The sequence below is a fragment of the Novosphingobium sp. ES2-1 genome (assembly GCF_015169775.1).
Classification (GTDB): Bacteria; Pseudomonadota; Alphaproteobacteria; order Sphingomonadales; family Sphingomonadaceae; genus Novosphingobium; species Novosphingobium subterraneum.
Genome location: NZ_CP063445.1, coordinates 451,627 through 560,980, shown reverse-complemented (window position 1 = coordinate 560,980; position 109,354 = coordinate 451,627). Strand labels below are relative to the sequence as shown.

General features: G+C 64.7%; 116 protein-coding genes, 2 tRNA genes and 1 other RNA gene (2 of these 119 running past the window's edge). 56 read left to right on the top strand and 63 right to left on the bottom strand.

Going from position 1 to position 109,354, the window contains the following annotated elements; translation table 11 throughout:
* On the bottom strand, window positions 1–1,015 hold the 5' portion of the coding sequence (locus tag IM701_RS02705) for a DNA-packaging protein (protein ID WP_193827710.1). The gene continues 323 nt to the left of window position 1, outside the view; the window shows 1,015 of its 1,338 coding nt (coding positions 1–1,015); the start codon lies at window positions 1,013–1,015; its stop codon lies beyond the left edge, outside the window.
* A complete protein-coding gene (locus tag IM701_RS02700) occupies window positions 1,008–1,535 on the bottom strand; it encodes a hypothetical protein (protein ID WP_193827709.1) in 528 nt (175 codons plus the stop codon). Before IM701_RS02700 ends, IM701_RS02705 begins: the two co-directional genes overlap by 8 nt.
* 233 nt (window positions 1,536–1,768) lie before the next feature.
* Here IM701_RS02700 and IM701_RS02695 point away from each other — a divergent pair, with 233 nt between their 5' ends.
* Entirely contained in the window at window positions 1,769–2,410 is a 642-nt protein-coding gene (locus tag IM701_RS02695; RefSeq protein ID WP_039338587.1) for a YqaA family protein, read from the top strand.
* A 151-nt stretch (window positions 2,411–2,561) separates the two neighbouring features.
* On the top strand, window positions 2,562–2,855 hold the full coding sequence (locus IM701_RS02690; RefSeq protein ID WP_052242786.1) for an usg protein: 294 nt from the start codon (window positions 2,562–2,564) through the stop codon (window positions 2,853–2,855).
* A gap of 72 nt (window positions 2,856–2,927) precedes the next feature.
* Here the strand turns inward: IM701_RS02690 and IM701_RS02685 are convergent, their stop codons facing one another.
* Window positions 2,928–3,800, bottom strand: a complete 873-nt coding sequence (locus IM701_RS02685; RefSeq protein ID WP_230487767.1) for a MipA/OmpV family protein — start codon at window positions 3,798–3,800, stop codon at window positions 2,928–2,930.
* A gap of 73 nt (window positions 3,801–3,873) precedes the next feature.
* Between IM701_RS02685 and IM701_RS02680 the strand changes: the two genes are divergently transcribed.
* Both IM701_RS02680 and IM701_RS02675 read left to right on the top strand, forming a co-directional pair.
* Window positions 3,874–4,548, top strand: a complete 675-nt coding sequence (locus IM701_RS02680; protein WP_230487766.1) for a glutathione S-transferase family protein — start codon at window positions 3,874–3,876, stop codon at window positions 4,546–4,548.
* Window positions 4,549–4,557: 9 nt separating this feature from the next.
* On the top strand, window positions 4,558–5,097 hold the full coding sequence (locus IM701_RS02675; protein ID WP_039338583.1) for a pseudouridine synthase: 540 nt from the start codon (window positions 4,558–4,560) through the stop codon (window positions 5,095–5,097).
* Between the two features lie 5 nt (window positions 5,098–5,102).
* Here the strand turns inward: IM701_RS02675 and glmS are convergent, their stop codons facing one another.
* From glmS to IM701_RS02660, 3 genes are read right to left on the bottom strand one after another with little or no spacing between them, the layout of a single operon-like run.
* Window positions 5,103–6,926 (bottom strand): glutamine--fructose-6-phosphate transaminase (isomerizing), encoded by a 1,824-nt coding sequence (gene glmS, locus IM701_RS02670; RefSeq protein WP_193827708.1) that lies wholly within the window; start codon window positions 6,924–6,926, stop codon window positions 5,103–5,105.
* A 35-nt stretch (window positions 6,927–6,961) separates the two neighbouring features.
* On the bottom strand, window positions 6,962–7,327 hold the full coding sequence (locus IM701_RS02665; protein ID WP_039337932.1) for a type II toxin-antitoxin system VapC family toxin: 366 nt from the start codon (window positions 7,325–7,327) through the stop codon (window positions 6,962–6,964).
* A gap of 2 nt (window positions 7,328–7,329) precedes the next feature.
* Complete coding sequence (locus tag IM701_RS02660) at window positions 7,330–7,578, bottom strand: ribbon-helix-helix protein, CopG family (protein ID WP_039337931.1); 249 nt, start codon at window positions 7,576–7,578, stop codon at window positions 7,330–7,332.
* Between the two features lie 98 nt (window positions 7,579–7,676).
* Here IM701_RS02660 and IM701_RS02655 point away from each other — a divergent pair, with 98 nt between their 5' ends.
* Window positions 7,677–8,093 (top strand): DUF3597 domain-containing protein, encoded by a 417-nt coding sequence (locus IM701_RS02655; protein ID WP_193827707.1) that lies wholly within the window; start codon window positions 7,677–7,679, stop codon window positions 8,091–8,093.
* Window positions 8,094–8,120: 27 nt separating this feature from the next.
* On the opposite strand, the gene glmU is transcribed toward IM701_RS02655, so the two are convergent.
* On the bottom strand, window positions 8,121–9,482 hold the full coding sequence (gene glmU, locus IM701_RS02650) for a bifunctional UDP-N-acetylglucosamine diphosphorylase/glucosamine-1-phosphate N-acetyltransferase GlmU (RefSeq protein WP_193827706.1): 1,362 nt from the start codon (window positions 9,480–9,482) through the stop codon (window positions 8,121–8,123).
* Window positions 9,483–9,543: 61 nt separating this feature from the next.
* Between glmU and IM701_RS02645 the strand changes: the two genes are divergently transcribed.
* The 3 genes from IM701_RS02645 to rsmA are packed head-to-tail and all read left to right on the top strand — an operon-like array spanning window position 9,544 to window position 12,063.
* Window positions 9,544–10,233, top strand: a complete 690-nt coding sequence (locus IM701_RS02645) for an HAD-IA family hydrolase (RefSeq protein ID WP_193827705.1) — start codon at window positions 9,544–9,546, stop codon at window positions 10,231–10,233.
* Between the two features lie 10 nt (window positions 10,234–10,243).
* Entirely contained in the window at window positions 10,244–11,245 is a 1,002-nt protein-coding gene (pdxA, locus tag IM701_RS02640) for a 4-hydroxythreonine-4-phosphate dehydrogenase PdxA (RefSeq protein WP_193827704.1), read from the top strand.
* On the top strand, window positions 11,242–12,063 hold the full coding sequence (gene rsmA / locus IM701_RS02635; protein WP_039337953.1) for a 16S rRNA (adenine(1518)-N(6)/adenine(1519)-N(6))-dimethyltransferase RsmA: 822 nt from the start codon (window positions 11,242–11,244) through the stop codon (window positions 12,061–12,063). The genes pdxA and rsmA overlap by 4 nt, the downstream gene beginning before the upstream one ends.
* 31 nt (window positions 12,064–12,094) lie before the next feature.
* Here rsmA and IM701_RS02630 read toward each other — a convergent pair whose 3' ends face one another.
* The 6 genes from IM701_RS02630 to IM701_RS02605 all read right to left on the bottom strand — a co-directional run bounded on the left by IM701_RS02630 (window position 12,095) and on the right by IM701_RS02605 (window position 19,286).
* Complete coding sequence (locus tag IM701_RS02630; RefSeq protein WP_193827703.1) at window positions 12,095–14,224, bottom strand: malate synthase G; 2,130 nt, start codon at window positions 14,222–14,224, stop codon at window positions 12,095–12,097.
* Between the two features lie 136 nt (window positions 14,225–14,360).
* Window positions 14,361–15,518 (bottom strand): iron-containing alcohol dehydrogenase, encoded by a 1,158-nt coding sequence (locus tag IM701_RS02625; protein ID WP_193827702.1) that lies wholly within the window; start codon window positions 15,516–15,518, stop codon window positions 14,361–14,363.
* A gap of 88 nt (window positions 15,519–15,606) precedes the next feature.
* Complete coding sequence (locus IM701_RS02620) at window positions 15,607–16,782, bottom strand: mechanosensitive ion channel family protein (RefSeq protein WP_193827701.1); 1,176 nt, start codon at window positions 16,780–16,782, stop codon at window positions 15,607–15,609.
* A gap of 34 nt (window positions 16,783–16,816) precedes the next feature.
* Entirely contained in the window at window positions 16,817–17,149 is a 333-nt protein-coding gene (locus IM701_RS02615) for a 2Fe-2S iron-sulfur cluster-binding protein (RefSeq protein WP_193827700.1), read from the bottom strand.
* A 2-nt stretch (window positions 17,150–17,151) separates the two neighbouring features.
* On the bottom strand, window positions 17,152–18,234 hold the full coding sequence (locus IM701_RS02610) for a cysteine desulfurase family protein (protein WP_193827699.1): 1,083 nt from the start codon (window positions 18,232–18,234) through the stop codon (window positions 17,152–17,154).
* Window positions 18,231–19,286, bottom strand: a complete 1,056-nt coding sequence (locus IM701_RS02605) for a cysteine desulfurase family protein (RefSeq protein WP_193827698.1) — start codon at window positions 19,284–19,286, stop codon at window positions 18,231–18,233. The genes IM701_RS02610 and IM701_RS02605 overlap by 4 nt, the downstream gene beginning before the upstream one ends.
* 126 nt (window positions 19,287–19,412) lie before the next feature.
* On the opposite strand from IM701_RS02605, the gene IM701_RS02600 reads away from it, so the two are divergent.
* Window positions 19,413–20,069, top strand: a complete 657-nt coding sequence (locus IM701_RS02600) for an alpha/beta hydrolase (RefSeq protein ID WP_039337923.1) — start codon at window positions 19,413–19,415, stop codon at window positions 20,067–20,069.
* Between the two features lie 61 nt (window positions 20,070–20,130).
* Here the strand turns inward: IM701_RS02600 and IM701_RS02595 are convergent, their stop codons facing one another.
* The 6 genes from IM701_RS02595 to IM701_RS02570 form a co-directional block, all read right to left on the bottom strand.
* Complete coding sequence (locus IM701_RS02595) at window positions 20,131–21,714, bottom strand: fatty acid--CoA ligase (RefSeq protein WP_193827697.1); 1,584 nt, start codon at window positions 21,712–21,714, stop codon at window positions 20,131–20,133.
* A gap of 101 nt (window positions 21,715–21,815) precedes the next feature.
* Window positions 21,816–22,403, bottom strand: coding sequence for an HD domain-containing protein (locus IM701_RS02590; RefSeq protein ID WP_193827696.1), 588 nt, complete (start codon window positions 22,401–22,403; stop codon window positions 21,816–21,818).
* 62 nt (window positions 22,404–22,465) lie between these two features.
* On the bottom strand, window positions 22,466–23,917 hold the full coding sequence (locus IM701_RS02585; protein WP_193827695.1) for an MFS transporter: 1,452 nt from the start codon (window positions 23,915–23,917) through the stop codon (window positions 22,466–22,468).
* Between the two features lie 4 nt (window positions 23,918–23,921).
* Window positions 23,922–25,601, bottom strand: coding sequence for a GMC oxidoreductase (locus IM701_RS02580; RefSeq protein ID WP_062341924.1), 1,680 nt, complete (start codon window positions 25,599–25,601; stop codon window positions 23,922–23,924).
* Between the two features lie 12 nt (window positions 25,602–25,613).
* Window positions 25,614–26,240: a gluconate 2-dehydrogenase subunit 3 family protein gene (locus tag IM701_RS02575; RefSeq protein WP_193827694.1), complete on the bottom strand. Its 627-nt coding sequence runs from the start codon at window positions 26,238–26,240 to the stop codon at window positions 25,614–25,616.
* A gap of 124 nt (window positions 26,241–26,364) precedes the next feature.
* Window positions 26,365–26,670: a helix-turn-helix transcriptional regulator gene (locus IM701_RS02570; RefSeq protein ID WP_062341928.1), complete on the bottom strand. Its 306-nt coding sequence runs from the start codon at window positions 26,668–26,670 to the stop codon at window positions 26,365–26,367.
* Between the two features lie 110 nt (window positions 26,671–26,780).
* Between IM701_RS02570 and IM701_RS02565 the strand changes: the two genes are divergently transcribed.
* Window positions 26,781–27,704 carry an MBL fold metallo-hydrolase gene (locus tag IM701_RS02565; protein ID WP_193827693.1) on the top strand — a complete coding sequence of 308 codons (924 nt, stop codon included), beginning with the start codon at window positions 26,781–26,783 and terminating at the stop codon, window positions 27,702–27,704.
* A gap of 10 nt (window positions 27,705–27,714) precedes the next feature.
* Window positions 27,715–28,500 (top strand): sulfite exporter TauE/SafE family protein, encoded by a 786-nt coding sequence (locus IM701_RS02560; RefSeq protein WP_193827692.1) that lies wholly within the window; start codon window positions 27,715–27,717, stop codon window positions 28,498–28,500.
* Here IM701_RS02560 and IM701_RS02555 read toward each other — a convergent pair.
* On the bottom strand, window positions 28,497–28,775 hold the full coding sequence (locus IM701_RS02555; protein WP_193827691.1) for a hypothetical protein: 279 nt from the start codon (window positions 28,773–28,775) through the stop codon (window positions 28,497–28,499). The two genes, IM701_RS02560 and IM701_RS02555, sit on opposite strands and share 4 nt — an antisense overlap.
* A 478-nt stretch (window positions 28,776–29,253) precedes the next feature.
* On the opposite strand from IM701_RS02555, the gene IM701_RS02550 reads away from it, so the two are divergent.
* On the top strand, window positions 29,254–29,685 hold the full coding sequence (locus tag IM701_RS02550; protein ID WP_039337913.1) for a VOC family protein: 432 nt from the start codon (window positions 29,254–29,256) through the stop codon (window positions 29,683–29,685).
* 93 nt (window positions 29,686–29,778) lie between these two features.
* Here IM701_RS02550 and IM701_RS02545 read toward each other — a convergent pair whose 3' ends face one another.
* Entirely contained in the window at window positions 29,779–31,938 is a 2,160-nt protein-coding gene (locus tag IM701_RS02545) for a TonB-dependent receptor (protein WP_230487837.1), read from the bottom strand.
* Between the two features lie 114 nt (window positions 31,939–32,052).
* Window positions 32,053–32,259 carry a hypothetical protein gene (locus IM701_RS02540; RefSeq protein ID WP_193827690.1) on the bottom strand — a complete coding sequence of 69 codons (207 nt, stop codon included), beginning with the start codon at window positions 32,257–32,259 and terminating at the stop codon, window positions 32,053–32,055.
* Between the two features lie 200 nt (window positions 32,260–32,459).
* Between IM701_RS02540 and IM701_RS02535 the strand changes: the two genes are divergently transcribed.
* Window positions 32,460–32,536 (top strand) — tRNA-Pro (locus IM701_RS02535).
* 2 nt (window positions 32,537–32,538) lie between these two features.
* On the opposite strand, the gene IM701_RS02530 is transcribed toward IM701_RS02535, so the two are convergent.
* Window positions 32,539–33,072 (bottom strand): CinA family protein, encoded by a 534-nt coding sequence (locus IM701_RS02530; RefSeq protein ID WP_193827689.1) that lies wholly within the window; start codon window positions 33,070–33,072, stop codon window positions 32,539–32,541.
* 234 nt (window positions 33,073–33,306) lie between these two features.
* Between IM701_RS02530 and IM701_RS02525 the strand changes: the two genes are divergently transcribed.
* Window positions 33,307–33,762: a DUF6766 family protein gene (locus IM701_RS02525; RefSeq protein WP_052242722.1), complete on the top strand. Its 456-nt coding sequence runs from the start codon at window positions 33,307–33,309 to the stop codon at window positions 33,760–33,762.
* 3 nt (window positions 33,763–33,765) lie between these two features.
* Here IM701_RS02525 and IM701_RS02520 read toward each other — a convergent pair whose 3' ends face one another.
* The 3 genes from IM701_RS02520 to IM701_RS02510 are packed head-to-tail and all read right to left on the bottom strand — an operon-like array spanning window position 33,766 to window position 36,259.
* Window positions 33,766–34,935: a zinc-dependent alcohol dehydrogenase gene (locus IM701_RS02520; RefSeq protein ID WP_039337939.1), complete on the bottom strand. Its 1,170-nt coding sequence runs from the start codon at window positions 34,933–34,935 to the stop codon at window positions 33,766–33,768.
* Complete coding sequence (locus tag IM701_RS02515) at window positions 34,935–35,633, bottom strand: SRPBCC family protein (protein WP_052242721.1); 699 nt, start codon at window positions 35,631–35,633, stop codon at window positions 34,935–34,937. Before IM701_RS02515 ends, IM701_RS02520 begins: the two co-directional genes overlap by 1 nt.
* Window positions 35,630–36,259: a Crp/Fnr family transcriptional regulator gene (locus tag IM701_RS02510; RefSeq protein ID WP_082734331.1), complete on the bottom strand. Its 630-nt coding sequence runs from the start codon at window positions 36,257–36,259 to the stop codon at window positions 35,630–35,632. Before IM701_RS02510 ends, IM701_RS02515 begins: the two co-directional genes overlap by 4 nt.
* Window positions 36,260–36,517: 258 nt before the next feature.
* Here IM701_RS02510 and IM701_RS21785 point away from each other — a divergent pair, with 258 nt between their 5' ends.
* Window positions 36,518–38,104 (top strand): hemerythrin domain-containing protein, encoded by a 1,587-nt coding sequence (locus IM701_RS21785; RefSeq protein ID WP_082013512.1) that lies wholly within the window; start codon window positions 36,518–36,520, stop codon window positions 38,102–38,104.
* Between the two features lie 104 nt (window positions 38,105–38,208).
* Window positions 38,209–38,826 (top strand): DUF4142 domain-containing protein, encoded by a 618-nt coding sequence (locus IM701_RS02500; protein WP_193827688.1) that lies wholly within the window; start codon window positions 38,209–38,211, stop codon window positions 38,824–38,826.
* Window positions 38,827–38,848: 22 nt separating this feature from the next.
* On the opposite strand, the gene IM701_RS02495 is transcribed toward IM701_RS02500, so the two are convergent.
* The 12 genes from IM701_RS02495 to IM701_RS02440 form a co-directional block, all read right to left on the bottom strand.
* Window positions 38,849–39,514, bottom strand: coding sequence for a Crp/Fnr family transcriptional regulator (locus IM701_RS02495; RefSeq protein WP_193827687.1), 666 nt, complete (start codon window positions 39,512–39,514; stop codon window positions 38,849–38,851).
* Window positions 39,515–39,578: 64 nt separating this feature from the next.
* Window positions 39,579–39,779, bottom strand: a complete 201-nt coding sequence (locus IM701_RS02490) for a hypothetical protein (protein ID WP_193827686.1) — start codon at window positions 39,777–39,779, stop codon at window positions 39,579–39,581.
* A gap of 99 nt (window positions 39,780–39,878) precedes the next feature.
* Complete coding sequence (locus IM701_RS02485) at window positions 39,879–40,322, bottom strand: hypothetical protein (protein ID WP_193827685.1); 444 nt, start codon at window positions 40,320–40,322, stop codon at window positions 39,879–39,881.
* Window positions 40,323–40,515: 193 nt separating this feature from the next.
* The gene (locus IM701_RS02480) at window positions 40,516–41,433 is read right to left on the bottom strand and encodes an SDR family oxidoreductase (RefSeq protein WP_193827684.1); all 918 of its coding nucleotides are present in this window, start codon (window positions 41,431–41,433) and stop codon (window positions 40,516–40,518) included.
* Entirely contained in the window at window positions 41,430–42,911 is a 1,482-nt protein-coding gene (locus IM701_RS02475) for a carotenoid oxygenase family protein (protein WP_193827683.1), read from the bottom strand. Before IM701_RS02475 ends, IM701_RS02480 begins: the two co-directional genes overlap by 4 nt.
* Before the next feature lie 56 nt (window positions 42,912–42,967).
* Window positions 42,968–43,756 (bottom strand): CmcJ/NvfI family oxidoreductase, encoded by a 789-nt coding sequence (locus tag IM701_RS02470; RefSeq protein ID WP_193827682.1) that lies wholly within the window; start codon window positions 43,754–43,756, stop codon window positions 42,968–42,970.
* Between the two features lie 156 nt (window positions 43,757–43,912).
* Window positions 43,913–44,857 carry a Gfo/Idh/MocA family oxidoreductase gene (locus IM701_RS02465; protein WP_039336078.1) on the bottom strand — a complete coding sequence of 315 codons (945 nt, stop codon included), beginning with the start codon at window positions 44,855–44,857 and terminating at the stop codon, window positions 43,913–43,915.
* 71 nt (window positions 44,858–44,928) lie between these two features.
* The gene (locus IM701_RS02460; RefSeq protein ID WP_039336079.1) at window positions 44,929–45,771 is read right to left on the bottom strand and encodes a class III extradiol dioxygenase subunit beta; all 843 of its coding nucleotides are present in this window, start codon (window positions 45,769–45,771) and stop codon (window positions 44,929–44,931) included.
* A gap of 1 nt (window position 45,772) precedes the next feature.
* A complete protein-coding gene (ligA, locus tag IM701_RS02455; RefSeq protein ID WP_039336081.1) occupies window positions 45,773–46,195 on the bottom strand; it encodes a protocatechuate 4,5-dioxygenase subunit alpha in 423 nt (140 codons plus the stop codon).
* Complete coding sequence (locus IM701_RS02450; RefSeq protein WP_039336083.1) at window positions 46,192–47,217, bottom strand: amidohydrolase family protein; 1,026 nt, start codon at window positions 47,215–47,217, stop codon at window positions 46,192–46,194. The genes ligA and IM701_RS02450 overlap by 4 nt, the downstream gene beginning before the upstream one ends.
* The gene (locus tag IM701_RS02445) at window positions 47,214–48,035 is read right to left on the bottom strand and encodes an NAD(P)-dependent oxidoreductase (RefSeq protein ID WP_193827681.1); all 822 of its coding nucleotides are present in this window, start codon (window positions 48,033–48,035) and stop codon (window positions 47,214–47,216) included. Before IM701_RS02445 ends, IM701_RS02450 begins: the two co-directional genes overlap by 4 nt.
* A 62-nt stretch (window positions 48,036–48,097) precedes the next feature.
* The gene (locus IM701_RS02440; protein ID WP_193827680.1) at window positions 48,098–49,249 is read right to left on the bottom strand and encodes a LysR family transcriptional regulator; all 1,152 of its coding nucleotides are present in this window, start codon (window positions 49,247–49,249) and stop codon (window positions 48,098–48,100) included.
* 105 nt (window positions 49,250–49,354) lie between these two features.
* Here IM701_RS02440 and ligK point away from each other — a divergent pair, with 105 nt between their 5' ends.
* The 4 genes from ligK (at window position 49,355) to IM701_RS02420 (ending at window position 53,324) form a co-directional block, all read left to right on the top strand.
* Entirely contained in the window at window positions 49,355–50,029 is a 675-nt protein-coding gene (gene ligK / locus IM701_RS02435; protein WP_039336089.1) for a 4-carboxy-4-hydroxy-2-oxoadipate aldolase/oxaloacetate decarboxylase, read from the top strand.
* A gap of 28 nt (window positions 50,030–50,057) precedes the next feature.
* Window positions 50,058–51,092: a 4-oxalomesaconate tautomerase gene (locus tag IM701_RS02430; RefSeq protein ID WP_193827679.1), complete on the top strand. Its 1,035-nt coding sequence runs from the start codon at window positions 50,058–50,060 to the stop codon at window positions 51,090–51,092.
* Window positions 51,089–51,979, top strand: a complete 891-nt coding sequence (locus IM701_RS02425; protein WP_193827678.1) for an amidohydrolase family protein — start codon at window positions 51,089–51,091, stop codon at window positions 51,977–51,979. The genes IM701_RS02430 and IM701_RS02425 overlap by 4 nt, the downstream gene beginning before the upstream one ends.
* 61 nt (window positions 51,980–52,040) lie before the next feature.
* On the top strand, window positions 52,041–53,324 hold the full coding sequence (locus tag IM701_RS02420; RefSeq protein WP_193827677.1) for an amidohydrolase family protein: 1,284 nt from the start codon (window positions 52,041–52,043) through the stop codon (window positions 53,322–53,324).
* A 111-nt stretch (window positions 53,325–53,435) separates the two neighbouring features.
* Here the strand turns inward: IM701_RS02420 and IM701_RS02415 are convergent, their stop codons facing one another.
* The 3 genes from IM701_RS02415 to IM701_RS02405 all read right to left on the bottom strand — a co-directional run bounded on the left by IM701_RS02415 (window position 53,436) and on the right by IM701_RS02405 (window position 56,355).
* Window positions 53,436–53,786, bottom strand: a complete 351-nt coding sequence (locus IM701_RS02415) for an energy transducer TonB (protein ID WP_039336097.1) — start codon at window positions 53,784–53,786, stop codon at window positions 53,436–53,438.
* A gap of 39 nt (window positions 53,787–53,825) precedes the next feature.
* Complete coding sequence (locus tag IM701_RS02410; protein WP_193827676.1) at window positions 53,826–55,745, bottom strand: methyl-accepting chemotaxis protein; 1,920 nt, start codon at window positions 55,743–55,745, stop codon at window positions 53,826–53,828.
* Window positions 55,746–55,938: 193 nt separating this feature from the next.
* A complete protein-coding gene (locus IM701_RS02405; protein ID WP_062341968.1) occupies window positions 55,939–56,355 on the bottom strand; it encodes a secondary thiamine-phosphate synthase enzyme YjbQ in 417 nt (138 codons plus the stop codon).
* A gap of 893 nt (window positions 56,356–57,248) precedes the next feature.
* Here IM701_RS02405 and IM701_RS02400 point away from each other — a divergent pair.
* The 6 genes from IM701_RS02400 (at window position 57,249) to IM701_RS02375 (ending at window position 61,455) form a co-directional block, all read left to right on the top strand.
* Window positions 57,249–57,671 (top strand): Mov34/MPN/PAD-1 family protein, encoded by a 423-nt coding sequence (locus tag IM701_RS02400; RefSeq protein ID WP_193827675.1) that lies wholly within the window; start codon window positions 57,249–57,251, stop codon window positions 57,669–57,671.
* A gap of 79 nt (window positions 57,672–57,750) precedes the next feature.
* Complete coding sequence (locus IM701_RS02395) at window positions 57,751–58,398, top strand: histidine phosphotransferase family protein (protein ID WP_039336109.1); 648 nt, start codon at window positions 57,751–57,753, stop codon at window positions 58,396–58,398.
* 6 nt (window positions 58,399–58,404) lie between these two features.
* Window positions 58,405–59,109 carry an N-acetylmuramoyl-L-alanine amidase gene (locus IM701_RS02390; RefSeq protein WP_039336291.1) on the top strand — a complete coding sequence of 235 codons (705 nt, stop codon included), beginning with the start codon at window positions 58,405–58,407 and terminating at the stop codon, window positions 59,107–59,109.
* Between the two features lie 7 nt (window positions 59,110–59,116).
* Window positions 59,117–59,527: RNase P RNA component class A (gene rnpB / locus IM701_RS02385), an RNA gene on the top strand.
* A 42-nt stretch (window positions 59,528–59,569) separates the two neighbouring features.
* Entirely contained in the window at window positions 59,570–60,529 is a 960-nt protein-coding gene (locus IM701_RS02380) for a cation diffusion facilitator family transporter (RefSeq protein ID WP_193827674.1), read from the top strand.
* Window positions 60,530–60,879: 350 nt separating this feature from the next.
* Window positions 60,880–61,455 carry a fasciclin domain-containing protein gene (locus IM701_RS02375; protein ID WP_193827673.1) on the top strand — a complete coding sequence of 192 codons (576 nt, stop codon included), beginning with the start codon at window positions 60,880–60,882 and terminating at the stop codon, window positions 61,453–61,455.
* Window positions 61,456–61,552: 97 nt separating this feature from the next.
* Here the strand turns inward: IM701_RS02375 and clpX are convergent, their stop codons facing one another.
* Window positions 61,553–62,809 (bottom strand): ATP-dependent Clp protease ATP-binding subunit ClpX, encoded by a 1,257-nt coding sequence (gene clpX / locus IM701_RS02370; RefSeq protein WP_039336115.1) that lies wholly within the window; start codon window positions 62,807–62,809, stop codon window positions 61,553–61,555.
* A 150-nt stretch (window positions 62,810–62,959) separates the two neighbouring features.
* Window positions 62,960–63,652: an ATP-dependent Clp endopeptidase proteolytic subunit ClpP gene (gene clpP / locus IM701_RS02365; protein WP_039336292.1), complete on the bottom strand. Its 693-nt coding sequence runs from the start codon at window positions 63,650–63,652 to the stop codon at window positions 62,960–62,962.
* 249 nt (window positions 63,653–63,901) lie between these two features.
* On the opposite strand from clpP, the gene IM701_RS02360 reads away from it, so the two are divergent.
* Window positions 63,902–65,398: an amidase gene (locus IM701_RS02360; protein WP_370584359.1), complete on the top strand. Its 1,497-nt coding sequence runs from the start codon at window positions 63,902–63,904 to the stop codon at window positions 65,396–65,398.
* A gap of 187 nt (window positions 65,399–65,585) precedes the next feature.
* Here IM701_RS02360 and IM701_RS02355 read toward each other — a convergent pair whose 3' ends face one another.
* Window positions 65,586–66,302, bottom strand: coding sequence for a thermonuclease family protein (locus tag IM701_RS02355; protein WP_193827672.1), 717 nt, complete (start codon window positions 66,300–66,302; stop codon window positions 65,586–65,588).
* On the opposite strand from IM701_RS02355, the gene IM701_RS02350 reads away from it, so the two are divergent.
* The gene (locus IM701_RS02350) at window positions 66,289–66,942 is read left to right on the top strand and encodes a hypothetical protein (RefSeq protein ID WP_193827671.1); all 654 of its coding nucleotides are present in this window, start codon (window positions 66,289–66,291) and stop codon (window positions 66,940–66,942) included. The two genes, IM701_RS02355 and IM701_RS02350, sit on opposite strands and share 14 nt — an antisense overlap.
* Window positions 66,943–67,325: 383 nt before the next feature.
* Here IM701_RS02350 and tig read toward each other — a convergent pair whose 3' ends face one another.
* Complete coding sequence (tig, locus tag IM701_RS02345; protein WP_193827670.1) at window positions 67,326–68,894, bottom strand: trigger factor; 1,569 nt, start codon at window positions 68,892–68,894, stop codon at window positions 67,326–67,328.
* 69 nt (window positions 68,895–68,963) lie between these two features.
* Window positions 68,964–69,048 (bottom strand) — tRNA-Leu (locus IM701_RS02340).
* Window positions 69,049–69,180: 132 nt separating this feature from the next.
* Between IM701_RS02340 and IM701_RS02335 the strand changes: the two genes are divergently transcribed.
* Window positions 69,181–69,363, top strand: a complete 183-nt coding sequence (locus tag IM701_RS02335; protein ID WP_193827669.1) for a hypothetical protein — start codon at window positions 69,181–69,183, stop codon at window positions 69,361–69,363.
* 141 nt (window positions 69,364–69,504) lie between these two features.
* Here IM701_RS02335 and IM701_RS02330 read toward each other — a convergent pair whose 3' ends face one another.
* Both IM701_RS02330 and sppA read right to left on the bottom strand, forming a co-directional pair.
* On the bottom strand, window positions 69,505–69,708 hold the full coding sequence (locus IM701_RS02330) for a hypothetical protein (RefSeq protein WP_193827668.1): 204 nt from the start codon (window positions 69,706–69,708) through the stop codon (window positions 69,505–69,507).
* Window positions 69,709–69,727: 19 nt separating this feature from the next.
* Complete coding sequence (sppA, locus tag IM701_RS02325) at window positions 69,728–71,605, bottom strand: signal peptide peptidase SppA (RefSeq protein ID WP_193827667.1); 1,878 nt, start codon at window positions 71,603–71,605, stop codon at window positions 69,728–69,730.
* An 87-nt stretch (window positions 71,606–71,692) separates the two neighbouring features.
* On the opposite strand from sppA, the gene IM701_RS02320 reads away from it, so the two are divergent.
* Together IM701_RS02320 and IM701_RS02315 are read left to right on the top strand one after the other, a co-directional pair.
* Window positions 71,693–72,718 carry an aspartate carbamoyltransferase catalytic subunit gene (locus IM701_RS02320; RefSeq protein WP_193827666.1) on the top strand — a complete coding sequence of 342 codons (1,026 nt, stop codon included), beginning with the start codon at window positions 71,693–71,695 and terminating at the stop codon, window positions 72,716–72,718.
* Window positions 72,715–73,944 carry a dihydroorotase family protein gene (locus IM701_RS02315; RefSeq protein ID WP_193827665.1) on the top strand — a complete coding sequence of 410 codons (1,230 nt, stop codon included), beginning with the start codon at window positions 72,715–72,717 and terminating at the stop codon, window positions 73,942–73,944. Before IM701_RS02320 ends, IM701_RS02315 begins: the two co-directional genes overlap by 4 nt.
* Window positions 73,945–74,201: 257 nt before the next feature.
* Here IM701_RS02315 and IM701_RS02310 read toward each other — a convergent pair whose 3' ends face one another.
* From IM701_RS02310 to IM701_RS02300, 3 genes are read right to left on the bottom strand one after another with little or no spacing between them, the layout of a single operon-like run.
* Complete coding sequence (locus tag IM701_RS02310; protein WP_193827664.1) at window positions 74,202–75,503, bottom strand: SPOR domain-containing protein; 1,302 nt, start codon at window positions 75,501–75,503, stop codon at window positions 74,202–74,204.
* Between the two features lie 20 nt (window positions 75,504–75,523).
* The gene (locus IM701_RS02305) at window positions 75,524–76,048 is read right to left on the bottom strand and encodes a hypothetical protein (protein WP_193827663.1); all 525 of its coding nucleotides are present in this window, start codon (window positions 76,046–76,048) and stop codon (window positions 75,524–75,526) included.
* A gap of 13 nt (window positions 76,049–76,061) precedes the next feature.
* On the bottom strand, window positions 76,062–76,787 hold the full coding sequence (locus IM701_RS02300; RefSeq protein WP_039336128.1) for a ParA family protein: 726 nt from the start codon (window positions 76,785–76,787) through the stop codon (window positions 76,062–76,064).
* Window positions 76,788–77,122: 335 nt separating this feature from the next.
* Between IM701_RS02300 and IM701_RS22160 the strand changes: the two genes are divergently transcribed.
* The 3 genes from IM701_RS22160 to IM701_RS02285 all read left to right on the top strand — a co-directional run bounded on the left by IM701_RS22160 (window position 77,123) and on the right by IM701_RS02285 (window position 80,278).
* Window positions 77,123–78,250: an SPOR domain-containing protein gene (locus tag IM701_RS22160; protein WP_193827662.1), complete on the top strand. Its 1,128-nt coding sequence runs from the start codon at window positions 77,123–77,125 to the stop codon at window positions 78,248–78,250.
* A 4-nt stretch (window positions 78,251–78,254) separates the two neighbouring features.
* Window positions 78,255–79,481, top strand: a complete 1,227-nt coding sequence (locus IM701_RS02290) for a DUF418 domain-containing protein (protein ID WP_193827661.1) — start codon at window positions 78,255–78,257, stop codon at window positions 79,479–79,481.
* Between the two features lie 113 nt (window positions 79,482–79,594).
* Window positions 79,595–80,278, top strand: a complete 684-nt coding sequence (locus IM701_RS02285; RefSeq protein WP_062345818.1) for a L,D-transpeptidase family protein — start codon at window positions 79,595–79,597, stop codon at window positions 80,276–80,278.
* A 45-nt stretch (window positions 80,279–80,323) separates the two neighbouring features.
* On the opposite strand, the gene IM701_RS02280 is transcribed toward IM701_RS02285, so the two are convergent.
* The 11 genes from IM701_RS02280 to IM701_RS02230 all read right to left on the bottom strand — a co-directional run bounded on the left by IM701_RS02280 (window position 80,324) and on the right by IM701_RS02230 (window position 89,288).
* The gene (locus IM701_RS02280; protein ID WP_193827660.1) at window positions 80,324–81,118 is read right to left on the bottom strand and encodes an SDR family oxidoreductase; all 795 of its coding nucleotides are present in this window, start codon (window positions 81,116–81,118) and stop codon (window positions 80,324–80,326) included.
* 10 nt (window positions 81,119–81,128) lie between these two features.
* The gene (locus tag IM701_RS02275) at window positions 81,129–81,911 is read right to left on the bottom strand and encodes an SDR family oxidoreductase (protein WP_193827659.1); all 783 of its coding nucleotides are present in this window, start codon (window positions 81,909–81,911) and stop codon (window positions 81,129–81,131) included.
* Complete coding sequence (locus IM701_RS02270; RefSeq protein ID WP_039336138.1) at window positions 81,908–82,888, bottom strand: nitronate monooxygenase family protein; 981 nt, start codon at window positions 82,886–82,888, stop codon at window positions 81,908–81,910. Before IM701_RS02270 ends, IM701_RS02275 begins: the two co-directional genes overlap by 4 nt.
* A 66-nt stretch (window positions 82,889–82,954) precedes the next feature.
* Window positions 82,955–83,689, bottom strand: a complete 735-nt coding sequence (locus IM701_RS02265; RefSeq protein WP_062345823.1) for a sigma-70 family RNA polymerase sigma factor — start codon at window positions 83,687–83,689, stop codon at window positions 82,955–82,957.
* Entirely contained in the window at window positions 83,686–85,794 is a 2,109-nt protein-coding gene (locus IM701_RS02260) for a flagellar biosynthesis protein FlhA (RefSeq protein ID WP_193827658.1), read from the bottom strand. The genes IM701_RS02265 and IM701_RS02260 overlap by 4 nt, the downstream gene beginning before the upstream one ends.
* A gap of 3 nt (window positions 85,795–85,797) precedes the next feature.
* Complete coding sequence (locus tag IM701_RS02255; protein WP_230487765.1) at window positions 85,798–86,691, bottom strand: lytic transglycosylase domain-containing protein; 894 nt, start codon at window positions 86,689–86,691, stop codon at window positions 85,798–85,800.
* A gap of 82 nt (window positions 86,692–86,773) precedes the next feature.
* The gene (locus tag IM701_RS02250; protein WP_052242566.1) at window positions 86,774–87,121 is read right to left on the bottom strand and encodes a hypothetical protein; all 348 of its coding nucleotides are present in this window, start codon (window positions 87,119–87,121) and stop codon (window positions 86,774–86,776) included.
* Window positions 87,121–87,420, bottom strand: coding sequence for a flagellar biosynthesis anti-sigma factor FlgM (flgM, locus tag IM701_RS02245; RefSeq protein ID WP_039336146.1), 300 nt, complete (start codon window positions 87,418–87,420; stop codon window positions 87,121–87,123). The genes IM701_RS02250 and flgM overlap by 1 nt, the downstream gene beginning before the upstream one ends.
* A gap of 108 nt (window positions 87,421–87,528) precedes the next feature.
* Window positions 87,529–88,053, bottom strand: coding sequence for a flagella basal body P-ring formation protein FlgA (locus IM701_RS02240; RefSeq protein WP_039336148.1), 525 nt, complete (start codon window positions 88,051–88,053; stop codon window positions 87,529–87,531).
* 54 nt (window positions 88,054–88,107) lie between these two features.
* Window positions 88,108–88,569, bottom strand: coding sequence for a hypothetical protein (locus IM701_RS02235; RefSeq protein WP_193827657.1), 462 nt, complete (start codon window positions 88,567–88,569; stop codon window positions 88,108–88,110).
* Window positions 88,566–89,288, bottom strand: coding sequence for a MotA/TolQ/ExbB proton channel family protein (locus IM701_RS02230; protein ID WP_193827656.1), 723 nt, complete (start codon window positions 89,286–89,288; stop codon window positions 88,566–88,568). The genes IM701_RS02235 and IM701_RS02230 overlap by 4 nt, the downstream gene beginning before the upstream one ends.
* 216 nt (window positions 89,289–89,504) lie before the next feature.
* On the opposite strand from IM701_RS02230, the gene flgB reads away from it, so the two are divergent.
* The 14 genes from flgB to IM701_RS02160 all read left to right on the top strand — a co-directional run bounded on the left by flgB (window position 89,505) and on the right by IM701_RS02160 (window position 100,600).
* Complete coding sequence (gene flgB, locus IM701_RS02225; RefSeq protein ID WP_062345831.1) at window positions 89,505–89,852, top strand: flagellar basal body rod protein FlgB; 348 nt, start codon at window positions 89,505–89,507, stop codon at window positions 89,850–89,852.
* Window positions 89,853–89,855: 3 nt separating this feature from the next.
* Complete coding sequence (gene flgC, locus IM701_RS02220; protein ID WP_039336154.1) at window positions 89,856–90,266, top strand: flagellar basal body rod protein FlgC; 411 nt, start codon at window positions 89,856–89,858, stop codon at window positions 90,264–90,266.
* Window positions 90,266–90,610, top strand: coding sequence for a flagellar hook assembly protein FlgD (locus IM701_RS02215; RefSeq protein ID WP_039336156.1), 345 nt, complete (start codon window positions 90,266–90,268; stop codon window positions 90,608–90,610). Before flgC ends, IM701_RS02215 begins: the two co-directional genes overlap by 1 nt.
* 18 nt (window positions 90,611–90,628) lie before the next feature.
* Window positions 90,629–91,456, top strand: a complete 828-nt coding sequence (locus IM701_RS02210) for a flagellar hook-basal body complex protein (protein WP_193827655.1) — start codon at window positions 90,629–90,631, stop codon at window positions 91,454–91,456.
* A gap of 26 nt (window positions 91,457–91,482) precedes the next feature.
* Entirely contained in the window at window positions 91,483–92,235 is a 753-nt protein-coding gene (locus tag IM701_RS02205) for a flagellar basal body rod protein FlgF (protein WP_039336159.1), read from the top strand.
* Window positions 92,236–92,253: 18 nt separating this feature from the next.
* Window positions 92,254–93,042, top strand: coding sequence for a flagellar basal-body rod protein FlgG (flgG, locus tag IM701_RS02200; RefSeq protein ID WP_039336161.1), 789 nt, complete (start codon window positions 92,254–92,256; stop codon window positions 93,040–93,042).
* A 5-nt stretch (window positions 93,043–93,047) separates the two neighbouring features.
* A complete protein-coding gene (locus IM701_RS02195; RefSeq protein WP_193827654.1) occupies window positions 93,048–93,788 on the top strand; it encodes a flagellar basal body L-ring protein FlgH in 741 nt (246 codons plus the stop codon).
* Window positions 93,789–93,799: 11 nt separating this feature from the next.
* On the top strand, window positions 93,800–94,900 hold the full coding sequence (locus IM701_RS02190) for a flagellar basal body P-ring protein FlgI (RefSeq protein WP_039336163.1): 1,101 nt from the start codon (window positions 93,800–93,802) through the stop codon (window positions 94,898–94,900).
* Window positions 94,897–95,208: a flagellar biosynthesis protein FlgJ gene (locus tag IM701_RS02185; RefSeq protein ID WP_193827653.1), complete on the top strand. Its 312-nt coding sequence runs from the start codon at window positions 94,897–94,899 to the stop codon at window positions 95,206–95,208. Before IM701_RS02190 ends, IM701_RS02185 begins: the two co-directional genes overlap by 4 nt.
* Before the next feature lie 3 nt (window positions 95,209–95,211).
* Window positions 95,212–96,555, top strand: a complete 1,344-nt coding sequence (gene flgK, locus IM701_RS02180; protein ID WP_193827652.1) for a flagellar hook-associated protein FlgK — start codon at window positions 95,212–95,214, stop codon at window positions 96,553–96,555.
* Between the two features lie 6 nt (window positions 96,556–96,561).
* Window positions 96,562–97,482, top strand: a complete 921-nt coding sequence (locus tag IM701_RS02175; protein ID WP_193827651.1) for a flagellar biosynthesis protein FlgL — start codon at window positions 96,562–96,564, stop codon at window positions 97,480–97,482.
* Window positions 97,483–97,510: 28 nt separating this feature from the next.
* Window positions 97,511–98,374: a flagellar motor stator protein MotA gene (motA, locus tag IM701_RS02170; RefSeq protein WP_039336172.1), complete on the top strand. Its 864-nt coding sequence runs from the start codon at window positions 97,511–97,513 to the stop codon at window positions 98,372–98,374.
* Between the two features lie 12 nt (window positions 98,375–98,386).
* On the top strand, window positions 98,387–99,226 hold the full coding sequence (locus IM701_RS02165) for a flagellar motor protein MotB (protein WP_193827650.1): 840 nt from the start codon (window positions 98,387–98,389) through the stop codon (window positions 99,224–99,226).
* Window positions 99,227–99,373: 147 nt separating this feature from the next.
* Window positions 99,374–100,600: a S8 family serine peptidase gene (locus IM701_RS02160; RefSeq protein ID WP_193827649.1), complete on the top strand. Its 1,227-nt coding sequence runs from the start codon at window positions 99,374–99,376 to the stop codon at window positions 100,598–100,600.
* A 145-nt stretch (window positions 100,601–100,745) separates the two neighbouring features.
* Here the strand turns inward: IM701_RS02160 and IM701_RS02155 are convergent, their stop codons facing one another.
* Entirely contained in the window at window positions 100,746–101,573 is an 828-nt protein-coding gene (locus IM701_RS02155; RefSeq protein ID WP_039336176.1) for a flagellin, read from the bottom strand.
* 238 nt (window positions 101,574–101,811) lie between these two features.
* Here IM701_RS02155 and IM701_RS02150 point away from each other — a divergent pair, with 238 nt between their 5' ends.
* The 8 genes in view from IM701_RS02150 to IM701_RS02115 are tightly spaced (at most 33 nt apart) and all read left to right on the top strand, a layout consistent with a single transcriptional unit that may run on beyond the window.
* Window positions 101,812–103,095 (top strand): sigma-54-dependent Fis family transcriptional regulator, encoded by a 1,284-nt coding sequence (locus IM701_RS02150; protein ID WP_193827648.1) that lies wholly within the window; start codon window positions 101,812–101,814, stop codon window positions 103,093–103,095.
* On the top strand, window positions 103,092–103,466 hold the full coding sequence (fliE, locus tag IM701_RS02145; protein WP_039336180.1) for a flagellar hook-basal body complex protein FliE: 375 nt from the start codon (window positions 103,092–103,094) through the stop codon (window positions 103,464–103,466). Before IM701_RS02150 ends, fliE begins: the two co-directional genes overlap by 4 nt.
* A gap of 4 nt (window positions 103,467–103,470) precedes the next feature.
* Window positions 103,471–105,192 carry a flagellar basal-body MS-ring/collar protein FliF gene (gene fliF, locus IM701_RS02140; RefSeq protein ID WP_039336181.1) on the top strand — a complete coding sequence of 574 codons (1,722 nt, stop codon included), beginning with the start codon at window positions 103,471–103,473 and terminating at the stop codon, window positions 105,190–105,192.
* Entirely contained in the window at window positions 105,189–106,208 is a 1,020-nt protein-coding gene (gene fliG / locus IM701_RS02135; protein ID WP_062345849.1) for a flagellar motor switch protein FliG, read from the top strand. The genes fliF and fliG overlap by 4 nt, the downstream gene beginning before the upstream one ends.
* Complete coding sequence (locus IM701_RS02130; RefSeq protein ID WP_039336182.1) at window positions 106,201–106,815, top strand: FliH/SctL family protein; 615 nt, start codon at window positions 106,201–106,203, stop codon at window positions 106,813–106,815. Before fliG ends, IM701_RS02130 begins: the two co-directional genes overlap by 8 nt.
* The gene (locus IM701_RS02125; RefSeq protein WP_193827647.1) at window positions 106,809–108,146 is read left to right on the top strand and encodes a FliI/YscN family ATPase; all 1,338 of its coding nucleotides are present in this window, start codon (window positions 106,809–106,811) and stop codon (window positions 108,144–108,146) included. The genes IM701_RS02130 and IM701_RS02125 overlap by 7 nt, the downstream gene beginning before the upstream one ends.
* Window positions 108,143–108,574 carry a hypothetical protein gene (locus IM701_RS02120; RefSeq protein ID WP_193827646.1) on the top strand — a complete coding sequence of 144 codons (432 nt, stop codon included), beginning with the start codon at window positions 108,143–108,145 and terminating at the stop codon, window positions 108,572–108,574. The genes IM701_RS02125 and IM701_RS02120 overlap by 4 nt, the downstream gene beginning before the upstream one ends.
* Window positions 108,575–108,607: 33 nt before the next feature.
* On the top strand, window positions 108,608–109,354 hold the 5' portion of the coding sequence (locus IM701_RS02115; RefSeq protein ID WP_193827645.1) for a phosphotransferase. The gene runs 501 nt beyond the window's last position; 747 of the gene's 1,248 nt are visible here — the first part of the coding sequence; the start codon lies at window positions 108,608–108,610; its stop codon lies beyond the right edge, outside the window.

Here is a 109,354-nt window from a genome sequence, read left to right as displayed (position 1 = left end):
CAGCCGACCAGGCCTGTGCGGCATTGACGACGGCGCGGGCCCAGCGCTCGGGACTGGCCTGTTCCACCGAACAGTCGGCCAGCACCCGGGCGATCCGGTCATCCCCGATGCCGCACACCACGATGCCGCAGGCATCGCCATGTGCACTGGCCGGAGGATCGACCCCGATCACGATCCGCGTGCACGGCGGCGCTGCGTCTTCGCGTCCACCTTCGATCAGTCGGCGGCTCCACAGCGCGCCAGCCAGATCCTCGATCATCTCGCCCAGCAGTTCCTGCCGGCCCAGCATGGTCCCGCCAAACGTCGTGCGCATCGCCTCAAGGAAGCGCTTGGGCAGGTTCGCGGCGTTGTCAAAGGTCGTGCCCCGCGTCACCACCACGTCTTCACGCCTGTCCGGGTTCTGGCCACCCACGATCCGCGCCACCAGCGGCACCGGCCGCGGCGTGGTCGTCGCCACCAGCCTGGGATCGCTCCCCAGCCGCAGCCCCATCAGCAGGTTGTCCCAGGTCGAAAGCGCCCGGTTCGACATGTTGTCCCACTTGGCAATCTCGTCGCACCAGGCATGGCTGTGCTGCGGCCCGCGCAAGGCTTCCGGTTCGCCCGCCGAATAGAGGAACGCCTGTGCCCCGTTCGGCCAAGTCAGGCGCCGGACCGAACTTTCATAGGTCGGCCGCCGCCACGGTGCCCCGATCGAAAGCAGCCCGCTCTCGCCTTCCACCATCACGCTGCGCGCTTCGTGGAGCGATGATCCGATCAGCGCGATCCGCGCCTCCGGATCGCCCTCCGCCACGCTGCGCACCCATTCCGCGCCCAGCCGCGTCTTGCCGAACCCGCGCCCGGCCATGACCAGCCACACCCGCCAGTCGTCGTCCGGGGCAAGCTGGTTTTCCCGCGCCCAGGTCCGCCAGTCGAACGGCCACTCGATAATCTCCTTGTCGTCCAGTCCTTCGACGAAAGCGGCAACGCGCTCGGGGCTTGCATCGGACAGCCAGTCCAGCAAAGCCCGCTCAGCCATGCGCGCTCACGTCCATGGCCGCAGCCTGGCGCTGCTTCTGCACTTGCTCGCGGATCTGCAGCAGCTTGGCATGGAGCGATTGGCGCACGGCTTCGACGTCGGCATTGTCGCGGATCGCCCGCTCGCGCGCCACGGTCTCGCGGTGCTGCGAAAGCAGGCGCAGCGCGGTCGCATTGTCGAACTTCGCACCATCCTTCGGCTCGCCGAAGCGCAGCCGATGCAGCACTTCGATCTCCAGCAGGTCGTAACCCTCGCACAGCGCCTCGCGCCACCTGGCGGCAAATTCGCTGTCGTCGCGCTTGTCCTTGTAGGCCCGCGAGGCCGGAATGTCCGCCGCCGCTGCCGCCGCCGTCACGTTCGACGTTTCGGCCAGCACGGCCAAAAACACCGGTCGCCACGGCCTGTTGCTCTTCTTCGTCTTCACCGGTGGCGCAGGTGCCAGTTCCCTATCAGGAACGTCTGCGCACGCAGTCTCCGCACATGACTCATCGGCACCCGGCTGCACTTTCGGCTTGGCCATGCGGACCATCCCTTTCGGAATTGAGCTTTCTTGACGCCATCGCCCGCCGTTCGCGCTTTCAGAACGATTCGGCCTCGCGATGTTCTTGATATGTACTCAATCAACCGGGAAAGTCAACCAAAAAGTGCCAATAAGGTTATCTTCGGCCTTCGGCATAACCAAACCACAAGAAGGTCTGGCACTCCGTCCCCGCCTCCCCTATCCGCACAACCGCAACAACGAACGGGATCCCGATGCTTCGCCGCCTTTACGATTGGACCATGGCCAAGGCCGCGCACCCCCATGCCGAATGGTGGCTCGCGCTGTTCGCGTTCATGGAGGCAAGCTTCTTCCCGATCCCGCCGCATCCGCTGCTCGGCCTGATGTGTCTCGCTGAACCCCGGAAGGCCGTGCGCTTCGCCGCTGTTGCCACGATTGCCTCGGTGCTGGGCGGTCTGCTCGGCTACGCAATCGGCTATGGCCTCTATGACACTGTCGGCACCCAGCTGCTGGCCGCGCTGCACCTGACCGAGAGCTTCCCCAAGGCGGCGTGCTACCTGCGCGAATACGGGGTCGAGATCATCATGATCAAGGGCGCCACGCCCATCCCGTTCAAGCTGCTGACGATCACCGCCGGTTTCATCGCCATGCCGCTGGTGCCGTTCATCCTTGCCAGCATCGTCAGCCGCTCGATCAGCTTCATGATCGTCGGCGTGCTGTTCCGCCTGTTCGGTGCGCCGATCAAGCGCTTCATCGACAAGTACCTCGGCCTTGTCACCGTCGGCTTCGTCCTGCTCGTCGTCGGTGGCTTCATCGCCGCGACAATGCTCGGCGGCGGCGGCACGTCGGATACCAAGGCCAAGTGCGAACAGATCGCGCCCGTTACCGCATCCTGATTGTGGAATACGCTTTTTGCGCCTCTTGACGGTTCATCGCATCTTCAGGATTTTTCGTCACAACTGAAACTGTCTTTGCGACTTTTGCATGGGTCGGAGCATCGCGCTCCTTTCAGGCCGGTGCTCCTTCCGAACCGAAGGAAGGAAGAGCATGGGACGTGTGATAGGCGCCAACACCCTTGGGGAGGATATCCGGCTGCAGATGGAAGGCTACGGCCTCACCACCATCCAGATCCACTATTACCTGCCGGACCACCCCAGCCTGCTGCAGATGTTCGCCTTCCAGCAATACGATCTCGCCCCCCGGTTCCCGCGCCTCCACGGCTTCCTCGATCACTGGCGGCGCGAAATCGAGGCTGCCCTCCACTCGGTCCGCATCGCCCACAATCACCTGATTGGCCCACAGGAATGGCGGGCTGTCGACGGCGTGATCTCGATCAACTGATCGTCAGCTAGTTCTTCCCCCCTCCCGCAGGCGGGAGGGGTTGGGGGTGGGCAAAAGCGCAACCCCCGAATATCAAAGCCCGAACCTGTACGAGTACCCCACGCCGACCGAAAACTGCGTGCGCTGCCCGCGCTCCCGGATCAGCGAACTCGCCGCAGGCTCGCCGCCCAAGCGGTCCACGCCGGCAAACACCGCCACCGCCCGCTTCGGACTGAGCGGCCGGATCAGGCTGGCTCCAATCCCGTAGGAAACCAGCCCGCCATCGGGCCGCGAAACCGCCAACCCGGTGCGCGCCGCCTGGGCGCCATCCACCCCGTAATAGGTCCGCATGAAATCGCCGCTGGCAAAGGTCGCGCGCGGCCCCACCGCATAGATCACCTTGCCCGACCGCCCGGAGTACTGCGCCAGCACGTCGCCCACCACGCCCTCGTGCCCGCCAAAGCCCTGCCGGACCTCGGCCCGCAGGCGCCACTGCTTCTTCGCGCCCAGCCGCTTCTCGACAAAGCCGCCGGCCTCGCCGGCAATGTCCACGTCGCCCATCCCGCGCAAGGCGTCGCTGCCGCCGGCAATCAGGAACGGCGATCCGCCGTCATCCTCGTTCCGCCCAAAGCGGGTCCGCACGATCGGCCCCGCCTTCCATCCATCGCGGTTCACCGCGTTCCAGCCGAGGCCATCCTGCACCGAAAGGAACAGCGTGTCCTTGTAGTTGATCCGCAGGTCCGGGAAGATCGACAGTGCGGTGTCCTTCGATCCGGCCCAGGCCATCCCGAACACCGGCGCCACGCCCACGGTCATCGTCCACCCTTGGGGTGCCATCGGCGGCCCCGCCGGCCGCACGGGTGCCGTGGCCGAAGGCGCTGTCTGCGCCAATGCCGGATGCGGCAGGGCCAGATTCGCCAGGGAAAGCCCGAGGGCAGTAGGCACCATCGCCCGAATGACACGCATCCTTATTCTCCTCAGTGTAAGTAACGACCCGTCGTGTCCTATGGATTGCCTTCACGACCAGCACTTTGCGGCAATGTGTCGAAAACTTGCCCTTGTGCTGCGCACGCTGTCCCGCAATCCTCGCGCCATGCTCACGCTCTACCACTGCAAGAACGCCCGCTCCTTCCGCGCGCTCTGGGCGCTTGAGGAAATGGGCCTGCCCTACCGGCTCCATACCCTCCCCTTCCCGCCGCGCCACCGGCATGAAGGCATGCACGAAATCAACCCCTTGGGCACGATTCCGGTCCTGATCGATGGCGATGTGAGAATGACCGAAAGCGTCGCGATCCCGCACTACCTCGCCACGAAGTATGGCCCGACGGACCTCGCCGTCGCCCCGCACGAGGAAGGCTACGCCGCCTACCTCAACTTCCTCGTCATGGGCGAGGCGACGCTCACCTTCCCGCAGACCATCCACCTGCGCTACCAGGTCTTTGCCAGGCCCGGAGAGCGCCGCCCCGAAATCGCGCGCGACTACGCCGAATGGTTCGGCTCGCGATTGCGGAATGCGGAAGGCATGATGGGTGAGGAATTCGTCGCTGCCGGACGGTTCACCATGGCCGACATCTCGGTTGGCTATGCGATCATGCTCGCGCTGTCGGTCGGCCTCGAAGAGTTCGTGCCGAGTTCGCTGCGCGACCGCTGGAGTTCGCTTTCTGCCCGCGAGAGTTGGAAACGCGCGATTGCCGCCCAGGAATCAAGCGCCTAAGCGCGGCGGATGGCCCTCATTGCGTTCAACAAGCCCTTTGGCGTGCTCTGCCAGTTCTCTCCCGAACGCACTGGCCCGCCCCGGCCCACGCTCGCGGATTTCATAGACTTCCCGGGCGTTTACCCGGCCGGCCGGCTTGACCATGACAGCGAAGGCCTGCTCCTCCTGACCGACGACGGCCACCTCCAGTCCCGCATCGCCGACCCGCGCCACAAGCTGCCAAAAACCTATCTCGTTCAGGTGGAAGGCGAGCCCGACGAGGCCGCACTGCAGGCGCTGTGCAAGGGGGTCACGCTCAAGGACGGCCCCACCCTACCCGCCAGGGCGGAGCGGATCGACGACCCGGCGCTCTGGCCCCGCGATCCGCCGATCCGCGTGAGAAAATCGATCCCCGACAGCTGGTTGCGCCTCACGATCCGCGAAGGTCGCAACCGCCAGGTCCGCCGCATGACCGCCGCCGTCGGCCACCCGACACTGCGCCTCGTCCGCTGGCAGATCGGCGACTGGACACTCGACGGGATTGCGCCCGGAGAATGGCGAGCGCTCTAAAGCGGTTACTCTACGGTGACCGACTTCGCCAGGTTGCGCGGCTGATCGACGTCAGTGCCCTTGGCCACGGCGACATGGTAGGCGAGCAACTGCACCGGCACCGCATAGACCAGCGGCGCGATCAGCGGGTGGACCTTCGGCATCTCGATGGTGGCCAGGCACCCCTCGCCCGCTTCGGCAATGCCTTCGGCGTCCGAGATCAGCACGACCTTGCCGCCGCGGGCGCGCACTTCCTGCATGTTGCTGACGGTCTTTTCAAAGAGCGGTCCGGAAGGCGCCAGCACGATCACCGGCACAGCCTCGTCGATCAGCGCGATGGGGCCGTGCTTCATCTCGCCGCTGGCATAGCCTTCTGCGTGGATATAGCTGATTTCCTTGAGCTTCAGCGCTCCTTCCAGCGCCAGCGGATAATCCGGCCCACGGCCAAGATAGAGCACGTCGCGCGCAGGCGCGATCAGGTGCGCCATGCCGGCAATCTCCTCGTCGTGGGCAAGCGCGGCGTTGAGGCAGGCCGGAGTCTCGACCAGCTGCTCGACGATCTCGGCCTCTTCCTCACGGCTGAGCCGCCCGCGCTTGACCGCAAGGTGCGCCGCGAGCGCCGCCAGCACGGCCAGTTGGCAGGTGAAGGCCTTGGTCGAGGCTACGCCGATTTCCGGCCCGGCATGGGTCGGCAGCAGCAGGTCCGCCTCGCGGGCCATCGAACTCGTCGGCACGTTGACGACGACGGCGATGGTCTGCCCCGCGGCCTTGCAATGCCGCAGCGCCGCCAGCGTGTCTGCCGTCTCACCGCTCTGCGAGATGAACAGGGCAAGGCCGCCCGGCTCGAGCACGGGATCGCGGTAACGGAATTCCGATGCCACATCGATGTCCACCGGCAGCCGCGCGAACTGTTCGAACCAGTACTTTGCGACCATCCCGGCGTAGAAACTCGTTCCGCAGGCGACGATGGTCACGCGGTTGATGCTGGCGAGATCGAAGTCGATCTGCGGCAGCGCCACGGTCTGCTCCACCCGGCGCAGGTAGGAGCGCAGCGTTTGTGCCACCACCACCGGCTGCTCGAAGATCTCCTTCTGCATGAAGTGGCGGTAGTTGCCCTTCTCGATCGCGGCTGCGGTTGCGCCCGAGGCGACGATGGGACGCTCGACCGGATTGTTTTCGGCATCGAAGATCTGCGCGCCATCGCGGGTGATGACCACCCAGTCGCCCTCTTCGAGATAGGTGATCCGCTGCGTCAGCGGGGCGAGCGCCAGCGCGTCCGATCCAAGATAGGTCTCGCCCACGCCATAGCCCACCACCAGCGGCGAACCGAGACGCGCACCGATCAGCATGTCGTCATGGGTGCGGAAGGCGATGGCAAGGGCGAAGGCCCCGCGCAAGGTCGGCAGCACGGCCTTGACCGCGTCCTGCGGCGAAAGCCCCGCCTCGACCTGTTCGGACACGAGGTGGGCGACGACTTCTGTATCGGTCTCGCTTTCGAACGTGCGGCCGCGCGCGATCAGCGCTTCGCGCAGCGGCTTGAAGTTTTCGATGATGCCGTTGTGGACCAGCGCGACTTCACCCGTGGCATGGGGGTGCGCATTGCTGGTCGTCGGCGCGCCATGCGTTGCCCAGCGGGTGTGGGCGATGCCGATCAGGCCCGAGGCCGGATTGCGCGCCAGTTCCGCCACAAGATTATTGAGCTTGCCCTCGGCCCGCCGCCGCACGAGCTGACCGCCTTCGACAGTGCAGATGCCCGCCGAGTCATAGCCGCGATATTCCATCCGCCGCAGGCCATCGACCAGCCGGTCTGCCACCTGTTCCTTGCCGACGATTCCGATGATTCCGCACATTTGGGGATGGGCTTTCGTTTAGAGTGTTGTGGCGCTTAGAGCGTATAGGGCACGCGGATGCCGGGCATGGTTGCCGGAAAATCCTTGGTATTTCGTGTAATCAGAATGGCCCCGTTAACCTGTGCAGTAGCCAGGATATAGGCATCCATCAGCTTCATCCGGCTGCGATAGCGGATATCGGCTGCTGCAGTGGCGATCCGCGCATCGATTTCCACGCAATCGAAATGGCTCAAGGCTTCACGCACCAGATCGCGCCTTTCCAGTGCTTCACCGGCCATCACTTCGGTCCACACGATCCTGCTGATGCGGTGGCTGCGATATCGCGCGATCTCCTGCGTGGCATGGGGCATCCGCCGCAGCCAGTCGATCACGATGTTGGTGTCGAAAAACGGTGCCGACACGGTCAGATGTCTTCGTAAGGTCGGCGATCCTCGCGCATGGCGCGCTGATATTCGACGCTGTCGCCGATATCGGTGCGATGGGCCCACAACCCGGCATAGCGGTCAATCCAGTCGTTGCTCGTATCGCTCTGCACGAGAAAAAGCTTCACCGCCTCGCGCACGAGCGCGGCCCGCGACTTGCCCTGTTCGCTGGCACGCGCATCAAGCGCGGCAATGTCTTCATCCGGGATATCGGCGAGGATACGAGTCATGGTGATATCATGATATGATATCGTGCTATCGTCAAGTCCTGAGGAACGCATCCCTGCCCTCGCCGGTTGCCTGTGGAAACCCATCGCAGGAGCACCCGATGAGCATTTTCAGCAAGATCATGGACGCCATCTCGTGGAAGGGCACGCGCCCGACCCAGACCGGCCAGACGCCAAAACCCGCGCCCACCGCAACCCCTGCTGCCCCTTCGCCATCGACGCCGGCGCCGGCGCCCGCACCAACGGCAACCGCAGCCCCCCTTTCGCAGTTTGACGTCGAAGCCAATCTTGCCGAAATGGCGCAGGGCAAGGACCTCAACTGGCGCAGCTCGATCGTCGACCTGATGAAGCTGCTCGGCATCGATTCCAGCCTCGCCAACCGCAAGGAACTCGCCCAGGAACTCGGCTACACCGGCGCGCTCGACGGTTCGGCCGAAATGAACATCTGGCTCCACAAGGCAACCATGCGCAAGCTGGCGCAGAACGGCGGCAAGGTGCCGGCGGCGATGCTGGATTGAATGTGCGTGAGGGTAAGGGCGCGTCCCTTACCCCCGCTTTTCGGCCTTCTTCTTCTTCATCGCATCGTGGAAGCGGTCGGCCCAGCCCGGTTTCACCAGCTGTTCGGCCCGCACCATCCTCAACTCGCCGTCAGCCACGTCACGTGACACTGCGCTGCCTGCCGCGACGATGGCGTCCGCGCCGATCTTCACGGGGGCGATCAGCGCCGAGTTCGAGCCGATGAAGGCACGCTCGCCGATAGTGGTCTTGTACTTGAAGTAGCCGTCATAGTTGCAGGTGATCGTGCCTGCGCCGATGTTCGCCTCGGCACCCACTTCGGCATCGCCGAGGTAGGTGAGGTGGCTGGCCTTGGCGCCGCGGTGCATGACCGTATTCTTGACCTCGACAAAGTTGCCGACCTTGACGTCCTCCTCCAGCTTCGCACCAGGCCGCAGGCGGGCATAGGGACCGATGTGGACGCCGGGCGAGAGCGTCGCGCCTTCGAGATGGCAAAAGGCGTGGATCGTCACGCCATCGGCCACGGTCACGCCGGGGCCGAAGAACACGTTGGGCTCTACCGTCACATCGCGGCCAAGCACGGTGTCCCACGAAAACCACACGGTTTCGGGCGCAATCAGCGTTGCGCCATCGGCCATGGCCTGCGCCCGGCGGCGCAGCTGCCAGCGGCCTTCGGCTTCGGCAAGCTCCGCGCGGCTGTTGATCCCGGCCACTTCATCGGCATCGTCGGTGACGACCACGGCACAAGTCCGGCCATCGGCAATCGCGATGTTGACCACGTCGGGCAGGTAGTATTCGCCTTGGGCATTGTCGTTGCCGACGCGGGCGAGCAGGCCGAACAGGTCCGCGCTGCGCACCGCCATGAGGCCCGAATTGCACACGCGGCAGGCACGCTCCTCGTCGGTCGCGTCCTTGTGCTCGACCATCTTCACGATCCGCCCATCTTCAGCAATCACGCGTCCGTATTGCAGGGTATCGGCGGGCGCGAAGCCCAGCACGACCGCGGCTGGCGCATCATTTTCATGCAATCGCGCGATCATCGCCCGCATCGTCTCGGCGCGCACAAACGGCACGTCGCCATAGAGAATCAGCACATCGCCCTCAAAACCGGCGAGCGCGCCCTCGGCCTGCTGCACGGCGTGCGCGGTGCCCAGCTGCGGGTCCTGCACGGCAATCGTCGCAGATCCGCCGAGCGCCTTTTCCAGCTGCTCGCGCCCGTGCCCTGCCACCACCACCTGACGCTGCGGCGAGAGCTCCGCAGCGCTCGCCATCAGGTGCCCTACCATCGGCCTGCCCGCGATCGGATGCAGCACCTTGTGCAGGTCGCTCTTCATGCGGGTGCCTTTTCCGGCGGCGAGGACGATAATGGCGAGGGGGGTCTGTTCAGTCATGGCCGCACCCTTGCCAGACAAATCTTGCGCTTTCCAGAACAGCGCGCCACTTGGGCGCACCATGGCGGATTTTCCTTATGCAATCGTCGGATTCGATCTCGACGGCACGCTGCTCGATACCAGCCGCGACCTTGGCGTCGCGCTGAATCACGCGCTGGCCCTCGCAGGCAGGCCACCTGTGCCGCTGGAAGAGACGAAGCGCCACATCGGCGGCGGCGCGGCGCAGATGCTGCGTTCGGCGCTGACGGAATCGGGCGGAGTGGACGAGGACGCCTTCCCCGGCCTGCAGGCGAGCCTGATTGAATTCTACGGCCACAACATCGCCCACCACACCGAACTTTTTCCCGGTGGCGCAGCGATGATGGACGAACTCGACGCGCGCGGCGTGAAGATCGCCATCGCCACCAACAAGGCTGAAGGCCTGGCGGTCAGGCTATTCGAGGAACTGGGCCTGCTCCACCGCTTCGCCTGCGTGATCGGCGGCGATACGCTGGGTCGCCATCGGTCGAAGCCCAAGCCCGACATGCTGCACGAAATGGTCGCGCGCTGTGGCGGAGGCCCTGCAGCTTTCGTCGGCGATACCACCTTCGACGTGGGCGCCGCCAAGGCCGCGCAAATGCCGGTCGTCGCCGTCCGCTTCGGCTTTAACGACCTTCCGGCAGATGACCTCGGCGCGGACGCAGTGATCGATCATTACGATGAGCTGGTGCCGACGCTGGAGCGTCTCGCCAGCGTTGCGCAGAGCGTCTAGGCTTTCCCGGATGACCGCTCCCCTAGCCCTTACCATCGGCGATCCGGCAGGCGTCGGCCCGGAACTTGCCGCCGCCGCGTGGGCGTTGCGCGATAGCGAAGGCTTGCCCCCGTTCTTCGTCGTCGGCTCGGCCCGCGTTGTCGAGGAAGCGGCGCGACGGCGTGGCATCTTGGTGCCGGTCTGCACGGTCAAGGCACCCGATGAAGTGGCGGAATGCTTTGGCGGCGCGCTGCCGGTGCTGGACCTTGCCGATCTGCGCTACACTCCGGGCGAGCCTGACGACGCGGGCGCCAGCCTTGCCCTGAATGCGCTTGCCACTGCCACCGGCCTCGTCCGTTCAGGCGCGGCATCGGCGCTGGTCACTGGCCCCATCGCCAAGAGCCGCTTGGCAAGGGTCGGTTTCGATCACCCGGGGCAGACTGAATTCGTGGCGCAAGCATGCGGCGTGACGGCCGAGAACGCGGTGATGATGCTCGCCGGGCCAAGCCTCAAGGTCGTGCCGATCACCGTCCATGTGGCGCTGCGGCTGGTGCCCGACATGCTCACCGCCGAACTGATCCGCACCCGCGCCGCGATCACCGCTGCGGCCCTGACGCGCGACTACGGCCTCACCGCCCCGCGCCTCGCGGTCGCCGGGCTAAACCCCCACGCGGGCGAGGACGGGCGCATGGGCCATGAGGACACGCAGGTCGTCGCTCCCGCCGTGGCCATGCTTCGTGACGCCGGGATCGACGCCTTCGGACCGCTCCCGCCGGATACCATGTTCCACGCCGAAGCGCGCGAGGGCTATGACGTGGCCATCTGCATGTACCACGATCAGGCGCTGATCCCGATGAAGGCGCTGGATTTCGATGCTGGCGTGAACGTGACGCTCGGCCTGCCGATCATCCGCACCTCGCCGGATCACGGCACCGCCTTCGCCATCGCCGGCACCGGCAAGGCGCGCGTCGGCCCCACTATCGCAGCGCTGCGCATGGCGGGCGAATGTGCCGCGCGGAGGGCTTCGGCATGACCGACCTCCCCCCTCTACGCGACGTCATCAATCGCCACGGCCTCTTCGCCACCAAGGCGCTCGGCCAGAACTTCCTGTTCGACGAGCAGTTGCTAGATCGCATCGCGCGCGTCCCGGGCAAGCTCAAGGGCGAGAATGTTCTCGAAGTCGGTCCCGGCCCCGGCGGCCTGACCCGCGCCCTGCTGCGTGCAGGCGCAAACGTCACCGCGATCGAAATGGACAAGCGCTGCATGCCTGCGCTTGCCGAACTGTCCGATGCCTTTCCCGGCCAGCTGACCGTGATTCAGGGCGATGCCACAAGGATCGATCCGGCAACGCTGTTTGAAGGTCCGTGGCACGTCGCGGCGAACCTGCCCTACAACGTCGGCACGCAGCTGTTCACCGGCTGGCTATCCGGGCAAGACTGGCCGCCGCAGTGGAAATCGTTGACGCTGATGTTCCAGCTGGAAGTGGCAGAGCGCATCGTCGCCGCGCCCGGCACGGATGCCTATGGCCGCCTTGCCGTACTGGCACAGTGGCGCGCGTCCCCGCGCATAGCGATGAAGGTTCACCGCAGTGCCTTCACTCCGCCGCCCAAGGTCATGTCGGCGATCGTCCATGTCGAGCCCGGCACGATGCCCGAAGGCGTCTCCGCCCGCATGCTGGAGCGCGTGACGGAAGCCGCCTTCGGCCAGCGCCGCAAGATGTTGCGCCAGTCCCTGAAGGGCCTGCCCGGCGCGCTGGACGCGCTCGAAGCGCTCGGCATCGACGCACAGCGCCGGGCCGAGACGTTGAGCGTGGAGGAATTCGTCTCCATCGCCCGCGTGCTGACGAAGTAAGGGCGGACCCGCAGGCCCGCCCCCTTCAAGTTCAGGCCGGCTCGGCGACCTTCGCCAAAGCGGCCTTCTTCTTCAGGCGCCATGCATGCAACAAAGGCTCGGTATAGCCGTTGGGCTGCTCCACCCCGTTGAACACCAGATCGCAGGCCGCACGGAAGGCAAAGCTTTCTTCCCAGTTTCCGGCCATCGGCTCGTAGAGCGGATCGCCCGCGTTCTGCGCGTCGACCTTGGCTGCCATGCGCTTTAGGCTGTCCATGACTTGTTCGTTGGTGGCCACGCCGTGCAGCAGCCAGTTGGCCATGTGCTGGCTGGAAATCCGCAAGGTCGCGCGGTCCTCCATCAGCCCGATGTCATTGATGTCCGGCACCTTGGAGCAGCCGACGCCCTGATCGATCCAGCGCACGACATAGCCCAGCAGGCCTTGCGCGTTGTTGTCCAGTTCCTCGCGCACTTCCTCTTCCGACCAGTTGGCACCATCGGCCAGCGGAATGGCGAGAAGCGCGTCCAGACCCGGTGTCGCTTCCTGCGCAACGTCGCGCTGAACCCCGAACACATCGACCTGATGATAGTGCATCGCGTGCAGCGTTGCCGCCGTGGGCGAAGGCACCCAGGCCGTGTTCGCCCCGGTGCGGGGATGCGCGATCTTCTGTTGCATCATGTCGTGCATCATGTCGGGCGCGGCCCACATGCCCTTGCCGATCTGCGCCTTGCCCGAAAGCCCGTGGGCCAGACCGATGCAGACGTTGCGCTTTTCGTAAGCCGCGATCCAGCCAGATCCCTTGATGGCCCCTTTCCGGATCATCGCCCCCGCCTGCATCGAGGTGTGGATTTCGTCGCCGGTACGGTCGAGGAAGCCGGTGTTGATGAACACGATCCGGTCGCGCACCTTTTCGATGCAGGCAGCGAGGTTGGCAGACGTGCGGCGCTCCTCGTCCATCACGCCAACCTTCACGGTGTGGCGTTCCAGCCCGAGCAGGTCCTCGACCGCGTTGAACAGGTCATTGGTGAAGGCGACTTCTTCAGGCCCGTGCATCTTGGGCTTGACGATATAGATGCTGCCGGTGCGGCTGTTGCGGTGGCGGCCCAGCTCCTTGAGGTCGTGCATGCCAATCGCCGACGTGATCACAGCGTCCATGATGCCTTCCGGTATCTCGCTGCCGTCCTGGAGCAGGATCGCCGGATTGGTCATCAGGTGGCCGACATTGCGCACGAACAGCAGGCTGCGCCCCGGCAGCGTGATCGCCTCACCCTTGGCCGAAGTCCACACGCGGTCCGGCTCAAGCGCGCGGGTCATGGTCTTGCCGCCCTTGCTGAATCTCGCCTCGAGATCGCCGCGCATCAGGCCGAGCCAGTTGCGATAGGCCAGCAGCTTGTCTTCGGCGTCGACTGCAGCGACCGAATCCTCGAGGTCGACAATGCTGGTCAGCGCCGCTTCCATGACGATATCCGCAATGCCCGCCTTGTCATCCATGCCCACCGGGTGCGTCCGGTCCAGCACGATTTCGACATGCAAACCGTTGTTGCACAGCAGAATGCCACCGGGTTTCGTGCCGGCAAACTGCATCTCATCGCACAACGGCAGGCTGCTCGCCCCGTCCCATTCGGTCCAGCTCATGCCGTCCAGCGGGAATGTCAGGTCAAGGAACGCGCGGCCCGCGCGGACCACCGCCGCGCCGCGTTCCTTGTCGTAGCCGCCCGGCCGGGCCGGGGCCGCATCGAGCGCGTCGGTGCCGTACCAGGCATCGTAGAGACTACCCCAGCGCGCATTCGCCGCATTGAGCACGAACCGGTCATTCAGAACCGGCACGACCAGCTGCGGCCCTGCCATGCAGGCAATCTCGCGGTCGACGTTCTGCGTGCCGATTACGAAATCCTCAGGCTCTGCCACAAGATAGCCGATCTCGGTCAGGAACGCGCGATACTCGGCAGGATCGATCGGCTTGCCCTTGCGTTCGTGGTGCCAGGAGTCGATCAGCGCCTGCAGCGCCTCGCGCTTGTCCAGCAACATGCGGTTTACCGGGGCGAAATGGCCGACCAGCGCGGCAAAGCCCTGCCAGAATGCGCCCGCGTCAAGCCCAAGTGGCCCGAGCACGTCATTGTCGATGAAGCTGGCGAGGTTAGCGTCGACCTTCAGGCCGCTGCGTTCGATACGTCCGTTCATTTCACCCATGTCCATACGCTCACATAAGCGGCGCCCCGCAAATCTTGCGAAAAGCCGAATCCGATGAACCTGGGGAGGAACGGCTAAAGCCTATGCATGATCCGACATTGCATTGCAATCATGCGAAAGTCGTGCCTCAGCCGAATGCCTCTGCATAGAGCCGCTCGATCTCCGCCGCATCGGGCACGCGCGGGTTGTTGCCGGGTGATCCCGAAGCCAGCGCCTGCCGCGCCATTTCCGGCACCACCTCGAACCATCGCGCCTCGCTGATACCGTGAGAACGCGGGGATGGCACGGACAGGTCAGCGTTCAACGCTGCCAGTTCCACCAGCAGCCGCGCCACCGCCGCCTGATCGCCCTCGTCCGCACTGGCGACGCCCATCGCCCGCGCGCAATCGGCATAGCGCGCAAGCGCGGCTGGCGCGGAGAAGGCCGTCACCGCAGGCAGCAGCATGGCGTTGGAAAGCCCGTGCGGCACATGAAAGAACGCGCCCACCGGTCGGCTCATGCCATGAACCAGCGCCACGCTGGCGTTGGAGAATGCGATCCCCGCATGATGCGCCCCCACCATCATCGCCTCGCGCGCTGCCCGGTTGCCCGGCTCGTTACAGGCAGTGCGAATAGCGGGCGCGATCAGCTTCATCGCCGAAAGCGCCATAGCATCGCTGAAGGCATTGGCCTTTTTCGAGACGTAAGCCTCGATCGCATGGGTAAGCGAATCGATGCCGGTATCGGCTGTCAGCCGCGCGGGCTTGCCCATGGTCAGTTCGAAATCGACGATCGCCACGGTCGGCAGAAAAGCAAGGCCAGCGCAAAGCATTTTCTCGCTGCTGGCCTCATCGGTGACGATGGTGAACTTCGTTGCCTCCGATCCGGTCCCAGCCGTGGTAGGCACGGCGATGATCGGCAGGCCGGGCACGTCCGTCGTTGCCGGAGTCTTCATCGACTGGACCGGCCTCGGCTCCACCGCCAGTGCGGCAATGGCCTTTGCCGTATCGATCGGGCTGCCGCCGCCGAAGCCGATAACGCAATCGCAATCGGCAGCACGCAGAGCCTCCAGCGCAGCTTCAACCACCGCCACGGTCGGATCGGGCACCGTATCGGCGAACACGATCGCATCGATGCCGGCTTTGTCGAGCACGGCGAGCAACGTCGCCACCATCCCGCTGCTCACCAGGAATGCGTCGGTCACGATGAATGGTCGGGACACCCCACACTGGGCAAGCGCTTCCGGCAATTCGGCCAGTGTGCCGCCCCCTACCCTGATGATCCGTGGAAGATTGATCGCCGCCATACCTGTCCTCTTGCCAAAGCCTGCCTATCCGACCGCAAATCGCGGCGGACGGCAAGCTGGCAAAAGCACCCGTTCGAGCGGTCACCGCTCAATTCCGTCGGGCATCACCAAGCGGCTCTGCCGTGACGGGAATCACCGCTCCATCGGGATAGGGCATGATCAACGTACCGTCGGGCGCGGCGGTAAAGGTCGTCTGCGTGGGATAGGGTATGCTGATTCCTTCGGCGGCAAAGCGCTCCATGATCGCCACCAGCAAGCGATCGCGCAAAGGATGCGCTACGTTCCAGTCAGCACCCGGCACGTCGAGGATCAGGGTGAAATCAAGCGAACTGGCTCCGAACGCCTCGAAGCCTGAGCGGGCCACTTTCGCGCCTTCCGCCTCGCCCAGCGCCTTCAGCATTGCCGGAATCCGCGCCAGGGTTTCAGGCGGGGTTTCATAGGCAACGCCAATCGCGAAAGTCAGGCGGATGTGATCGCGCACGGTAAGATTGCTGATCTCCTTGTCGAGCAGGTTCTTGTTCGAAACCACCAGCAGTTCTCCGCTTACCAGCCTGATACGGGTGGTGCGCATGCCGATGATCTCGACAGTTCCGGTATTCCCGCCCCAGCTGATCACTTCCCCCACCTTGAAAGGCCGGTCGAACAGGATCGAAATGCCGGCAAACAGGTCGGAGAAGATGCCTTGAGCCGCAAGACCGATCGCAATGCCGCCGATGCCAAGGCCCGCAACGAGCCCGGCGACATTGACGCCAAGGTTTCCGAGGATGAGGACGAAGGCAATGGCGAAGACAAGGAATGTCACCAGCGCCCTCAGGATGTTGAGTGCCGAACTCAGCGCACCGTTGGCGTGTTGTGCTTCACCTGCGCGATGTTCGATCAGGCCGATCGTCAGTTCCCGAACCCACAGCGCTGCCTGGAAGGTGAGGCCGACGGTGAAGAGGAAGCGAATGGTCTTGTCCAGCCAGACCGGTGTCTGCGCGTAGCTGGCTACCGCCTCCGCTGCGACCAGCACGATGAACCAGAATCGCGTGCGGCTTGCCATTCGGCCGATGATTGTCTTCCAGCCGACCAGCGCCTCGCCTTCGGGGCAGAACCGGCGCCCGAGGTTGCGGATGGTGACAAGGACCAGAACGACGACAGCCGCGATGCCGATGGCGATCGAGATGCGCAACCAGTTGTCGGTAATCCAGCCGGTCGTATCGGCAATCAGAACGTCGGGGCTGGATGGAAGAGCGAGCGCGGCGGCCTTCGGAGTAACGATCATGCCTTGTTCAAGCGATGGTCCGCCGATCCGTTCCCTAGCGCCCCTGCATGTCCCGCGCTTCGGCCGGTATATGCACGACCAGCCCATCTAGTTCCTCGGTAAGTTCGATCTGGCATGACAGGCGGCTTGTCCGCGTCACCCCGGCAGCTAGGTCGAGCATGTCCTCTTCGTCATCCACCGCGGGCGGCAGTTTCGCAAACCAGTCGGCATCGATGACCACATGGCAGGTGGAGCAGGCCATCTGGCCTTCGCAGGTGCCCTCAAGCGGCATGCCCTTGGCTTGCCCCAGTTCCAGAAGTCGCGTCCCCGCTTCGCCCTCTGCGGCGATCTTTTCACCCTTTGCGGTGACGAAGGTGACGCTGACCATGGTTACAAGACTCCCTGCGCGCGCGCCGCGGCGTTGATCGCCTCGGCAGCCTGTTCCAGTTCATCATCCCCCGTATAGCGTCCGAAACCGATGCGGATCGCGGTTCTGCTATCCCTGTCCGAAAGTCCGAGCGCGCGCAAGACATGGCTTGGCCTGCCCGACCCGCTGGCACAGGCCGATCCCGCTGAAATTGCGATCGTGCGGCATTCCGACAACAGTCTCGCCACGTCCAGCCCCGGCAATCGCAGGTTGAGATTGCCATACCAGCGCTCGGTGGCGCTCCCGTTCAGAATCCATCCCTCGAACAGAGACAAGGCCTTCGCCCACAGCTTTTCCACATGAAGCCGGTCGGTTTCCGACAGACTTGTGCACAGGGCCGCCGCAGCGCCAAATCCCGCGCAGAGCGCTGGCGAGAGCGTACCCGAACGCAAACCGCCCTCCTGCCCCCCGCCATGGATCAGGGGCGCAAGTTCCACCCCATCACGCACCCACAGCGCGCCGATGCCTTTCGGGCCATAGAGCTTGTGCGAGGACACCGCGATCAGGTCAGCCCCTTGCGGAGCGGCGATCTTGCCCGCCCCCTGCACCGCATCGCACAGGAACAGCGCGCCCATGTCGCGTGCCCGCCGGGCCAGCGCTTCGATCGGCTGGATCGTGCCGATCTCGTTGTTGGCCTGCATTACCGCGACAAGACCGGTTCCCGCCGGAATCGCCACCTCGGGATCGACCAGACCCGCACCATCGACCGGCAGCACCGCCACAGCGGGATCAAGAACCCGCGCCGTATCCAGGACCGCCGCGTGTTCAATGGCGCTGACCGCCAGCCGCTTTCGGCCACATCCAGCCAGAGCAAGGTTGATCGCTTCGGTCGCGCCCGAGGTGAAGACCACGCGCCCGCCGGGCGGGAGCAGCGCCGCCACCTGCTCGCGCGCAACCTCGACCGCGGCTGCGGCGGCACGCCCTGCACGGTGGGGGCTATGCGGATTGGCGAATCCCATGGCCTCTGGCCCCGCCAGCCACGGCATCATTGCCTCGCGCGCTTGAGGAGAGAGCGGCGTGGTCGCCTGATAATCGAGGTAGATCACCCCCGGATCTCCTTCCACACCTCGACAAAGCGGGCGATCTCGGCCTCGGTCGTCTCGCGCCCGATGGACACGCGGATGACCTCGCCCGGATGGGCATAGCCCATCGCGGTCAGCACGTGGCTCGCCTTCAAAGAGCCGGACGAACATGCGCTCCCGGCGGAAACGGCGATCCCTGCGCCATCGAACCGGATCAATTGCGCCGCGCTGGATTTGCCCGGCATGCGATAGGCGGCAATCGTCGGGCTGCGCGGGGAATCTTTCGCGACAATTTCCGCCCCGATTTCAAGCAGTTGTTTCTCAAGCGATTCCCGCAAACCTGAAGCGCGCTTGAACCATTGATTCCCGGCCTCCAGCGCTGCCGCCATGCCCAGCACCAGCGGCATCGGCTCGGTCCCGGCACGATAGCCGCGCTCCTGGCCGCCGCCGGGGTGCAGCAGGCCGTAACTGCGCACCAGCAACGCGCCGATGCCCACCGGTCCGCCAAACTTGTGCGCCGAAACCGCGATCATGTCGGCCTCGGGCAGCGGAAGCTTGCCTGCGCCCTGCGCCGCGTCGACCAGCATCAGCGCATTGCTGGACTTTGCCAACGCGGCCAGCGACGCGAGATCCTGCATCACTCCAGTTTCGCTGTTGACCTGCTGGACTGCCAGAAGCGCCGGTCCTTCCTCCTTTAGCGCCTGCTCAAGGGCGGAAATGCGGACCAGGCCATTCGCATCGACGGCCAGGCGAACAGCGTCTGGCGTCAGACGCAACACCGCCTCATGCTCTACCGCGCTCGCGATGTTCCTGTTATGTTTCCTCGGGGAAATTTTTTTCGCGGCAATCTCCAGTGCCTCGCTTGCTCCGCTGGTGAAGATCACCTCGCCGTCCCAGGCAAGCGCCTTCTTCACCCGCGCCCGCGCATCCTCCAGCGCCGCCCTTGCCGCGCGTCCCGCTGCATGGGGGCTAGAAGGGTTGGCCCAGATGCGCCAGCCCTCCTCCATCGCCGCCAGTGCCTCAGGCAGCAGCGGGGTTGTGGCGGCGTGATCGAGATAGATCGAATTTAGCGGCAAGATTCGCCCCGGAATGCGTGGAAAGATTGCTTTCGAAGGCTCGGTTTCTATATAGCCATCAGCTTAATTCCCAGCCCCGGCATTCCGTGCCGCATGGGGCCAGACCACAGGATTACCGGACAGGCAATGCCCGCAGTCATTTTCCCCGGCCCCGAAGGCCGCCTCGAAGGCCGTTTCCAGCCCGCCAGCCGTCCCCGAGCACCGGTTGCGATGATCCTCCACCCGCACCCGCAGGCGGGCGGCACGATGAACGATCGCATCACGCAGGCGCTCTACAAGACCTTCGTGGCCCGCGGCTTTGCCACGCTGCGCTTCAACTTCCGTGGCGTCGGCCGCAGCCAAGGCAGTTTTGACAACGGCATCGGTGAACTCAGCGACGCCGCAGCCGCGCTCGATTGGGTCCAGTCGATCCACCCCGAAGCCAGCACCACCTGGATCGCAGGCTATTCGTTCGGCGCGCTGATCGGCATGCAGTTGCTGATGCGCCGCCCTGAGATCCGCGGCTTCATCTCGGTGGCGCCGCCCGCCAACATGTACGATTTCAGCTTCCTTGCCCCATGCCCCGCCTCGGGCATCATCGTGCAGGGCACGGCGGATACGGTTGTTACGCCCAACGCGGTGCAGAAGCTGGTCGACAAGCTGCGCACGCAGAAGCACATCACCATCCATCACGACGAAATCCCGCGTGCCAACCACTTCTTCGAGAACGAGATGGATGACATGATGCGCGCGGTCGACAACTACCTCGACATGCGCCTCTCGCCGGATTGCCCGATCCGCTGATGCATTGGAGCCGGCTGGTAGGAATGCCGCCCAGCCGGCCCCCTGATCGGCCAGTACCCTGTCAATTCACCTGGCGTTCGAAGCCAGCCCAGTAGGGCTCACGCAAGGTGCGACGCAGGATCTTGCCTGAAGGATTGCGCGGCAGCGCCTCGATCACATCGACCGACTTGGGCACCTTGAACCCGGCCAGGCGCTCCCGCGTCCAGTCGATGATCGATTGCGGATCGATCACGTGGCCCGGCTTTGGCACGCACACCGCCTTCACGGCTTCGCCCCATGTCGCATCGGGCACGCCGATCACCGCCACTTCCAGCACATCGGGATGGCCATAGATCGCGCTTTCGACTTGCGCCGGATAGACATTCTCGCCGCCCGAAATGATCATGTCCTTGATCCGGTCGTGCATGTAGACGTAGCCGTCCTCGTCAAGGTAACCGGCGTCGCCGGTGGCAATCCAGCCGTCGGGGGTCATCGTCTTCGCGGTGGCCTCTGGCAGGTTCCAGTACCCCAGCATGTTGTTTGACGAGCGCGTCTGGATCTCGCCAATCTCGTTCGGCCCCAACGCCTCGCCGTTTTCGCCGACCACGCGGACTTCGACACCAGGCAGCGGCTTACCGGCAGACCGCATGCGCTGATTTCCCTCGACGCAGTGGTCCTCGGGCGGGAGCATGCAGATCGTGCCGGTCGTCTCGGTCATGCCATAGGCCTGGATGAACTCGGCCTTGAACATGGCGATGCATTCTCGGAGCAAGACCAGCGGGATGGGTGATGCGCCATAGATGATGTACTTCACGCGGGCAAAGTCCACGCTGGCGCAATCGGGGTGATTGAGAAGCATCTGAAGTGCAGCGGGCACGATGAAGAAGCGCGTGACGCCCTTTTGCTCCACCGCATCGAACACCGCGCGCGGCTCGAACTCGGCAAGGATGATGCCCGGCAATCCCGCCCCCATGGCCATGACGCCAAGGCCGGTGCCGCCGATGTGGGCGCACGGCATGGCGACGAGGATCGCTTCGTCGTCCGTCATCTGCGTATAGGGCTGATCCTGCCCCAGCGATTGCTTGCGCAAGCCGAACAGGTTACGATTTGAAAGCACCGCTCCCTTGGGGTTGCCGGTCGTGCCGGAGGTATAGAGCTGCAGCACCGCATCATCCGGCCCGGCGGCCTCATGGGCGATTGGCTGCTGCGCATCGATCCAGCGCCACGCCGCATCCTGCGTCAGCGCCATGCGCACGGCAGGGAGCGCGGAAAATGTCGCAGCCAGTCCTTCGAACCCGGCCCCGAGGAACACGGCTTTCGCCTGCGCATCGCTGGCAATCCACGTCGCTTCTGCCGGGGCCAGACGCCAGCCGATCGGAACCATGACCGCGCCGAGGCGGGCAGCAGCGAAGAACAACGTGAAATAGAGTGTGCTGTTCTTGCCGAACCAGGCAATCCGGTCTCCCTTGCCGATGCCAAGGTCGACAAGGCCCGCGACCACCTGTGCCGTCGTGGTGTCAAGGCTGCGATAGGTCAGCGTGCGGTCCGGTCCGTCGAGCGCGAGGCCTTGCGGTCGATCGGCTGCCCAGAACCGAACGAATTCGTCGAAGGTGAACAGGTCGGCAGTGCGCTCTGCTGTCGTCGGCTTCACGGCGGCGTCGGCCATGTGTTGCTCTCCCAAGCAATTTTGCGCAGTTAATCACGCAATTAAGGCAAGGTGCAAGCCCACCAATCGTGACAGAGTGTATCGCCTTGCTTCTGGCCGCCTCAGGCTTCCGCCATGGCTTTCTTGTACACGCTGTTCAAAGGCCGTTCGAAGAGGCGCATGACCATCGGTTCGAAGAACTCGAGCGGCAAGGTGTCATAGTTCGGGTCGAACGCCGGGCAATCGTACTTCTCGATGAACTCGGCCGTCGCCGCGGCATAAGGGTGACCGGCGAACTTGTCGCGCATGTTGCGATCGAGGCCGATGAAGTGGAAGAAGTTGTAGCCCTGGAAAATGCCGTGGTGCTGCACGATCCACAGCAACTCTTCCGAAACGAACGGCTTGAGGATCGCAGCGGCAACGTCCGGGTGGTTGAAAGCGCCAAGCGTGTCGCCAATGTCGTGCAGCAGGGCCATCACCACGTAAGCCTCGTCCCGCCCGTCGCGGTGGGCGCGGGTCGCGGTCTGCAGGCAATGGGTCAGCCGATCGACGGCAAAGCCCCCGCAATCGCCCTCCAGCAGCCGCAAGTGATCGAGCACGCGCGCGCCGCCGCTCTGCGCAAAGGGCCGCATGTGGGTCATGATCGCGTCCCAGTCTTCCTGGGTGCCTTCGGTCATGGTGTGAAACTTGGCAGTGGGCAGATCTTCCATCGTGCGAATCCTCTCCCCGTGCGCGCTGTCGGCGCATCTGGTTTCACATGAGAGTATCGCGATTATGCCGCTTGGGAAGAGGCCTCGGGCGCAAATATCTGGTCAGGCAGCAACAGCGCAAGGGCAAGGCAACCGACCAACAGCACGAGGATGACGGCAAGCGCTGCATAGACGCCGCTGCTGCCCATCGCCAGTTCCGGTCCGCCCAGCGCGAAATAGGCGCTGCCGACCAGCGCAATGCCGAACGCGCTGCCCATCTGCAGCACGGTCTTGAGAATGCCGCTTGCAGCCCCGGCGTGGCGGCGGTCGACCCGAGCCAGCGCCACCGGCGAGACCGGGCCCGAAAGGCAGCCCATCCCCACCCCCGCCAGCAGAAGCGCCGGGAGCAACAGCGGCAGACCGGGGCCACCCCAGGCGATCCAGGAAAGGGTGGCTGTATCGGCCACAACCAGAGCCAGCGCCGCAGAAACCAGCACCCACTTGCCCATCCTCGCGAGGTAGCGCCGCCCGAGGAAACCCATGCCGAGCATGACGCCAGCACTGAAAGGGATGTGGACAAGGCCCGTCTGCAGGGGCGAATAGCCGAGCCGCGATTGCACCGCATGAGCGAACACGAACAGGAAGCCGGTATTCGCGGCCGAAAAGATCAGCCCGATTAGCGCGCCTGTCCGGAACAGGCCGTTGTGCAGCAGTTCCGGATCGAAGATCACCGGTTTGCCAGCCCTGGCGCGGCGGTTGAGCCCGGCCCACGCCGCCCACATCAGCAGCGGCGATGCCGCCAGCAGCGCGAGGCTTGCCGCATCCAGCCCGGCATGCTCACCCCGCACCAGCGGGAACAGCATGGCCGCCAGCGCCGCTCCGAACGCGAGCGTGCCGATAACGTCGATCTTGGCGCCCTTGTGCGCGATCTCGCGGGGCAGATAGCGCCACCCGGCCGTGAACGCTGCGATGCCGATGGGCAGGTTGATCAGGAAAACCGTGCGCCAGCCGAGACCTGCGATGTCTGCCGAGATCAGCAGCCCGCCGATAATCGGCCCGGCGATCCCGGCAAGCCCGCCGATCACGCCGAACCACGCCAGCCGCCCGATGCGCTCGACCGGATCGTAGAGGATCTGGATCACCGCCATGACCTGCGGCGCCATGATCGCGCCCGCCGCGCCCTGCAGAACACGCGCAGCAATCAGGAAATGCGGATCGGCCGCCGCGCCACACAGCAGCGAGGCCAGCGTGAAGCCTGCAACGCCGGTCAGGAACATCGCCCGCCCGCCAAACAGGTCACCCAGCCGCCCGCCGAGGATCAGCAGCAAGCCGAACGCCAGCGAATAGCCCGCCGCGATCCACTGCGCCGCGCTGCCGCCAAGGTCCTGCCCGCGAGCAGCGAAGTCAGCCTGCATGGCCGGGAGCGCGGTGTTGATGATCGTGACGTCGACGATCTCGAGCACCAGCGCGGTGATCAGCGTGAAGAATGCGAGGCTCTTCTGCCTCTCGGTCATGCCGGCGATAGTCTGGGCCATCTCCTCAGATCACGCCTTCGCGGAGCATCTTCACCGCCGCATCGCAGGCCCGCGCTGTCAGCGCCATGTAGGTCAGCGATGGGTTCTGGCAGGCCGACGATGCCATCTGCGCGCCGTCGGTCACGAACAGGTTCGGGATGTCGTGCGCCTGGCTCCACTTGTTGAGCACCGAGGTCTTCGGATCGAGGCCCATGCGCGCCCCGCCCATTTCGTGGATCGCCGTGCCGCCCGGCCCCGGCTTGTCGAGGCCCATGATCACGGTGCCGCCCGCCGCGGTCATCATTTCGGCGGCATCGGCCTTGGCCTGCGCCAATGCGGCCTGCTCTTCCTTGCCGAAGGCGAAATCGACGTGAAGCTGCGGAATGCCGAAGCGGTCGGTCCTGGTCCGGTCCAGAGTAAGGCGGTTGCTGTCGCGCGGCACGCAGTCGGCAAAAGCGACCAGCACCATGCGCCACATGCCGGGCTGGTGCAGCTTGTCCTTCAGTTCCGCCCCGATTCCGGCCTCGCGCTTGCCCGCACCCCAGTTGCTCTGCAGCGCGCCGCCCTGGAACGAGAAGCCGCGGGTATGGCCCTCGCCATCCATCGCATCCATGTTGCGATAGCGCGCGATGATCGCCCCGGTCGGCCGGTTGCCGAACGTGGTGCGATCGTTGAACTGCGGGAAAAGCGCGATCGTCGAAAGCGTGTTGGCGTGATCCATGATCTGGGTGCCGAGCACGCCGCTGGAATTGCCAAGGCCAGTCGGCATCGCCTCGCTGCGCGAATTGAGCAGGAGGTGGACCGAGTTGAATGCGCCTGCATTGAGGAACACCAGTCGCGCCGTGGCAGCCCCCCGCGTCCCGTCCTTCGTGTTGACATAGCGCACGCCAGTCACGCGCTTCGTCTTCGGATCGTAGTCCACGCCTTCAACGATGGCATCGGTCACCACGGTCAGGTTGCCGGTGGCCTTCGCTGCCGGAAGCGTGCTCGACTGCGTCGAGAAGTAGGCCCCGAACGAGCAACCGCGCGTACAGATCGAGCGGTTCTGACATTCCGAGCGGCCCTCTTCGGGCTTGGCGACGGTCATGTTCGCGGTGCGACCGATGGTCAGGCAGCGGCCGAACTTGTCAGCCACGACCTTGCGCACGTGCTCTTCGACCACGTTGAGCTTCATGCCGGGCTGGAACTTGCCATCGGGCAACTGGGGCAGGCCTTCCGGGCTGCCCGAAACGCCGATGAATTCCTCGACCTTGTCATACCATGGCGCCAGATCGGCATAGCGAATCGGCCAGTCGGTGCCATGGCCATCGCGCTTGTTGGCGCCGAAATCGTAATCGGACCAGCGATACGACTGCCGCCCCCAGGTGAGCGAGCGACCGCCCAACTGATAGGAGCGGAACCACGTGAAATCGGTATCCGAACCGGTCGAGTACGGGTTTTCCTTGTCGTTGACGAAGTGCCCCTGGGTGAACTCGTTGAAGTGCCGGTTCTTCATCTGGACCTGGTATTCGCGGGCATAGAGCGCCGCATCGCCCAGGCCGCGGAACGGCATTTCCCAAGGGGCCTTGTTCTCGGTCTCGTACTCGCCGTGGACGATTTCGCGCCCACGCTCGATCATCAGGACCTTGAGGCCGGCCTGCGTCAGTTCCTTGGCCGCCCAGCCGCCGGTGATACCGGAGCCGACCACGATCGCGTCGAATTGCATGTCAGTCAGTCCTTATCCGAAGTCGACCGCGGTCCAGTCGTTGGAAATCGCCCTGAAATCGGGCGTCAGCGGCAGGTCGGGATCGAAACGGCCAGGGACCGGCTCGTAGCGCAGCTCCTGCGCGCCACCGACTTCGCTGGTGTAATACCCCGTCAGGATCAGGCCCTTGATGGCCTTCCACGGGCTCTCGCTCTCGCGGCTGGCGAAGGCTTCGGCATCCACCGCCTTCACTGCGGCAAGGCGTTGCGCTGCCGGCGCCTTCAGGAAACTGCCGCCAGTCCGTCCGTCGAGCTCCTTCTCGAGCCAGGCAACGTGCCGTATCGAGCCGTCGTTGCGCGCAAACCGGGCATAAGCGGTAGGGTCCTTGAGCGGCGAACGCGAGCCATCAAGCCCGTGGGCGAGCGCAAGAATCGCAAAATCGCCTGCGCCAACGTCACCCGCACCGGGGGTTGCCGAACGCGGGATCACCAACTGGCTGACCTCCTTCATCATGAGGCGCTGCCCATCGCTCGGCGCTTCCTCCGATTCGAGTCGGGTCAGGCTCACGGCGGCGGCGGGCACGCCTAGCGCCAAGGCGATCAGCGCAGAGGCGCTGACGAATTCGCGGCGATTCCAGCCGCGCTGCGGATCATTCTGCATCAACCGAAGACTCTCCCGGCGCACGGATGACCGCGCGCATTCAATATAGAATGAATACTCTAATTTGGATCGATGACGCAAGACTCTTCCTGCATCCGATCCAGCTTATTGATCAGTGATTAATCTAGCGCTTTTCGCAGATCTCGCAAAGGGCGTGAATGATCGCGCGGACGATCTCGTCCTTCAGGCTGTAGAAGCGCACCTGCGCTGCCACGCGACTGTCGACCACGCCTTCGTCGCGCAGGCGCGCAAGGTGCTGCGATACCGCCGACTGCGACAGGCCGGTCAGCTCGACCAGCTCGGTTACCGAAACCTCGCCCTCGTCCATGCGGCAAAGCATGAGCAGGCGCTCGGGGTGGCTCATCGTGCGCATCCGCCCGGCCATCGCGGCGGCATTCTGCTTCAGGTCGGCAAGGCTGGCGGGCTTCATAAGCTCAGCAGATAACGTCGATTGCGCCACGCACAAGACTGCAAGGCCAATTAAATTACACTTGCCTTATATTAGGTAAAAGTTATATACAGGAGCAAAGGAGTCTTCCGATGTCCGACCATGCCATTGCTACCGCCGCCGCCCAGATCAGCGCCACTCGTGCCTCGGCCGTAGTGCCCGTCGTGACCACCTTCTTCGACGAGGCAACCTTCACGGCGACCCATGTCGTCCACGATCCCGCCACCTTGCGCGCAGCCGTGATCGACCCGGTGCTCAATTTCGACCAGGCCTCGGGCCGCACCAGCCATGCTTCTGCCGACCGCGTCATTGCCCATGTCGAAGCGCACGGCCTCACGGTGGACTGGCTGCTCGAAACTCATGCACACGCCGATCACCTGTCTGCCGCCCCCTATCTCAAGCAAAGGCTCGGCGGGCAGATCGTCATCGGCGCAGCGATCCGCACCGTGCAGGACGTTTTCGGCAAGGTCTTCAACGAAGGCCCGGCCTTCGCCCGTGACGGCAGCCAGTTCGACCTGCTCATGGACGACGGCCACGCCTTCCGCGTAGGCGAGATTGAAGCCGTGGCGCTGCACGTTCCCGGCCACACCCCCGCGTGTCTCGCCTACGTCATCGGCGATGCCGTGTTCGTCGGCGATACGCTGTTCATGCCTGACTACGGCACTGCCCGCGCCGATTTTCCCGGCGGCGACGCGCGCACGCTCTACCGCTCGATCCGCCGCCTCATGGCCCTGCCCGACGAGACGCGCGTGTTCCTGTGCCACGATTACAAGGCCACGGGCCGCGACCAGTTCGTCTGGGAGACAACCATCGGCGCCGAACGCACTGCCAACGTCCACGTCCACGAAGGCGTCAGCGAGGACGAGTTCGTCGCGATGAGGGAAGCGCGCGATGCCACGCTCGGCATGCCCAAGCTCATCCTGCCGTCGATCCAGGTCAACATGCGCGCAGGCCATCTGCCCGAACCAGACAGCAACGGCGTGCGCTACCTGCGCCTGCCGGTAGACCTGTTGTAAGGGGCCGGCGGTGATCTTCGATCTGCAACATCTCCTGGCGAGCCTGGCGGGGGTAATCGTCGGCTTCGTCCTCGGCCTTGTCGGCGGTGGTGGGTCGATCCTTGCCGTGCCGCTCATGGTCTATGTTGTCGGCGTTGCCAGCCCGCACCTTGCCATTGGCACGAGCGCACTGGCCGTGGCGGCAAACGCGCTGTCGGGCCTCGCCAGCCACGCCCGGGCGCGCAACGTCAACTGGCGCTGCGGGGGCATGTTCGCCGCAGCGGGCGTGCTCGGCGCGCTCGGCGGATCGGCGATCGGCAAGGCCTTCGACGGCCAGAGCCTGCTTGCCCTCTTTGCCTTGCTCATGCTGGTCGTCGCCTTCCTGATGTGGCGAGGCCGCGGCAGCGAAGGGATCGAGGGCGTCGTCTGCAACCGCGACAACCTGCCGCGCGTGCTCGCCTTCGGCGCCGGCACCGGCCTGCTCTCGGGCTTCTTCGGGATCGGCGGTGGCTTCCTGATCGTCCCGGCCCTTGTCGCCAGCACCTCGATGCCCATCGGCCGCGCCATCGGCACCTCGCTTGTCGCAGTCAGCGCCTTCGGCCTTGCCACGGCGCTGAACTACGCCGCGTCGGGAATGCTCGACTGGCCCCTGGCGATTGCGTTCATTGCCGGCGGCATTGCCGGATCGCTCATCGGCACCAGGGCTTCGACCCGGCTTGCCGCAAGCAAGGGCACACTCAACACCCTCTTTGCCGGACTCATCGTCGTCGTGGCGCTCTACATGCTTGCGCGCAGCGGCGCTGCACTGTTCGGCTAGGCCTCTGATGCGGGGGCAGCCGTCTCGACCAGTTCGGCAATTTCGAAGGCAAAGCTCTTCCAGCCCCGCATCTTCGCCGCCTCCTGGGCCGGAGCCCGCTTCTTGCGGGCCTCGGCGAGCGACCGGGTGTGGCCCCAGAACACCTCGGTCTTGCCATTCTCCAGTTCGGCTACGATCCGCCAGTAGTGCGTGAAACTGTCGGTCGTCGGCCCGATGGTCTTCACGTATCCATCGGGCATCGTCGCAGTCAGGTATCGGCGCTTGCGCTTGCTCATCGCCGCCCTCTGTGCCGCGCTGCCGTTCATGGAGCAATCCACCAAAGCGAACCGGCAGGGCGTTTCGTCCTGCGCGCAGGGATTGGGAAGAAAGCCGGTTGCCGCGGAACAGTCCGAACGCAAACGACCTGCGCGAGGCACGACGGCTTTCTTACGCCGGGTTCGCATGGGCGCGCCAAGAGGTTCATCTTCCGTACGGCAAGAATGACCCGTCGAGGTTGGTGATCGAGGCTCAGGAGCGGTTCGCAACCGGAGCGGAAATGTCCGTCGCGCTGCACAGGATGGAGCGCGGTGGCGACTCTCGAGCATTTCTGTGGCAAAGTCCGCCAGCAAGCTGCCAGCCCCATGACAGTCGTTGCTCAACCCGCGACCACTCCTGCCACACCGTTTCGGCGATCAGGTAAAAGAAACAACTCGCAAGAGACGGTCCGATGCGCCATTCTTGTCCAGGAAAGGTCCTGCGAAAGCTTACTATATTATGTCTAACGCACCCTTCACGCTATTGGGTATCGATCATGTCGTAATCCGAGCGGCCGACGCGCGGCGACTGGTCGATTTCTACGTGAGCGCTCTTGGCTGCACGATGCAGTGGGAGCGGCCCGAGCTGGGATTGTATCATCTCACCGCCGGATCCGCCCTGCTCGACATCGTGAGCATTGACGGGCCACTGGGTGTATCAGGCGTTGCGGCACCGAGTGGGACCGGGCGCAACGTCGACCATGTCTGCTTCCAGGTCGATGCAATCGAGCCTGAAGCGCTCGGAAAGCACCTACGCGAGCTCGGCTTGGAAATGGATGAGCCCAAGACCCGTTTCGGCGCGCAAGGATTTGGCGTTTCGGTCTACCTGCAGGATCCAGAAGGCAACGGGATCGAACTGAAGGTGGCAGCTGCTGCGCCAGCGAACCGGTAGCTGATCATGCAAGCCAGATCATATTGAACTGACGAAGGAATCCGGGGGTCCGAAGCTGGCATTCGCAGCCCCGGACCCACGTCGCGTGCAACCTCAGAACTTGACCGAGATTTCCGCACCGATCGTGCGGGGTTCGCCCGGGTATGCCGTGTTGACGCCGTTGGATGCACCCAGCGCATAACCTGAAATGTAGTAGGTCTCGTCGGTAAGGTTGCGGACGAAGACTGCTGCGGACACCTGGCTTCCCATGATTTCCTTCCAGTTCAGCCTTGCGCCGACATTCCAATACCCATCGAGGTGCGTTCCGGGCGTGGAAGTGCCGTTGGTGTTCGAGAAGAAGAAGCCGGTCTGGCCGTAGTAGTCGCCGCGCAGGCTGATCTTGCCGATCTCGGCGGGAACCGGGAACTTCACCTCGATGTTTGCAGATCCTGCCCACTTCGGTGCGTCAGGATAGGAATCGACCTGCAGGCTGCCGACGAACGGGATGGGTACGGTACGCTTGGTGTACTTCGCATCGGTGTAGGCCAGGTTGAACCCGACATCGAGCCAGGAGGTCAGACCGGCGAAGGCGTCGACTTCGAAGCCCTTGGTCTCGGCCTGCGGCACGTTCACCGTGAAGCCTGCCGGAGCGCCACCCACCAGCGCGTAAAGGGCGCGTTGTGCGTCCTTGACGATGATCTTGTAGGCCGCGACGTTGAACTGAACGGGGGCACCCCCGATGCGGCCATTGAACTTGTAGCCCAGTTCGAAGTCGTGAACCTTCTCGTTCTTGAAGAAGTTGGCGGGCTGTCCGGTGAGCGGATCAGTGAACGGCGCCACCGTGCCGTTCAGGTTGCCCGAACGGAAGCTGCCGCGCTGGTTGAAGTAGACCATGTTGTTCGGGTCGATCTGGTACTGCAGGCTGGCGGTCCATGCCGGAGCCGAAAGCTTCCTGCTCTGATCTGCGGCTGGCGAGTTGGGATCGACGCCGAACACGTTGCCGGGTGCCTGCCGGATGCCGACATTCTCCCAAGTATAGCGACCGCCAAGCGTTGCGGTAAGCGCTTCGGTAACCTTGTAGCTTACCTGAGCAAAGACTGCCTTGGATTCCTGACGGTTGCGATAGGCGTAGGAGATATCCGCAATGCCGCCCGGGACCACGTCCGCGCCGATGTTGATCGGGATGATCTCGAAGCGCTTCTGGTTCGAGTAAAACACGCCTGCGGTGTAGTTCAGGCGGTCGTCCAAGAGGCTTCCCTGAATCTGCAGTTCTTCGCTGAACGTCTTCGACCGGAAGGTCTGGCCGCCTGGTGCGCCGGTTGCGTTGATCCCGGCCAGCTTGAACAGCCAAAGCGAGCCGAACGGGCCGCCCGCGAGGTTGCCAGGGGTGTTAGACTTGCCATTCATGTAGCTGAAGATGTTCTTCAGCTTGGTGTCGGCACCAATTTCAAGCTCGGTCGTGTTCGAGACGAAAACGTTCTCGGCACTGTGCGGGAGATCGTACTGAAGCCAGACCTTGTAGGGGTTTGCGCGGGTGAATCTTGTGTACCCTTCAACGCCGCCCGGGAAGAAGCCAGGAGCAGCTGGACCATCGTTGTTGCCATAGATGGCGGCGAGAGTGTTGGTCAGCCCGCTGACAGGTATGTGATTTGTACCGTCGCTGACGAACTGCGGGTTCGTCGCCGAATTGTACGTGTAGATGCCGCCGACGCCTTCGGTCCCCTTGACGCGATCATACTGGACGATCGTGATATTCTTCAGCGTATCGGTAGGTGTGAGCAGCAGCGTTGCACGCCCGGAGCGGCTGTTCTTGTCGCCCAGCGTGTTCCCGGTGTTGATGTTCGTGACGTAGCCGTTGCCGCGCGTCGCGTCGAATGCGAGGCGCAGGGCAGCCTTGCCTTCAGAAAGGGGCAGGTCAACGGCAGCCTGAATTTGCCCGTAGTCGCGTGAAGCGCCACGGACAGTCACGTATCCGCCAAAGCTGTCTCCAGGCATGGGAGTGGTGTAGAGAACTGCACCGCCAGTGGCGTTACGCCCGAACAGGGTACCCTGTGGCCCCTTCAGCACCTGGATCGACCCCAGATCGAAGAAGGCCGTGGCCGTGTTGCCGGGATTGTATGGAGCTTCATTGAGGTAAGGCAGGACCGCAGGGCTGGTGCCCGAGAACGGGTCCAGTGACTGGCCGCGCATGCTGTAGCTCAGCTGATTGGAGTTCTGGCCATTCTTCACCTGAAGACCAGGGACGAGCGTTCCGATATCCTGCTCGCTGGTAATATTCCGGTTCTGCAGCGCTTCCGATCCGAACGCGACGACCGCGACGGGAACCTTCGAAAGCCGCTCTTCACGGCGCTGCGCCGTGACGACGATGCAGTCGCACCCAACCTTGCATCACGTGCGCTCGGCGGTGGACGTGCCGCCGAATTTGGGCGCAATCTCCTGACCGACGCGACCTATGGCGGAACCTATGGCGGTGTCACTCAAGGCGATCCCCTGACCGGCGCTGCTCTTGGCGCAGGTGGTTCTGCGCTGGGCCAACTCGGCGGCAAGGCTATCGGCAAGGCCATGTCTGGCGTGGACCTTTCGCCTGCTGTGCAAGCCATGCCCCCGTTTCCCCGACCATATGGCCTGAAACCACCGAAAATTCGGGCTTGGCGGTTAACGCTTTCTCAAAGCCGAGGTCCGGGACTATTCCGGGAGTCTGTTCGCCCGTTCCTGCCTCGTTCTGCCACTCATTGCCACGAGCCGAACTTTCCGCTTGCCCTGAAACCGCCGAGAAACTAGGGGCTTCCGGGTGTCGGGGAGTAGCGCAGCCTGGTAGCGCATCTGGTTTGGGACCAGAGGGTCGTAGGTTCGAATCCTATCTCCCCGACCACTTCATGTCCGTTTGCGCCAGTCAGTCAGGCGCTCACAGGCTTCCTCCAGCATTTCCAGCGCGGCGTTGATGGACCGCTGACGGACGAGCGCCCGGTCCGCGAGGCCGAAATGGCATTCGCGCGTGATCGCAAGATGGCCTTTGCCGCTGGCGGCAAGGTGGACCAGTCCGGCCTCGTCGCGCGCTCCGCCAGGGCCCGCAAAGCCGGTGATGGCTAAGGCGATATCCGCGCTGCTGTTTTCCAATGCACCTTGCGCCATTGCCAGAGCCACCTCGCGGCTGACGACACCGAACATGGCAATCACGTTGGCCTGTACTCCCAGCATTTCGGTCTTTGAAGCGGCCGAATAGGTCACGAAGCCGCGCTCAAATGCGCTGCTGCAACCTTCGATGTCGGTCAGCAACGAGGCAAGCAGCCCGCCAGTGCAGCTTTCGGCAGTCGCCACCGTCAAGCCCGCTGCCGAGATCTGCGCCAGAACCTTTCTGGCATGATTTTCGGCACTCTCGATACCGTCAGGCAAGTCGTCCGTTGGCATGCATCATCTCCTGGCCGAACATGGACTGGCGCCATTGAGGAGCGACCAGCCTCTCCCAGCCAGCCGCCCCGGCTTTGGCGTGTCTGTCACGACGCGTTTGCTTGTCACGAAGGTCAATCGGAGGTTTGCCGTTAGGTTCCAGTTTCCATCGCCTTTTCATATGCTTGGAACCTATCCGACTGGCCACCGGTTTTGCCCGGGTGAGTACCAACGCGACTGCAATGGAGCGAAGCGATGCCGGAAAGCCGCACAGAGGATCAGGCATCCCGCCGCGGGATATGGGGCAAATACGCCTACGGCTGGATCACGCTGGCCTTCTTCCTCGGTTCCTTTGCCCTGCACTGGTGGTTTGGCTGGAAAGCCTACGTGGATGAGTCGCAGACGCATGGGCAGATGCCGGAATGGAGCGCCTATCTGGATGAGATGCTGCGCGATACCTTCGAGAACTGGCAGTCGGAATTTCTGCAATTGATGTGGCAGGTGATCGGGCTCGCCTACTTCCTTTATGTCGGATCGCCCACATCGAAGGAAAACGATGACCGCATGGAAGCGAAGATCGATGCCCTGATACGGTTGCAGGCCGGCGAACGCGCGGATGCCCTGCTCCAGGGGATCGACGACAGATACCTGCGTCACCATGGGCACCCCCGCCCCCATGGACACGAGCAGGAGCGCGCCGACGGATCATGAGTGTCAGGGTTTGAGCACGACCTTGGTCCAGGTATCCTGTTGCTCCTTGAAGTTCCGATATCCCGTGGCCGCTTCTTCCAACGGCAGGCGATGGCTGATGAGGAACGTGGTGTCGAGCGTGCCGTCCTCGATCCGCGCAAGCAGATCCTTCATGTACCGCTGCACGTGAGTCTGCCCGGTGCGCAGTTGCAGCCCCTTTTCCATGAGCGCGCCGAGCGGAAACTTGTCGGCCAGTCCGCCATAGACACCGGGAACCGAAACGCGCCCGCCCTTGCGGACAGCCAGCAGCGCCTGACGCAGCGCAGCGGCCCGGTCGGCGCCGATACCGATCTTCTGCTTGGTGATATCGAAGATGTTGTCGATCGCAAAGCCGTGCGCTTCCATGCCCACCGCGTCGATCACCGCATCGACACCAAGGCCGCCTGACATGTCCATCAGTGCCTCGAGAACATTGGTCTCGCGGAAGTTGATGATATCTGCACCGAGACCACGCGCCAGCTCGAGCCGGTGGGGATAATGATCTATTGCAATGACTTTGGCCGCCCCCATGGCGAGAGCGGACTGAACTGCAAACAGGCCAACGGGACCACATCCCCAGATGGCTACGGTATCGTCGGGTTCGATCTGTGCGTTCTCCGCTGCCATCCACCCCGTCGGCAGGATATCCGACAGGAACAGGACCTGCTCGTCATCCAGATGCTCGGGCACGACGATGGGGCCGACGTCGGAGAATGGCACCCGGACAAACTCCGCCTGGCCGCCCGAATAGCCCCCGGTCATGTGCGAATAGCCGAAGATCCCTGACGTCGCGTGGCCATAGGCCTTTTCCGCCAGGTCCTGCTTTTCGGCCGGGTTAGAATTGTCGCAGGCGGAAAACTCCTCACGATTGCAATGGAAGCAGCGGCCGCAGCTGATGGTAAAGGGCACCACCACGCGCTGTCCTCTGACAAGCGTGCTGAGCGGCCCGGTTTCAACCACTTCGCCCATGAACTCGTGGCCAAGAATGTCTCCGGGCATCACCCCGGGGATCACGCCATCATACAGATGGAGATCGGAACCACAAATCGCCGTCGAGGTGACGCGGATGATTGCGTCGCGCGGGTTGATGATCTCGGGATCGTCGACGGTGTCGACACGGACGTCCTGCGTGCCGTGAAAGGTCAATGCGCGCATCATGCGTTCTCCGCTGGAGTGGAAGCCTGGTCCTGTTCCTCGCGCGCCTGTCTTGCAGCGCGGGTCTGCTCCTTGCGCCTTGCCGATGTCGCTATTTCCCCTGCCTCCATCAGCATCTTGAACCGGCGCAGATCGCGGCGTGCCTGGATTTCAGGTTCCCGCCCCTGCAGCTTGGCAAACAGTCGCCCCAGTTCACCGGCTGGCGGCTTGTAGGCGATGCGCACGCTGACCCGGGTCCCCCGCTCGCCCGGTGCATCCTCGAACGTCACGCGCCCCTCGGTATCGATGTCCGACCCGGCAACCGAACGCCACGCAATCAGCTCGCCCGGTTCCTCGCGCGCAATCACCGTTTCGATTGCGACGGTCCGTCCCGCAGGCGCGCGGATCGTCCAGACATTGTGCCCGTCCCCGCCGACCGGCCGCACGTCCTCGACGTTCTCCATGAACCGGGCGAGATTTGCAAAGTCGCGCCAGAACGCAAACAACTCCTCGCGCGGACGGGCAATGGTCACGCTGCGGCCGCTTACCGCATAGCTCCCGAATGACCGTCGCGCGGCATAGCCCGGAGCAGAGTCCCCACTCACGTCACGGGGCCGACGCCTTGCTCCGAGCACCAGCCCGATGCCTGCAGCGATCGCCGTCGTCATGGCCACAGCCGCCAATGCCTGTCGGCCCGAGGGTGGTTCGTGCCTGCTCATCCTTGTTCTCCTTGCTTTTCAGCGCATGGGTGCTGCTCGGTGCTGTGATCCATCTGCGTGGATGCGAGCAGGCTTCTGCCGCACAGGTGAACGCAGTTCTGTTCAGCCAGCCGGTGCAGCACGCGGTTCACGTGGACAGGCGTCAGCCCCACGATGTCGGCAATCTCGCGCTGGGTCAGCGGGATCACGACCTTGTCGTCATCACTGCCCAGCCTGGCGCGCAGATCGGCGAGAAGCTCCACGATCCGTTCGGTCGCGTTCTTGCGGCCAAGGCGGGTAATCCATTGCGCCTGCCGCTCCATGGCTTGGACCATGGCGTGAAGGACATTCCTGACCCCGCCCTCGCCAGGGTGATCGATCTGGCCAAGCGGAATCGGCCTCGCGGTCAGGCGGGTCAGGGCCATCACTGGCAGACGGGCCTGGCCGGACAGGAGCCAGTGCGGTTCGCAGTACTCCCCGGGCAGATAAAGCGCCGTGATCTGGCGGCGGCCGTCGCGGAGCAACTCGTAGCGGCACGCCCAGCCATCCTTGATGCAGTATATGCAGTCAGAGCGGTCCCCTGCGCGGGCGAGATGTTCGTACCGCCTGAATTGTCTCCAGGGGACTTCCGATATTCGCTTGTGCATGGGCTGGCGTCCGATCGTGCTGCACCCGCTCACTGCGTCATGAACGACTGATGCAGGACTAACCCATTAATGTAGAAAGGTTTTCCGCGTTTGAGGCGTGCCGTGGACAGAGCGCGCCGATCTGTTCGCCGCAGGTGTGGCCCGCACGGCGGACATTGCTTCAACCAGGTTAGCGCAGAGGATCGAACACGCTGCGTGCGGCCTTTTCCCGATGCGATCCGGCGCTTGCAGCCGGGCACAGAGAGAGGAGGCAATCCCATGGCATCACAGGCTGGCGCCAAGCCAAACGACGAGGCCGCCGAGAATACGGCGAACGCCAAACCGGGCAGTTCCGCTGTCGGGGACGAGAACAAGTCACAGAGCTCATCCGGCAGCGGCGGCGCAAACGGGGCCAAGGCGCAGCAGGCTCGCAAGACCGCTGGCAAGCAAGGTGCAGCAAAGACGGGCGCAGCAAGAACGACTGACCCGGATCGGAGCGCGATTGCGAGCCTGAAGGCCGATCATCGCAAGGCCGAACAGCTTTTCGCCCGCTTCGAGAAGGCTGGCGAGGAGGAAAAGCAGACGCTCATCGAGGAGGTCTGCAAAGCGCTGACCCTGCACACGATGCTGGAAGAGGAAATCTTCTACCCGGCGTGTCGGGACAGCATCCCGGAAGACGACCCGCTGAACGAGGCGCAGGTCGAACATGACAGCGCGAAGGTGCTCATCGCCGATCTCATGAACCTGCGCGATGACGATCCCTTCCGGGATGCCAAGGTCAAGGTGCTGGCCGAACAGGTCAAGCACCATGTCGGGGAGGAAGAGAGCGGCAAGGACGGCATCTTTGCCAAAGCCCAGGCGCATGGGGTGGACACCCCGGAACTGGCTCAACGGCTGAAGCAGCGCCGTGCCGAGCTTGAACAGCGCGATCGTCTCCCCGGCGGAGAGCCGGTGGCGATCCACATTCGATCCACGAACAACCAACGAGAGGAATACGAAATGGCCAGTTATCAACAGCGCGGGCAGGAACGCGACGATCAGGGTCGATTTGCCAGAGGCGGTGCAGGAGGCCGCAACGGTTCGGACGATGATCGCGGATCCCGCCGCGACGGCGGCTCCGGTCGCGAACGCGATGAGGATGGGCGCTTCACCAGCTCTCGCAATGGCGGCGGATCGAGTCGGGGCCGCAACGACGACGACCGCGACTACGGGCGCAGTAACGGGCGTAGCGGGGGCGGCCGCGGTGATGATGATGGACGCGGCTGGTACGGAGATTCGCGTGGCCATTCCGAAGCAGCCCGTCGCGGGTGGGAGGACCGTGGCTCGTCGCGTTCGTCGCGCGATGACGACGACGACGACAACCGTGGCTATTCGTCACGCGGGAGCAGCCGCGACGACGACGACGATCGCGGCGGGCGCCGCCAGGGTGGAAATGGCCGCGGAAATGGCGGCGGCAACGACGGGCGCGGCTGGTATGGCGATTCCCGCGGGCACTCCGAGGCCGCACGCCGGGGTTGGGACAACCCTGATCATGGCGACAGCGGCTGGTACGGGGACTCGCGCGGCCATTCCGAAGCGGCGCGTCGCGGCTGGGACAACCCCGATCATGGCCGCAGCGGCTGGTTCGGTGATCCCGAAGGACACTCCGAAGCTTCGCGCCGGGGCTGGGAAGACCGCGGATCGACGCGCTCGTCGCGCGGTCGCGACGACGATGACCGTGGTTCTTCCCGCTCCTATCGCGGGCGAGACGATGACGACGACGATCGCGGTCGCGGTCGCGGTGGAAGCGGCGGCCACGGTGGCTGGTTCGGGGATTCCCGTGGGCATTCGGAAGCCGCCCGCAGGGGTTGGGACAACCGGAACTGAACTCTCAGCGGAAAGTGTCGGGGTCGGGCGTGAATGCCCGGCCCCTTCACTCTGCATCATGAGAGACACAACCCCGGAACCTGCAGGAAAAGGAGAACCATTCCATGCCCCTACTTCCGAAAGGCGCAAGCCGCACCGCAGTCGTCGTGGCGCTCGCCGCCGCTCTTGGAGCGTGCAACGCACCCCGGGGCGATGAAGGCGCTGCAACCGGCCCGGCCACCGATGCTGCAGACGATAGCGCTGCGGCCACTGCAACTCCCGGAACCGGCGCTGTTGCCGGAGAGGCCCTGCCCCTCACCGGCCAGGCCTTTGTCGATGCGGCTTCCGGCAGCGACCAGTTCGAACTGGAAAGTGCCAGGATCGTCCAGTCAAAGGGAGTCACAGGCGATTTGCGAGATTTTGCGCAGATGATGATCCGCGATCACACTGCTTCTGCGAACGCGCTTCAGGCTGCGGCGAGCAAGGTCGAGGGCGTTCAGTTGCGCCAAGCCCCCATCCTCACCGATGCGCAGCAGGGCCAGCTCCAGCAGCTTCAGGCTGCCGATGGCAAATCCGCCCATGATCTTTACATCCGGCAGCAGGTGGAAGCGCACGAGAAAGCCTATGCCATGCTGACGACATATGCGAGCAGCGGGGACGCGAAGCCGTTGATGGACTTTGCCGCCAAGACTGCGCCCGTCGTCCAGAAGCACCTGGCCGAAGTCCGCAACATGCAGCCCTGAGGACAGCCAACGGACGCGCGCTTCAGCTATCGGTATGGACCGCGTCCGGCTTCCTGACCAAGCACTTTTCGGGTCCTGCTTCTGCACCAGACGCAATGAGTGGCATGACGAACAGGCTACGCCCTTGCTGAACGACAAGGCCTTTTTCGGCCAGGCGATGAAGGATTCGGTTGACGTGAACCGGGGTCAAACCCACGACATCGGCTATTTCGACCTGGCTTAACGAGATCAACGTCGGTTGATCGCTTGAGCCAAGTCGCTCGTAAAGATCGGCAAGCAGCTCAAGAATGCGTTCCGTCGCATTCTTCCGCCCGAGGCGGACGAGCCATTGGGTTTGCCTCTCCAGGTTGCGGACGATCCCCGCGAGTACCTGTTTGATCCCTTCCTGATCCTGCCGGTAGAGCAGATCGACCGAGATCGGTTCAGCCGCAAGGCGCGTCAGGGCCATGATGGGCGCTGTGGCATCCCTGGTGATCAGCCATTGTGGCTCACAATAGTCACCGGGAAGATAGAGATCGGTTATCTGCCGCCGTCCATCTGCGAGAATGTCATAGCGACAGGCCCAGCCTTCCTTGATGCGATAGATCTCCGCGCGCCGATCGCCTGCTCTTGCAAGATGAGAGCCCCTGTCGAACAGGCGAGGTGCGGAAGGCTGCCTTGTCTGTGCCATGCCTTTCAGGTTCCACACGGCTTCGAAATCGGCGGCCGCTCGGCGTGGGAAGCGCCTTCGTCGGTATTGAGCGCGGCTTTCATCATTTCTTGGTCTCTTTCCAGGCGAAGAGGAGCGAAGCGTCAGCGGGAAGGCGCGCTTCGAGGCGGCCGTCTTGCAGTTCGAAGGGCAGGGCTCGGCCGTCGGATGTGGTCAGGCGCGGTTCGATGCCGTCAGGCGTGTTGCCATCTTCCATCACCAGCGCGAGCCGCGCTTCGGTCCCGGCCGGGCCATCGATGCGCATGCTGATGGTGGTCGCGTCGATCTTGTGGACGGCGCGGACAAAGACGTCGCACCAGATCAGGAAAGGAACGCCCTCGATCCGCCTGAAGCTGCGGGTGGTTTAGATCAGCGCCGCGCCGCTGCCATAGATCTCCTGGCCAACCTGACCCGCAGGCTGGCTGTCTGGATAAAGGTCTTCCAAGGGAAAATTGAGGCGCCGCAGGATATAGCCGTTGCGGATGTCGTCCATGGCGACACCCTCTTCCGGCAGTGCATCGGGGTAGTAGAACCATGCCCGATCGAGCGCGTGGCGGCAGTATTCCGAAAGCAGCAGGCGCACGGACGGTATCAGGTCAGGCCCGCCATAATCGAGATAGCGTTCGAAAGCCGAGTAGCTGTCGAAGCACTCGTAGGCGGCCATGTAGGGCGCGTCCTGCAGGCACGTGACACCGAGAAGTCCATCGTGCTCGGCCCTGGCCAGCGATCGTGCGCCATCGTGCGCAATGACCTTTTCGGCCACGACCAATTCCGGCGACGAAAGGGAGGTGCCGTCATCTCTTGCCATGCTGCTCGTCCCCTTGCTGGTTGTGCAGAGTGAACGTTGCAACGACTGCGATGTTTCCCTTTTGGGCAGGTCAAGTTACTGGAACGATTTCGAAAAACGACGAACGGAAGCTGGAGGCTGCGCAAAGCCATGCGATCCGGGTGGACAAAGGCCTCACACGATCGTTGGCACTGGCCGGGACGGCCGCAACCCTTCAGGCCCCGCGCAACATGGCCGCGTTGTCCTTGATCATCTGACGGACCGATCGCGCCTTGCGCCCGGTCAATTGCTGGACATCATCGGTGCAGAGCTCAAGGAACCCCTCGCGGATGGCGCGGCCGAAAGACACCATGTCGTCGCTGTTCCACGGGATGCCGGCAATTTCCAGATCATCGACCGGGCGGCGCGGGATGCCCATGGCGTCGAACATCGCATACTGGCCTTCGTCATCCAGCGAGACGTATTCGACAGGCCGCCCGGTCACTTCGGCCATGATCGCCGCAACTTCGCCGAAGGTCTGCAATTCCGGCCCGGTAATGTTGTAGATTCGGCCCTCGTGGCCTTCACCGGTCAGGACCGCCACCGCGCTCTCGATGCAGTCGTCGCGCCAGACCATCGCCTCGCGGCCCTCTCCGGCGTTGGAAAACCACTTGCCGCTCTGCATCACGCCGGGGCCGGCCATCAGGATCATCGCATCGGCATAGTGGGCATCGCGCAGCATCGTCCAGCCGCAACCCGAGGCGCGGATCAGGCGTTCGGTCTCGATATGATCGTGCCGCACTTCAGCGGGGTTGGCGGGATCGTCGATGCCGATGAAGCTGGTGTAAACCACATGCCCAACGCCCGCCGCAGCCGCAGCGTCGATCGCCGCCTTGTGCTGCACCACGCGCGCCCCAACCCGCGTGCCCGAGATCAGCAGCATCCTGTCAGCGCCCTGCACCGCCTCGACCAGCGTTTCCGGCTTGTCGAAATCGCCGTAGCGCACGACGCAGCCTTGCGCGGCGCGGTCGCTGAGTTTCTCAGGCTTGCGGGTGATCAGGATGAGGTCGCTTGCACGCCCCAGCGCGGTCAGCCGGTCGGTAACGCCGCGGCCATAATTGCCCGAAGCTCCGGTGATGACGATACGGCTCATGCCAGAGCGTCCAACTGCGCCTGCGGCACCCACCAGCCATGCACTTGCGGACGCAGCCGCGTTGGAATGTGGACCTTCGCCACCGGCCCTGCACCGATGTTCCCGGCATCGACCACCCAGGCTTCATGCACGAACAGGTTGTCACCGGTCTGCTGGTCCATGATGAACACCAGCCAACCATCCTTGGCCTGATCAGCAGCGGGCAAATGCACCGGCTCGTTGAATCCGGCCATCGGCGGCAGGGCGAGTGCATTGGTCACCTGGGGGCTGCCTGTGTCCATCCCGTCCAGACGGAGCAGCAGGTTGAAGCTCACGCCCACCGGCCCTGCAAACAACGGCGGCCCCTGCAACTCGGGGTTCATCGAGAGCATCCAGCCGGTCTTGTAAGGACGTCCCTGCAACTTCGCCGGGATCACCGGGAAATCCCCGGGAGGGCCGATGATCGTCTCTGTAACCTCGCCGCCTTCGCTGCGCGGATCGACCGTCCAGCGGGTCAGCGCGCCCTGCATGTCCTGCGGACCCATCTGGATACCCGAAGGCTCACGGATGAAGGCGAAGGCGTTGGTATTGTTGAGGCAAGCGTCGAAGTGAAGCATCCCCTCGGCATCCTCCCACGCGTTCATCATGTGGTACGAATGGCAACCCTTCGGCCCCTTGAACCACTTGATCTCGCGCACGTCGCCATAACGGGGCATCACGCCCAGCCAGGATTCCAGTTCCGGCTGATGGTGCCAGTGCTCCCCGCCCGCCTTCAACCGGTCAAGGTCCGCTGTCGTCGGGTAGATCGGGAAGAGCGCGTAGTTCTTGCTGATCGTGAAATCGTGCATCATCGCGCAATAGGGCGCATCGAACCACTGTTCCGACTTCAGCGTGCCATCGGGCGCAACGATGCAATAGGCGACCTTGGTCGAGGCCTGCCCGTCTGCCTCGTAACCATAGAAGAACAGTTCGCCCGTCTCGGCATCGATCCGCACGTGCGCGGTCATCGTTTCAGATTTGAGCGCGCCGCCGAAATCGTAGGAGCCAAGCGTCGCCAGCGTCCTGGGATCGACGCGATAGGGCCGGCCGTCCTCCTTGGCCATCAGCAGGCGTCCGGCGTGCCACACCGGAGTGGTGTTGGCCACGGTGCGGTCGACGCCTTGCACCGAAGGATCATCGGTAAAAGGATTGCGGTACTTGCCGAACAGCGCCTTGCCCGCCGCCTGCTCGGCCTTGTAGCGCGCGGTTTCCACGAACTTCATCAGGAAGTCCGCCGTGCCATCAGCGTTGAACGAAAGGCGACTGACCATGCCATCGCCCGAAAGCGTGTGGTCATTGTCGAACATGGGCGGAAAAGCGGGATCAGGCACGGCGCGATAAAAGCTGCCACGCACTTCCGCTGGCAGGTCGCCCTCCACCTTCAGCCCGCGCAGGTCCACTTCCTGCCCCACCGGCTCGTTTGCGCCGGTAAAGTAGATCGTCTGCGGATACGCACCCATCACCACACCTCACCCTATCATTTGTTACGGTATGTGTAGCGCAAAGCGCAAGTCAATCAAGCCCACCAATAGGCGGTCGCACGCATTTCGATGCTCACGCGCGGCGGCGCATCGGCAGGGCAGCCGGGCAGGTCGAATGCCACGTGCGGAACGTGGTGTGCGAGCGCAGGATCGCTGTCATTGGTCTTGAACAGGACGGCTTCATCGATCGTCATCTGCGAGAACCAGTGCCAGCGGTGCGCCGGATTGTGCGCGACGACCACCCCCTCGAACGACCACTCTGGCTGCCCCGGCGCATCGAACACGGCATCGGCTGCGATCAGGTCCTGCGCAGAGATACTGCGCGCGTCGCAGAACGCCAGCGGCACGTCCTGCGGCGGCGGCGAGATGGCGCGCCACACGTTGTAGTGCGCGCATCGCACGAAGATCCGCCCGTTCGCCCCTCGTTCGCCGAAGGCCTGCGCCGTGCGGTCCGAGATATCGATATGGGCAAAACGTGCAGGCATCGAATTGTCGAGGCTCCCCGCCTTGCCGCTCTTCTCGGAAAAGCGCAGCAGCCCCGGCGCGCCAACGTGGACAAAGTCCGCACCGGTACGCGCCTGCACCAGGTCCTCGATTTCGCGCATGTGCACGCGCGTCACCTTGTCGCGGTCGGCGAAGTCAGTGACGGCGCTCTTGTGCGGGACGAGCTCGAAGCCCTCGCGGTCGATGCTGGTGCCCAGCCCCCGCGCATCGGTCATGGTCATGGGCACGGGGATGATGTCCACCTCGTCGCGCTCATGGGCGTTGGCATAGTAGCGCGGCCGCGCGAACTTGCGGCCCGAGTAGGCAATCAGCGCTTCCATCATGCTCTCCTCTGCCGGCCTGCTTTTGGCGCGGGTCCGGCTTTAACGCTTTCAATTCACGTCACCCCGGGCCTGACCCGGAGTGACGACAATGGAGGGCAGTGTGATCGCACCCCAAAGAAAAAGGCCCGCCGTTTCGGGCGGGCCTTTTCCAGATCAACCGGCCGCCAGCTGCTGTTCCAGCTCGCCCAGCACGCGGTAACAGTCGAACACCTTCTGCACCGAGCTGTTCGGCTCGCGCCCCTCGCGGATCGCGGCGATGAACTCGCGGTCCTGAAGTTCGATGCCGTTCATGCTGACGTCGACCTTCGAAACGTCGATCGGCTCTTCCTTGCCATTCACCAGATCGTCGTAACGCGCGATGTAGGTCGCGGTATCGCCAATGTAGCGGAAGAAGGTGCCGAGCGGTCCGTCGTTGTTGAACGAAAGCGACAGCGTGCAGATCGCACCGGTTTCGCTCTTCAACTGGATCGACATGTCCATGGCAATGCCCAGCTCGGGATGGATCGGCCCTTCGATGGCATTGGCCTTGACGATCTTGCCCGCCTGATAGGCAAACAGGTCAACCGTGTGCGCGGCGTGGTGCCACAGCAGGTGATCGGTCCACGAACGCGGCTCGCCCTTGGCGTTGATGTTCTTGCGGCGGAAGAAGTAGGTCTGCACGTCCATCTGCTGGACGTTGAACTCGCCTGCCTTGATCCGGTTGTGCACGAACTGGTGGCTGGGGTTGAAGCGACGGGTGTGGCCGACCATGCAGACCTTGCCGGTCTCTTCCTGAACGCGCAGCACTTCCTGCGAATCCGCCCAGCTGTCGGCCAGCGGGATCTCCACCTGCACGTGCTTGCCCGCCTTCATGCAGGCGATGGCCTGCGAGGCGTGCATCTGCGTCGGCGTGCACAGGATCACCGCATCCACATCGTCGCGCGCCAGTGCGTCTTCCAGCTCGGTCGACGAGTGCTTGGCGCCGTACTTGGCGGCAACTGCAGCGGCCTGTTCGCCGGTGCGGCTGATGATCGAGGTGATTTCGACGCCGTCGATGTTCTTCAGGCCATCGAGGTGCTTTTCGCCGAACGCGCCGGCGCCGGCCAGGGCTATGCGCATGTCTGTTCCCTTTCTTGCAAAAAAGGACCGGGCAACCGGTGAGGTTGCCCGGCAAGGGTGGATTGGGTTTGTCAGTCCGCGGGTTCGAGCACGATGTGCCCGATCGCGGTGTTGCTGCACGGAATGTGATAATGGCGGTTGAGGCGCTTGACCTTCTTTCCCAGCGCCCCGCGCATGATCAGCCACATCACCATCTCGATGCCTTCGCTGCCGGTTTCGCGCAGGTACTCGATGTGCGGAATGTGGCGGACATCGTCATTGTCCGATTCCAGCATGTCGAGGAACTTGTTGTCCCACTCACGGTTGAGTAGCCCGGCGCGCGGGCCCTGAAGCTGGTGGCTCATGCCGCCGGTGCCCCAGATCTGCACGTTGAGGTCCTCGGGGAAGCTTTCCACGGCGCGGGCAATCGCCTCGCCCAGCGCCCAGCACCGGTTGCCCGAGGGGACGGGGTAGGTGACGACGTTCACCGCCAATGGCACGACCTTGACCGGCCATTTCTCCGGCTGGCCGAACATCATCGAAAGCGGCACCGTCAACCCGTGGTCGACGTCCATCTCGTTGATGATGGTCATGTCGAAGTCTTCGAGGATCAGGCTCTGCGCGATGTGCCAAGCGAGGTCGGCATGGCCTTCCACGTCCGGCACCGGGCGCGGGCCCCAGCCTTCGTCGGCCGACTTGTAGTGCTCGCCGCAGCCGATCGCGAAAGTCGGGATGATGTTCGCGTCGAAGGCCGAAGCGTGGTCGTTGTAGACCAGGATCACCACGTCGGGCTTTTCGCGGGCTTCCCATTCGCGGGTCCACTCGTAGCCCTTGAAGATCGGGCCGAAGTAGTCGTCCTGCCACTTGCCCTGGTCGACAGCGACGCCAAGCAGCGGAACGTGGCTGGAGCCGACGCCAGCAGTAATCTTGGCCATGTCAGTAGCCTCCCTTGATCGAGCGATTGCCTTCGGGCTTGCGGCCGCCTTCCAGCATCATCTGGCGATATTCAGGCCAGGTCATGTCGGTCATCGTGCTGACCGCCTCGGCAAACGGCAGCCCGTCCGAAGAGAAAAGCTTCGAGAGGAAGTAGACGTTCCCGCCAAGGTCGAGCAACGCGTTGTAGTCGCGCCGAAGCAGCGCCTGCTTGGCTTCCTCGCTGATCTTCCACTCGTCGAGATAGGCGCGCTCGTCGGCCTTGAACCGTTCGCGGTTCTCCGGCTTCATCAGGCTCATCGCGAACTGGTTGATCCAGTAGCCCTTGCGGGCGCGGGCAGCGGTGTAGACGCGGGTGCCCGGAATGTCCTCGAACTCGGCGAGGTATTCGTGGATGTTCTGGGTCGGCTTGGCTGTTTCGGTCACAGGCCCCTCTCCTTCAGCTTGGCGTCGAGGCGCGGAAACACGCGGCGCGCGTTGCCCTCGAAGATCGCGTGGCGTTCGGCATCGCTAATGTCGAGTGCGTCGACATAGCGCTTGGTATCGTCGAAATAGAACCCGGTGGTCGGGTCGATCCCACGCACCGCGCCGACCATTTCCGACCCGAACAGGATGTTCTTGTTCTCGATCACGTCGGCCAGCAGGTCGATGCCCGGCTGGTGATAGACGCAGGTGTCGAAAAAGATGTTGTTCATCAGGTGCGTGTCGAGCGACGGCTTCTTGAGCATGTCGGCAAGGCCGCGATAGCGTCCCCAGTGGTAGGGCACCGCGCCGCCGCCATGCGGAATGATGAAGCGCAGGGTGGGGAACTTGCTGAAGAGGTCGCCTTCGAGCAGCTGCATGAAGGCGATGGTGTCAGCCGCGATGTAGTACCCGCCCGTCGCATGCATCGCCGGGTTGCACGATCCCGATACGTGGATCATCGCCGGAACGTCCAGCTCGCACATCTTCTCGTAGAACGGGAACCAGTATTCATCGGTCAGCGGCGGATGCTTGAAGTGGCCACCGCCCGGATCAGGGTTGAGGTTGCAGCCGATGAAGCCGAGCTCGTTCACGCAGCGCTCCAGCTCGCGGATCGAGGACGACATGTCCGCTTCCGGAGACTGCGGCAGCATGCACACGCCCGCGAAGGTCTCAGGGTAAAGCCCGACAACGCGCGCGATCAGGTCGTTGCAGACCTGCGCCCACTTCACCGCGACCGACTGATCGCCAACGTGCGGGGCCATGGCCGAAGCGCGGGGGGAGAAGATCGTCATGTCCGCGCCACGCTCCTTCAGCAGGCGCAGCTGGTTCGATTCGATCGTCTCGCGGATCTCGTCATCCGAGATTTCGGGATAGGGCGGGCACTCGGTCCCGGCCTTGAATGCGGCTTTCTGCTTCTCGCGCCATTCGTCGTGCGCCTTTGGCAGCACGGTGTAGTGGCCGTGGCAGTCGATGATCATGGTCATGCGACTTCAGTCCTCTTAGCGTTGAATGCGATTGTCTTGCCCGCCTGCTCGCGCTGGCGCTTCACGGTCCCGCTGGTCATCACCGGCTCGATGCCCAGCGATTCCAGCGTCTTGCAGCTCTCTTCCATCTCGGCCGCACGACGGAGCCCATGCGTCGTCATGCGCTCGACATTGTACTCGGCGCGATCGAACCAGCTCTGCGCCTTCTCGCTGGCGTCCAGGGAGGACAAAACCTCGTCCACCACGCCGGCCTTCGTCGCCGCCAGCATCATTTCGGCGGTCAGCGCCTCGATGCCCTTTACCATGATCGAGCGGATCATCTTGATTGCGCTGGCCCGGCCGATCTCGTCCCCAACCACTCGCGTCTTGGCAAAGCCTGCCGCCTGCAGCCGCGCCCCGGCCTCTGCTGCATGGGCACCCGAAATCAGCAGCGGCACATTCATCCGAGCGGGGTTGACCGGGGCCAGCACCGCAACGTCGACATAACGCCCGCCTGATGCCTCGATCGCCTTGGCGGCGGCCCGCTTGGTGTCGGGTGCCACCGAATTCATGTCGCACCAGAGCGCGCCCGGCTTCAGCAGACCGGCATAATCCTCAGCCGCAGGCAGCGCCGAATCCGCCGTCACCAGCGACAGCACCACGTCGGCATCGCCAAGCGCATCTTCGGCCGAGCCGCAGATCACCACGCCCGCCTCTTCCATCACCGCCCGTCGTGCCGGGTTGATGTCGAAGGCCAGCGCCGCAGACTCCCAGCCTGCCGCCTTGGCAAAAGTGGACCCGGCCTCACCGAAGCCGATCAGGGCAATCACGCTCTCCATGGCGCCGGTCCTGCGCGGCAAGGCGCAAAGGAACAAATGCAAACATCGCCACAGGTATAAATTTATGCAAACCCTTCTGCGGCAACCTCGCGCAGCAGGGCGACGAAGGCGGCCTGAGGAGCAGTTGGCCGCCAGCCTTCTCGCGTGGTGATGCCGATGGTCCGCGCCACCGGCACCGGCGGCGGCAGCGTTGCCAGCACGCCCGCGTCCAGTTCCACCGCCAGTTGCGCCGGGGACAGCAGCGTCAGCGCGTCAGATCCCAGCAGCAATTGCCGCACCGTCAGCACCGATCCGCACTCGATCCCCACCCGCGGCGGCTCCGCCCCGGCGCCGCGCATCATGCCTTCCCAGTAGTGGCGCAACGGCGTGTCGCTGGCGGGCAGAATCCACGGAAACGCCGCCAACGCGGCGCCATTCACCGTGCCTGCCAGCAAGGGATGCCCGGCGCGCATCACCAGTGCAGGACGATCTTCGAACACCGCCTCCTGCGCCAGATCATCAAGCGATGCCGCATCACGAAGCGCGCCCAGCATCAGGTCCACTTCACCGTCGCGCAAAGGTCCGGAAAGCTCGGCATGGCTCCCTTCCACCACTGCCACATCCACCCCCGGATGGGCTCCGGCAAAGCGCAGGATCGTCTCGGGCAGCCAGCGCGCGCGGCTCAGCGGCATGGCGCCAACCACCACCCGCCCCGCCGCCTTGCCCTGCCAGGCCGCCACTTCGGCAAGGCCTGAACGCAGTTCCGCCATCGCCAGGCCGAACCCGCGTGCGCGCCTTTCGCCCGCAGGCGTCAGCATCACCGAACGCCCGCGCCGGTCCACCAGCCGCTGCCCCAGCGCCACCGAAAGATCCGCCACCGCCCGGTGCAGCGAGGCCGACGAAAGCCCCGTCGCTTCCGCCGCCACTGCATAGGACCCAGCCCTCGCCAGCGCGAGGAACGCCCGCAATTGCGTGCCAGTCACGCGCGGAGAGCCGACATGCGCAATCGCAGCTTCGGCACGCGGTGCAAGCAGCAGCGCGGGCTCGGTCGGCGTCATGCCGGCCGGCCCACGTTCGAACAGCGCACATCCCAGGTCCGCCTCCAGCCGGGCAATCGCCTGCGTCAATGCAGGCTGCGTCAGGTTCACCGCCCGCGCCGCCCGCGTCACGCTGCCGTGGCGCACGGTCGCCGCAAACGCCGCGATGTGGCGGACATTGATCGCATGGAGTTGCATGGTGCATCGCTTAGCATTTCCTTATGGGCAGTGCCAAACATTGCATTGGTTCCTCGCGCCCCGCAGTCGCATGGAACCGGCGAAGATTTTTCATGGGAGCCGGAAATGTCGGGAATCGTCGTCCAGAACATCGAACGTGCCGATCCAGCCGTGATCGATGGCCTTGCCGCCTGCGGCGTCGCCACCGTCCACGAAGCGCAAGGCCGCACCGGCCTGCTGGCCTCCTACATGCGCCCAATCTATCGCGGCGCGCGCATCGCCGGCAGCGCCGTCACCATCAGCGCGCCTCCGGGTGATAACTGGATGGTCCACGTCGCCATCGAACAGCTCCAGGCCGGAGACATCCTGCTCCTCGCCCCGACCTCACCGTGCGAAGACGGCTACTTCGGCGATCTTCTCGCCACCAGCGCGCAGGCGCGCGGCTGCCGTGGCCTGGTGATCGACGCTGGCGTGCGCGACGTGCGCGACCTCACGGAAATGAACTTCCCCGTCTGGTCCAAGGCGATCTACGCGCAAGGGACGGTCAAGAACACGCTGGGTTCGGTCAACGTCCCCGTGGTCTGCGCCAACGCGCTGGTCAATCCCGGTGACGTGATCGTGGCCGACGATGACGGCGTCTGCGTGGTGCCGCGCGAAAAGGCCGCCGAAGTGCTCAAGGCCGCGCAGGCCCGCGAAGCCAACGAAGGCGAAAAGCGCGAGAAGCTGGCAGCAGGCGTCCTCGGCCTCGACATGTACAAGATGCGCGAACGCCTCGAGAAGGAAGGCCTCAAGTATGTCTGAGGGCGCAATCCCCAAAGGCATACAATGCATGTGGATGCGCGGCGGCACGTCCAAGGGCGGGTACTTCCTCAGGGATGACCTGCCCGCCGACACTGCGACACGCGACGCCTTCCTCCTGGCCATGATGGGCAGCCCCGATCCCGTGCAGATCGACGGAATGGGCGGCGCCGATCCCCTGACCAGCAAGGTCGCGGTCGTTTCCAAGTCCAGCCGCGAGGGCATCGACGTCGACTACCTGTTCCTGCAGGTCTTCGTCGATCAGGCGATCGTCACCGATGCGCAGAACTGCGGCAATATCCTTGCCGGCGTGGGTCCCTTCGCGATCGAGCGCGGACTGGTGGCGGCCACCGGCGATGAAACCCGCGTCGCCATCTTCATGGAGAACACCGGCCAGGTCGCCGTCGCCACGGTCAGCACGCCCGATGGCAAGGTCACCTACAAGGGCGACGCGAAGATCGACGGGGTTCCCGGCTCCCACGCGCCGGTGCCACTCGAATTTCGCGATACCGCCGGTTCCTCGTGCGGCGCGCTCCTGCCCACCGGCAACGCCGTCGACGAAGTGAATGGCGTGGCTGTCACCCTGATCGACAACGGCATGCCCTGCGTGGTGATGAAGGCCGAGGATCTCGGCATCACCGGCTACGAAGACCGCGACTGGCTAGACAATGCGAGCGATCTCAAGGCGAAGATCGAAGCCATCCGCCTCGCCGTCGGCGAACGCATGAATCTGGGTGACGTGAAGGAAAAGTCCGTCCCCAAGATGATGCTCGTCGCCCCGCCGAAGAATGGCGGCGCGGTAACCGTGCGCAGCTTTATCCCCCACCGCGCCCACGCCACCATCGGCGTCCTCGGCGCGGTCAGCGTCGCCACCGCCTGCCTGATCCCCGGCTCGCCCGCCGCCGAGGTAGCCTCGATCCCCGAAGGCAGCCGCAAGCTGCTCTCGGTCGAACACCCCACCGGCGAAATGAGCTGCGTTCTGGAAGTGGACGACGCCGGCGAAGTCCGCACCGCCGCCCTCCTGCGCACCGCGCGCAAGCTGATGGATGGAGTAGTATTTGCATGACCGACCAGAACCGCATCATCAGCTGGCACGCCAATCCATCGAAGCCGCGCTACACCCCGCCACCCGGCGCGGTTGATGCGCATTGCCATGTCTTCGGCCCGATGGCGCAGTTCCCGTTCAGCGCCAAGGCCAAGTACCTGCCGCAGGATGCCGGCCCGGACATGCTCTTCGCCCTGCGCGATCACCTGGGCTTCGAGCGCAACGTCATCGTTCAGGCCAGCTGCCACGGCACCGACAATGCCGCCACGCTCGACGCCATCGCCAAGTCGAACGGAAAGGCCCGCGGCGTCGCCGTGGTCGATCCCGCGATCTCGGAAGCAGACCTTCACGCCCTGCACGAAGGCGGCATCCGCGGCATCCGCTTCAACTTCCTGAAGCGCCTTGTCGACGACGCGCCCAAGGACAAGTTCCTCGAAGTCGCACAGCGCCTGCCCAAGGGCTGGCACGTGGTAATCTATTTCGAGGCGGACATCCTCGAGGAACTGCGCCCGTTCATGGACGCCATCCCCGTCCCCCTCGTGATCGACCACATGGGCCGCCCCGACGTGCGCCAGGGACCGGACGGTGCCGACATGAAGGCCTTCCGCGCCTTCCTCGACAGTCGCGATGACATCTGGTTCAAGGCCACCTGCCCCGACCGCCTCGATGCCATCAAGGAAGGCGGCGCGGGCGATCCGTGGAATGCCTTTGCCGATGCCGTGGCGCCGCTGGTGGGCGATTATCAGGACCGCGTGCTGTGGGGCACCGACTGGCCGCACCCAAACATGGACACCGAAATCCCCGACGACGGCCACCTCGTCGACATGATCCCGCGCATCGCGCCGACCGAGGAACTCCAGCGCAAGCTGCTCATCGACAACCCGATGAAGCTGTACTGGGCAGATTGAGGACGGCGGGCGAGAGCTTCAACCGATTGCGCTTGCAGCATGGTGCGATAGTCTGCGAACCATGCTGCATCGCCATCTGCCTCTCACCGTCCTCGCCCTGCTGGCCCTGATCCCCACCACGGCAAGCGCCGAAACGCTCTATGTCCGTGCCGGGCGGCTGATCGATCCGGAAGCCGGACGGGTTCTCGCCGCGCAGGTGATCAAGGTCGAGGATGGGCGCGTCGTGGCTGTGCAGCCCGATGGCCCCCTGCCTGCGGGTGCCAACGTCGTGGATTGGTCGGCCTTCACCGTCCTGCCCGGCCTAATCGACTGCCACGTACACCTCGCCGACGTCGAACAGTCCAGCAACGTCGCCGAGCCGCTGCTCCATTCGGCCATGGAGATCGGCTTCATCGGCGCGCGCAATGCTAGGAAGACCCTGCTCGCAGGCTTTACCTCGGTGCACGATGTCGGCTCCTTCCGCGCCTATGCCGATGTCGAACTGCGCAACGCCATCAACCGTGGCGACGTGCCCGGCCCTCGCATCAGCGCGGTTGGAGCTTATGTCACCATCCCCGGCGGCGGCGGCGAGGTCACCGGCTTCTCGCCCGATGTCACCGTCCCTGCCGACATGCGCGCCGGCGTCGTCACCGATGCGGCGGACGTTACCCGCAAGGTCAACGCGCTGTTCCAGAACGGCGCGGATTCGATCAAGCTGATCGCCACCGGTGCAGTGCTGGCGCAAGGCACCGAACCCGGTCAGATCGAACTGTCGGGCGAGATGATGAAGGCAGCGGTCGACGTTGCCCGCCAGCGCGGATCATGGGTCACCGCCCATGCCCATGGCGCCGCCGGAATCAAGCTTGCCATCCAGTCGGGCGTCAAGGCGATCGAGCATGCCAGCCTGATCGACGATGAAGGCATTGCCCTTGCCAAGGCGCGCAGCGTCTGGCTCGACATGGATATCTACAACGGGGATTTCATCGCCGAGGTCGGCAAGCGCGATGGCTGGCCTGCCGACATGCTGCGCAAGAACGACGAGACCACCCAAGCCCAGCGCGCAGGCTTCCGCAAGGCGGTCAAGGCCGGGGTCAGGCTCAGCTATGGCACCGACGCCGGGGTCTTCCCCCACGGCGCCAATGCGCGGCAGTTCAAGTACATGGTCCGCTACGGAATGACGCCGATGCAGGCAATCCAGTCTGCCACCACTGTCGCCGCCGACCTGCTCGGCTGGAGCAAGGACGTCGGCGCACTCTCGCCCGGCCATTGGGCCGACATGATCGCAGTCACCGGGGATCCCCTGGCCGATATCGCCGTCCTCGAAGACGTGCGCCATGTCATGAAGGGTGGCGAATTGGTGAAATGAGCGAAAAGGGGCGGCCCGGATCGAGCCGCCCCGATCTGCCGGCAAGGGAGGACCGGCAAGAGCCGGCAGGGCCGGAGGGGGACGGCCTGCCAGATGGCAATCACTGCTTGGTCAGAGCAGCTTCCAGGTCACTGGCACGACGATGGCCGTGGCGCCGCCCGGCGGTGGCGGCACCGAACCGGCGCGCGTCGGCATGGCCAGCGCCTCCTTGTCGAGCGTGCTCGAGCCCGAGGGCGCGACAAGTTCGGTTCGCTCGATGTTGCCGCCAGCGCCGACGAACACCTTGACTTTGGCCGTGCCTTCCTCGCCGCGCATCTGCGCCGTGCGTGGATAGGTCTGCTTGGACGCGATGATGCGCGTCACCTGCTTCTGCCACTCGGCAGACTGCGCAAAGGCAGGCATGGCGGTTGCGGCAAAGGCAAGCGAGGCAATGCCAAGTGCGATCCTGTCGATAATCTTCATGGGTCGTTCCTTCGATCTTCTTGAATGACGTTGCGGCTTTCAGAATTCGGACCAATCGTCCTCGTCGACCTTCAGGGCAGTATTGCCGAGGACCGGAGCGGGGCGCGCTGCAGGCTGCGCGGCGGGCTCTGCCGTCGCAGTAGCCACGGGCAGCGGAGCGGGCTTCGACGCTGCGGGCGCAGAAGCTTGCGGCTTGGCGGAGAGCAGTGCCGATGAGCGGGCCTGGCCGCTCGTACCAAGGCGGAAGCGCCCGACCTGCTCGACCAGCGCAATGGTCTCGTTCGAGAGATTGCGCGTTCCGGCCGAGCTTTCCTCGACCATCGCGGCATTGCGCTGGGTAAAGCTGTCCATCGAACCGACCATCGCCGAGATGTCGGCAATGCCGGCCGCCTGCTGTCCGGCAGCCTCGGCGATCTGGTCTACCAGCTCCGAGACCGCACTGACTTCGTTGACGATCTGCCGCAGGGCCTCACCGCTCGATTCGACCAGGGCAACCCCGCCGCTGACCTCTTCGGTGCTCTTGCCGATCAGGTCGCGGATCGATTTGGCGGCATCGGCAGACCGCTGCGCCAGGGCACGCACTTCGGTGGCGACCACCGCAAAGCCCTTGCCGGCATCACCGGCACGCGCGGCCTCGACTCCGGCATTGAGCGCCAGCAGGTTGGTCTGGAAGGCAATGCCGTCGATGACCCCCACGATCTCGGCCATCTCGCGCGAACTGGCCTCGATGCTGCGCATGGCGGCCACGGCACGATTGGCGGTATCGCCAACACCGTCGGCGGTGTTGCGGGCCACAGACAGGCGGGTGCTCGTCTGCTTCACGTTCTCGGCCGTGGTCCTGACCGAGGAGCTGAACTCGGTGATCGTGCGCGATGTTTCAGCCAGCGATGTCGCCTGCTGCTCGGTGCGCAGCGCCAGGTCCGATGCCGCGCTCGAAATCTCGTCCGTACCAAGCTTGATCGTGTGGCAACCCTCGACGATCTTGCCGAGCACCCGCTCAAGCGCGGTCACGGCAGCATTGTAGTCGACATGCAGCTTTGCCAGCGCGCCCGATCCGTTCTCCTTGACGCGGAAGGTCAGGTTTCCTTCGGCCAACGCGGTCAGTCCCTCGCCGATCTCATCGATGGTCAGCTGCACTTCGCGGGCGCGCTGCTTCTCGGCTTCGGCGCGGGCATGGTCGGATGCGAAGACATCGCGGAAGCGATCAAGCGCGCGGGCAAGCTGGCCAAGTTCGTCGGACCGGGAAAGGCCCGGGACGGCGACGTTATGATTTCCATCGATCAGGCGCGACACGGCGTCCGACATCGACACCACCGGCTTGGCGATGTTGCGAATGAGATAGACCAGCAGGACAACCGCGCTGAGCAGAGCAAGGCCAAGCGCCGCAAGGGTGAACTTGCGCGCCGAGGCATAGATCTTCTCGGCATTGGCGGCGACCGCAGCGCCGTCCTTCTTGTTGGCCTCGATAACGGCGAGGATCGTGTCTTCCAGGGCATAGAAGGTATCGATGCCCTCGCCATCGTGCATCACCTGGGCGCCCCGGGTGTCGCCGCCGATCGCCATCGCCTGCATGGTTTCATCCTGGGCAAGGAAAGTCGCCCAGGCTTGCTTCAGCGCGGCCGTCCCGGTCTTCTGATCCGGCGTGATGGCAAGTTTCTCGAACTCGACGATTTCCGCATCGATCGCGCTGCGCGCATTCCTGAGCAGTTTCTGGCCGCGCGCCACGGCCTCGGGCGTCTCCCCACTGAACATCTCGTCCTGCTTGAGGCGATATTGCGAGGTGAAGGCGTGGATATCGCCGAGCTTTTCCGCGCTGGGTATCCAGATGTCGCGCTGTTCGGCGGCAATGGCATTGACCTCGCCGATCTTCGAAATCGCGAACAGGCCCATGCCTGCCATCGCCGCAAGCAGCAGTGCAAAAGCAGCGATGAATTTTTTGGTTATGTTGAAGCTGAACATCAATGTTCCCCGACAGGCCTTGCGGCATGTCACTCGCTTATGCCGGGAGGGGGGAACTTTCCGTATCGCGACGGCCCCGTAGAGTCGCGCACTGGCGGAGAAAGGTTTTCTCCAGCCAGATTGCCACAACGCTACTGTTTGCGCAGCTTTCGGCCCGATATGGGCCACCTTCATGGTTAATGTTGCCGGGGGGTCAAGCGCCCAGAAGATGCAGTGTCACGCGCCGACGATGGCCTGCCCGGCGGTGCTCGCACAAATATATGCCCTGCCACGTGCCCAGTGCCAGTCGCCCCCCGACCAGCGGAATCGATAGCGACACGCCCGTGAGTATCGACTTCAAATGCGCCGGCATGTCGTCGGGACCTTCATCGTCATGGGCATAGCCACCGTTCTCCGGCGCAAGACGCGAAAGCCAGCGAACGATATCGCCCCGCACTTCGGGCGCTGCATTCTCCTGGATGGTCAGTGAAGCCGAGGTATGGCGGCAGAACACGGTCAGCAAGCCGGTGGCCATGCCCTGTTCGCCAGTCCAGCGCACCACATCGCGGGTTATCTCATGCAGGCCTTGGCCCGGGGTAGCGATGGTGATCTCGGTGGCAGACTGGCGCATGACGGCCTTATGGCAGCATATGCCCTCGCCGCGCCAGACCTCGCAGCCGTCCGACCCACACCCCACACAACACCGTCACCCCGGGCTTGACCCGGGGTCCCGCTTTTCTTCCTGCACACCCTCGCAACAAGAAAGCGGGATCCCGGGTCAAGCCCGGTATGACGACCGAGGGTGGTGCAAAGATAACTTGACAAAAAGAACCATATAGGTTATACGCCCCGCCCACAGGTCAGGAGAGGGCACAAGGCCAACCCGCTCCTCTCCCTCGGACGCCGACACATCGTGAAGGTCTCCGGCGCGATCGGTGCGGCAGGTGCGCAGCCGGTTCAACGAGGGGCGAGCCCCAAGACCCACCGGGCAAACCCTGCCGTTACCCAAGGACAGACAGGACAACCCAGGGCTGATAGCACGGCGCCGAACCCTGAGCGACGCTGCGGATGCGGAACCCGCCATGATTGTGCGACTGTGTCAGCACAAACGACAGGTTCTTTTCACGCAGCCGCTTGCCAGAAGCCCAGGCAGTACGCGAGCCGCTGCCAAAGCTTCGTCCTTTCGCATGTGTCCGACCATCAGGCTGAGCCGACAAGGGGCCCGGAACCGCCCCCGGCCACTCGCAACCGGTCCCGCGCCCCATCCCTTGCGTGCCAGACGGCACCGCACCGGTCGCGCGATCTGTCACTTCCCACCGGCGCACCGGTCCGCATTCGCCAGCGGATGCCTACTCATAACACCCCTGCGTCCCCGCGCAGGCGGGGACCTCGGTGTTCTTACGGAACCTCACAGTAAACCGACTGAGGCCCCCGCCTGCGCGACGAGCCGAAGGACGGGGGAGCGGGGGTGGCAAATCAGGCGCCCCCCTTGCAACCACCGCCTCTCCCCGCCACAGCAACGCCATGCCGTTCGAGATAGCCAGCAGCGCAATTGCGACGATGACGGTGGCGGCCCGCGATGCCTGCCCCGACGAGGCGTGCGGCCTACTGCTTGGCTGTGGCACCCGCGTGGAAACCGCCGTTCGCACCGCCAATGTCGCGGCCGACCCGGCGCGCCATTTCGAGATCGATCCCGCCGCCCTCATCGCCGCGCACAAGGCGGCGCGGGCTGGCGGGCCGGACGTTCTCGGCTATTTTCACACGCATCCCAACGGCCTTGCCCGCCCGTCATCCACCGACGCAGCCAGCGCCGCGCACGATGGCAAGGTCTGGGCGATTGCCGCGCCGCTCAGCGACGGCCAACGGGACAAGCCGTGGGCAATTACGTGTTGGCACGATGGCCCGAACGGGTTCGAAGCGCTTTCCTATGCGGTCATCGCTGGCTAAGGCTGTAAGGCATCAACCCGTTTGCTCGCACAGAGCCCCTTGCGCAGACCACTGATCCAAAAAGGCCTTCCATCAGAACATGACAGCACCTGCTTCCGCGCTCGATCTCGCCAGCCTGCTCTGCTCGCGCCTTTGCCATGACATGCTCAGCCCGGTGGGTGCGCTTTCCAACGGTCTCGAACTCCTCGTCGAGGAGAAGGACCCCGAAATGCGCCAGCGCTGCTTCGAACTGCTCGAACAGAGCGCGAAGGCGTCGGCAGACAAGCTCAAGTTCTTCCGCCTCGCCTTCGGTGCGGCCGGCGGCTTCGGCGATTCCGTGCCGGTGAACGAGGCGCGCGCCCTGATCGATGCGCTGGCCGGCAGCAACGGGCGTGTCGCGGTGAACTGGATGTTCGGCGTCGATGCCTTGGCCAAGCCCGCGGTGAAGACCCTGCTCAACCTCGCCCTGATCGGGCTCGACGCGCTGGTCCGCGGCGGCACGCTCGATATCGGTGCAGAAGTGAATGGCGGTGCGATCGAGATCGTCGTGCGCGCCGCCGGGCAGCGCGTGGCGTTTGATCCGGCCGTCGGTCAGGCGCTTGAAGGCACGTTGGCTGCAAGCGAACTGTCCAGCAAGACGGCGCCCGCCGCGATGGTCCAGCAGCTTGCCGCCTCGGTCGGCGGCGGGGTGCAGGTCCACGTCACGGCGGAAAGCCTGGTCATGGGCGCAGTGCTCCCGGCAGCCTGATCCATGATGCGCCGCTGGCTCGTCCATCGCGAGGTGCCATCGCCGAACTGGAACGAGCGCAAGCTGCCGGTCACCATGGTGGTGCTGCACTATACCGGCATGGAAACCGCACAGGCGGCGCTTGACCGGCTCTGCGATCCGGCAGCCGAAGTCTCGGCGCACTACATGATCGACGAGGACGGCACCGTCACCGGCCTGGTGGACGAGGACAAGCGCGCCTGGCACGCCGGGCGGTCCTCCTGGCGCGGGATCACCGATATAAACTCGGCGAGCGTCGGGATCGAACTGGTAAATCCCGGCCACGAATTCGGCTACCGCCCGTTCCCCGACGCACAGATCGAGGCGCTGCTGCCGCTGCTCGCCGATATCGTCAAGCGGCACAACGTGCCCCGCGCCAACGTTGTCGGCCATTCCGACGTTGCCCCGGCGCGCAAGGAAGATCCGGGCGAGTTGTTCCCGTGGGAATTGCTCGCTCGGCACCGCCTCTGCCTGCCCACACCCAAGCTCTCGATGCGGCTGCTCTACGACAACGAGGCTGCGTTCTTCCTCGCCCTCGAACGCTTCGGCTATGACATTTCCGATCAGGAAGCCGCAGTGCGCGCCTTCCAGCGGCGCTGGCGGCCACACCGGATCGATGGGCAGGTCGATGGCCAGATCGGCGCATTGCTGTTCGAACTCCTGTTGGAACGCGATCTCGGTCATGCTAGGTGACCGCTCGCCAGGGGGCCGGGCAGCCGCGTGATCGCAAGATCCCGAGGAAAGTCCGGGCTCCACGAAACAAGGGTGGCGGGTAACGCCCGCCGGGCCTGACACCGCAAGGTGGAAGGTCAAGGGAAAGTGCCACAGAGAGCAGACCGCTAGTCCGCAAGGACGAGTAAGGGTGAAAGGGTGCGGCAAGAGCGCACCGCGCGACCGGCAACGGAAGCGGCACGGCAAACCCCACCCGGAGCAAGATCGAATAGGGACTGCGCGCTCTTCCGAGCAGGCTTGTTTCGGGCCAGCAGTCCGGGTTGATTGCTTGAGCGTTCCGGCAACGGTCCGCCTAGAGGAATGGCTGCCAGCGGCGATACGGTCCACTTGTGGGATACCGTCGGCGCTACAGAACCCGGCTTACAGGCCCCCTGGCGCTTCGATGGTTTCCTACAGCGCTGCAAGTTGTTAGGACGGGTCCATGTCCGGCGGCCATCATCACCATCACGATCATCATGGGCATGGGCACGGGCATGACCACCATGGCCATGGCCATTCCCACGCTCCCGCCAGCTTCGGCCGGGCCTTTGCCGTCGGCATCACGCTGAACCTCGGCTTTGTCGTGGTCGAGGCGGTCTACGGTGTGATGGCCGGTTCGATGGCGCTGGTGGCAGATGCCGGACACAACCTGTCCGACGTGCTGGGACTCGTCATCGCCTGGACCGCCAGCGTGCTGGCAGCGCGGCCGCCCTCGGCCCGCTTCACCTATGGCTTCAAGTCCAGCTCGATCCTGGCCGCCCTCGGCAATGCCGCGTTCCTGCTGGTCGCGCTGGGCGCCATCCTGGTCGAGACGATCCGCCGGCTGATAGAGCCCGAGCCGGTTGCGGGTGGTCCGGTCATGGCGGTAGCCGCCGTCGGCATCGTGATCAACACCGTCACGGCGCTGATGTTCATGCGGGGGCGCAAGCACGATATCAACATCCGCGGCGCCTACCTGCACATGGCTGCAGACGCTGCGGTTTCGGCCGGCGTCGTTGTCGCAGGCCTGCTGATCACGCTGACAGGTGCGCAATGGATCGATCCGGTCACCAGCCTTGTCATTGTCGGCATCATCGCCGCAGGCACATGGGGGCTGCTCAAGGATTCGCTGCGCATGGGCCTGCACGCCGTTCCGCCCGGAATCGACGAGCAGAAAGTGCGGCACTTCCTCAACTCGCTGAGCGGGGTCGAGGCGGTGCACGATCTGCACATCTGGCCGATGAGCACGACCGAGACCGCGCTGACCGCGCACCTCGTGATGCCGGGCGGCCATCCCGGTGACAGCTTCCTCCACCAGCTCGCGCATGAACTGGACCATGATTTCGGCATTGGCCACGCAACCGTCCAGGTCGAGACGATCGATGGCCACGAATGCGCGCTGTTGCACGATAACGTGGTGTAAACAGCCCCATCGTGCATCCCTCAATGTCCCAAGAGACAGGTCGCAGGGCACGGCACAGAGGGCCATATCGGCATCAGGAGACGTTCCGATCGGGGCAGACTTACCCCTCCGCCCCGGTTCCTCCCTTGATCCCCGGCTACTCGTTCCCTTCGGCCGGGGTACCAATTCTTCAGGCGCGCTGCCCCACGCAGCGCGCCTATTTTTTGCCAATTACACTTCGTAATCAAGCACATGCACCATGGGCCATGTGGAATCGCCCCGTGCAGCTACCACCTCTGGTCGCGGAGGGGCGGGCCGGCAGCCTCAGATCTTGCGCCGGATACAGCCACGTTTCGACCAAGGAGTTACCGATGAGCTCGAAGTTCCTGATCGCGGCCCTCGCCGCTACTGCCGCCACTGCAGCACCCGCGTTCGTCACGCCTGCCTTCGCCAACCACCATGAAGAGACCAAGATGGTCGGCGGCGCCGCAATGTACCCCTCGAAGACCATCGTCGAGAACGCGGTGAACTCGGCCGATCACACCACGCTGGTCTCCGCGGTCAAGGCCGCCGGCCTCGTCGATACGCTGAATGGCACCGGTCCGTTCACCGTCTTCGCTCCCACCAACGCTGCCTTCGCCAAACTGCCTGCAGGCACTGTCGACACCCTGCTCAAGCCCGAGAACAAGGCCACGCTGACCAAGGTCCTGACATACCACGTCGTGCCGGGCAAGGTGACGGCGGCGCAGCTCGTCGCCAAGATCAAGGCCGATGGCGGCAAGACCGAACTCACCACCGTCGCGGGCGGCAAGCTCACGGCCTCGCTGATGGGCGATACCGTCATGCTCACCGACGAAAAGGGCGGCATGGCCCACGTGACGCAAGCCGATGTGATGCAGAAGAACGGCGTGATCCATGTGACCGACGCGGTCTCGCTGCCGAACTGATCTTGCTTGCCCCTTCCAAACAGGGGGGCAGTGGCCAACAAAAAGGGCGGGTGCCTCTCGGTACCCGCCCTCTTTCATGTTCAGTCGAAGCCAGAAATCAGGCCGCTTCTTCCTTGCCCTTGTGGACGCGGATCGGTTCCTTGCGGCCTTCGACGACGTCCTTGTCGACCACGACCTCGTTGATGTCGGTCTCGGTCGGCACGTCGAACATGGTGTCGAGCAGCAGGCCTTCAACGATCGAGCGAAGCCCGCGCGCGCCGGTCTTGCGTTCGATGGCCTTCTTGGCGATCGCTTCCAGGGCGTCGTCGGTGAAGGTCAGCGTCACGTCTTCCAGCTCGAACAGCTTGGCGTACTGCTTGATCAGCGCGTTCTTCGGCTCCTTGAGGATCTTGACCAGCGCCTCGATGTCGAGGTCGTTCAGGGTCGCGATCACCGGCAGGCGGCCGACGAATTCGGGGATCAGGCCGAACTTGAGGAGATCCTCAGGTTCCGACTTCTGGAGCAGTTCGCCCACGCGGCGCTTTTCGGGATCGGCAACGTGCGCGCCGAAGCCAATCGAGCGCTTCTGCAGGCGGTCGGCAATGATCTTGTCGAGGCCCGCAAAGGCGCCGCCGCAGATGAACAGGATGTTCGTGGTGTCGACCTGCAGGAACTCCTGCTGCGGATGCTTGCGCCCGCCCTGCGGGGGAACCGAGGCGGTGGTGCCTTCCATCAGCTTGAGCAGCGCCTGCTGCACGCCTTCGCCCGAAACGTCGCGCGTGATCGAGGGGTTCTCGGCCTTGCGGCTGATCTTGTCGATCTCGTCGATGTAGACGATGCCGTGCTGCGCCTTCTCGACGTTGTAGTCGGACGCCTGCAGCAGCTTGAGGATGATGTTCTCCACGTCCTCGCCCACGTAACCGGCTTCGGTCAGCGTGGTGGCATCGGCCATGGTGAAGGGCACGTCGAAGGTCTTGGCAAGCGTCTGTGCCAGCAGCGTCTTGCCCGAACCGGTCGGGCCGACGAGCAGGATGTTCGACTTCGACAGTTCGACATCGCCGCCCTTGCCGCTGTGCTTGAGGCGCTTGTAGTGGTTGTGGACCGCCACCGAGAGCACGCGCTTGGCGCGGTCCTGGCCGATCACGTAGTCGTTCAGAGTCTCGAAGATGTCGCGCGGGGTTGGTACGCCGCCATCCTTCTTGCCGGCGATGCCGGCCTTGGTCTCTTCACGGATGATGTCGTTGCACAGTTCGACGCATTCATCGCAGATGAACACGGTCGGCCCGGCGATGAGCTTGCGCACTTCGTGCTGCGATTTGCCGCAGAAGCTGCAGTAGAGGGTGCTCTTGGTATCCGATCCGGAAAGCTTGGTCATTCGTCCATCCCAGGCGCCTCTCCACGAGAGGCGGGCCCGATCATCCTACTACCGCAAGGGCATTAATCAACCGGACTCGATTACAGTAACGTGATCCTAAGGGGCAAAGCCTTTCGCTGGGCTTAAGGCCTTGACCCTCAGGGTTATTCCTTATGCGGGTGCGCCGCCCGAACCTTCTTCGCCGCCGACCGAATCGGTCACCGGACGCGATTCGAACACCTTGTCGACGAGCCCGAAGTTCTTCGCTTCCTCGGCTTCGAGGAAGGTGTCGCGGTCCATCGCCTTCTCGATCTCGTCGAGCGAGCGGCCGGTGAACTTGACGTAAAGGTCGTTCATGCGCTTGCGGATGCGCAGGATCTCGCGCGCCTGGATCTCGATGTCCGAGGCCATGCCGCGTGCGCCGCCCGAAGGCTGGTGGACCATGATGCGCGCGTTGGGCAGCGCAATGCGCATGCCCGGCTCACCGGCAGCAAGCAGGAACGAGCCCATCGACGCAGCCTGGCCGATGCACACGGTCGACACGCGGGGGCGGATGTATTGCATGGTGTCGTAGATCGCGAGACCTGCCGTCACCACGCCGCCCGGCGAGTTGATGTACATCGAGATGTCCTTCGACGGATTTTCCGATTCGAGGAACAGGAGCTGGGCGATGATCACCGAGGCCATGTGGTCTTCGACTTCGCCGGTCACGAAGATGATGCGTTCGCGCAGCAGGCGCGAATAGATGTCGAAGCTGCGTTCGCCGCGGCTCGATTGTTCGACCACGACCGGGATCAGCGCGCCGGTGACGGGATCGGTGGTGAATTTGCCTTGCGCACTCGATGCGCCGAACAGGTCGAGCATGGAAATCCTCATATGGTTAGGCTTCGCTATGTCGCGTGCCACGACGCGATGTTCAAGGGCGTTAACCCCGAATCCGGGGATTTGCGGGTCGAAAGCCGATTTGGTGACACGCCCGAAGGTGCTGCCGCCATCAAGGCGCTTGCAAGTGCGGCGGGCCGTGCGCAGCATCCGGCGGAGATTCTGGCGTGGGGTCGGCTTGATGAGAATGCTGTTTCTTTGCTCTGCCATGGCCGCTGCTGCACTACCTTCATGCGGCGCGGCGCAGAGTGTGTCCGATTACTTGGCACGATCGCGGCGGTCGACGACTCCGGACCGAAGCTCAACGCGGTGTTGGCGATCAACCCCGATGCGGCGAAGGAGGAGGCTGCCGCCAGGAAGGTCAAGGGACCGCTTGCGGGCAAGGCGGTGCTGATCAAGGACAATATCGAGGTTGCAGGCCCAATGGCCACGACCGCCGGAAGCCTAGCCCTGAAAGACAACGTCACCGGCCGCGACGCTCCGCTTGTCGCAAGGCTGCGCAAGGCGGGAGTGGTGATCCTGGGCAAGACCAACCTTTCGGAATGGGCCAACATCCGCTCGTCCTCCTCGTCCAGCGGCTGGAGCGCGATCGGAGGACAGACGAAGAACCCCCACGCGATCGACCGGACGGCGTGCGGATCGTCATCAGGCAGCGGCTCGGCTGTTGCCGCGGGTCTTGCCTGGGCAGCCATCGGCACCGAGACCGACGGGTCGATCACCTGCCCGGCCTCGGTCAATGGCATCGTCGGCTTCAAGCCTACCGTCGGTATGGTCAGCCGCACCCATGTGGTCCCGATCAGCCACAGCCAGGACACGGCGGGACCGATGACCCGGAGCGTCGCCGATGCCGCGCTGCTGATGAACGCGCTCGCCGGGACCGACCCCGCCGATAGCGCCACCGCCGAGGCCGACAAGCGCAAGGCAGACTTCACCGCAGGCCTCGCCACCGCCAACCTGAAAGGCGTCCGCATCGGCGTGCTGCGCAAGCAGGCGGGCAACCACCCTGCCCTGCTTGCCCTGTTCGACAAGGCGCTGGCCGACCTGAAGGCGGCGGGCGCAGAGCTGGTCGAGATCGCGTTCGAACCCTCGCCCGAGATGGGCCGCGACGAGTTCACCGTGCTGCTCTACGAATTGCGCGAGGACATGGGCGCCTACCTGCGCTCCCTGCCCGCCAAGCAGGGGCCGAAGTCGCTTGCCGACCTGATCGCCTTCAACAAGGCGCATCCAGAGGAACTGCGCTGGTTCGGGCAGGACGTTTTCGAGCAGGCCGAAGCGACGACCGACCAGATCGGCTATACCGCCGCACGCGCCAATTCGCTCAAGCTCGCCGGGGCCGAAGGCATCGACAGGCTGCTGCGCGAGAACAAGGTGACCTTCCTTGTCGCGCCGACAGAGGGCCCGGCCTGGCCGATCGACCTGGTGCTGGGCGATCACTTCGTTGGCGTGGGCGCCGGCAATCTCTCGGCCATTGCGGGATATCCGCATCTGTCCGTGCCGATGGGCGCGGTAGAGGGCCTGCCCATCGGCCTTTCGATCATGGGCGCGAAGTGGGACGACAAGCGCGTATTGGAAGCGGGCGCTGCCTACGAACGCGCCCGGACCACGGCAGTGCCTGTCCCCTCGTTCAAGCGCTGGGGGAGTAAGGTCCCTAGGGTCAGGACCCATTACTCACACCTTCGAGGTTTGAGGCAAAATGGCCCGGCGCAAGGCGGATGGGCGCGGGAATAGTGGTTCTATTTCAAGCCCATCCAACGTAGCGATGGGCCATTTTGGTCAAATCCCTGCGGGACGCCGGAATGGCTTTCATCTCGAACGGAAATCCGCTTGGAAAGGCAACCAGCCTTCCCGGCGCGCATTTCCGCCCGATATGTTCGCCATTCCGGCGCCTCGAAGGTGTGAGTAATGGGTCCTGACCCTAGCCGCCGCGGGACCGGCGGAAGCCTGCTGCCTGGGCCTCTTCCTCGGTGCAGAAGAGCCGCTCGGGCCGGGTCCCGTCATAGTACTTCATGCCGGGCAGGTAATAGATGTACTCGCCATTGCGCTGGCTGACATTGCCCTTGATCGCGCAGCCGAAGGCGTTGCGATAGACCTGGGCCCCGCTAGTCCGCGTCGATCGCGCAACCCCTTGCGCCCTCTGGCTGGCGCTGGCCGCAATACCGGCCTGAGGATGGGCCTTCCTCCAGTCTGATGGCCGATCGAAAGTGCCCTCCCAGATGCCGGCCTTCGCGGTCTTCACGGCCTGCTCCACTTCCAGATAGGGCGCGTCGCCGGGGCTGTTTTCAATGGCAACGGCAAACCCGGCGGCGACCATGGCTTCGGACAGGTCCCGTTCGTCAATCATGCACTGGCCAACCGCGAGGCCTTGCGCGTTCTGCGCCCGGACGCTGCATTTCACCTCACCCGTCTGCAACAGCAGGCCAAGATGACGCTTCGCATCTGCGCCGCAGTCCCAGTTTGTGCCGCCGCGCGCGCATTTCTGGCCGAGTTCGGGCGCGTCGATGCCGAACAGGCGGATACGCTGGCCGGTCATGTCGATCGCGTCGCCATCGAGTGCCGTGGCATTGCCGCTGATGATCTGCGCGGCAGCGGGTAGCGGGGTCGTGGCGAGCAGCAGGGCGATGAAGGCGCGCAAAGGGAATCTCCTGACCGGGGCAGGCCATTCCTTCGCGCAAGCAGGGTTAGGATTTGGTTTGCGCCTGAAATTGCGCCTGAATTTGCGTCTGCGACTGCAGGGCTTCGAGGGCTTCGAATTGCGATTGCAGCGCGCGCTGGCGGGCATTGGCGCGAGCGAGGCTGCTGCGTTTCTGCGCGGTGTCCCTGCGCATCCTGCGCCAGGCCGCCAGGCTGTGGAACCACTGCGAGATGACTTCCAGAAGGCCGCTGCCGCGCGGACGCATGGGGCGTGCGAGCGCGGCAGCGGGGTCGGTTCGGCCACGGTTGCGGAGGCTGTGGCCGAATGGCGTTCAGGCAGTGCTTCGGGAACTTCGGGCTCCAGCGCGAGCGCGCGGTCGAGCAGGTCGATCGTGGTCATGGCAGCCGGAGCCTCCGTGGACGGCAGCGCAGCGATTGCTACAGCCGAAGCTCGCTTCGCGGAGGCCCTGGTCCGATTTGCGGGTTTCTTGCGGCTGGCCTTGCGGGCGGTGGTGGGGCGGCGCTTTGCGCTCTTCCCCTTGGCGACCTTGCGGGGCTTCTTCGATGAGGGCGTGGCTGGCGTTTCCGGCCACGGGATGCTGGCGATCACCGCGCCGCGCGGTGCTGGCAGGACAAGGTGATCGGGAAAGGCTGGCGGATTGGCCTGGCGCAGCAGGAAGGAAGGCTCACGCAGCGAGACTGCCGACACTTTGGAGCGAGGCGCTTTCCCCCTGATGGAAGCGCGGGGCGGACGTGGACGCGAGGCAACACGATTGCGAACGGTGTGCATGGCAGTTCCCCCAGACGAGGTTCCTTGCCGATGGATGCTGGCACAATGCGACTCGGGTGCGAACGGGAGATGGATCGGAAACCGAATGGTCTGCACTTTTCCTAACGAAATACGCATTCAAGCGGCGCGCAATTACGTAGCGCATGGCCAGAAACGCCAACGGCCCGGCGTGCTGATGCGCGCCGGGCCGTCCGAAATCCGGCCTTCGCAAGCCGGATCAATCCGAAATGGATATCAGCCTTCGGCCTTCTTCTTCGGTGCAGCCTTCTTCTTCGGAGCAGGCGCTTCTTCAGCGGCGGCTTCGGCAGCAGGGGCTTCCTCGGCAGCCTTCTTCTTGGGAGCGGCCTTCTTCTTCGGCGCTTCGGCTTCAGCTTCGGCAGGAGCAGCAGCTTCCTCGGCCGGAGCTTCGTCCTTGGCAGCCTTCTTCTTGGCCGGAGCCTTCTTGGCGGCCTGGGCCGGAGCGGCGACAGCGCCTTCCTCAGCCTCGATCGCGGCCTGCAGCTCTTCCTTGGTCACTTCTCGCTCGGTGATTTCGGCCTTGTCGAACAGGAAGTCGACGACCTTGTCCTCATAGAGCGGCGCGCGCAGCTGGGCGGCGGCAAGCGGTTCCGAACGCACGTAGTCGACGAAGCGCTGGCGGTCCTGTTCGCGGTACTGCTGGGCAGCCTGGCGGATCAGCATTTCCATTTCTTGGGCAGAAACGGTCACGCCGTTGGCCTGGCCGATTTCCGACAGGAGCAGGCCGAGGCGCACGCGGCGTTCGGCGATCTTGCGGTAATCGTCCTTCTCGGCCTCGATTTCCTTCAGGGCCTCTTCAGGGTTCTCTTCGTTCTGGGCTTCCTGCTGAAGCTGGGCCCAGATCTGCTCGAACTCGGCATCGACCATCGAAGGCGGCACGGCGAAATCGTGACCGGCGGCAAGCTGATCGAGCAGCGCGCGCTTCATCTGGGTGCGGGTCAGGCCGGCAGTTTCCTGCTCCAGCTGGCCGCGCAGCAGGGTCTTCAATTGCTCGAGGCTTTCGAGGCCGAGCATCTTGGCGAATTCGTCGTTGGCTTCGAACTCACCGGGGTTCTTCACCGCCTTGACCTTGATGTCGAAGGTGGCTTCCTTGCCCTTGAGGTTCTCGGCCGGGTAGTCTTCCGGGAAGGTCACGGTGATGACGGTTTCGTCACCGGCCTTCACGCCGACGAGCTGTTCCTCGAAGCCGGGGATGAAGCGGCCCGCGCCGAGTTCCAGCGGGGTGTCTTCAGCCGCGCCGCCTTCGAAGGCAACGCCATCGACCTTGCCGAGGAAGTCGATGATGATCTGGTCGCCGTCCTTGGCCTTCGCGCCCTTCTTGGCGTCGGTGAAGGACTTCTGGCCAGCGCCGATGCGGGCAACGGCTTCGTCGACTTCGGCTTCGGTGACGGGAACGGTCAGCTTCTCGAGCTTCAGGCCATCGAGCGAGGGCGCTTCGATCTGCGGCAGGACTTCCAGCTCGACGGTCAGTTCGGCGTCCTTGCCTTCGTCATAGCCTTCGCCGAGCGAGACGGCGGGCTGCATCGCGGGGCGCAGCTTGTTGTCGGCAACCAACTTGTCCATCGCTTCGCGGATGGTGGTCTGCAGCGCTTCCTGGTGAAGCGCCGGGCCGTGCATCTTGCGGACGAGGTTGGCGGGCACCTTGCCGGGGCGGAAGCCGGGCATGCGCACCTGCGGCGCGATCTTCTTGACCTCACCTTCGACCCGGGCGGCGATGTCGGCCGCGGGGATGGTGACGGTGTAGGCGCGCTTCAGGCCCTCGTTGGTGGTTTCGACGATCTGCATCCTGATCCAACTTTCATGTATGTCACGCGCTTGCGCGGGAAAAGCTGACTCGGACGCCGGCGCGCGGACTGGTGCGGGCGAAGGGACTCGAACCCCCACATCTTGCGATGGCAGGACCTAAACCTGCTGCGTCTACCAGTTCCGCCACGCCCGCATCCGGCGAAAAGCGAGCGGTGCCCCTATCGCAGTGGCCGGAAAAGGGCAAGCGCCTTGGAATTACGGCTCGGAACAGTGTATGACGGCCTGAGTTGGGGAAGAAAGCGCAAACCTATCAAGGAGCCGCACGATGGCCACGACCCCCGATTCCCCGCAACCAGACCGAATCGAACCCCAGTCCCCGCCCGAAAGCCCGCCGGTGATTGAACCGGACGGCGTGCCGCCCGTCATCCAGCCCGACGAGGCGCCGGTGGTGGAGCCGGATCAGGTGCAACCGGGCGCACCGCAGGAGGTGCCAGCTGCACCGGATTGAAGCAGCAGGAGATTGGTTGAAAGCGTCGTCATGCTGAACTTGTTTCAGCATCCATTTCTCGCCAACCACGGACCTTGCAAAGGGAGATATGGACCCTGAAACAAGTTCAGGGTGACGAATCTGCAGGCGTGATGACTGTTGTCAGTCATTTATTTCCACGCGCAGACACGCTTGAAAGACGCCCGTTTCACCCTCTTCTCTGTGCCAGATTTCCTTCACTGTCCAATAGTCGAAGTAGCCTCCCGCATCCTTCGAAATGTATTCGCCCAAGCGGGGCAAGAACGAAAATTCACCCTTGAACATGGGCTTCATTTCATCTTCGCCATAGACTTCAACCATCGGCATGGGTGATCTCGCTATTGCCTCATGCCAGAAGCCTGGCGATCAGTGACCAAGTTGCGTTGGATGACGCGTCGGAACTCGAGGGTGCCGAGCCGTTGGAGTTGCTTTCACACTCCAGGCAATAAGCCCTGATACCGCCGCCTTCCATCAGGCGCATCACATCCGCCTGCATCCGCGCCAGCAGGCCCTGCTGCTGTGCAGCCAGCGCACCCGCCAGATCGTGTGCCCGTGCCTCGGGCGCTTCGCCGGTTTCCATCTGGCGGAGGAGTTGGGCGAAGGGGCTGGGTTCGTCTTCGATGTAGGCGGCGTGGAAGGTTTCGGCCTTGGCTTGGCTTGCGACCCACGCCACCGCATCGTCGAGGCCGCCGAACTGGTCGACGAGGCCGAGCTGGCGGGCGGTGCCACCGTCCCAGATGCGCCCCTGCGCGATTCTGTCGATGTCGGCCGAGGACTTGCCGCGCGCCTTGGCGACGAGGCCGAGGAAACGGCTGTAGGTCTGTTCGACCTGGCCCTGCAGCAGCGCCTCCACCTGCGGGCTGAGGCCACCCAGGAGATCCGGCTGGCCCGAAAGAGGGGTGGTGCGGATCGAATCGGTGGTGACGCCATATTGCGGCAGAGTCTGTTCAAGCGTGGGCAGCACGGCAAAAACGCCGATCGAGCCGGTGATCGTGCTCGGTTCGGCAAAGATGCGCTGGGCAGGCGTGGAGACCCAGTACCCGCCGCTGGCGGCAAGGCTGCCCATCGAGACGGCGACCGGCAGGCCCTTGGCCTTCACCCGCTCCACCGCCGCGCGGATGCGTTCGGACGCCATGACCGAGCCGCCCGGCGAATCGACGCGCAGGACGAGACCCGCGTAATCATCGCTCTGCGCCACGCCGTCGACCAGATCGGCGATGCGATCGCCGCCTGCGGTGCCGGGGCCGGCATCGCCATCGACGATTTCGCCCGCGACGGTGACGACGGCGACGGCGTTGCCCTGCTTCGAGACGGGCTTGTCAGCCAGATAGACCGGGAGTTCGGTGGCCTTGAAGGCGCCAAGCCCTGCGTCTTCGTCGGCCCCGGCGATTTCGGCCACGCGCTTTCCGAAGGCCACGCGGTCACCGATCTTGTCGACAAGGCCGGACTTGAGCGCGGCTTGTGCAGCGTCGTTTCCATTGTCGCGCACCCACTTGGCCGGGTCGGTGGTGGCGAGGGTCAGGTCGGCCTTGGGGCGGGCCTTCTTCACCTCGTCCTGCCAGTTCTGCCACAGCGTGCCATAGACTGCCTGCATCGCCTCGCGCGCTTCGGGCGACATTTCTGCGCGGATGTAGGGCTCCACCGCGCTCTTGTAGGTGCCGACCTTGAAGACGTGGACGTTGGCTTTCAGCTTGTCGATCAGGCCCTTGTAGAACAGCAACGTGCCGCCGGGGCCGCTGATGGCAACGCCGCCCATGGGATCGACCCAGGCTTCGGACGAATGCGCGGCCAGTTGCATCGCATCGTCGGTGTAGATCAGCGCGCGGACGAGCACGGGCTTCTTTGCCGCGCGCACCTTGTCCATCGCTGCGCCGATCTGGCTGAGGTGGACGGCCGAGCCGCCTCCGAAAGCCTCAAGATCGAGCACGACGGCCTTGATGCGCTTGTCGTCTGCCGCAGCGGCAATGGCGCGCGAGACGTCCCGCGCGGTGTATTCCGGTTCGGGCGTCTGGCCTGACAGCAATTGCGTGGGCGAAATCTCGCTCGCTTCTTCCACCACGCGGCCTTCGAGCGGCAGGTAGAGCGCACCTTCGCGGACCATGCCGGGGGCGGGCCGCAGCGTGAGGACGGTGTAGAGGCCTGCGAAGAAAAGCAGCAGGAACAGCAGGACGAGACCGTCCTTGATGGCGACGAGGATCTTCCAGACCGATTTGGCAAAGCTCATGGGCGAGACTCTATTGTGGACGACCTGCCCTGACCAGCGGGAAACGGCTTGAGACTGAACCAACTGCCCTCTAGGGAACTGGTTTCAATGCAAAGCCCAACAACACCCCAAGCGGGCCGCTATCCAGCGGGCGGCCTCGCCTACCCGCACCGTGACCTGACCGGCATCGGCCAGCTTGCGCGCCACGAGATTCTCTACCTCCTCGACGAGGCGGAGCAATGGGTGGAGCTGAACCGGCAGCCGAAGAAGAAGACCGACCTGCTGAACGGTCTGACGATCATCAACGCCTTCTTCGAGAACTCCACCCGCACGCTCCTGAGCTTCGAGATCGCGGGCAAGCGGCTGGGCGCGGACGTGGTCAACATGCACGCCGCCACCAGCAGCGTGAAAAAGGGCGAGACGCTGATCGACACGGCGATGACGCTCAACTCCATGCGCGCCGATGCCATCGTGATCCGCCATGCAAGTTCCGGCGCGGTGCGGCTGATTGCCGAGAAGGTCGATTGCCCGGTGCTCAACGCCGGCGACGGGCAGCACGAACACCCGACGCAGGCGCTATTGGATGCGCTGACGATGCGCCACGCGCTGGGGCTGCCGGTTGGGTCCGACCTCAACGGGCTGAAGGTGACGATCTGCGGGGATATCCTGCACAGCCGCGTGGCGCGATCCAACATCCTGAGCCTGACGGCGCTGGGCGCGGACGTGCGGGTCTGCGCGCCGCCTGCGCTGATGCCGGCCGAGGTCGAGGCGATGGGTGTGACGCCGTTCCACGATTTCGATGCGGCATTGAAGGGCGCCAACATCGTGATGATGCTGCGCCTGCAGCAGGAGCGGATGAGCGGGCAGTTCATCCCCTCGCCCCGCGAATACCGCCATCTTTACGGGCTTACGCCGGAGCGGCTGGCCAAGGCCGAGCCCGATGCCTTCGTGATGCATCCGGGTCCGATGAACCGCGGGATCGAGATCGATTCGACCGTGGCCGACCACCCAACGCGCAGCCTGATCACGCGGCAGGTGGAAATGGGCGTGGCGATCCGCATGGCCTGCCTGGAAGTGCTGACCCGCCGGACGCGCGGCGTGCCGGGCTGGGAAACGGAAGGAGTTCCGGCATGATCGCGCGGCCTCTGACGATCACCGGCGGAAAGCTGGTGCTGGGCGCAGGCGAGCCTGTGGCCGGAGCCGTGCGCTGCGAAGGCGGGCGCATCGTGGCGCTCGGCGATGTGACGCCGCAGGATGGGGACGAGGTTTTCGACGCGGGCGGCAGGCTGATCGCGCCGGGCCTCGTTGATCTGGGCGTCTTCGCCATCGACAAGCCCGCGTTCCACTTCGGCGGGATCACCCGGGCGGCGCTGATGCCCGACCAGGGGCCGCCGCTCGACCATCCGGCGCGGGTGCGCTTCGCCGCACAGTCTGGCAAGCCGGACATGTGGGTTCACCCGCTGGCGGCGGCGACGCGCGGGCTTGAAGGCAGCGAGCTGGCCGAACTGGCGCTGATGCGCGATGCGGGCGCGAAGGCCGTGGCGACCGGGCGCGGCTGGATCGCGGATTCGGGCGTGATGCTTCGGTTGCTGCGCTATTGCGCGATGCTGGGGCTGGTGGTGGTGACGCATGCCGAGGATGCCGGGATCACCGGCAGCGCGGTGGCGACGGCAGGCGACGTGGCGACGCGTCTGGGCCTGCCAAGCGCGCCAGCGGAGGCCGAAGCGCTGGCCGTGGCGCGCGACATCGCGCTAGCCGAGATTTCCGGCGCGCATGTCCATTTCCGGCAGGTGACGACCGCGCGGGCGCTCGATCTGGTGCGCGCAGCCAAGGCGCGTGGGGTGAAGGTGACGGCGGGGGTTACGCCCGCGCACTTCATCCTGTCTGACCTCGAACTCGTCGGGTTTCGCACCTTCTGCCGGATGTCCCCGCCGCTGCGGCAGGATGCGGACCGCAAGGCGGTGATCGCGGCGATCGGCGACGGCACGATCGACGTGATCTCATCCGGCCACGATCCGCGCGGGCCGGAGGACAAGCGCTTGCCCTTCGCGGATGCGGAACCGGGCATGGCCGGGGCCGAAACGCTGCTGCCGCTGACGCTCACGCTGGTCCGCGATGGCGTGATCACGATGGCCCGCGCATTCCAACTGCTCTGCGCCAACCCGGCGGGGCTGCTGGGCGTCGAGGCCGGGCGGCTTGAGGTGGGCACGGAAGCGGACATCGCGATTGTCGATCCCGCACGTCCGTGGATCGTCAATTCCGACAAGATGGCAGCGGCTGCCGGGAACACCCCGTTCGATCGCAGGCCCGTGGAAGGCCGCGTGACCGCGCTGTTCAAGGGCGGCGCGCGGATCGACTGATACGGCAAGGGCGCGGAACCTTTCGGTACCGCGCCCCCCGCCCGCTCTCACACGGTAACTTTAGAGCACTTTCCGACCAATCTGGCTCACCGTGACGGAGCCGATTTTGGCCGAGCGCGAGGATCGAGGAGGGAGCCCCTCGGACAGCGTCGCCTTGCTTGGACGGGCAACCAGCCCGCCCTGCACAAGGCTCCTTGCCGAGAAGCTCCCTGCGACAATCACGGTAAGCCCGATTGGTCGGAAAGTGCTCTAGAAACTCAGCGCTTGGCCATGCGGCTTTCGGTCGGGCGCTGCGGGCCGGGCATCGCTGCACCGCTGCCACGCATGACAAGGCACACGCCGCCGCGCGATTTGACCGACCCGCACATGCTGCTCGCTGAAGCCTGTCCGCCAAAGCCGGCAGCCTGCACGCGCCAGAACGCCTTGCCATTGACCGAGACCTTGGTGGTCACGTTCGTGAAGCCCTTCAGTTCGGGATTGCGCGCGGTGTAATGGCGCCAGGCGCGGCGGGCACCCTCCGGCGTCGAGAAGGAGCCGAGCTGGACCAGATGGGTGCCAGCCTTTGCCGGGGCCGCGACGGGCTTTGCAGCCGGCACCTTCTTGCGCGCCGGAACGGCGGCGGGGCGGGCGTAAGGCTGCGACGCAGCCGGTTGCGAAGCAGGCAGGTCAATCAGGGCAAGCTGCGCCTGCTGCGATTGCGACGAGGAATCGGCGAGCGAAGGGGCTGGTGATTCAGGCTCTGTTGCAGGCAGTTCCTTGATCGCAGCTTCGGCCAGTGCCGGAGCGGCGGCAGGTTCCGCGCGGGTGGCGGCTTCTGCGGCCAGCTGTTCGGTCGCCGGGAAGTTCGCCAGCGCCAGCGCCTGCGGCTGGCCAGTATCGCCACGCAGCGGCACGCCGAGCAGACCGGCCACGCGATCGCGGGTGCGTTCGGAATAGCCCATGAGCGCCCACTGCTCCATGCGGTCGCCAAGCTCGCTGGCAGGCACGTCCTGCGCGGCCATGGTGCGCGCTTCGCGCCACTGGCCAGCCAGCGCATAGGCAAGCGCGAGGTTCTGCCGAACCTTGGGCGTGTTCTCACCACTGCGCAGGGCCTGGGCAAGCACTTGTGCCCCCTGCTGCGGCTGGCCGGCGAGCGCCAGCGCAAGGCCGTAGTCCGAAGCGGCAATGCTGTCGCGGTAGGAATTGAGCGTGTCGATCGCCTCGGCATGGCGGCCAAGGGCAATGTCGGCGAGCGCGAGGCTGAGCGCGGTGCGGCTCGAGTCTTCGCCAAGCTCCATTGAATCGTCATAGGCCTGACGCGCGGATTCAAAGCGCCCGGCCTTGAGGTAGGCATTGCCGAGCAGCACGCGGTAGGCGGCGTTGCGCGGATCGGCGAGGACAGCCTTCTCGGCATTGTCGATCGCGGCCGTCGTGGTGCCCTTGGCCAGTGCGGCTTGGGCCGACGATGCGTACTTGTCGGGGTGGGCGCCGCCGCTGGCACAGCCGGTCAGGACGCCGGCGGCCAGCGCGGTGGACATCACCAGGCGGGCGGCGCGGTTGGGTGCGAATGCGGTGATCATGTCCATGGTCCCCTCAGGCGTCAGTTGCGCGTCACGGCGCGGCGGGCGAGGTCTTCAAGCCCGGGAAGTTCGGCCAGGAAGCGGTCGAGCGCCTCGGTCACCAGTTCCTGCGCGCTGCGATCTTCGAGCGTGCAGGCCAGGCGAAGGCGCATGTGGCGGTAGTTATCGAGGCGTAGCGTGAAAGCGGCCTTGCGGCCTTCTTGCAGTGCGGACCGGACCGGCTTGCCGCCCTTCAGGCGATTGCGGACGATCTTGATCGAACCTGCCGAGGCAAATTCGTTCGACGGCGCAGGCTTCTCGAAGGCGGCGACCTTTTCGGCCAGCGCTTCGATCTGCTGGACGACCACGGGCTGCTCCACCTGAGCCGGAGCGGCGACTTCGGCGATGTCTTCGCCAAGGTCATTCCAGCCGAGATCGTCCTGCGAGAGGAAGCGGCTCTGCTCATCGTAGCTGATGGCCAGTTGCGGGCGCATCGCCGGACGGGCAGCCCCCTTGCGGGCAAGCAGGCTGGGCGAAAGCGAGGCGAGAGGCTTGGCGGCACTCATGGGCGGCGCCTCCTCAGGAACCGACGACGCGGCGGCCGAAGCCACCCATCGGGCGCGGCGCGCCTGCCATCGGGATGGCAGCGGCCTGCTGCGGCACGGCAAAGACGGTGCGGCGGAAGTTCTTTTCGAGTCGCTCGGAAATGTAGGTCCACAATGCAGCCACTTCCGCCGCCGACTTGCCGCCGGGATCGCATTCCATGACGGTGCGGCCATCGATCATCGAGGCAGCAAAATCGGTGCGATGATGCAGCGTCACCGGGGCTACCGTGCCGTGCTGCGAAAGTGCCACGGCGGCTTCCGAGGTGATGCGCGCCTTGGGCGTGGCGGCGTTGACCACGAAGATCAGCGGCTTGCCGGCGCGATCGCACAGGTCAACCGTGGCACCGACGGCGCGCAGGTCGTGCGGACTCGGGCGGGTTGGCACGACGATCAGTTCGGCGACCGAGATCACCGACTGGATGGCCATGGTGATGGCGGGCGGGGTATCGATGACCGCAAGCTTGAAGCCCTGCTGGCGCAGGATCATGAGGTCGGAAGCGAGGCGGGCAACAGTCGTCTGGGCAAAGGCCGGAAATTCGGCCTCGCGCTCGTTCCACCAATCGGAAAGGGAGCCTTGGGGGTCAATGTCGATCAGCACGACGGGCCCTGCTCCAGCGCGCTGGGCCTGGACGGCGAGGTGACCGGACAGCGTAGTCTTGCCCGATCCGCCTTTCTGCGATGCCAATGCCAGTACGCGCAAAGCCAAACCCCCTGATATTCGCACCTCGCAATGATGCAGGCGCACGCCACGTTCTCTTCGCGTCCGGATTCGCAGATCGGGCTGAAATTTCGGTTAACGTCGGTTCCATTCCGCGGATGGCCAATCGGCGACGTGCTACGGCCAGACGTCGGGGCCACTGCACTTTTCAGCCACAATCCGTTGCTAAGACTTCGCTAACGCCTCGTTGACTATACGGCTCGCGCAGCAAGTCCAGGATCGCAACTGGCACTGACCGAACGGGGTGGCTGCGGGTTGCAGGAACGATCGGGACAAGACTTTTTACTGGCATTCCACCGGGACGGACTTTGGCGACCATGAGAGACTTCAAGCGCAATTCCAGTCTGGCGATCACCGCTGCGGCGATGACGCTTGCCGCTGCTCCGGCACAGGCCGATACCAAGACGGGCGTCGAGGCGTGGTCGCGCGGGGAGCATGAAGCGGCGGTGAAGGAATGGCTCGGCCCTGCTGCCAAGGGCGATGCCGATGCGCAGTTCAACATGGGGCAGGCCTACAAGCTGGGCAAAGGGGTGCCGCAGGATCTGAAGCGCGCCGAAGCATGGTATCGCAAGGCCGCAGAGCAGGGCCATATCAAGGCGTCCGACACGCTGGGGCTGTTGCTGTTCCAGGACAACCGCAAGGCCGATGCCATGCCTTTCCTGCAGGCATCGGCCGAACGCGGCGAGCCGCGCGCGATGTACATCCTGGGCATTGCGCACTTCAATGGCGACACGGTGGGCAAGGACTGGGTTCGCGCCTATGCCCTGATGAGCCGGGCCTCGTCGAACGGGCTGGAACAGGCCACGCGGGCGCTGGCCATGATGGACAACATGGTCCCGCTTGAACAGCGCCAGCTTGGCGTATCGCTGGCGGCCGACCTTGAACAGAAGGCACAGGCCAAGCGTGCGGAGCAGTTTGCGGCGGCCGATCTGGGTGCCAAGGCCATGCCGACCGCGCCGGTCCGTCCGAGCACCCCGACGAGCTCGCTGGAGAAGACAGAGGTGCCGCCATCGATCATTACCGCAGGCGCAGACTTTGCCAATCCGGTGCCAATGCCCGCCCCCAAGCGCGTGGTCGGCAGCAATGCCCCGGCAGCAAAGCCGATCGTGAAGGCACCATCGGCTGCTGCGCAAATGGCGGAACTTCCGGCAGCAAAGCCGGTCGCACCCAAAGCGCCGAAGCCTGCTGCCGCTGCTCCCCCTGCCCCACAGGCCAAAGGCAACTGGCGCATCCAGCTGGGTGCATTCGGCGTGAAGTCCAATGCGGATGGGCTGTGGAGCAAGGTCAAGGCCCGACCCGAACTGGCAGGCCACGGCCGCATCGATCTTCCGTCCGGTTCGGTCACGCGCCTGCTTGCCGGGGGGTTTGCCGGTCAGGCCGAGGCAGACAGGGCTTGCGGCGCGCTCAAGGCTGGTGGCTTCACTTGCCTGGTGGTAAAGCCCTGATGGCTTGGACGAAGACCTTCCCCCTACCCGCGCTGCCACTGCCCGCATAGACGCGATCGATTTCCTGCGCGGCGTGGCCGTGCTGGGGATTCTGGCGATCAATGTCACCGGGTTCTGGGGGCCCTCGCTCGCCACCTTCTCCCCGGCGATACCCAGAGCCGAGCCTGCCTCTTACGGCTGGTTCGCGTTTGCCTTCGTGGTGTTCGAGGGCAAGATGCGGGCGCTGTTCAGCATGCTGTTCGGAGCCAGCATGGTGCTGTTCGCCCAAGCTGCGGAGCGCAAGGGCGTGGACCCTGACGTAGCACAAATCCGGCGGCTGCTGTGGCTCGCGCTGTTCGGCTACCTGCACTTCGCGCTGCTGTGGTGGGGCGACATCCTGTTTCTCTACGCGGTGTGCGGCTTGGCTGCGCTGCTGCTGCGCCGGCTGGAGCCGCGACAGCTGGTACTGATCGCCCTGCCCTTCTACGTGCTGGTTCACGTTATCGAAGCGCTGACCGCCCTGCCCGGCGCGCTGACCGAGCAGGCAGTGCTGGCGGGCACTGCGTCCCAGCCCGACGTTGCCGGACATGCCGCGATGGTGGGGCGCATTGCCGCGTCGGTGGCAAAGGACACCGCTGTGCTGAACGCGGGGTTCCTCCAGGCAATCTGGCTCAAGCTGACCGACAACCCCCTCCAGCCTCTGAGCACAACGCTTTCAACCTTCACCGAGACGGTGCCGCTGATGCTGCTGGGCATGGCGATGGTGCGCGGCGGGTTCTTCACGGGCTGGCCACGCCGGCGGCTGGCAATGCTGGCCGGGTCGGGCATTGTCATCGGTGGGGTCCCGACCGTTATTGCGGTGCGGTGGCTGGAAGGGCACGGCTGGCCGCCGCAGGCAATGTTTCTGGCGATCGAGGACGGCATGGCCCTGCCGCACCTGCTGATGGCACTGGGCTATGCCGCCTTGCTGGTTCTGATCTTCCCAACCGTGCGGCAGTGGCAGATCGGCAAGGCGCTGGCCGCCGCGGGGCGCTGTGCGTTCAGCAACTATCTCGGGACGACCGTGCTGATGACGGCGATCTTCTCGGGGTACGGCCTTGGCCTTGGGCCGGAGATGCCGCGCGCCTGGCTCCCGGCGTTCGTGCTGCTGGGCTGGGTGGCGATGCTGGCCTGGCCACAGTGGTGGCTGCGGCGCTTCGGGCAAGGTCCGCTGGAGCGGGCGTGGCGCCGACTGGCGCTTGGGGCGCGTTAACCAAGCTTGGTAATCTGCCAAATCCCCGCCGTCCCGCAGCGGGACGCGGGCGGATCGGGACTGGCACCCCCAAGCGTTAACGCCTATTCCTTAACGGGAAAGGAGTGGCGCGAATGGCCGGGCAATCGGGTTGGTGGACAAAGCGCTGGGTGCGGATGCCGTTGGGCATGATCGCCACGGGCGCCGCTTCATTGCTCGCCTTCCACGCCGGACAAGACATCGCGCAAATCGCCTTTGGCAACGGCACTGCAGAAGCCGCGCCTGCCATGGTCGCAGTGCCCAAGCCCGTTCCCGCCGTGGCGCCAAAGCCGGTCGACGGGCCGTTCGTGGTCAAGTCGATCCTGCCGATCAACGAGCCGATCCGCTTCGGCAAGTTCTACTGGGACGAAAGCCGCGCACCTGCTTCGGGCGCGCTGGTGGTGACCGTCGACCTTGCCGCACGGGTCATCTCGGTATTCCGCGACGGGCACGAGATCGGTGCGGCGGCGATCCTCAAGGGCTATGGCGAGAAGCCGACCCCGACCGGCGTTTTCCCGATCACCGAAAAGGACGCCGACCACGTATCGAACATCTACGACGCGCCAATGCCGTGGATGATGCGCCTGACCAACGACGGTATCTCGATCCACGGCAGCAAGGTGGAAAAAGGCTATGCCACCAATGGCTGCATTGGCGTGCCCGATGCCTTTGCCGAAAAGCTGTTCCGCATCGCCAGCCTTGGGGACAAGGTGATCGTTACCGACGGCAGGACCATGCAGGTGGGCGACCCGATCCTGACGGGCGAACACGCCAGCTGACGAGTGCCCCCCTCCAACCCTCCCGCTTGAGGAAGGGGAGCAAGATCAGGCCAGGCCTTTGCTCGTGCTGGTCCTTGAAGCATCGCCGACCGAGCTGCCCCCGTCGACATCGAGAATTGCGCCGGTCACGTAGCTGGCGGCGAGGGTGGACAGGTAGACTGCAGCTTCAGCAATCTCATAAGCTGTACCCCAGCGCTTCATCGGGATGCGGGCGTAGTGTGCCTGCCGGGTGGTCTCGTCGGGTGCAAGACGCGCCATGCCTTCGGTGTCCGCAATCGGCCCAGGCGAGATGCCGTTGACACGCACGTCCGGGCCCCACTCAATCGCAAGCGTGCGGACAAGCTGATTGATCCCGGCCTTGGCCGCGCAGGCATGGGCCTGCATCGCCATCGCCTGTTCGGCTTGCCCCGCCGTGATCGCGATCAGCGAGGCGCCGGGGTTGAGCAGTTCGTGGCAGCCGCGAAAGACGTTGAACGTGCCGAGCAGATCAATATCGACCACGGTCTTGAAGGCATTGGCCGACATGCCGAGGACGGGCGCGAGGAAGTTGCCCGCCGCGCCCGAGATGACAATGTCGAGCGCGCCGATTTCATCGCGCACGGACTTCATCGCTTCGCAGATCGCGCCGTAATCACGCACGTCGGCGGCTCGCCATACAGCGTCCTGGCCGATCTTGGCAGCAGCGTTGGCAGCCTTCTCGGGATTGCGGCCAAGCACCGCCACGCGGGCGCCAAGTTCTGCAAAGCGCCTGGCAATGCCAAGGTTGATGCCGCTGGTGCCGCCCGCGATGAACGCGGTCTTTCCGGCGAGGACGTCGTCACGGAACGGGGAGTGGGTCATGCGGAAATCCTCAGCGGGGGGCCATGCGGATCGCGCCGTCAAGACGGATCGCCTGGCCGTTGAAGTAGCTGTTGCGGACCAGTTCCATGGCAAGGCTGGCGAACTCCTCGGGCTTGCCGAGGCGCTTGGGGAACGGGACGGAAGCGTTGAGGCTGTCGAGCACCTTGTCGGGCAGCCGGCCCAGCAGTGGCGTGCCGAAGATCCCCGGCATGATCGCGTTGACGCGAATGCCGAGGTCCATCAGATCGCGCGCCATCGGCAGGACGAGGCCGTTGACCCCGGCCTTCAGCGAGCCATAGGCGACCTGCCCCACTTGCGCGTCCTGCGCGGCAACCGAGGCCGTCAGGATGATCGAACCGCGCTCGCCGTCTTCGAGCGGTTCGAGGCTCGCCATGCCCAGCGCCGAGAGCGAGGCGATGCGGTAACTGGCAATCAGGATGCCCTGCGCGGCGTACTCGTAGTCCTCGGTCGAAAGTCTTGTGAACTCGCCGGTCTCGCGGTTGCGGCTGACGGTCTTGCCCTTGCGATGGGTCATCGCGCAGTGGACGCACACGCGCTCCTGCCCGTGGGCCGCGCGCGCCGTGGCGAAGCCTGCGACGACCGAGTCCTCCGAGGTAATGTCGACCTTGCAGAACAGGCCGCCGATGGCCTGAGCCACGGCTTCGCCCTGCTCCTCGTTGACGTCGAAGACCGCGACCTTCACGCCCGCCGCGGCCAGTGCTTGTGCTGTCGCGCGGCCGAGCCCGGATGCGCCCCCGGTGACGACAGCGCTGATCGAACCATCGATCTTCATGCCAGCAGGCCCCCGAGGCGACCGCGGATGATGCTTTCGGCATCGCCGACGATGCGGTCGATCAGTTGCTGGCAGGTCGGGATATCGTGAATCAGGCCCTGCACCATGCCCGCCCAGAACACGCCCTTGGACAAGTCGCCAGTCTCGAGCAGTTGCTTGCCGGCGCGGCCGTTGACCAGTTCCTGCACGTCTTCGAACTTCGCATCGGGCTTCGACAGGCGGCGGACGACTTCTTCGGACACTTCGCTACGGCCGACGCGGGCGGTGTTCTTGAAATTGCGGAAGATCAGGAAGCTGCCGCGCTCGTCGTTGTCGATATAGGCCTGCTTGACGTTGTCGTGGATCGGCGCCTCGACCGTCGCGCAGAAGCGGGTGCCCATGTTGATGCCCTCGGCGCCGAGCGAAAGCGCCGCGACAAGGCCGCGCCCATCGCCGAAGCCGCCGCTGGCGAGCAGCGGGATCTTCACCTTGTCGGCAGCCGCCGGAATCAGGATCAGGCCCGGAATGTCGTCTTCTCCGGGGTGGCCAGCACATTCGAAGCCATCGATCGAGATGATGTCGCACCCGGCGCGCTCGGCAGAAAGCGCGTGGCGCACGGCGGTGCACTTGTGCAGGATCGTCACGCCGTGCGGCTTGAGCATTTCCCAGATCTCGCGGACGGCCTGCGTGCCCGCCGTTTCGACGATCTTCACGCCGCCATCGATGATCGCCTGGGCATAGGCCTTGTAGTCCGGCGAATTGACGGTCGGAAAGATCGTCATGTTCACGCCGAAGGGCTTGCCGGTCATTGCGCGGGTGCGCTCGATCTCTTCGCGCAAGGCTTGCGGGCTGGGCTGGGTCAGCGCCGTGATGATGCCGAGGCCACCGGCGTTCGAGACCGCAGCCGCCAGTTCGGCATAGCCGACATTCATCATGCCGCCCTGCACGATCGGATGCTCGATGCCGAGCATTTCGGTGATACGGGTCCTGATCGCCATTCCTGCCTCTCCCAAAGCACGTTTAACTGATCGGTTAAACTGACTCAGGGAACTTGGCAAGCGGGGTCAGAGAATATCGTAGCCTTCGCCAAGCGAGGCGCGCAGCTTGTCAAGCGCCTGGGCCTTCAACTGGTGGACCCGCGGGATGCTGACGCCGAGGACTTCGGCGATCTCGGCAAGGTTCAGTTCCTCGACGAAGTAGAGCTGAATGATCATCTGAAGTCGCTCCGGCAAGTCGGCGACCGCCGACGCTACCGCGCCGCGCATCTCGTCATCCGCGAGCATGGCGAAGGCATCCGGGCGATCGTCAGCAAAGGCAGCGTTGCTGTCGGAATAGGCATCGTCGATGGTTTCGAAGCGCAGGGGTTCGTCGGCGGCCTGCTGGTCTGCCAGCTCGCGCTCGGTCAGGCCCATGGCAGCGGCAAGTTCGGCATCACTGGGCGGACGACCGAGATCGTTCGTCAGCGCCGTGGTCTTCTCGCGCAGAAGCCGGCGGCGTTCGGTCGCCGAGCGCGAGAGCGGCGTCGAGCGGCGGACAAGGTCGACCATGGCGCCACGCACGCGCAGCTTGGCATAGGCGGCAAAGCCATCCTCGGTGGGGCCATCGTGGCGCTGGGCGCATTCGGTCAGCGCCACAAGGCCGGCTTGGATGAGGTCCTCGATCTCGATCCCGGCTCGGCCCGATCCGTGGACGTGCCAGGCAAGGCGCTTCACCAGCGGCAGGAAGCGGCGGATTCTGTCGGCGGCCTCGTTCTTCGCATAGGCGCGGGCGGCGGCGAAACCGCGATGGTCGTGTTTCATGCGGCAAGTCCCTCAGGGATAGGCAGCTCTGGACGGGCAGGTTGCGGCGGTGCTTCTCCGCCGATGACCGAGATGACCTCGATCGGCTGCGAAGGCGGCAGTTCGGAAATCGACATGACAAAGCAGTTCGGCGCGCGCAGGCGCAGCAATGCGGCAAGCGGGCGGCGGGCGCGGGGCTGAACGATCAGGGCAATCGACGGCGCGGCGGGCCCGCGCTCGGCGATCAGCGTGGAGATGCGCTCGCCGATGCCGCGCGCGAGATCGGGTTCTATCACCGGCTGGCCGGTGGCAGGATCGTGCATTCCGCCAACGATCATCTGTTCGAGCCCGGCTTCGAGCGTGACGACAGGCAGGCACTCGTCAGGACCGCAAATGCGCCCGACGATCATGGCACCAAGGTCTGCGCGCAGCAGGTCCACCAAGCGATCGTGGTCGTTCGTCTGCTGCAGTGCCTCGCTCAAGGCCGAAAGGATCGGGAGCGGGTGGGCGATGGAGATGCCGTCGTCGAGCAGGGCATGGAACAGGCGGGTAAGCGCACCAAGGGACATCGGCTGCGGATGGATCGTCTCGACAAGGCCCGCGGCGCGTTCCTTGACGCCCTCGAGAATGGCCTTGACCTCGTCAGGGCCGAGCAGCGCCGAGGGACGGTCGCCCAGAACCTGATTGAGATGAGTGGCGACCACGGTGCTGGCATCGACCGTGAGGAAACCCTCGGCAATGGCCAGATCGCGCTGCGCCGGATCGATCCAGATAGCAGGACAGCCGAAGCTGGGATCGCGGGTGGCTTCGCCGCGCAGGCCATGGTCGGGACTGGCGTCGCCCGCATCGATGGCGAGGATCTTGTCCGGGCGCATGTCGGCAACGCCGACGGGCACGCCGCCAAGCAGGATGCGGTAGGCGTTGGCGCCAAGTTCCAGCGAATCCCGCACGCGGAACTGGGGAACGATGAAGCCGAAGGCCTGGCTGAGCTGCTTGCGCACGCCGGTGAGCCTGGCGACCAGCGGCGAGCCGCGCCTTTCGTCGACCAGATGGATCAGGCCATAGCCCATCTCGATGGTCACAAGGGTGTGGTCGCTGACATCCTCGAGCGTGATGCGGTTGGGATCGATCGGCTCCGGCGCGACGACAGGCTCGACCACCGGGCGTTCGGCGCGTTTCTTGAGCGCCCACCACAGCCAACCGGCAAGCGCGGCGGCAGGCAGGAACACGATCTGCGGCATCGCCGGAATTGCGCCGATCGCACCCATGATCACGGCAACGGGCAGCCAGATGGCAGGGTTGGCGAACTGGCCGCCGATCTGGCCGGTAAGGTCGCGGCTGTCCGACACGCGGGTGACGATCACGGCAGCGGCGATCGAGAGCAGGAGCGAGGGGACCTGGGCCACCAGCGCATCGCCGATGGCGAGCGTGATATAGAACTCTGCGGCCTGGGATGCGGTCAGGCCGTGGCTGATCATGCCGAGGCAGAAGCCGGCAATGATGTTCACCCCCAGGATCAGCAGCGCGGCGATGGCATCGCCCTTCACGAACTTGGACGAACCGTCCATCGAGCCGTAGAAATCGGCCTCGGTCGCAACTTCGCGGCGGCGTGCCTTGGCTTCATCGGCCGTGAGCAGGCCAGCGGCGAGATCGGAGTCGATCGCCATCTGCTTGCCCGGCAGGGCGTCAAGCGTGAAGCGGGCGGACACTTCCGAGACGCGGCCCGCGCCCTTGGTGACGACGACCATGTTGATGATCATCAGGATCATGAAGACGAACAGGCCGACCGCAAAGTTGCCGCCGATCAGGAATGCGCCGAAGGCCTCGATGACGTGGCCTGCTGCCGCGCCGCCCTCATGGCCATTCACCAGCACGATGCGTGTGGATGCGACGTTGAGTGCCAGACGCAGCAGCGTGGCAAACAGCAGGACCGAGGGGAACGCCGAGAAATCGAGCGGCTTTTCAGCATTCATCGCCGCCATCAGGATGGCGACCGAAAGCGCCATGTTCAGCACGAAGAATACGTCGAGCAGGATGGCCGGGATCGGCACGACCATCAGGACGATGAGCATGAGGATACCAGCGGGCAAGGCCATCGCGGCGGGGGAGCCGAAGCGCTTCAGCATGGCCTAGAGCCCCATTGCCGAAAGGCGGCCATAGGCCTGCCGCACATGCGCGGGCGCCGATGCGCCGTCGTTGAGGGCGAAGGCCTGCTTGAGTGTATCGGCCATCGAGCTGGCTGCCGCCGGCACAGGATTGCCTCTACCTGCCGCCGCGCTCTGGAATTCGCGGGCGATCGGTCCGCCGGTGAATTGCTGCGCCTGCGCCGTGGCCGGGGTGACGCCCAAGCTCGCGGCCCATTGCAGCGCTTCGTCGCCGCTTGCACCCTCGCTGGCTGCTGCCATGCGGTTGCGGATAAGGGACATGACGTCGCTGACCGAGCGCGGCGATCCGCTGCGGTCGTAGAAGGTGGAGCGATTGGCAGCCGCTGCCGAAGGCAGCAAGGCGGCCGCCGATTGCGAGGGATCGTTGCCCAGGGCGGTCAGGAAGCGCCCTGCCCCTTCGGCTCCGAAGAAATGGGCGAGGTAAAGCTCGGCATGGTCAGGCTGTCGGCCGAGCACCCCGCTCAGGTAATCGCCATTGTCGCCCGCCAGCTCACCCGCCATCGTTGCGGCGACTTGCGGATCGAAACGCAGTGCAAGCAACTGGGCGCGGGCAGCAGGATCGCTCGCCGCGCCGCTGCGGATCATGTCACTGGCCCAGGCGAGGCCGTGTTCGGCGCCATGCTTTTCGAGCGTGCGCAGCCAGGTTCCGGTGGTGAACTGGTAGAGCCCCGAAGCACTCGATGTGCGCGACCGGGCGGACGGATCGAGGCTCGACTCCAGCTTGGCCTGCGCCATGAGATAGGCAAAGTCGGTGCCCGTAGCCTGCGCGGCCCCGGCAATCGCCCCACGCACGCTTACCCCGGCTCCGCTGATGGCGGCCGGGGATTGGGGTAAGGCAAAGGTCTCGGCTGAACTCACTGAACTGTCCTTCCGGCCGCAGGTTGGCGGCGTGTCGGAGAGCGTTCAGCAAGGGGCGTGCCAATTTGGGAGCGCCCGGAAATCAGGCCGTGCGAAGGCGGTGGACCTGCGGGTTCGCGCGGTAGAGCGGCGCCGATCCCGAAAGCGCGTCGAGACGGGCCGAGACATTGGCCGCAATCAGGTTGCGGACCTTGCGATTGGCCTCGTTCTGGCGGCGCGCGGCTTCAAGAAGGCCACGGCATTCCTCGTCCACCAGGGTCTGGTCGACATCGGCGAGCGTGCCGCACAGATCCGCCTTGTTCGACGCGCAGCCCATGATCATGTCGAGATCGAGCCCGGCAAGCGCATGCCGCTCCTGCTGCAGGACGGCAAGCATCTGCCGAAGCGTCTCGCGAAGGTCCGATGGGCGAGCAACGGTAGAGGTGGCCATTACTGTGCAGTCCTCAGCAGCATGCCGGCCGCGATCATGGCGTCGGCGATCTTGGTGGGGATGATGGGGTAGTTTCCGGTCTCGATGGCGTGCCGGATGTCCTTGACCCGCTCGGCATCGACCGGCGCGGCCTGCCCTGCGTCGAGTGCGACAGAGCGTTCGATCTGTGCAGCTGCGCCGGCATCGGCAACGGGGGCATTGTCGACGGTCGGGGCCGCCACTGCAGCCTTCGTGGACTTGGGCGTACTGACCTGCACCGGCCCAACCGGGCGCGATGCACCGATTTCAATAGGTGACATGGTTCCGCTCCTAGCGTTTGATACAGGCAAGAACGGTGGTCTTGCCGATCTCTTAAGGGCGGGAGCGGAAAATTTTTGCCGGTTTGTTAAAATTGGCGATCGCAGGCGTCAGTCGATAGGCACGACGACAAGGCCGGGCCGCTCGATACGCGCGCGGATCGGGGTGGCGCGAGCACTGGTCCGCACGCGGATCCAGCTGCCCAAGGCACCCGAATCCAAAGCTTCGCCTGACTGCGCGACCGAGAATCCCTCGCCCGCTGCAGTGATCGTTACCGCTTCGCCGCGCGAGATTGCCGGTGCAGCGGCAGGAGCTTGCCGGGCGTTGCCGGATAGCGCCACGAAAAGCCGCCAGCCTCCGGCATCGGGACATTGGACGAGAACTGTATCCTGCCGGTTGCCCTGCCAGTCTAGCGACAAGGGCGAGCGGCACGCAGCAAGGCGCAGACGGCGGTCAACCGGCAGCGTTGCGCCACCTGGCTCACCGATACCGGCGCCGGTAAAAGCCGCCACGGCGCGGTCGATCGCAACGAGATCGTGGAACGGAGAGCTCTGCGCCGAAGAGGGCGCAGCAGCGGCGCAGGCAATGATCGCACTGGCGACAAGGGTACTGGCAAGAGGATTACGATTGGTCATTTTCAGGCATCCTGACTGGAGATGCCCATGCCCAGCAATCATCGTGCCAGAGCCCTAGGTTCCAGACTGGATCACCGGACGGGCCGCGTCGTTGGTCTGCCGCCTGGCCGAGACTTCGCTGGTGTAGACCAGCGTCACGCTGGCCCCCGCACGCTGGCCGGGCTCAACGAAGATGCGCGCCTGACTTGCGCGCGGGCCGCCACTCTCAGCCAATTGCGCCGCCTGCGCCATCGCTGCTGAGCGGCTGTCGCCAGTATATCGGATGACGATCCGCACCTCGAGCCGAGGATCCTTGGCGACCTGCCCCAACCATGTGTCCAAGGGTGGCGCGTTGCTGCCCGCGCTCCAGACCGCAACGGGTTCGCTTTCGGAAACAGCGGCAACGGGCAGGACGGCAGTGGCCGACTGGTGAGCCTTGTCACCTGCCTGGGAAAGCGCGGAAGCAGTGGCGAGAAAGAGGATCAGGGAAAGGTCGGCAAGGGCGTATTGCCACCCAGTTCCGGCGCGAACGATCATGCGGCGGTGCCGCCATGGCCGTGCTGGGGGCGCATTCCATGGCCGTGCCCATGCGAAGCGCCGGATACCAGAGATACCGATGTTGGGTGCAGCGAGGATGGCAAGGCCGGTTCGATCTGCGCCGAGAGCCAGTCGATCACCTCCTGTCGGTGCCGTTCCTCGTCCTGGGAGCGCCGCTCAACCGCCCGGGCAAGGGGCGCAAGCACGAGATTGGCCAGCAGCAGGCCATAAAGCGTGGTCAGCACGGCCATCGAGATCGCGCCGCTGAGTGCGCCTTGTTCAAGCCCGGTCGCGGGCAGGCGGCTGAGCGAGACCAGCGTGCCGACCATGCCGAACACCGGCCCGAGTTCGGCGGCCTGGGCCAATGTGCGGACAGCCGCGTTGGCTGCCGCGATCCTGTTGCGGCGATGGTCATGGTGTCGTTCGATCAAGGCATCGAGCGAGCGCGAGCGGATCAGCACGTCGGTCACGTCGTCGAACTCGCGATCGCCGATCGCGCTGGTGCTGGCGCGCAGCAGCCCATCGCGGCGGATTGCCGAAACCTGTGCGGCAAGATCAGCCTTGGCCTGAACAGAAGAGAAGCGCTTCGCAAACAGTCCGGCAATGGCCCGGCCAGTGACCACCAGTTCATGCCGGCCCGAGCGCAGCACGGTGGCCAGCGCAGTTCCGGCAAGGACAATCGACAATGACAGGCCGTCGAAAAGAAGGGCAGGTGGCATGAGCGGAACGTCTCCTGTCACAAGAGAACGGCCGCGCCTTCTGGAATTTCAGTCTGTTGCAAAGCGACGGGCGCGTTTCTGCCGCCATCCGGCAAGCCCTTGCCGGTCATCGCCTGCCAGTACCTCGAATGGTGCCGGTTTCCGGCGCCTTCGGGCAATTGGCACGCCCCTTGCTGAAACACCGGCAGAGTTTCGACAGCCAGTGAAGGCAACCCCATGAGCAACTCCCTTTTCGGCATTCACGGCGCGGCGCTGGAATTGCGTTCGCAACGCATGGGCCTGCTGACCTCGAACATCGCCAATGCCGCGACGCCCGGCTTCAAGGCCAAGGACATAGACTTCGCAGCTGCGCTCAAGGCCCGCACCGCCGGCATGAGCGAGGACAAGGCGATCGCCTCGGCCACGCGCTTCCGCGTGCCGGTAATGCCGAGCCTTGATGGCAACACGGTGGAGATGGCGACCGAACAGACGGCATTTGCCGAAAATGCCGTGGGATACTCGGCCACGCTCAACTTCCTCAAGGGCCGGGTCGAGACGATCACCCGCGCGATCAAGGGAGAATAAGCCATGGCTGGCAGCACTCCCCTTACCCTGTTCCAGGTCACCGGCCGGGCGATGTCGGCGCAACTCGTGCGGATGAACGCCGCCGCGTCGAATCTCGCGAATGCCGGAACCGTCACCACGACCGAACAGGAGGCCTATCGCCCCCTGCGTCCGGTCTTTGCCGAGCAGCTCGATCAGGCCAATGGCCTTTCGACCGTGCGCGTTGCCGCAGTCCAGCGCTCGGACGCCACGCCCATTCGCCAGCACGATCCGGGCCACCCGCTCGCCGATGCCAATGGCGATGTCTGGACCGCACCGGTCGATGAGAACGCCGAGATGGTCGAGATGCTCGAAAGCTCGCGCCAGTACCAGAACGTGGTCGAGGCGATGCAGACCGCAAAGCAGCTCATGCTCGAAACGATGAGGATGAAATAATGTCGATCGCTTCCGTCACTTCCAGCACCGGCGTCAACGGCGCCACTACCTCCTCGAAAGCCGGCCAAGGCTGGGGCGCAATGGGCGCGGAGGACTTCGTCAAGCTGCTGACCACGCAGTTGCAGAACCAGGACCCGACCGAGCCGGTCGACAACACCCAGATGCTGGCCCAGCTGGCGCAGTTCTCGTCGCTGTCGAACCTCAACGACATGAAGGACTCGCTCGGCACCATTACCGGGCAGTCCGAAACGCTTTCCGCCATCGCGACCAAGCTCGACACGCTGAACAGCACCGTGGCGCAACTACTGGCCAGCCAGCCCACTTCGACCTCGACCAACGCCTAAGCCCCGCAGGAGACGCGCATGTCCTTCTACACCTCGCTCAACGGCCTCAAGAATGCCCAGACCGATCTTGGCGTAATCAGCCACAACATCGCAAATGCCGAAACCACCGGCTTCAAGAAGAGCCGCACCGAGTTTGCCGACATCGTGGTGGGCAGCGCCTTCACCAACCCGAAGCTGGTCGTCGGCATCGGCGCGGCGGTGGAATCGATCAACCAGAACTTCGCGCTCGGTCCGGTCGAGCAGACGGGTTCGGCGCTCGACCTTGCCATCAACGGCGATGGCTTCTTTACCACGAAAAATGTCGTCACCGGCCAGACCTTGTTTACCCGCAACGGCAGCCTGACGGTCGATGGCGCAGGATACATCAGCGATGGCTCGGGCAACCGGCTGCAGGTTTTCCCGACGGATGCGGTGGGCACGATCACCTCGGCCACCCCTGCCGATGCGCTGATCCCAGCGACCAACGGAACCGACGCCAACGGCAATCCGATCGAGTTCGCCGGCATCACCGTGGGCGACGATGGGGCCGTGACCGCCTCGTACGCCGATGGTTCCAACGTGATCATCGGCAAGGTCGCTCTGGCCAGCTTCATCGCGCCGCAAGGGCTGAAGCAGGTCGGCTCGTCCAACTGGGTGACGACCGGCATCTCGGGTGCCCCAACGTTTGGCCAGCCCAGCACAGGTCAGTACGGCTCGTTGCTTTCGGGCGCTCTTGAACGCTCGAACGTCGACATCGCCGAAGAACTGGTCAGCCTGATCACCGCGCAGCGCAACTTCCAGGCCAACGCAAAGGCGATCGATACGGCAACGCAGATCTCGCAGACGGTGATCCAGCTGCAAAGCTGATCCTGAACGCTCCCGGAGCCTGACCGATGGACCGCCTGATCTACACCGCCTATTCCGGCATGACCGGTTCGACCGTGCGCCAGCGCGTGATCGCCAGCAACATGGCGAACGCACAGACGATCGGCTTTCGCGCCGAGATGCTGACCGCCACGCCGATGACACTGAAGGGCCCCAGCCTCGAAGCGCGGGCAATGACCGAAGGCGAAGTGCGCGGATCGTCGATGGCGCAGGGCACGCTGATCTCCACCGGCAAGCCGCTCGACGTTGCGCTCACCGGCGACACCATGCTTGCACTGCAGGCAGAAGATGGCAGCGAAGCCTATTCGCGGCGCGGCGATCTGGCGGTCAGCGCGGGCGGCGTTCTGGAAAACGGCGATGGCCGACCGGTCATCGGCGAAAACGGGCCGATCACCGTTCCGCTCGGCTCGAAGGTCACGATTTCCCCCGATGGCGGCGTTTCCGTCGCCAATCCCGAGACGCCCGACCAGCCCCCCCAGCTGGTCGGGCGCATCAAGATCGCATCGACCACCGGCAGCAGGATCGAGAAAGGCCTTGATGGCCTGTTCCGCGTCCCCGGCCAGAATGGCCAGCCCGGCATCCTGCCGCAGGACGAAGAGGCCAAGCTGATGGTCGGCAGCCTTGAACAGTCCAATGTCGATCCCACCCGCATCCTTGTCGAGATGGTCGAAGCCCAGCGCCTGTTCGACATGCGCACCAAGGTCGTCGCCCAGGCCAAGGAAGTCGACGAATCCAGCGCATCGCTGATGCGCATTTCCTGATCGCAAAGGTAACCCACGATGCCCAGCTCAGCTCTTCACGTCGCCCGCACCGGTCTCGAGGCACAGGACACGCGGATGCGCGTGATTGCCAACAATCTTGCCAACGTCGGCACCACCGGCTTCAAGCGCGACCGCGCCAACTTCGCCACCCTTGCCTATCAGGACGCGCGCGTGGCGGGTCAGCAATCGTCGAACGAGACCGCCTATGCCACGGGCCTCAACCTCGGCACCGGCGTTGCCGTGCAGGCGACCACCCGCATCGACAGCCAGGGCACGCTGCAAAGCACCAGCAACGCGCTCGACCTTGCGCTCGATGGCGACGGCTACTTTCAGGTGACGATGCCGGGCGGACAGCTGGCCTACACACGCGCCGGAAACTTCTCGCGCTCGGCGGAAGGCGTGCTGGTGACCGCGCAGGGCTATCCGCTCAACCCCGCGATCACCATTCCCGAGGGCGCGAGCGCCATCACCATCGCCAATGACGGCACCGTATCTGCAACCATTGCCGGGCAGAACGAGCCCGCGCAGCTTGGCCAGATCACCGTCGCCAGCTTTGCCAACCCGGGCGGCCTCAGGTCGATGGGTGACAACTTCCTGCAGGAAACCGCAGCCTCGGGCGCGGCACAGGTGGGCGTTCCGGGAGAACTGGGACGCGGCAACATTCGCCAGGGCTACCTTGAGGGTTCGAACGTCAACGTGGTCGAGGAACTGGTCGACATGATCGAATGCCAGCGCGCCTACGAGATCAATTCCAAGATGATCTCGGCCGTCGACGACATGCTCCAGAACGCGAACCAGACTCTGTGACACCGATGCAAACGCCCTTCGATCGCCATTTCACCCCCGAACGCTTCGGCAGCCCTCGCCGCCGCCGAACCGCCCTGCGCGCGCTGCTGGTGGGATCGCTGGTGGCCGCCGCTGTCGTTTTCGGCATGGAGCCGGCCTCTGCCGCCAAGCCCAAGAAAGGCTTCGAGCCGGTGGTCGCGCCGCCTCTGCCGGTCCAGACCGCAGCACCGACCGCTGGTTCGATCTTCAATGCCAGCGCCGGCTACACCGGCTTTGTCGAGGGCCGCCGTGCCCATGAGGTGGGCGATCTGGTCACGGTCATGCTGGTCGAGAACATGACCAGCGCCAAGACGGCCGGATCGAAGACGCAGAAGTCCGGCCAGTTCTCCGTGACACCGCCAACCACCGGCCCGCTGTCGTTCATCAAGCCCAGCGCCCTTAATGCTTCGGGCGGTTCGTCGTTCAATGGTCAGGGCAATGCCTCGCAGACGAGCACGCTTGCCGGCGAGGTTGCGGTGACGATCGCGGAAGTGAGGTCCAATGGCACGGCACTGGTACGCGGTGAAAAGCGCATGATGCTGAGCCAGGGACAGGAGTGGGTGCAGTTCTCGGGCATCGTGCGCCTTGGTGACATCGATCAGGAGAACCGCATTCTTTCCAGCCAGGTCGCGGATGCGCGGGTTGAATACACCGGCAACGGGTCGGTCGGCCGGGCAAGCCGCGAAGGCTGGCTTTCGAAGTTCTTCAACGCGATTTCGCCCTTCTGAAGGTTGATGCAATGCTGGTCCGGTACATCCTCCCTGTTCTTGCAGCCTTCGCGGCGGCCCTGCCCATGCCCGCCCTGGCCGAGCGTGTGCGCGACCTTGGCGAGTTCCAGGGCGTGCGCGCAAACCAGCTCACCGGCTATGGCGTGGTGGTTGGCCTTGCCGGAACGGGCGACGACAATCTCGAATACCTGACCCAGGCGATGAAGGGCACCGCAGGCCGGTTGGGCGTGCAGCTCCCCGCCGGCATCTCGCCCGGCCTCAAGAACGCCGCCGCCGTGCTGGTGACGGCAGAACTTCCCGCCTTCGCCAAGCCCGGCCAGCGCATCGACGTGACTGTCTCGACCATCGGCAAGGCCAAGTCCCTGCGCGGGGGTGCGCTGATCCTCGCACCGCTCTATGGTGCGGACGGCCAGATCTACGCGATGGCGCAGGGCAACCTTGCCGTCGGCGGCCTCGGCATTGCCGCCCGCGATGGCTCGCAGCTGACCGTCAACGTGCCGACCGTGGGCCGCATCGCCGAAGGGGCCAGTGTAGAGCGCGCCGTCGCCACCGGGTTCGACAGTGGCGAAGTGCTGCGCTGGAACCTGTTCGACGCCGATTTCATGACCGCCCAGCGCGTGCGCGACGCGATCAACGCCCGCTTTCCCCAGTCTGCGACGATCGAGGACGGCGTCACGCTGGCGCTGCGCCTGCCTGCAGGCGCCGACAGCCGCGCGACGACGATGGCGGCGATCGAGATGCTCGAGGTGACGCCTGCCGAAACCGCGGCCAAGGTCATCGTCAACAGCCGCACGGGCACGGTGGTGATCAACAGCGCGGTGCGTCTCTCTCCCGCAGCGATAAGCCACGGCAAGCTGGTGGTGAAGATCGACGAGAAGCCGCAGGTCTCCCAGCCCGCTCCGTTCAGCCGCGGCCAGACGGCCGTGGTCCCCAACAGCCAGATCGACGCGGTCGAGAAGGAGGCCAAGGTTGCCTTGTTCAAGCCGGGTGCCTCGCTCTCGTCACTGGTCGATGCGCTGAACAAGCTCGGCACCAGCCCTTCGGACCTCGTCGCAATCCTCGAAGCGCTCAAGCAGGCAGGCGCACTGAAGGCAGAGATGGTGGTGATATGACCACGATTTCCACATCCGCCGCCAACCTTTCGCTCACGCCTAAGGCGCAGACCGAGCGCGAGAAGCTTTCGGGCGCGGCGAAGCAGTTCGAGGCGATTTTCGTGCGCCAGATGCTGTCCGCCGCGCGCGCCAGCAACTTCGGGGACGATGACGTCTTCGGAAAGATGGATCAGACTTTCGTGCAGATGCGCGACGACCGCTTTGCCGAAATCGCCTCGCAGGCCGGCGCGCTCGGCTTTGCCCGGCAGATCGAGAACCACCTTGCCGCGCTCCTGCCCCAAGGCACTACGCCAGAGGGAGGCGCCTAAGCCATGGCATCCGATCTCCTCTCGATCGCTCGCAGCGGCGTCCAGGCTGCCCGCATCGGCCTAGACATCACGGCGCAGAACATCGCCAATGCCTCGTCCACCGGCTATGTCCGGCGTTCGGCCGCGTTCAGCGAAGTGGCTTCGACTGGCGGCGCCTATCGTATTGGCGATCTTTCCCTTTCAGGCGTGCGGCTGACCAGCATCGTGCGCAATGCCGATGCTTTTCGCCAGGCCGAAGTCCGCCGTACCAATTCGGACGTGGCGCGAGCCAGTGCCGAAGTTTCTGGGCTGGAGAACATCGAAGCCGCGATCGAGCAGTCGGGCGTCTATGACGCAATTGTCGGCTTCGAGTCCTCCCTCCAGCAACTGACGCAGAACCCCACGGATACGAGCCTGCGCGCCTCGGTGATCGAGAAGGCGCGCACCATGGCCGGCACGTTCCAGATCGCCTCGCAGGAGTTGGACGCGGCGGCCGACGGTCTGCGCTTTCTGGCCTCGGACGGGGTGACGCAGGTCAACCGCATTGCCCAGGAGCTTGCCCGCACCAACACCCGCCTTGCCCGCGCGTCCGACGCCAGCAGCGACAAGACCGCCCTGCTCGATCAGCGCGACCAATTGCTCGAGGAATTGAGCGGCTTTGCGAACATCTCGACCGAATTCTCGGCCGATGGGCAGGTTGCGATCAAGATCGGCGGGAGCAGCGGGGCGGACCTCGTGACGGGCAACACTGCCGCCACCCTGGGTATGACCACATCTCCAACTGACGGCACCATCAGCTTCACTGTGGGCAGCACGGCGCTGACTCTCGCTGGCGGATCGCTGGCAGGACAGCAACTCGCATTGGCGAAGGGCGCACAGCTCAAGACCGATCTCGACACGCTTGCCGGTGACATCGTTGATGCCTTCAACACCGCCCAGACCGGGGGTCGCGATCTCGACGGCGCGATGGGTGTCGCAATCTTCTCGGGCACGAGCGCCGCGACGATGGCACTCGCTGTCGAGGACGGCCGCAAGATCGCCACCGCTCCTGCCAGCGAGACGACGCCGGGCAGCCGCGATGCGGCAAACCTTACCGCGATCCGCACAGCGCTGGCGGGCGTCAATCCGTCGGGCACGATGGATGCGATCCTGTTCGACGTTTCAGGCACGCTGGCCGGGCGCAACGTGACGTTGGGCGCGCTACAGACGATTGCCGACACCGCGAAAGTTGCCCTCTCTGCGCAATCGGGCGTCGATCTCGATCAGGAAGCGGTCAACCTAGTAAGATTCCAGCAGGCCTTTCAGGCGTCCGGCAAGGTCATGCAGGTATCATCCGACATCTTCGACACCCTTCTGGGAATCAGGTAACCGGCCATGAGCACGATCTTTGGCACATCTACAGCCGCGTTCTTCGAGCGGTCCCTCATGGACCTTACTGCCTTGCGCAAGCAGGCCGAGGACACGCAGGCCGAGATGTCGACCGGAGAACGCCTGCAGCGCTCCTCCGACGACCCGGTCGCCGCCTCGCGGCTGCGCCAGCTCGCCCGCGCAGGGGTTTTCGACGACATCGACACCGCCGCGACCAACCGCGCCACGACTGACCTGACGCTGACCGACACCGCACTGTCGCAGTTCGCCAGCATCGTCACCCGCCTGCAGGAGTTGACGACGCAGGCCGCGAACTCGACCGTCAACGACAGCCAGCGCGCGGGCATCGGCGAGGAAATAGCGCAATTGCGGGACAGCCTCGTCGCACTCGCCAATTCGCGGGATGGCAATGGCAACGCCCTGTTCGGTGGCGAAAGTGCAGCCGATGCCTACACCCTCGATGCTTCGGGCAACGCCACGTATGCCGGCACCAGCGCGGCAGGGACCATCTCTATCGGTGGCGGTCAATCTGTCGCGCGGGGGGTGACAGGACCCGAGTTCCTGCAGTTCCAGTCAGGAGGCGGAACGGTTGACCTGCTGGCAATGACCAAGGCCCTGGCGGACGACCTGAAATCCGGTGCCGGTGGCGTGGCCACGGCCAATGCCGCCCTCACCGCCCTGGGTGATGGCCTCAATGCAATCACCACGGCGCAGACCGTGGTCGGATCGCGGCTCAACTGGATCGACCTCAACACCGAGCGCCGCACCACGCTTTCCGAGATGCGCACCACCGAACAAACCGAGGTCGGCGGCGCGGACCTGACCGAATCCATCGCCCGCCTGCAGAACACCATGCTGGTGCTGCAGGCCAGCCAGGCGAGCTTTGCCAAGCTCGCCAACCTTTCGCTGTTCAGCGTGCTGAACTGAGCGCGCAAGCTCACCGGGAACCTGTTTCATGTTCGTGATTGTCGGCATCGTCATCCTGCTCGCCATGGTTTTCGGCGGCTTCGCCATCACTGGCGGTGACCTTGGACCGGTCCTGCATGCACTTCCCCACGAGATGCTCATCATCGGCGGGGCCGCCGTCGGCGCGCTCGTCACTGGAAACTCGATGCACGAACTCAAAGGCATCGGCGCTGGCTTCACCAAGACCTTCAAGGGCCCCAAGCACAATAAGCAGGATCACGTAGACGTTATCGTGCTGTGCACCAAACTGATGAAGATCTTGCGCAGCGATGGACCGGTCGCGCTTGAAAGCCATGTCACCGATCCGAAGAACTCTCCGATCTTCGCCGAGTATCCCCGCCTTCTGGCCAACCCTGCCCTGACTTCGCTGATCTGCGACACGCTGACCTTGATCGTCGTATCTTCGGGCACGCTGGAAGTGCATGCGGTGGAGGAGGTGATGGATCATGCGATGAAGACGCATTTCCATGAGGAGCACGAAGCCCAGCACGCCATCCAGGGCTTGGCGGATGCGCTGCCGGCGCTGGGCATCGTCGCGGCAGTACTCGGCGTGGTGAAGACCATGGGATCGATCGACAAGCCGCCGGCCATTCTCGGCGCGATGATCGGTTCGGCGCTCGTCGGCACGTTCCTCGGCATTCTGCTCGCCTACGGGATGGTTGGCCCGATCGCAGGCCGGCTCAAGCAGGTGCTCGAGCAGGACGAGATGATTTTCCAGGCGGTAAAGCAGGTCATCATCGCCAGCCTCCACGGCTGGCCGCAACCCCTCGTCGTCGAAAGCGCGCGCTCCGGTCTGGGGCATGCCTTCCGCCCGGGACTTTCCGAACTGCTCGACGCGATGCGCGGCCGCTAAGGAGCCCTGCACGTGGCCAAGGCACCGACCAAGGGGAAGAACGAACCCCCGAAGCCCATCATCGTCAAGAAGATCACCATCGTTGCCGGTGGGCATCACGGCGGCGCCTGGAAAGTGGCCTATGCCGACTTCGTGACCGCGATGATGGCGTTCTTCCTGCTGATGTGGCTGCTGGGCGCAACCACCGAAAAGCAGCGCAAGGGCATTGCCGACTACTTCACTCCTACACTCGTCAAGATGCGGCAGGGAAGTGCCGGCGGGTATGGCGTACTCGGCGGATCATCGCTGACCGATGTCGACGACTATCCGCATCGCGCCGGCCAGACCGGCAACAAGACCCTGTCGGTGCCCCGCGATGCCACAGGCGGCCCCAAGGAGGGAGGCAGCAAGATCAAGCGCTCCCAGGTGATGAAGGAACGTATCGCCCAGAAGCTCGCGCAATCCGAAAAGCTCAAGAAGCTGGCCCGGCAGGTTCGCATGACCGAGACTCCCGAAGGCGTCCGCCTGGATCTGGTGGACGATGCGGATTTCTCGATGTTCCTGCTGGGCACGACCGTGCTGACGCCTGACGCCGCCGAACTTCTCCGCGCGATCGGCCAGGCCATCGCGCCCGACCCGACCCAGCTGACGATCCGCGGCCACACGGACTCCCTGCCGTGGAAGAACGGCGTGGCCAACAACTGGTCGCTGTCAGCCGGTCGCGCCGAAACGACACGCCAGACCTTGATGCGCCAGGGCATTGCCGAGCCCCGCTTCCGCCGGATCGAGGGCGTTGCCGACCGCGAACCGCTGGTGCAGAACAATCCGGCCGACCCGCGCAATCGGCGTATGTCGATTTTGATTACCGGCTGATTAAGCAATAAACTGACACTATCATGAAATATTGGTGAAAGTTCCGGTTGCAAGTGCAACTGCTTCACTGCAGCTTCCTGTCATTGCGGGGTGCGTCGTGCGCAAGCCACGAACCGCAACACCCAAAGGACAGGGAGTTCAATCCAGATGCGCAAGTTTGCAGCTTTGGCCACCGTATCGGCGGTGGCATTGGCCGGAATCGTTTTTGCCGCCGCGGGGGGCGGGAAGGTCACGGGTTCGGGAGCGGTGCTGCTGCCCGCAACGTCGGGTTCTATTGCCGCAGTTTCAGCCCGGCCCACTGCAGCGGCAGTCGCCGGATCGGCCATCCCCGACAGCTGGATCTGTGTCTTCAAGAAGGGCAGCGTCGCGCCGGGTGCCGAGCAGGCCGAGGCCAGCAAGGTCACCGGCAAGGCTGGCGGCAAGATCGGGCACGTCTACCGTTACGCACTGCAGGGCTTCTCGATCAATCTGCCAGCGCAAGGTGCCGCAGCCGTCGCCAAGCACAACCCGAACATCGAGTATTGCGAGGCCGACCAGGTCGCCACCGTGATCGACCCGATCAATGCGTTGGCGAAGCCGGGCGGCGGCGGCGGTTCAACCACCGAGACGACGCCCGCAGGCATCACGCGAGTTGGTGGTGGAGCGGCTTATGCCGGCTCGGGACGGGCATTCGTGATCGATAGCGGCATCTTCCTGACGCATCCCGATCTGAACGTCGACACCGCCCTCAGCCGCAACTTCGTGGCGCGCGAAACCTCGCCGAATGACCTGAACGGCCATGGTACGCACGTAGCCGGTACGATTGCCGCCAAGCTCAATGGCGCCGGCGTCGTCGGCGTAGCAGCCGGGGCAAAGGTCGTCGCGGTGCGCGTGCTCGATCGCCGTGGCAGCGGTGCCTATTCCGATGTCATCGCTGGAGTCGATTACGTCGCCTCGGTGGGCCAGGCGGGCGACGTCGCCAACATGAGCCTTGGCGGACCAGTATCCGACGCACTCGACACGGCAGTGATCAACGCCTCCAACAGCAGCAAGGTCATCTTTGCCCTTGCCGCCGGTAACGAAACCGATGATGCCAACAATCACTCGCCCGCGCGCGCCGATGGCCCGTATATCTACACCGTGGCGGCGGTGAACAGCTCGGACACATTTGCCAGCTTCTCGAACTACTCCGTGATCAACGATCCGGTGGACTTTGCCGAACCGGGCGTATCGATCCTCTCGACGTGGCTCAACGGCGGCTACAACACGATCTCCGGCACATCCATGGCGACACCGCACCTTGCCGGTCTTGTCGTCATCGGTGGCCCGCGCAGCGACGGGCGCCTGTCCACCGCAGCGCCGAATGGCGTCAGGTTCCCGATCGGCGTGAAATGATCAGGGTGCCTTGCTGAAACGTCGAAGGGCGGCCCCGCAAGGAGCCGCCCTTCTTCTTTACCGGGGAACGCACGAAGGCCCGGCGGCCTGGGATGGGCCGCCGGGCTTGTGATCACGCCTGGTGGAGACAGGCGGAGGTCATGGCTTAGCGCAGCAGCGACAGCACGTTCTGCTGGCTCTGGTTGGCCTGGGCGATCATCGCGGTCGATGCCTGCGAAAGGATCTGGGCCTTGGCCATCTGCGTCGTTTCGGTCGAGTAGTCGGTGTCCTGAATACGCGAACGGGCGTCCGACAGGTTGGTGATGTTGTCGTTGAGGTTGTTCACCACCGATTCCAGGCGGTTCATGCCGGCACCGAGCGTCGCACGGGCGCTCGAAATCGAGTCCAGCTCGGTGTCAAGCGTGCCAAGGAGCGTGTTCGCCGCCGTTGCGCTGGACACGTCGTACGACCCTGCAGCACCGCCGTTCGCCGAAAGGGTGGTGAGGTCTGCCATGGTCAGGTCGACGGTGTCAGAACCGTTCGCACCAGTCTGAACGGTCACGGTCGCTTGCGAGCCGTCGAACAGCTGAGTGCCATTGAACTTGGTGTTGTCGATGATCTGGCCGATCTGCGCGGTCAGTTCGTCAACTTCCGTCTGCATGTAGGCACGGTCCGTGGCGTCCTGATACGTGCCCGAAGCCGACTGCACGGCCAGTTCGCGGACACGCTGGAGCATGTTCGAAACTTCGTTCAGCGCGCCTTCCGCGGTCTGTGCCAGCGAGATGCCGTCGTTCGAGTTGCGAACGCCCTGGTTCATGCCCTTGATCTGGGCAGTCATGCTGGTGGCAATTGCCAGACCGGCCGCGTCGTCCTTGGCGCCGTTGATGCGCTTGCCGGTCGACAGTCGCTCCATCGCCTGGCCAAGCATCTTGTTGGCCGTGTTGGAGGAGTTCGTCGCCTTCAAGGCGCTGATGTTTGTATTGATAACCGCCATTTTCCATTCTCCGGTAGGGTGGTGTGTCGTTCCCGAAAGGACCGCCGGGTCAGAGGATCGACACGGCTGTCGGGACTAAGACCGGCAAATGGCAGCCGGTTTTAAGTTGCCGCCCGGCAAAAGAATGCCGGACTTAGGTAGTCGCCCTTAGGGTTACCCGTCCCCTTAAAGTTTCAACCTGTTTGTCGGTCCCGCGCGAAAGAAGGTCACAGACAGGATGGTTAACAGGGGTCTTGAAATGATTCGCGATTGCGGGGCACTGCAGTTCACCGAAGCGGCGGCGAAAGCCCACGCAGCGCTTGTCCAGCGCGCAGCTTCGGTGCTTTCGAGCTACGGTGCGGAAGGACAGTCGATGCTGGCTGATGCCTTCGAGGACGCGAAGCTCCCGCCGCGCAAGCAGGTGGTGCTGCTGGAGCGTTCGGCTATGCCAGCGATCGAGCGCCAGCCCGGCAGCCGGACGGCGACCCTGCGATACACCGATGGGGCGGGCGAGGCTGCGCTGTCGGCACTGCTGGCCTGCGCCGCGAAGCCAGGCGCGCCCATTGCCGCCGATCCTGAAAGCCTGTCTGTCCTTGCCTTGGCCGAACGCATCGCCGCCACCGACATCCCCGTCCTGATCAACGGCCCGACCGGCACTGGCAAGGAAGTGCTGAGCCGCTTCATTCACGAACACTCGGCCCGCGCCGACAAGCCGTTCATCGCCATCAATTGCGCCGCCATGCCCGAAGCCATGCTCGAGGCGCTGCTGTTCGGCCACCAGAGGGGCGCGTTCACCGGCGCGAATGCAGCCAGCGAAGGCTTCTTCCGCGCGGCTGACGGTGGCACGCTGCTCCTCGACGAGATCGCCGAGATGCCGCTGACGCTGCAGGCCAAGCTGCTGCGCGCGCTGCAGGAAGGCGAAGTGGTGCCGCTGGGGGCAACGCAGCCGGTAAAGGTGGACGTGCGGGTAATCGCCTGCGCCAACCGCGATCTGCCGCTGGAAGTCGAGGAAGGCCGCTTCCGCGCCGATCTCTATTACCGCCTAAACGTCTTCCCGCTGGCCCTGCGCGCTCTGTGTGAGCGGCCCGACGATATCGCGCCGCTCGCCTTCGCGATGGCGATGCGCCATTCGCAGGTCGCTCCCTGGATTTCCGACGAAGCGCTGGCGATGTTGGCGGCGCATAGCTGGCCCGGCAACGTGCGCGAACTCGAGAACGTGATGCGTCGCGCTCTGGTGCTTGCAGGGAACGCCTCCGTCATCAAGGCTTCGCACATCGTGTTCGATCGCCCTGCCCGCCTGATCAACGAACCGGTTGCGGTTCCTGCCGCGGCCGATGCCAAGCTTTCCAACATCGTGCAGATGTCCGAAGCCCGCGCGATCCTTTCGACGCTCGAGGCCTGCAACGGCAGCCGCGTTGCCGCTGCCCGCCAGCTCGGCATTTCGGAACGCACCTTGCGCTATCGCCTCGCCAGCTTCCGTGAGGCCGGGATTGAAGTGAACGGCCGGTCAGTGGACGGTAGAGCCGTCGGTGGCAGGCGATGAGCGTTTCCGGCATCGGCGGCCGGGCTTCCGGCATCCAGGACATCATGGCGCTGCGCCAGCAGATCATGGAGCGCTCGCAGCTGCTCCAGCAGGTCAAGTCACCCGAAGCGACGCAGGGTGCACAAGGACCACAGGCCAGCACCGGCCCGGCTGGTAGCTTTACCGAGAGCCTCAAGGGTGCGCTCGATAACGTCAACGCCAGCCAGCAGAAGGCAAGTGCGATCAGCGAAGCCTATGAAAAAGGCGAAGTGGTCGACGTGGCCAAGGTGATGCTGGCGCGGCAGGAAGCTGGCGTTGCCTTCGAGGCCACGCTGCAGGTGCGCAACAAGCTGCTGAACGCCTACCAGGACATCATGCGGATGGGAGTGTGATTGAATGGCTGACCTCGTTCCCGCCTCTGGCCTTGCCACGCCAGCTCCATCCACTTTCGGCGTCCTGACCGATCCCGCAGCCGGAAGCTTCGGCACGCGGGCCAAGGCGTTTCTGGCGCAGCCGCCCGTGAGGCGCACCCTTCCGTGGTTCGCCGGCGTTTCCGCAGCCGGCCTGACCGGCGTGCTGTGGCTGACCATGGCGCCCGCACCGCAGCGCATGCTCTACAGCCAGCTTTCCGACAGCGAGCGGTCCGAAGTTACCGCCAGCCTCGAAAAGGCCAATATCGCCTACCAGATCGACAACGCAACCGGTGCGATCACGGTGGGCGAGGACGACCTATACAGGGCGCGCATGGCCGCCGCATCGGACGGCGCGATCGCCACGCCCGAAACCGGAACGCAGATGCTCGACAAGCTGCCGATGGGCGCGAGCCGGGGGCTTGAGGGCCAGCGCCTGCAGGCCGCGCGCGAGCGCGAGCTTGAGCTGACGATCATGGAGATCGACGGCGTGGAGGCCGTGCGCGTCCATCTCGCCGAACCGGAAAAGTCGGTCTTCGTGCGCGAGAACCTGCCGCCATCGGCCTCGGTCATGGTCAAATTGAAGCGCGGACGGCAGCTTTCCGAAAGCCAGGTCCGCGCGATCGTCAACCTGGTCGCGGGTTCCGTGCCCGGGCTTTCGATAGACGCGGTGCGGGTCGTTGACCAGCACGGCGCATTGCTCTCCGACCCTTCCGGCCCCGATGGCGACCGGCTCGAGCTCCAGCAGCGCATGGAGGAGAAGCTTCGCCAGCAGGTCGCGCAACTGCTCACGCCGATGCTGGGCGAAGGGAACTTCTCGTCCGAGATCCAGCTCGATCTCGACATGGACCAGGTGACGTCGGCGCGCGAAAGCTATGACAAGCAAGGCGTCGTCCGGCAGGAAACGCAAAGCGCCTCGCAGCAGACCGGCGCCGGCACTGCCCAGGGCGTGCCCGGCGTCACCGCCAACACGCCGCCCCCTGCCACGACTGCCCAGCCCGGCGCCCCGCAAGGAACGCCCGCGGCTGCGGCAACGCCCGGCGCCAACGGCGAATCCAGTTCCTCGCGCACCTATGAACTCGGCCGCGAGGTTGCGGTATCGAACCAGACCCCTGGCAAGATCAAGCGCCTGTCCGTCGCTGTCGCGCTGAGCGCCGAGACCATGGCCAAGGCCAAGCCGCAGGACATCGAGCAGATCAAGCAGCTGGTCAGCGCTGCGGTCGGCGCCGACCCCGCCCGCGGCGATCAGGTTGCCGTGGCCGTCCGTGCCTTCAAGCCCGCAGACGTTGCCCCCGCACCGTTCTGGGAAACGCCGTGGTTCGCCACGATCCTGCGCAATGCCGTGGCGCTGATCGCGGTCCTGCTTGTCCTGCTGCTCGGCGTCCGTCCGTTGATCAAGGCGCTGAAGAAGGAACCCGCGCCGGCCGAAGTGAAGGTTGCAAAGAAGCGCAAGAAAGGTGAAGCGACGGGCGACGAGGACGAGGACGCCAGAGAGGCCGAAGAAGGGGCGATCGAGGCTGTCACCGCTGATGAAGTCGCACAGGCAATCCAGCCCGCGCAAGATCCCGAAACGGGCGTCGTCGATGCCGAGGCACTGGCCCGGCAGGTCAGCCTTGCCCAGCGGCTTGTCGTCGAAAAGCCCGACAGTGCGCTGGTTGCCCTCAAGCAGATGCTGAAAGAGCCTGAAGAGGAAGGTGCCAGCGCATGAGCGATCTCATGGAAGCCCCCGCCATTTCCGATCCCGAACGCGCAGCCGTCATGGTCATGCTGCTGGAGGACGATCAGGCCGCGCAGATCCTCGCGCAGCTGGAGCCCGCAGAACTTCGCCTGCTGGGCGAAAAGATGTGTGCGCTGGGCGAGATCGGCCCGGTTGCGATCGCACAGGCGATTGCCGGCTTTGTCGAGAAGACCGAGCGGCTTGGCCTGATCGCGCACGATCGCGTCGGACAAGTGCGCTCGCTCATGACTCGCGCCGTGGGCGAGATAAAGGCAGACAGCCTGATGCAGCGCATCCTGCCTGACGACCCCTCGCGCACGCCCAGCATCGAGCTTGCCAGATGGCTGACTCCGCAAGTGATCGTGCCTCTGATCCGTGACGAGCATCCCCAGGCGATTGCCGTGCTGCTGGTTCAGCTGGATCCGGAAGTGGCCGCGGCTGTCCTGCATGGCTTGCCCGACGAGGTGCAACCGCAGGTCGTCCACCGCATCGCCACGCTCGGACCGGTTGCACCCGAAGCCATCGCGATGCTCGAGGAAATGCTGCACCAGCGTATCGGCGAACGGCACGGCCAGGGCGCCTTTGCCATGGGCGGGCCGCGCGAAGCGGCCGACATCATCAACGCCTCCGTCCGGGCGGTCGAAAAGCGCGTCATGCCCGAGATCGCCAAGCAGGATCGCCAGCTTGCCAAGGCGATCGAGAACGAAATGTTCAAGTTCGAGCACCTCTTCGCGCTCGACGACAAGTCGATGGGAGCACTGCTGCGCGAGGTAGACAGCGATGCGCTGATCGCCGCGCTCAAGGGCATTCCCGAAGAGCAGCGCGAATGCTTCTTCCGCGCCATGTCGAGCCGTGCTGCGGACGGCGTGCGCGACGAGATTGCCGCGCGTGGCCGGATGAAGATGGCCGAAGTGATTGAGGCGCAAAAGGCCATGGTCACGGCAGCCCGCCGTCTCTCGGCCGAAGGCGTGATCGTGTTCGGCGCGGGCGACGACGACTATGTCTGACAGCTTGCGGGCGATCTCGCTGGCGGACCTTGGGCAAGTGCCCACAGGTTTCGCGCGTGATCGCCGCTTCTTCCGCGAATTTGCAGCGCCCGAACCGGAACCTGTCATGGTGCCGGTGGAAGACGAGCGCGAGCCGCACGACCCTATCGCGGAGGCGTGGGCCGATGGCTATGCCAAGGGTCTGGGCGAGGCGCAGGAAGCCGCTGCGCAGCTCATTGCCGAACAGGAAGCAGCGCGTCAGAAGATCGAATTCGCGCTCGGCAAGCTGGATGTGGCGATGCAGACCGAACTGCAAGACCGACTGCGCGAGACGGTGATCGCCTTGTGCGAGGCTGCCATTGCGCCTGCGGCCCTTGACCCCGACGCGCTGACCCGCCGGGTCGAGGCAGCCGCCACCATGCTCGCCCGCGCCGAAGACCAGCGCGTGATACGGCTCCATCCCGAAGACCTTGCCCTGATTGCCGCGCGATTGCCGGAAGACTGGCACTTCGAACCCGACGCTTCGCTCGAACGCGGCGCTCTGCGCGTGGAAGGCGCGACCGGCGGAGTCGAGGATGGACCTGAACAATGGCGCCGGGCCATCCATGAGGCGCTCCGCCAATGCTGATGGGACCCACTTTCTCCGTGCTCGACCGGGCGCTGGATTCCCTGGCACTGTGCGAACCCGACTTCACGCCTGCGCGCTATGGCTTGCTGGCCGCGTGTGATGGCGGAATGCTTGAAGTGTCGGGGCTGTCGGTCCCCATTGGCACGCAATGCCGCATCGCTCATGGGTCGGGATCGCTGACGGCAGAGACCATCGGCTTCCGCAATGGTCGTACCTTGATGATGCTTCTGGGCGATCCGGTGCTGCTGCGCCCCGGCGCCAGGGTCAGGCCCGAAGGCCGCCCCGGGATGGTGCCGGTAGGCGAGGCTTTTCTCGGCCGCGCGATCGATGGCGAGGGCAAGCCGATTGATGGCATGGGGCCGATCCACAACCGCCGCGAATGGCCGGCAGGCGGCATTCGGGCCGCCGCGCTCGACCGCTCGCCAGTGCGCGAGAGCTTCGATACCGGCGTGCGCGCGCTCAATGCGCTGACGACCTTCGGCATCGGCCAGCGTATCGGCATCATGGCGGGATCAGGCGTCGGCAAGTCGGTGCTGCTCGACATGATCGCGCACGGCGCCGAGGCCGAGATCGTCATCGTCGGCCTGATTGGCGAACGTGCACGAGAAGTCTCCGACTTCGTCGAGCGGCACATGCAGGGCTCCAAGCGCGAACGCTCCGTCGTTGTCGCGGTCCCTGCCGACCATGCGCCCAACTTGCGCATACGCGGCGCGATGATGGCGACGGCGCTCGCCGAATACTTTCGAGCCCAAGGCAAGCGCGTGCTGCTGATCATGGACAGCCTGACGCGTGTGGCCCACGCGGGCCGTGAAATCGCGCTGCTGCTGGGCGAACCGGGCGCGGCGCGCGGCTATCCGCCCTCGGCCCTCGCGACGATCACCAAGCTGGTCGAACGCGCCGGCAATTCGGCGGAAAGCGGCGGGTCGGTGACGGGGCTCTACACGGTCCTTGCCGATGGCGACAACCAGGACGATCCGGTGGTCGACACCGCGCGTTCGATCCTCGACGGACACATCGTGCTCTCGCGCGATCTGGCGCAGCGTGGGCAATACCCGGCCATCGACATTGCGGCATCCTTGAGCCGCGTGATGAACGACATCACTGCACCCGAGCACCAGCGCGCCGCCCGCACCTTCCGTGCGCTTGTGGCAAGTTACGAGGCCAACCGCGATCTGGTCCTGATGGGCGCCTATCGCAGCGGGGCCGATCCCCAGCTCGACAGGGCCATCGCCATGCATGAGGCGCTGACCGGGTTCATCAGCCAGCCGCAGCGTGAAGTCGTGTCGATGGCGGCAAGCGTCGCCGCGCTCAGCCAGCTGATCGGTGCATGAAGGCTGAGCGCGAGCGTCTGGCGCGCCTGAAACGGCTTGAGCGCATCCGGGACATCGCCCGCCAGACCGCGCTCGCCGAAGCGGGCAAGGCCGAGGGCACGCTGGCGCAGTTGCAGGGGCTGGCAGACAGGACTCAACGTCTTTCGACGGAGTACGCCGCCCGCACCGATGCGCGCGACGCGCACGGGTTGCAGCAATTGCGGCAGTTCGTGGCCGGACTCGACTGGATCACGTCGGGCACACGCGCCGATGCCGATGCTGCGCGCAGGATCGCCGATGCCAAGGCGCAGGAGGCCGCCGCCGCAGAACGTCGGCGCGCCGCCGTGGAAGAGCGCGCCGAGGCGCAGGAGCGTCTGATCGCGCGCAAGGTGGCATCCGCAACAACACCTACTACCGGCAAAAGGCAATCTGGCACGGGTCTTGAATAAACACGGTTAACGCACCGCCACGGAGCCTTGCTGATGTTTGATCTTGCCGCCCTTTCCCAGCCGACAGCCGCTCCTGCCCTGCAGGCTGCGCCGTTGCAGAATGGCGGAAATGCGCCGGAATCGGCGGATGGCATCACTGCTGCCCCTGGTATTGCCTTCGATGCACTCCTTGCCATGCAGTTCACCCCGGCAGAACCGGCAGACGCGCCCTTGCCGGAAAGCGGCAAGATCTTGCCGGATGCGGCAAAGCTGCTCGCCGCCTTGCCGCAAGTGCGCCCGGCCGATGTGCCGGTGAAAACTCAGCCCGCAACGCCGCGGACCGATGCCGAGTACGCCGAAGACGACTTCCGGGATGTACCGGAACTGCCGGACGCCGCTCTGCCAGACGCGGCCCTTATCGCTGCGCTCTTCGCCGCGCCGGATCGCCTGGTGCCGGCCGAGGGTACCGGTGCCCGCCCTTCAACTGAACTCCCTCGCGCAACCGTTGCCTCGGCGGCGCCAGCACCGACTGCACCCCAATCCCCCGCTCAGACAGCAATTGCGCTGGCCCGCACTGCACAGATCGAACTGACGACAGAGCCGGAGACGGCTACTGCCCCGGTCCAGCCCGAAGCGGTCGCAGCCACGCCGACCGCGCAGATCATGGCCGCACGTCAGGTTCGCCAGAACAAGTCAACGGGCGCAGAAGGTGAAACTTCCGAAGCATCGGCGCAGCCTGCCCTGGTTGCCGGTGCGAAGCCACTTATGGACAGCGAACGGGCCGAAACACCGCGCGTCGAA

Coding starts and splice junctions, on each gene's coding strand:
- IM701_RS02480 (WP_193827684.1), bottom strand. CDS start 41,433: ATGAGCCGTATCGTCATCACCGGAGCTTCGGGCAATTATGGCCGCGGC.
- IM701_RS02690 (WP_052242786.1), top strand. CDS start 2,562: ATGGGACGTGTGATAGGCGCCAACACCCTTGGGGAGGATATCCGGCTG.
- IM701_RS02510 (WP_082734331.1), bottom strand. CDS start 36,259: ATGCACAAGCGAATATCGGAAGTCCCCTGGAGACAATTCAGGCGGTAC.
- IM701_RS02580 (WP_062341924.1), bottom strand. CDS start 25,601: ATGCAATTCGACGCGATCGTGGTCGGCTCCGGTATCACCGGCGGCTGG.
- IM701_RS02175 (WP_193827651.1), top strand. CDS start 96,562: ATGAGCACGATCTTTGGCACATCTACAGCCGCGTTCTTCGAGCGGTCC.
- IM701_RS02630 (WP_193827703.1), bottom strand. CDS start 14,224: ATGAACGGACGTATCGAACGCAGCGGCCTGAAGGTCGACGCTAACCTC.
- IM701_RS02655 (WP_193827707.1), top strand. CDS start 7,677: ATGAGCATTTTCAGCAAGATCATGGACGCCATCTCGTGGAAGGGCACG.
- flgB (WP_062345831.1), top strand. CDS start 89,505: ATGAGCAACTCCCTTTTCGGCATTCACGGCGCGGCGCTGGAATTGCGT.
- IM701_RS02595 (WP_193827697.1), bottom strand. CDS start 21,714: ATGGCCGACGCCGCCGTGAAGCCGACGACAGCAGAGCGCACTGCCGAC.
- fliE (WP_039336180.1), top strand. CDS start 103,092: ATGAGCGTTTCCGGCATCGGCGGCCGGGCTTCCGGCATCCAGGACATC.
- IM701_RS02270 (WP_039336138.1), bottom strand. CDS start 82,888: ATGGCGATCAGGACCCGTATCACCGAAATGCTCGGCATCGAGCATCCG.
- IM701_RS02460 (WP_039336079.1), bottom strand. CDS start 45,771: ATGGCCAAGATTACTGCTGGCGTCGGCTCCAGCCACGTTCCGCTGCTT.
- IM701_RS02515 (WP_052242721.1), bottom strand. CDS start 35,633: ATGAGCAGGCACGAACCACCCTCGGGCCGACAGGCATTGGCGGCTGTG.
- IM701_RS02465 (WP_039336078.1), bottom strand. CDS start 44,857: ATGCGCATAGCCCTGGCCGGCGCCGGCGCGTTCGGCGAAAAGCACCTC.
- IM701_RS02585 (WP_193827695.1), bottom strand. CDS start 23,917: ATGGCCCAGACTATCGCCGGCATGACCGAGAGGCAGAAGAGCCTCGCA.
- ligK (WP_039336089.1), top strand. CDS start 49,355: ATGTCGGGAATCGTCGTCCAGAACATCGAACGTGCCGATCCAGCCGTG.
- IM701_RS02390 (WP_039336291.1), top strand. CDS start 58,405: ATGCGCCGCTGGCTCGTCCATCGCGAGGTGCCATCGCCGAACTGGAAC.
- IM701_RS02215 (WP_039336156.1), top strand. CDS start 90,266: ATGTCGATCGCTTCCGTCACTTCCAGCACCGGCGTCAACGGCGCCACT.
- IM701_RS02250 (WP_052242566.1), bottom strand. CDS start 87,121: ATGGCCACCTCTACCGTTGCTCGCCCATCGGACCTTCGCGAGACGCTT.
- IM701_RS02395 (WP_039336109.1), top strand. CDS start 57,751: ATGACAGCACCTGCTTCCGCGCTCGATCTCGCCAGCCTGCTCTGCTCG.
- flgC (WP_039336154.1), top strand. CDS start 89,856: ATGGCTGGCAGCACTCCCCTTACCCTGTTCCAGGTCACCGGCCGGGCG.
- IM701_RS02625 (WP_193827702.1), bottom strand. CDS start 15,518: ATGGCGGCGATCAATCTTCCACGGATCATCAGGGTAGGGGGCGGCACA.
- IM701_RS02555 (WP_193827691.1), bottom strand. CDS start 28,775: ATGAGCAAGCGCAAGCGCCGATACCTGACTGCGACGATGCCCGATGGA.
- glmU (WP_193827706.1), bottom strand. CDS start 9,482: ATGACTGAACAGACCCCCCTCGCCATTATCGTCCTCGCCGCCGGAAAA.
- IM701_RS02185 (WP_193827653.1), top strand. CDS start 94,897: ATGACCACGATTTCCACATCCGCCGCCAACCTTTCGCTCACGCCTAAG.
- clpX (WP_039336115.1), bottom strand. CDS start 62,809: ATGACCAAGCTTTCCGGATCGGATACCAAGAGCACCCTCTACTGCAGC.
- IM701_RS02240 (WP_039336148.1), bottom strand. CDS start 88,053: ATGACCAATCGTAATCCTCTTGCCAGTACCCTTGTCGCCAGTGCGATC.
- IM701_RS02280 (WP_193827660.1), bottom strand. CDS start 81,118: ATGACCCACTCCCCGTTCCGTGACGACGTCCTCGCCGGAAAGACCGCG.
- IM701_RS02615 (WP_193827700.1), bottom strand. CDS start 17,149: ATGGTCAGCGTCACCTTCGTCACCGCAAAGGGTGAAAAGATCGCCGCA.
- IM701_RS02470 (WP_193827682.1), bottom strand. CDS start 43,756: ATGGAAGCGCTGATTGCCTACTCGGGCCGCAAGTTCGCGCGGCCGCGC.
- fliG (WP_062345849.1), top strand. CDS start 105,189: ATGAGCGATCTCATGGAAGCCCCCGCCATTTCCGATCCCGAACGCGCA.
- IM701_RS02570 (WP_062341928.1), bottom strand. CDS start 26,670: ATGAAGCCCGCCAGCCTTGCCGACCTGAAGCAGAATGCCGCCGCGATG.
- IM701_RS02645 (WP_193827705.1), top strand. CDS start 9,544: ATGGCGGATTTTCCTTATGCAATCGTCGGATTCGATCTCGACGGCACG.
- IM701_RS02230 (WP_193827656.1), bottom strand. CDS start 89,288: ATGCCACCTGCCCTTCTTTTCGACGGCCTGTCATTGTCGATTGTCCTT.
- IM701_RS02530 (WP_193827689.1), bottom strand. CDS start 33,072: ATGCCAACGGACGACTTGCCTGACGGTATCGAGAGTGCCGAAAATCAT.
- pdxA (WP_193827704.1), top strand. CDS start 10,244: ATGACCGCTCCCCTAGCCCTTACCATCGGCGATCCGGCAGGCGTCGGC.
- IM701_RS02350 (WP_193827671.1), top strand. CDS start 66,289: ATGAAGGCGCGCAAAGGGAATCTCCTGACCGGGGCAGGCCATTCCTTC.
- motA (WP_039336172.1), top strand. CDS start 97,511: ATGTTCGTGATTGTCGGCATCGTCATCCTGCTCGCCATGGTTTTCGGC.
- IM701_RS02525 (WP_052242722.1), top strand. CDS start 33,307: ATGCCGGAAAGCCGCACAGAGGATCAGGCATCCCGCCGCGGGATATGG.
- IM701_RS02490 (WP_193827686.1), bottom strand. CDS start 39,779: ATGCGCATCGATGGCCCGGCCGGGACCGAAGCGCGGCTCGCGCTGGTG.
- IM701_RS02130 (WP_039336182.1), top strand. CDS start 106,201: ATGTCTGACAGCTTGCGGGCGATCTCGCTGGCGGACCTTGGGCAAGTG.
- IM701_RS02425 (WP_193827678.1), top strand. CDS start 51,089: ATGACCGACCAGAACCGCATCATCAGCTGGCACGCCAATCCATCGAAG.
- IM701_RS02550 (WP_039337913.1), top strand. CDS start 29,254: ATGTCTAACGCACCCTTCACGCTATTGGGTATCGATCATGTCGTAATC.
- fliF (WP_039336181.1), top strand. CDS start 103,471: ATGGCTGACCTCGTTCCCGCCTCTGGCCTTGCCACGCCAGCTCCATCC.
- IM701_RS02575 (WP_193827694.1), bottom strand. CDS start 26,240: ATGCAGAATGATCCGCAGCGCGGCTGGAATCGCCGCGAATTCGTCAGC.
- IM701_RS02475 (WP_193827683.1), bottom strand. CDS start 42,911: ATGGGTGCGTATCCGCAGACGATCTACTTTACCGGCGCAAACGAGCCG.
- IM701_RS02445 (WP_193827681.1), bottom strand. CDS start 48,035: ATGGAGAGCGTGATTGCCCTGATCGGCTTCGGTGAGGCCGGGTCCACT.
- IM701_RS02600 (WP_039337923.1), top strand. CDS start 19,413: ATGCCCGCAGTCATTTTCCCCGGCCCCGAAGGCCGCCTCGAAGGCCGT.
- IM701_RS02660 (WP_039337931.1), bottom strand. CDS start 7,578: ATGACTCGTATCCTCGCCGATATCCCGGATGAAGACATTGCCGCGCTT.
- IM701_RS02190 (WP_039336163.1), top strand. CDS start 93,800: ATGCTGGTCCGGTACATCCTCCCTGTTCTTGCAGCCTTCGCGGCGGCC.
- IM701_RS02430 (WP_193827679.1), top strand. CDS start 50,058: ATGTGGATGCGCGGCGGCACGTCCAAGGGCGGGTACTTCCTCAGGGAT.
- IM701_RS02590 (WP_193827696.1), bottom strand. CDS start 22,403: ATGGAAGATCTGCCCACTGCCAAGTTTCACACCATGACCGAAGGCACC.
- IM701_RS02400 (WP_193827675.1), top strand. CDS start 57,249: ATGCCGTTCGAGATAGCCAGCAGCGCAATTGCGACGATGACGGTGGCG.
- IM701_RS02620 (WP_193827701.1), bottom strand. CDS start 16,782: ATGATCGTTACTCCGAAGGCCGCCGCGCTCGCTCTTCCATCCAGCCCC.
- glmS (WP_193827708.1), bottom strand. CDS start 6,926: ATGTGCGGAATCATCGGAATCGTCGGCAAGGAACAGGTGGCAGACCGG.
- IM701_RS02260 (WP_193827658.1), bottom strand. CDS start 85,794: ATGCTGAAGCGCTTCGGCTCCCCCGCCGCGATGGCCTTGCCCGCTGGT.
- IM701_RS02150 (WP_193827648.1), top strand. CDS start 101,812: ATGATTCGCGATTGCGGGGCACTGCAGTTCACCGAAGCGGCGGCGAAA.
- IM701_RS02235 (WP_193827657.1), bottom strand. CDS start 88,569: ATGATCGTTCGCGCCGGAACTGGGTGGCAATACGCCCTTGCCGACCTT.
- IM701_RS02120 (WP_193827646.1), top strand. CDS start 108,143: ATGAAGGCTGAGCGCGAGCGTCTGGCGCGCCTGAAACGGCTTGAGCGC.
- IM701_RS02685 (WP_230487767.1), bottom strand. CDS start 3,800: ATGCGTGTCATTCGGGCGATGGTGCCTACTGCCCTCGGGCTTTCCCTG.
- flgG (WP_039336161.1), top strand. CDS start 92,254: ATGCCCAGCTCAGCTCTTCACGTCGCCCGCACCGGTCTCGAGGCACAG.
- IM701_RS02315 (WP_193827665.1), top strand. CDS start 72,715: ATGATCGCGCGGCCTCTGACGATCACCGGCGGAAAGCTGGTGCTGGGC.
- IM701_RS02160 (WP_193827649.1), top strand. CDS start 99,374: ATGCGCAAGTTTGCAGCTTTGGCCACCGTATCGGCGGTGGCATTGGCC.
- clpP (WP_039336292.1), bottom strand. CDS start 63,652: ATGCTCGACCTGTTCGGCGCATCGAGTGCGCAAGGCAAATTCACCACC.
- IM701_RS21785 (WP_082013512.1), top strand. CDS start 36,518: ATGGCATCACAGGCTGGCGCCAAGCCAAACGACGAGGCCGCCGAGAAT.
- tig (WP_193827670.1), bottom strand. CDS start 68,894: ATGCAGATCGTCGAAACCACCAACGAGGGCCTGAAGCGCGCCTACACC.
- IM701_RS02695 (WP_039338587.1), top strand. CDS start 1,769: ATGCTTCGCCGCCTTTACGATTGGACCATGGCCAAGGCCGCGCACCCC.
- IM701_RS02330 (WP_193827668.1), bottom strand. CDS start 69,708: ATGCCGATGGTTGAAGTCTATGGCGAAGATGAAATGAAGCCCATGTTC.
- sppA (WP_193827667.1), bottom strand. CDS start 71,605: ATGAGCTTTGCCAAATCGGTCTGGAAGATCCTCGTCGCCATCAAGGAC.
- IM701_RS02320 (WP_193827666.1), top strand. CDS start 71,693: ATGCAAAGCCCAACAACACCCCAAGCGGGCCGCTATCCAGCGGGCGGC.
- IM701_RS02675 (WP_039338583.1), top strand. CDS start 4,558: ATGGCCCTCATTGCGTTCAACAAGCCCTTTGGCGTGCTCTGCCAGTTC.
- IM701_RS02420 (WP_193827677.1), top strand. CDS start 52,041: ATGCTGCATCGCCATCTGCCTCTCACCGTCCTCGCCCTGCTGGCCCTG.
- IM701_RS02405 (WP_062341968.1), bottom strand. CDS start 56,355: ATGCGCCAGTCTGCCACCGAGATCACCATCGCTACCCCGGGCCAAGGC.
- IM701_RS02360 (WP_370584359.1), top strand. CDS start 63,902: ATGCGGCGCGGCGCAGAGTGTGTCCGATTACTTGGCACGATCGCGGCG.
- IM701_RS02310 (WP_193827664.1), bottom strand. CDS start 75,503: ATGATCACCGCATTCGCACCCAACCGCGCCGCCCGCCTGGTGATGTCC.
- IM701_RS02195 (WP_193827654.1), top strand. CDS start 93,048: ATGCAAACGCCCTTCGATCGCCATTTCACCCCCGAACGCTTCGGCAGC.
- IM701_RS02125 (WP_193827647.1), top strand. CDS start 106,809: ATGCTGATGGGACCCACTTTCTCCGTGCTCGACCGGGCGCTGGATTCC.
- IM701_RS02485 (WP_193827685.1), bottom strand. CDS start 40,322: ATGGCAAGAGATGACGGCACCTCCCTTTCGTCGCCGGAATTGGTCGTG.
- IM701_RS02440 (WP_193827680.1), bottom strand. CDS start 49,249: ATGCAACTCCATGCGATCAATGTCCGCCACATCGCGGCGTTTGCGGCG.
- IM701_RS02335 (WP_193827669.1), top strand. CDS start 69,181: ATGGCCACGACCCCCGATTCCCCGCAACCAGACCGAATCGAACCCCAG.
- IM701_RS02680 (WP_230487766.1), top strand. CDS start 3,874: ATGTGTCGAAAACTTGCCCTTGTGCTGCGCACGCTGTCCCGCAATCCT.
- IM701_RS02265 (WP_062345823.1), bottom strand. CDS start 83,689: ATGAAACACGACCATCGCGGTTTCGCCGCCGCCCGCGCCTATGCGAAG.
- IM701_RS02305 (WP_193827663.1), bottom strand. CDS start 76,048: ATGAGTGCCGCCAAGCCTCTCGCCTCGCTTTCGCCCAGCCTGCTTGCC.
- IM701_RS02410 (WP_193827676.1), bottom strand. CDS start 55,745: ATGTTCAGCTTCAACATAACCAAAAAATTCATCGCTGCTTTTGCACTG.
- IM701_RS02155 (WP_039336176.1), bottom strand. CDS start 101,573: ATGGCGGTTATCAATACAAACATCAGCGCCTTGAAGGCGACGAACTCC.
- IM701_RS02520 (WP_039337939.1), bottom strand. CDS start 34,935: ATGCGCGCATTGACCTTTCACGGCACGCAGGACGTCCGTGTCGACACC.
- IM701_RS02275 (WP_193827659.1), bottom strand. CDS start 81,911: ATGAAGATCGATGGTTCGATCAGCGCTGTCGTCACCGGGGGCGCATCC.
- IM701_RS02415 (WP_039336097.1), bottom strand. CDS start 53,786: ATGAAGATTATCGACAGGATCGCACTTGGCATTGCCTCGCTTGCCTTT.
- rsmA (WP_039337953.1), top strand. CDS start 11,242: ATGACCGACCTCCCCCCTCTACGCGACGTCATCAATCGCCACGGCCTC.
- IM701_RS22160 (WP_193827662.1), top strand. CDS start 77,123: ATGAGAGACTTCAAGCGCAATTCCAGTCTGGCGATCACCGCTGCGGCG.
- IM701_RS02380 (WP_193827674.1), top strand. CDS start 59,570: ATGTCCGGCGGCCATCATCACCATCACGATCATCATGGGCATGGGCAC.
- flgK (WP_193827652.1), top strand. CDS start 95,212: ATGGCATCCGATCTCCTCTCGATCGCTCGCAGCGGCGTCCAGGCTGCC.
- flgM (WP_039336146.1), bottom strand. CDS start 87,420: ATGTCACCTATTGAAATCGGTGCATCGCGCCCGGTTGGGCCGGTGCAG.
- IM701_RS02450 (WP_039336083.1), bottom strand. CDS start 47,217: ATGACCATGATCATCGACTGCCACGGCCACTACACCGTGCTGCCAAAG.
- IM701_RS02700 (WP_193827709.1), bottom strand. CDS start 1,535: ATGGCCAAGCCGAAAGTGCAGCCGGGTGCCGATGAGTCATGTGCGGAG.
- IM701_RS02210 (WP_193827655.1), top strand. CDS start 90,629: ATGTCCTTCTACACCTCGCTCAACGGCCTCAAGAATGCCCAGACCGAT.
- IM701_RS02565 (WP_193827693.1), top strand. CDS start 26,781: ATGTCCGACCATGCCATTGCTACCGCCGCCGCCCAGATCAGCGCCACT.
- IM701_RS02500 (WP_193827688.1), top strand. CDS start 38,209: ATGCCCCTACTTCCGAAAGGCGCAAGCCGCACCGCAGTCGTCGTGGCG.
- IM701_RS02285 (WP_062345818.1), top strand. CDS start 79,595: ATGGCCGGGCAATCGGGTTGGTGGACAAAGCGCTGGGTGCGGATGCCG.
- IM701_RS02375 (WP_193827673.1), top strand. CDS start 60,880: ATGAGCTCGAAGTTCCTGATCGCGGCCCTCGCCGCTACTGCCGCCACT.
- IM701_RS02205 (WP_039336159.1), top strand. CDS start 91,483: ATGGACCGCCTGATCTACACCGCCTATTCCGGCATGACCGGTTCGACC.